We start from the raw sequence: 111,294 nt of genomic DNA on the forward strand, positions 1-111,294 counted from the left end.
ACAGATTGGCCGTACATACATAACCGAACGAGACTAACTTCCACTGTGGCCACGTAAACAGGGATACAGGCGGCGTGTGCGTCTTCGGCGATGCTGGAGACGGTTTTCGAACGGGGGTTCGATGTGGCCCGAACCAGTCCGTTCGGTTCAGTATTATTGCCCGACTGGGGGACGCTTGTGAGTCACCACGATCAGTTTCAGCCCGCTTTGCAATCCTTTATACACGATGGCGAACCTAGAACTGTGCAATGGCGCAAGCGGGAAATTCTGAACTCGTCGACTCGTTCGAGCAATTCTTCCGCAACTACTACGACAACGAGATCAAGCAGCTTGCGCAGCGATATCCAAACGAACAGCGCTCGCTTCACGTGGACTGGCAGGATCTCTATCGGTTCGATCCTGATCTCGCAGACGACGTTCTGAACCAGCCTGAACAGCTCCAGCGCTACGCCGAGGAAGCGCTGCGGCTGTACGACCTGCCGATCGACGTCAGCCTCGGACAGGCTCACGTCCGAATCCGCAACCTTCCCGAGACGGAATCGCCGGAAATACGCGACATTCGCGCCCGGGATATGAACTCCCTCGTGCAGGTCCATGGCATCGTTCGGAAAGCGACCGACGTTCGCCCGAAGATCGAAGAGGCCGCCTTCGAGTGTCAACTCTGTGGCACCCTGAATCGGATTCCGCAGTCGAGTGGGGATTTTCAGGAACCCCACGAGTGCCAGGGCTGTGAACGACAGGGGCCGTTCAAAGTCAACTTCGACCAATCGGAGTTCGTCGACTCCCAAAAGCTTCGGATGCAAGAGAGCCCTGAAGGCCTCCGCGGTGGGGAGACTCCACAGTCACTCGACGTCCACATCGAAGACGACATCACTGGCGAAGTCACCCCCGGCGACCACGTCTCGGCGACCGGCGTCTTGCGACTCGAGCAACAGGGCAACGATCAGGAGAAATCGCCCGTCTTCGATTTCTATATGGAGGGGATGTCCGTCGACGTCGACGAAGAGCAGTTCGAGGACATGGACATCACCGACGAGGACAAAGAAGAGATCGTCCGCCTCTCCTCGAGTGAGGACATCTACGAGAAAATGGTCGCCTCGATCGCGCCCTCCATCTACGGCTACGACCAGGAGAAACTCGCGATGATCCTCCAGTTGTTTTCGGGCGTCACTAAACAGTTGCCCGACGGTTCGAGAATCCGAGGTGACCTGCATATGCTCCTCATTGGTGATCCTGGTACTGGTAAGTGTGTCCACGGAGATACAAAAATAACACTCGCAGATGGCCGTAACGTCCCAATTCGGGAAATTGTCGAGTCGAATCTGGAGGACCCGAAGCCGATCGATGATGGCTGGTACGACGAGATAGATTTCAACATCCCGTCCCTACAGGACAATGGCTCAATCGCACCGCAGCGGGCAACTAAAGTCTGGAAGCGAGAAGCCCCCGATCAGATGTATCGGATTCGGACCTCGAGTGGGCGAGAACTCGAGGTGACGCCGTCACATCCTCTGTTCGTACAGAATGACGGACAGCTCAAACCGATAATCGCAGATGACCTCACAACAGGACAGTTCATTGCTGCACCTCGAACACTTACAGTAGACGGTGATGACACACTCAACGTTGACTTTCGGCAATCTCGATCACCAAATGCGGTTCAACTTGACCTGCCAAGTCAATGGACGCCATCATTAGCCCGCCTGATTGGATACATCATCGCAGAGGGATATGTCCAACAGCGAGACGATAATACAGGGTTCGTTTCAATTACGAACAATGACAGGGAAGTATTGGACGACGCAACGGATGCACTCAAGAAACTAGGCCTCAATACGACGGAGCGAGTGCCTCATGAATCGAAGGATGCGTCTGAACTACTTTGTTCAGCAGGGGAGTTCGTAAGCTTCCTCGAAGTACTCGAGCCATGCATTCTTCAGCCATCCAGTGAGCAGTGTGTTCCTGATTCAATCTTCGAGGCTTCAGCGACAATTAAATCGGAATTCCTCAAAGCATTCATCGAAGGAGAAGGACACGTTTCGGAATCGCAGCGCGAGCTCACTGTTGCTTCGATGAGCCGCAATCTGCTCGAAGATGTTAGAACATTACTTCTCTCAGTTGGGATCCGATCACAACTGCACCAGCGGCAGAACAGTAGCTGCCGACTCAGAATCAGCGGAAACGAATTTGAGAGATATGTCTCTAAAGTGGGCTTCATAACCCAGCGAAAACAGCAGGCTGCAGAACAATACGCCGATACAATGAGGAATACAAACCGGGATGTCATTCCAGATATTGGCTCAGAACTGCGGCGAATACGGGAATCACTATCGCTCACACAGGCCGAGTGTGGACTACCACGATCGACGTATCAACATTATGAACGGGGGTCAAGAAATCCAAGTCGAGAGAGTTTCGAGAAGGTTGTCTCGACATTCAAAGACGCGTTATCAGCAGAAGAGGCCCCAAGAGAGAACGGTGTTCTAGCTGACGGTGGGTCTCTAAAAAGGAGTCTCAACACTCTCGAGCAGTTTGCCGAAGGGGATGTCTGCTGGGAACGCATCGAATCTATCAGCAGCGTCGAACCTGATTACGACTGGGTATACGACCTCGAGGTCGAGGGAACTCACAACTACATCTCGAATGGCGTGATCTCGCACAACTCCCAAATGCTCGGCTACATCAAAAACATCGCCCCTCGAGCTGTCTACACCTCCGGGAAAGGGTCGTCCTCGGCAGGGCTGACGGCTGCTGCGGTTCGCGACGATTTCGGCGACGGCCAGCAGTGGACACTCGAGGCCGGCGCGCTCGTTCTGGCCGACCGAGGGATCGCCGCAGTTGACGAACTCGATAAAATGCGGTCGGAAGATCGGTCCGCCATGCACGAAGCGCTCGAGCAGCAGAAAATCTCGGTTTCGAAGGCGGGGATCAACGCGACGCTCAAGTCCCGGTGTTCCCTGCTGGGCGCGGCAAACCCCAAGTACGGTCGGTTCGACCACTACGAGCCGATCAGCGAACAGATCGATCTGGAACCCGCACTCGTCTCACGGTTCGACCTGATCTTTACGGTCACGGACGACCCTGACGAGGAGAAAGACCGGAATCTCGCAGAACACATCCTCACCACGAACTACGCTGGCGAGTTGACCACCCAGCGCGAGCAGATGACATCGATGGACGTCTCCGACGAGGAGATCGAAGCGATGACCGGGCAGGTCGACCCCGAGATCGACGCCGAACTCCTGCGCAAATACATCGCCTATGCGAAACAGAACTGCCATCCACGGATGACCGAAGAAGCACGCGAGGCGATCCGGGAGTTCTACGTCGACCTCCGTTTGAAAGGCACCGACGAGGACGCCCCGATTCCGGTGACCGCACGGAAACTCGAGGCACTGGTCCGACTTTCGGAAGCCAGCGCCCGCGTGCGGCTGTCGGATACGGTCGAGCAACACGACGCCGAGCGGGTCATCGAGATCGTCCGCTCGTGTCTGCAGGATATCGGTGTCGACCCCGAGACGGGCGAGTTCGACGCGGACATCGTCGAAGCGGGGACGTCCAAATCACAGCGTGATCGGATCAAGAACATCAAACAGCTGATCAGCGATATCGAAGCGGAGTACGACGACGGCGCGCCGGTCGATATCGTCCTCGACCGTGCAGAGGAGATTGGTATGGACCACTCCAAAGCCGAACACGAAATCGAGAAACTCAAACAGAAAGGCGAGGTCTACGAACCGAGTATGGATAATCTACGGACCACATAGCTGGCGGTTCACCGTTACGGTCTGCTGTCGTCAGCACCTGCTCGCGTGTCACTGGTCTCGTGTTACCGTTCTCTGATGGTCGTAACCGTTGAGCGGATCGTTACGGGAGCAACGTCGGCGACATCGGCTGCGTCGGCCTGTGTGATCGTTGGCCACTCTTCGCGCTCGTTCGCGGCCTCGTAGAGACACGCCGCTGCGACGCCACTCGGATTTCGACCACTGATCAGTCCCTCCTGAAGCAAGACAGTGAGGTGTTCCCGAGCACGACGCTCGATGGCCGTCTCGAGGCCGAGTTTCGAAGCGTAGCGCGGCAGGTATCCCGTCGGATCGATCGGCCCCGTCGGAAGGCCGAGTTCGCGGTTGAGTGCGTCGTAGGCGGCCGTTAGCTCGTGTCTATCCGCTCGGGCGACGGTGGTGATTTCGTCGATCGTCCGCGGGTTCGAACGCGTTCGGCAGGTGGCATAGATCGCCGCTGCGGCAAACCCCTCGAGTGATCGACCCTGAAACAGACCTTCTGACTGTGCCGACTTGAACAGTGTACACGCCTGTTCGCGAGCGGAGTCGGGGAGCGAGAGTCCGGTGTTGATTCGCCGGATTTCGGTGAACCCGTAGACTTGGTTTCGTTCGGCTTTCGACGAGATGCGGGCGCGATTGTGTTCCCGTCGCAGACGAGCAATCTGGCGGCGTTTTCGACCAGTGATCCGGGACCGATACTCGGACGGAGTGCCGGAGCCGTAGCCAATCTCCGTCGAAAGCCCACGATCGTGTCTCGAGCGAGTGAGCGGCGCACCGGTTCGGCGTGGATCGGTCTCGTCATCGTCGAACGATCGCCACTCGGGGCCGCGATCGATCGCGTCTTCGGCCAAGACGAGCCCACAGTCTTCGCAGATCGTCTCGGTCCCACTCGTACGTAGCCTGCCGTCACATTCGGGACAAACACAGTTTCCATCCATTCCAACCATTGGTAATCCCTTTACCGTACATGGATTGTGGCTCGTCATCATATTTAAAATACATGATCTAGTTGAGAATTAAACAGAAAATTCGGTTTCAGTTATTTCGATCTGGTACGGATCAATGGCTCAACACCAGTGAGGAACTATAGTGGCCACTGACTGTCACTGCACACCAGATCGCACGACAGCTCTGCGATCTGTGTGTCAATCGGTTCAGTTGGTACTATAGCCCGTTGTGGTTGGAAACGGTGGGCTGTACGCAAACGCAAACCGTCTGGCACGGAAAACAGAGCGCAGTTCAGCGGCGAGACTACTGGTGGAGATGCTTGAGGACGCCGTCCGTGTCGGCCGGGACGGGTTCGGGATCGCCGCCGGCAGCGGCCGCAGCGTCGGGGTCTTTGAGCAGGTGGCCGGTCGTGAGACAGGCGACGCGCTCGTCGTCGTCGACGACGCCTTCGTCGCGGAGTTTTCGCAGGCCGGCGACGGAGGCGGCGGAGGCGGGTTCGACGCCGATCCCCTCGGCGGCGAGGGATCGCTGGGCGTCGGTGATCTCCTCGTCGGAGACGGCGACGGCGGTACCACCCGTTTCGCGGATACCGGGCAGGGCCTTCGGTGCGTTGACCGGGTTCCCGATCCGGATCGCCGTCGCGCGCGTCTCGACGTCGTCCCAGCGTCGGACCTCGTCGGCGTCGTTCTCGATCGCTTCGACCATCGGGGCCGCGCCCTCGGCTTGCACGCCGGTCAGTTTGGGGACGTCGTCCTCGTCGAGTTCACCCGCCTGAACGAGTTCGCGGAACGCCTTGTACAGCGCCGACGTGTTCCCGGCGTTGCCGACTGGCAGCACGATCCGGTCGGGGACGGTGTCGTAGTCGGCGAGGAAGCCCTCGAGGATCTCGAGACCGATCGTCTTCTGGCCCTCGAGTCGGAACGGGTTCAGCGAGTTCAGCAGGTAGACCTCGCCTTTGGCGGCCAGTTCTTGGACGATATCCAGACAGGCGTCGAAGTTACCGTCGACCTCGAGGATACGCGCGTCGTGGAGGCTCGCTTGGGCGATCTTGCCCGCTGCGACCTTGCCCGCAGGCAAGAGCACGAGCGTTTCCATACCGCCACGGGTGCCGTAGGCAGCGAGCGCGGCGCTCGTGTTCCCCGTCGAGGCACAGGCCAGTCGGCCGACGCAAAGTTCCTTTGCGACCTGAACACCGACGGTCATGCCTCGGTCTTTGAACGAGCCGGTCGGGTTCATGCCCTCGTGTTTGATCCGCAGCGTTTTGACACCGATCTCGTCTTCGAGCCGCGGCACCTCATACAGCGGCGTCGATCCTTCCTGAATCGAGACGCCCGATTCGAACGGCAACGCGGCGGCGTAGCGCCAGACACCGTGGCCCTCGAAATCGTCGAACGTCGGCAACTCGTCGTAGCGGACCTCGAGCAAACCGTCACACTCGTCGCAGGTGTACCGGACATCGTCGAAGGGCGCGAACGTGTCGCCACACTCGATACACTCGAGCCAGACGCCATCGTCTGCGACGTCGGGGGCGGCCGGCTGCTCTGCGGACAGGCTGAGACTCATTATCAGTCGAGAGGTGTGGCAGCGGCAAAAAGGACGTGGATTCGCCGGTGGCCCCTGCACCCCCATCCGATCGACAGAACGCCATCGGACGTGACGACCACGGATGCCGGCTAAAGCAGGATGAACGCGAGCAGTGCAGCGGGCCCCGCAAGCAAGAGCAGCGTCCCGATGATGAGCCGAACTGACATTCAATCGTCACGAACACGGCAAGACATATAATAGCTGAGTACTGTTCAACCACCTAACTAGTTCCTAACGATCGGTAACATCGAATTGACCGCTCGAAAAACGCCGCTCGTGTCGCTTTCGGATCTTACTCGAGCAACCAGCTCAACACCGCCTTCTGTGCGTGCAGTCGATTTTCGGCCTGATCGAAGACGATCGACTGGTCGCTCTCGATGGCCTCGTCGGTAATCTCCTCACCGCGGTGGGCGGGAAGACAGTGCATGATCGACGCCTCGGGGGCGTGCTCGAGCAAGTCGGCCCCGACCTGAAAGCCCTCGAAGTCGTTCATGCGGACGTCGCGTTCGTCCTCTTGGCCCATGCTGATCCAGACGTCGGTGTAGATGACATCGGCATCGGTGACTGCCTCGACTGGATCGGTCGTGGTCGTCGGATCGCCGCCCAGTTCGCGGGCGCGCTCGAGGACTTCCTCGTCGAGTTCGTAGCCTTCAGGTGTGGCGACCGTCAGATCGATATCGGTCATCGCACAGCCGAGTGCGAACGACTGAGCGACGTTGTTGCCGTCGCCGATCCAGGTCGCCGAGACGCCATCGAAGCCGTCTTCCTGTTCGCGGATCGTCTGAAGGTCCGCGAGCGTCTGGCAGGGGTGGGCGTCGTCGGTCAGCCCGTTGACGACGGGGACGTCGGCGTACTCCGCGAGCACTTCGACGTTCTCGTGTTTGAACACGCGGGCCATCACGGCGTCGACGTACCGCGAGAGCGCACGCGAGGTGTCTTTCAGGGGTTCGCCTCGCCCGAGTTGGATGTCGTCTTCCCCGAGGAAGATCGCGTGGCCGCCCAGTTGGGTCATCCCCGTCTCGAAGGAGACTCGAGTTCGGGTGCTCGCTTTCTGGAAGAGCATCCCCAGCGTCTGGCCCTCGAGGTCGGTATGCTCGTCGCCGGCTTCGACGGCGCGTTTGTACGCCGCGGCTTGGTCGAGGACCGTAAACAGTTCTGTCTCGGTGAGATCGTCGACGTCGAGGAAATGTCTCGGCTGTGTGTCGTCAGTCTCTGTCGTCATTGTTGTGTCTGAAAATTGTGTGCTCAGTCTTCGCTCAACGTCCGCGAGACGCGCTCGAGGATCGAAACGGATTGATCGTACTCCGACAGCGAGAGTCGCTCGTCGGGTGCGTGATCGAGGTCGGAGTTGCCGGGGCCGTAGGTAACCATCGGACAGTCCCATGCGCCCGCGTAGATGTTCATGTCGCTGGTCCCCGTCTTACGCACCAGCCGTGGGTCTTTGCCCTCCTTCCGGATGGCGACGCGGAACGTTCGAGCGACCTCCGTTCGCGGGCTCATCATCACGGGTGGGACCTTGTCCTTCCAGGTCACGGTTCCGACCTCGAGTTCGGCTTCCGCGGCTTCGCGGACGGTCTCGACGTCGAGCGACGGGGGAACGCGCAGTTGAACGTCCATCGTCGCTTCGACGGAGAGGCCGTCCTCGCTGACACCACCTTGGATGTCCACGGGCTTGGTCGTCACCTGCTCGAAGACGGGTTCGTACTCGCCACCCTCGAAGTGATCTTCGACGGTGGACCACCAGCGAACGGCGTGTTGGATCGCGTTCGGGTCCGGTCGGGAGGTGTGGCCGGATTCGCTGGTCGCGACGTACGTGCCGGCGATGAGGCCACGGTAGCCGAGCGTAATCCCATCAGTGCCGGAGGGCTCGCCGTTGACGACGGCGTGTGGCGCGTCGTCTCTGTCGGCGACGAGATAGCGCGATCCTTTCGAGTCGACTTCCTCGCCGACGACGCCGACGAAGGAGACGCCAGTGCGGACGGCAGCGGCTGCCATCGCGGCGAGTGGTCCCGTCGCGTCGACGCTGCCACGGCCCCAGAGAACCTCGTCGTCGCCGGTTTCTTCGACTTCGACCGGGATATCCCCCGGCACGGTGTCGATGTGTGAGGTGAGCAACACGGAATCGTCTGCCGGCGCGCGGACGTTGCCGACTGCGTCGATCCAGACCTCTCGGTCGTGGGCCTCGAAGAAATCCACGAGGCGTTTGGCCGCCTTGCGTTCCTCACCGGTCGGTGAGGGAGTCGAGACGAGGTCGACCAGCAGCTCTCGGGCTTCCGAAGGCGAGACGTCGGTCGGGTCGCTCGTGCTCGCGTTCATGAGTCGGATTCGTCGGGTGCGATAACCGCGCCCAGCGCGTCGACGAGCTGGTCTGCTTCCTCCTGATCGATCACCAGCGGCGGCAGCAGGCGCAGGACGGTCCGACCCGCCGGCAGCGCCAGCACCTGGTGGTTGATCGCCAGGTCACGGGCGGCGCGATTTGCTCCTCGCTTCAACTCGATGCCGATAAGCAGGCCCTCGCCGCGGACCTCGCGCACCTCGTCACCGAGTCTAGCCTCGAGTTCGGTCGTAAGATAGTCGCCCATCGAAGCGGCGTGGGCGGGCCACTCCTCTTCGACCAGCGTCGAAATCGTCGCGTGGACCGCCGCGGTGACGACGGGACCGCCGCTGAACGTGGCGTTGTGTGAGGCCGCGCCGTCGGCGATCCAGTCTGCGACGACGACGCCACCGATCGGCAGGCCGTTGCCGAGGCCTTTCGCCGTCGTGAGAATGTCGGGCGTGACGCCAGCGTTCTGGCAGGCCCACATCGAACCCGTCCGTCCCATGCCGGTCTGGACCTCGTCGAAGACCAGCGCCGCGCCGGCCTCGTCGGTGACCTCACGGGCGGTCTCGAGGTAGCCCGCGGACGGGACGTTGATGCCGCCTTCGCCCTGAATCGGCTCTAAGATGACGGCTGCGGTCTCGTCGTCGACGGCCTCGGCGAGTTCCTCGCTATCGCCGTAGGGGACGAACTCCACGTCGCCGGCGAGCGGCTCGAACGGTTTCTTGTACTTGTCCTTCCAGGTCGCCGCGAGCGAGCCCATCGTTCGGCCGTGGAAGCTCCGGGTCGCGGCGATGATCTTGGAGTTGCCGGTCGCCGAGCGGGCGAACTTCAGTGCGGCCTCGTTGGCCTCAGTGCCGGAGTTACAGAACCAGGCCGACTCGAGGCCGTCGGGCGTCGACGCGACGAGCGCGGCGTAGGCGTCCTCGCGCGACTGGACGGGGAACGAGGAGTCGACGAACGTCAACTTCCCGACCTGTTCTTGGACCGCGTCGACGACAGCCGGGTGGCTGTGACCGAGCGGCGTACACGCGTAGCTCGCGCCCGCGTCGAGGTACTCTGTCCCGTCGGTGCTGTAGAGGGACGATCCCTCGCCGCGCTCGAGCGGAATCGGCTTGCTGCCGGAGATGAAATCGTGGTCGCTCATTGTGCGGCCTCCCCAGCGTCGAGGGCGCCGGGCTCGAGGGTCGTCCCCTCACCGGCGAGTGCACTCGAGATCGGTTCGTCTGCGTTCGCATCGGCGACGACGACCGAGGATGCGCCGCCCTCGAGGGCTTCTTCTGCGGCCATGACTTTCTTCGTCATGAACCCCTCGGCGGCGTCCTTGACGGTCTCGAACGCCTCGGGTGTCGCCGCCGACTCGATCTTGGTCGACTCGTCGTCGGGGTCCTCGTAGACGCCGGAGACGTCCGTGAGGAGCACGAGGTCGGCCTCGAGCGCCCCTGCGATCGCGGCAGCGGCGCGGTCGGCGTCGGCGTTGACCGCGGTGTAGCCGCCGTCTTTCTCTTTCCCGAGTACCGGGACGGAGACGACGGGCGTGTAGCCGCCCGCGAGGACGGTCTCGAGCAAGTCGGCGTTCACGGATTCGATCTTCCCCGAGTGGTCGCCGCGTTTGATCTTCTTCTTGCCGTCTTCTTTGACGCGGACGGCGGACTTGCGCTTGCCTTCCAGCAGTTTGCCGTCGGTGCCCGAGAGGCCGACTGCGTCGACGCCCTCGTTCTGGAGGCTCTCGACCAGATCGGTGTTGAGCTTGCCGGGCATCACCATCTTGAAGACGTCCATCGTGCGTTCGTCGGTAAAGCGCCCGACGACGCCGCCGGGCGTCTCGACGTAGGTGGGTTCCTCGCCAAGCTCTTCTAAGGTCTCGTCGACGGCGGTCGAGCCGCCGTGGGTGAGGACGACGTCCTCGCCGTCCTCGACGAGACTCGCAACGTCGGCGAGTGCGCCTTCGGGGTCGACAGCGCGTGCGCCGCCGATTTTGACGACGGTCGTCATTTACGGTGCCCCCACGGGGTGCAGTCCCGTGAACTCGAGTCCGGCCGTCTCCTCGAGGCCCAGCGCGATGTTGGCGGCGTGGACCGCCTGTCCCGCCGAGCCTTTCATCATGTTGTCGATCGCCGAGAAGACGACGATGCGTTTGTTCGAGGGATCGAGTTCGAAGCCGACTTCGGCGAGGTTCGTCCCCGCAACCGACTTCGGCTCGGGGTAGCGGTAGACGCCGGAGCCACCGGCGGCCATGCGGACGAAGGGTTCGTCCTCGTAGGCCCCTCTGTACGCTTTCCAGAGGTCGCCCTTCGAGACGGGGCCCGACGGGAAGACGTGGCTGGTCGCGCTCGCGCCACGGATCATGTCGACGGCGTGGCACGTGAACGCGACGCTCGTGCCGAGGAACTGCTCGATCTCGGCTTCGTGACGGTGGCCCGTCGGCGCGTAGGGACGAACGACGCCCGAGCGCTCGGGGTGGCTCGAGGCCTCGCCGCCGCCGGCCCCGCCTTCGGAGGAGCCGACTTTCACGTCGACGACGACCTGCTCGCCGCCCTCGAGAATCCCCTGGTCGAACAGCGGGTAGAGCCCGAGGATCGTCGCGGTGGCGTTACAGCCGCCGCCGGCGATCAGCTCTGCGCCCGCGAGGTTCTCGCGGTTGATCTCGGGAAGCGCGTACTCGGCCTTCTCGAGGTATTCAGGCGCGCTGTGGCCGTCGTACCACTCGTCGTACTGCTCCTCGGTGTTCAGGCGGAAGTCGGCCGAGAGGTCGACGACCGTGTCGGCGATCTCGAAGAACTCGTCGATCTGGCCCATCGAGACGCCGTGTGGCGTCGCCGCGAACAGCACGTCGACGGACTCGAGATCATCGGGTTCGGTAAAGCGCAGGTCCGTGCCGCGCAGTGGCGGGTGGACGGAGCCGACGCTCTTGCCGGCTTTCGATCGGCTCGTGACTTCGGCGAGCTCGAAGTTCGGGTGGCTGGCGAGCAAACGCAGCAGTTCGCCGCCGGTAAAGCCCGAGCCGCCGATGACGGTTGCAGTAACCGTATCCGGGGCCATCAGGCGCTCACCTCGAGTTCGTTCTCGGCAGCGTCGGCTGCTTTTTCCTCGAGCCAGTCGACGACGGTGCCGGCGATGTCGGTGTCGACGGCTCCGTCGAGGGCTTTGAACTCGACGGTGTGGTTGACCTCGTGGACAGTATAGCCGTCTTCGGTCTCCATCAGGTCGATACCGAGCAGTCCGCCGCCGACAGCGTCGCTGGCGGCTTTGACGAGTTCGATTGCCTCCTCGTCGGGCTCGAAGACGTCCGTCTCCGCGCCTTTGGCGGCGTTGGTGATCCAGTGGTCCGACGAACGGACCATGCCGGCGATCGGCTTGCCGTCGGTCGCGAGCACACGGATGTCACGGCCTGGTTTCTCGACGAACTCCTGGACGTAGAACACCTTGTGCTCGTAGTGGCCGAGCGTCGCCTTGTGCTCTAAGATGGCTTCAGCGGCGTCCGGCGAGTCGATCTTGGCCATCAGGCGGCCCCATGATCCCACGACGGGTTTGAGCACGCACGGGTAGCCAAACTCCTCGATGGCTTCCATCGCGGTCTCTTTCGTGAACGCGACTTTGGTCGCCGGCGTCGGCACACCCGCTTTCTCGAGCGCGAGACTGTTTTTGACCTTGTCCGCACAAATGTCGGCCGTCTCGTGGCTGTTGACCACGGGGATGCCGTAGGCCTCGAAAAACTGCGTGGCATAGAGGCTGCGGCTCGTGGCGAGACAGCGGTCGACGACGATATCGAGGTCAGCGAACGCCTCGGGGGCCTCGCTGATGTCGAACGTCTGTTTGCGGACGTCGATCTTCTCGACCTCGTGGTCGCGCTCGCGAAGCTCGTTGAGCAGGAGCTTCTCGTCTTTGCGAATTCGGGAGTAGAGTATTCCTACGTTCACGCGAACCACCCCTGGTGTGTGAGCTCAGGGCACAAGGTAGTCGCGACCGTGTGCAAGGTCACTCACCCCAGTCCTCTTCGAGCTCGGGGGCTCGCTCGAGGACTGGCGGCTCGGTGTCGACGACTTCAAGCTCTGCGCCACAGGTCGTACAGTCAACGATCTCTCCCACTTCCAGATCATCGTGCAGGGACACTTCCGCCCCACACTCGACGCATTCGGTCATTGTACCTGCAACTGGGAGCCAATAACCCTTAAACCCTTCGAACTTATCAAGAGAAATACACGAAGCGCAGTATCGACTAATGGAGTGAATGTACTGTTTTCCGGCCGGTTACGGTTCCAATGTCATGGAGTTGGTAGTTTGTCCCCTGGCGGGGACCGCCGCGAAATCGTGGGCCGCACTCGAGCAACTGCTGGGCTCGCCACTGCGGGGAGCGGTGACTCAGACATAGTCGTTTACCTCCGAACGAAGCGCCTGGCGGGCTGCCTCGAGTGCGTTCTCGGTCACGTCGAGCGTTTCCTCGTCGGCCTCTGTCTCTTATACACATNCCGACTCGAGTGGCTCGCCGAGCACCTCCTCGGCGGCAGCCGCGATCGCGTCGTAGTCTGCTCCACTCTCCGCTGCAATCGCAACGAGTTCGTGTGCCGTCCGGAACGGCAACCCGTTCGCCGCGAGCAGGTCGGCGACGCCGGTCGCAGTCGAAAAGCCCGCGCCGGCTTCTGCCGCAAGCGTCTCTGCGTTCCAGTCGGCCGTCGCCACGGCCCCGGCCGCGACCTCGCTGGCTTCCGTCACCGCGTCGACGGTCTCCCACGCGTGGGTCGTCGCACGCTGGAGATCGCGATTGTACGCACGCGGAAGCCCTTTGAGCGTTGTCGTCAACCCCTGTACGCTGCCGGCCGCGTCGCCCGCGACCGCACGAACGAGCTCCAGTGTGTCCGGGTTCTTCTTCTGGGGCATGATCGACGACGTCGAGGAGTAGTCGTCGGCAAGGTCGACGAAGCCGCGGTTGGCGAAGATGATGATATCTTCGGCCAGCCCGGACAGCGTCGTCGCGTGTGTCGACAGCACCTGGGTCGTCTCGAGCAAGAAATCCCGGCTCGAAGAGGCATCCATCGAGTTCTCGACGACTGACTCGAATCCGAGCAGGTCGGCCGTGCGCTCGCGGTCGATATCGAACGTCGTGCCCGCGAAGGCCGCGCCGCCCAGCGGCGACTGGTTGATCCGCTGGTAGGCATCGAACAGGCGTTCCGTATCGCGACGAACCGCGCCTTCGTAGGCCAGCGCCCAGTGTGCCACCGTCGTCGGCTGGGCGGGTTGGAGGTGCGTGTAGCCGGGCATGATCGTCTCCGTGTGCTCGGCGGCGACCTCGACGAGCGACTCGCGCAGCGCGAGCGTCGTCTCGATGGCCTCGAGCACGTCCTCGCGCAGTCGATAGCGGATACACGCCGCGACCTCGTCGTTTCTCGAGCGCGCGGTGTGCATCTTCCCGCCGTCGGGGCCGATCCCCTCGATGACGGCCGTCTCGATGGCCTCGTGGACGTCTTCGCCGTCGGGCAGGGAGGCGTGGCCGTCGACTTCGATTGCATCAAGTGCCATGAGGATCTGACCCGCGACGTCGTCGCCGATTATGTCCTGCTCGGCGAGCATGATGACGTGTGCGCGGTCGATCTCGATATCGGCCTCGAAGATCCGTTCGTCCGCTGCGAGCGAGGAGAGGAAGCTCCGGGCGGGGCCGCCGCTGAATCGGTCCCGTCGGACGACACCTTCGTCACTCGCGGTGTCGCTGCCGTCGGTTTCCAGTGTGGATTCGGTCGGCCCGTCGTGAGCGCTCTCCTCGGTCATGGTTATTCGTCCTCGTCCGTGTTCGCCGCGATCGCTTCGTTCGCGAGACGGCGCTGGAAGCCGTGGTACTTCGCGACGCCGGTGGCGTCTTCCTGCGTGATCTTCCCGACCGTTTCGGTGTCGAAGGAGGCGTGTTCAGCCGAGTAGGCCGCAAATTTGCTGTCGCGGGCCACGGCGCGAGCCTGGCCACCCTCGAAACGAATCGTGACGGTGCCGGTAACACGCTGTTGGGTTTCGTCGATGAAGCCCTCGAGTGCGCCGACCAGCGGTGCGTCGATCAGGCCCTCGTAGCCCTTCTTGGACCACTTCTGGTCGATCAGCTGCTTGAATTCGCGTTCTTCCTGCGTGAGGACGAGTCCCTCGAGCGCCTCGTGGGCGTTGAGCAGCGTCGTCGCCGCGGGGTGCTCGTAGTTCTCACGAACCTTCAGCCCGAGCATGCGGTCTTCCATCGAGTCGGTACGACCGACGCCGTAGGCGCCAGCGACCTCGTTCAAGTGCTCGATGAGGTCGACGGGCTCGTACTCGACGCCGTCGACGGCGACGGGACGACCCTGCTCGAACTCGATGTCGATCTCCTGGGTCTCGCCGGTTGGGGCCTGCGTCCAAGCGTAGATGTCCTCCGGTGGGACGTAGCTTGGGTCCTCGAGGTCGTCGCCCTCGACGGAGCGACTCCAGAGGTTGGTGTCGATCGACCAGTCGCCGCCACTGCCACCCTCGACGGGGAGGTCTTTCTCGGCGGCGTACTCCTGTTCCCACTCGCGCGTGAGTCCGAGTTCGCGCACAGGGGCGATGACCTCGAGGTCGGAGTCACGCCAGACAGCCTCGAAACGCAGCTGGTCGTTCCCTTTGCCCGTACAGCCGTGGGCAATGCCGGTACAGCCCTGTTCTTCTGCGACCTCGAGGATTGCCTCGGCGATCACTGGGCGGGCGAGTGCCGTCCCAAGTGGATAGCCCTGATAGGTCGCGTTCGCGCGAACGCCCTCAAGGCAGAGGTCAGCAAACTCTTCTTTCGCGTCGACGACGTAGTGTTCGAGGCCGAGTGCCTCGGCGGTCTCTTCGGCTTCGTCGAATTCGGAAGCCGGCTGGCCGACGTCGACCGTGACGCCGATAACGTCGTCGTATCCGTACTCTTCCTCGAGCAGCGGGACACAGACAGTCGTGTCAAGCCCACCCGAGAACGCAAGTGCGACGCGTGTCATATGGTACTCGAGTGAAACAGCAGGAAGGACTTAAGGACGTTGATTTCGATTGCGTAAATTATAGACAGAGCGGCTGCTGGCTGTGATTTCAGCGTTTGCGCGACAGTGAAACGATCCGGGGACGTGGGGTGTGGTATAGGGTGGGCTCAGAGGCCCGCCGCCGTCGCCGCGGAGTCCCGTCGGTACCAAACACGCCGAGCGTGGTTCCGACAGGAGAGTTCATTAGTGGCCTAATGAGAGTCCTCGGTATTAAATCCTGCTACATACCGAACGCCACGCTCGGATGCCGATCACGCCTCCGTGTCGTCATCCGCTGGCAGCGCTAACACGTTTTCGCGTCCGATTCGGAAGACCTCGATTTTGTCGTCTTCGCGCAGACCGCTGACGACCTGACTCGTCTTGGCCTCGGTCCAGTCGAGTTCGGAGACGACTGCCTGTTGTTTAAGCCGCCCCCCGTGTTGCTCGAGCAACTGGAGGACGCGTTCTTCGTTGCTGAGCAGGTCGGCCGGCGGTCCGTTCGCCTTCGTCGCCGAACCGTTGGCGAGCGGTGGCGTCTCGGACGCGGCTCCCGTCACGTCGGCTCGCTGTCGCTCGAGCCACCAACCAACAGCACCGAGGATCGCCAGAAGAGCAAGCGCGGCGATCACGGCGAGCCACGGCATCGACGGACTCGCGCCCGTTTCTGCGGGTTGTTCCTCTCCGTTGCTCTCTTCGATCATGACGACCAGCGGCGGGTCGGGTGAAAACTCGGTGCTATCGCTGTTCCAGTAGACGGCATCCGCGGACGCATCTTCGGGCGACGGTGACACCTCCTCGATGGTGTAGCCGTCGGGGGCAACCATCTGCACCGAGGTGTTTCGCGAGAGGGTGTAGCCCGCGAGCGCATCGCCCGCCTCGATCCGGTTCAGTTCGACGTAGGCGAACGTCGACCACTCGAATCGGACCTCGACGCGGCCGAGATCTCGCGGTGCAGCGCTCGTATCCGTGCGAACGGAGACGTTCGAGAGCTCCATCTCCTCTCTCTCCGTCGCGTTCACGCCTTCCTCGAGGACCTCGTTCCAGCGGACCTCCTGACTGTCGGCGTACGCCTCCGGGTTGGCCTCGACGTCGTCGCGAAGTTCTTCCCACGTGCCGTCGGAGTTATTTTCGAAGCGATAGTCGACGGCGAACGTCGCCGTCCCGTTCTCGGAGACGAAAATATCGATATGGATCTCGTCCGCGTCGGCGAGTCGGTCGCTCTCCTCGGATGATTGTTGCATCACTGCGCCCTGCGCCCCGCTATCCGCAGCAACGCCAGCAGGAAGGGCCGTCACCAGCGCAAGGACACAGCCGATTCCCACGAGCACCCAGATCAGGGCCCAGAGCCCCTTCACATCCATCGTACTGGAATGCCGTATCCGCACAAATAGGCTTTCCGACGTCGTAACGATGTATTTTTCAGACAGTCACACCGAAACGAATGTATGCTCGATACGCGTGGCGAACTCGAGGTCGAAACACTTCTGAAGATCGTCCTCGGACTGGTCGCCGTCTTGCTGGTCTTACAGATCCTCCAGACGCTGGTCAGCGGACTCGCCAGTCTGCTCGGCCCGTTCTTTCTGTTGGTCCAGCTCGCGATCGCCGTCCTGATCGTCCTCTGGCTGGTCGACCGGATCTAAGGCTCGCCAGTCGACGGATCACCACACTCATACGCGAACCACGTCTACGGAACAGTACGTGTACAGCGTCAACGTCCCCGTTCCCGGTCGCGTCCGCACGCTCGCGAACGAACTGTATCCGGAACTCGTCGGCTTCGAGCACGTCCGCGAGGAGCACTCGTGTCTGCTCAAACGCCTCGGCGAGGCCGACCACGTCGCCCAGTTACAACACCGCGCCCATCGCGCGCTCGAGGGCGCGCCCGCGGTCGAGGCCCGGATCACGGCGATCGACTACTTCGAGGACCCGCCACTCGGCTCGGCACCTGTCGTCTATCTCGCCGTCGAGAGTCCCGGCCTCGAGTCGATCCACGACGACCTCACTGCGGCGTTCGACACCGTCGAGGGACTCGAGGGCGACGACTACGTCCCCCACGTCACGCTGGCTCGCGGCGGCGACATCGAGACTGCGAAACGACTGGCCGACCGCGAAATCGAGCCGATCGAATGGACGGTCAGCGGCCTCGAGTTCTGGGATGGAACGTACAAACTCCCGGTGAGCCGGGTTTCGTTGCCGGCCTGAGCGCTCAGCCGTGTCGACTCGAGCGCTACGGTGCCGGTGGGTCGCCGTCGTAGGCGTCGTGGTCGCCGTAGAAATTCAACATTGCGAATTTTAGCTTCTCAGGGTCGATATCGAGGAGTTCCTCGCGTTCCTCGTGTGGGAACGTGCTGTTGACGCTGTATCTCCCGAGATCGGGTTTGGCCGACCGCGAGTAGCGCCGATCGAGCAGCGCGCGCACGCCAACGTCCTCCGGCGAGCGAATCACTCGGCCGAGGGCCTGTCTCGTTTTGCGGACCGTCGGAATCTCGACGGCGTAGCGCCAGCCAGTTTCGGTCCCCTCGAACGCCGCGTCGTACGCTTCCTGAACCGCCTCGGCTCGGTCATCGAGATGTGGGTACGGCACGCCGACCCCCAGCACCGTCGTCGCGTCGTCGCCGTCGAAGCTCACGCCCTCCGCAAGCGTGCCCCACAGCGAGGTACACAACACCGCGCCGTCGTCCGCGACGAACCGCTGGCGGAGTTCTTCGACCGGTGTCCCCGGTTCGTCCAGATACACCGTCTTCTCCGACCGGCGCTCGAGGCGGTCGGCGTAGCGCTCTGCCTCGCCGTAGTTGGGGAAAAAGGCGAGCGTGTTACCGGGCGTTATCCGCACGGCGTCGTGGATCGTCTCCGTCACCGTCTCCTGTACGTCGGGGTCGTCCCGATCCGAGGCGAACAGCGGCGGTGTCTCGACGGCGTACGTTCGGCGTCTGTCTTCGGGGAACTGCAACCCGTAGGCCATCGTGATCGGCTCCTCGAGGCCCAGCACGCTCTCGGTGACGTCGAACGGCTGGAGGGTCGCACTCATCAGGACGGTGCTCGAGACCTCCTCGAACAGTCGCCCGGTCACCTGCCGCGGGAGGCAGGAGTACAGTTCCGCGCGACCGTAGACTTCGTCGGTGCCGGCGTCGCGGGTGACCGCGACGACCGGGTACAGCCCCTCGGCCGTCCCCTCGTCGAGCCACGCGCTGACGAACGCCGCGGCTTGGAGGGTCTGACACTCCGTTCGCGTCGCCGTCTCGCCCTCGCGGTAGGCCTCCTCGTACTGCTCGTCGAGTTCTTGCCCGAGTTCCATCGCGGCCTCGAGGTCGTCGTCGATCCCTCGACCGGAGTACCGTTGGAGGAACTCGAGAGTCAGATCGTCGCGCCGGTTCTCGTTGGCGATCGAGATATCAGTCCAGTTCTCGCCGATCGCTTCACGATCACCGAAGCCGAAGGTACCCTCGTAGGTCTCGACGAGCGCGCGGTGAAACGCCGAGAGGGCGTTGCCGGCGTCCTCGGCGCGTGGATCGTCGGTATCCGCGAGTTCGTCCAGCGCCGAGTCGAACGTCCGCTCGGAGCAGGTTCGGGTGGCGTGTTCGCGAGCGGCGTCTTCGACGTTGTGGGCCTCGTCGAAGACGACGATGACATCCTCGGGGTCGCGACCAAGCCAGCGGAAAAACTGCTGTCGAATGGTCGAATCGAGCAGGTGATGGTAGTTACAGACGACGAGGTCGACGCCCTCGAGGCCCTCCTTTAAGAGTTCGTAGCCACACAGCTGCTGGCTGTCGGCGTACTCGTAAATTTCCTCCGGCGTGCGGACGTCCTCGAACAGCCAGCCGAAGAAGTCGTCCGTCTCTTCGGTCAGGTTGTTCCGATAGTAGTCACAGACGTTCTGTTCCTCGAGTTCCTCGAGTCGTTCGTCGAGGTTCTCGAGTTCGTCCATGACGGCGCTGCGGGCGTCTGCTGCGCCGCCATCGCCATCCTGGCTCTCGGCGAGGAGTTCGCGCTGGCGGCGCTCGAGTTGGCGTTTGTCGTCTTCGGTGTCGACGACCGCGCGGGTGTTGTCCCGCAGGGCCTGACACTCCTCGTAGCCGACGTCGATGTGACACATCGACGACTTGCCTTTGAAGACGACCGCCCGAATCCGTTCTTCGCGGGTGATCGCGCGGGCCTCGGCGACGAACTGGCGCATCTGCTGGTGGACGTTGGTCGTGATGACGACCGTCTTGTCCTGCTCGCGGGCGACCTCCAGTGCGGGGACCAGCGACGAGAGCGTCTTGCCGGTTCCGCAGGCTCCCTCGAAGAGGACGTTCTGTCCACGGGTCAGCGCGTTGTGGATGCGATCCATCGCCTCGCGCTGATTCTCGTACGGCTGGTCGTACGGGAAAAAGCGCATGTACCCGGCTGTCTCGGACACGGTAGGTGATTGGTCCTTCATTCGATAAAAGGGTTCGTCTCAGCAGCCCTCCAGACGGCCCCGTCGCCCGCGGGAACGGTCTCCCTCGATGGCGAAAGGATCGTCACCCCCGGACCTGTAGCGGGACGTATGATCGCAATCTTCTCCGATACACACAGCAGCCGTGGACACGAACTCGAGGGCGAGGCGCTGACTGCGGCCCGCGAAGCCGACGCCGTGATCCATGCGGGCGATTTCACGAGTGTAGCCGCACTCGAGGCGTTTCAAGACGAGTGCGAACTGCTCTATGCTGTCCACGGGAACGCCGACAGCGCAGCCGTCCAGGATCGACTCCCGACGGCTCGCGTCGTCGAAGCCGGCGGCGTTCGATTCGCCGTCACCCACCGCCGAGATGGCGGCGAGATGGGACTGGTCATGTTCGGCCGGTCGAACGCTGCTGATGTCGTCGTCTCGGGGCATAGCCACCGACCGACGGTCGTCGAGACCGAGGACTGTCTCCTCGTAAACCCCGGCAGCCACGCCGATCCGCGCGGGAACCAGCCGGGGTTTGCCGTCCTCGAGGAGCGATCCGACGAGCAGGCGGACGGAAAGACACGACTCGCCGGCGAGATTCGACACCCGGACGGCACACTCGTGGAGTCGTTCGAGGTCACGGGAACGACCACGGCTGAGTGAGGTGCCGAAAAACGGAGCGTCAGCGGGTGGTGGAGGGGGTGATCCAGCAGGCGATCCGTCTCGACCACGGCGGTGGAGGGTGGCGATCGAGACGTATACGACGGTATACTCGCTGGATGGATATACACAGCGGAAGGTAAAACATCGATTTCAGTCATTGGTCGGTGTACTGTCCACCGCTCGAGCAGCCGACTCGAGCGGGATTGTCGACTCATACGGTCTGCTGTACCGATGTCCCGCCGATCGCGGGCGGCGGGGTCGGTGATCGGCGGTCAGTGACGACAACAGTCCGTATCACTGTCACCTTCGTGCGGTCGAAACGGTTTTGCGCGCCGACACAGTACGGGTCTTGTATGCTCGGCTTCCTCCCCGACGATCCCGTCATCATCGCCGTCGTGGTGATCCTCCTGTCGCTGGTCTTTTTCTCGTATCTGCTGATCCGCCGGACGATCCTCGAGTTCCGTGACGGAATGCGATAACGGTCTCGTTGCCACAGTCGGCGGCCGAACAGCCATCGCCGACAGGGAATCACTTACAGTCGTGGTGTTCGAGGACGACTCCATGAACGAGCGCGAGTGCCACCGACACGGTGTCCGTTGGAGACGACAATGAGTCAGGACAACCAGCCGAGTTCGAGTGCGCGCCGCTGGGGCGGACGGCTCATCTCGGCGCTTCGTCTCGCAGCCGTCTCGCTGCTCGTCGTCGGCTTCAGCGGCTGGTTGCTCGACGACGGCGGCGATGTCGCACTCGAGTCGCCGTTTACGCTTGCGTTTGGCCTCGGTATCGGCTGTGCGATCGTTTCGATCTATCTCGGCGTGTTTCTGGCGAACCGAGAGTGATCGATCCCCCAGAGTGTCCGATTCGAAAACGGTATCCCGGCGCTCGGGATACGTGTGAGACATGGACCCACGTATCCGCGAACACGCCGAGATCATCGCGAATCACTCGGTCGACCTCCAGGAAGGGGACAACGTCATCATCGACGCCCATCCAGTCGCTGAAGACCTCGTCGTTGCCCTCCACGAGGTAATCGGCGAGATCGGCGCGAATCCGTTGACGACGAGCCAGCGGACGGGCGCACGCCAGCGCCGGGCGTATCTTCGCGCGGGTGACGACGAGTACGAGACCCCCGCCCACGAACTCGCACTCATCGAGGAGACGGACGTCTACATCGCTATTCGGGCGGGCGACAACGTCACTCAGACCAGCGACGTCGACCCCGAAACCAGCGCGGCCTACCAGCAGGCCCACCAGCCCATTCTCGAGGAACGGCTCTCGACGCGCTGGTGTCTCACGCAGTTCCCCGCGCCGGCAAACGCCCAGCTCGCCGAGATGTCGACGGAAGGCTACGAGGAGTTCGTCTGGGACGCCGTCAACAAAGACTGGGACGAACAGCGTGCCCATCAGGCGAACATGGTCGAGCTCATGGACCCCGCTGACGAGATCCGGATCAAAAGCGGCGAGACGACCGACGTGACGATGTCGATCGACGGCAATCCGACGCGCAACGACTACGGCGAGCACAACCTCCCCGGCGGCGAAGTGTTCACCGCGCCCGTCCCCGACAGCGTCGAGGGTGAGGTGCTGTTCGATATGCCGCTCTATCATCAGGGTCGAGAGATTACGGACGTTTACCTCGAGTTCGAGGGCGGCGAGGTCGTTTCCCACTCCGCGGCGAAAAACGAAGACCTGCTGACGGAGGTTCTCAATACGGACGACGGCGCGCGCCGACTCGGCGAACTCGGCATCGGGATGAACCGCGATATCGACCGGTTCACGTACAACATGCTGTTCGACGAGAAGATGGGCGACACCGTCCACATGGCCATCGGCCGCGCCTACGACGACACCGTCGGCGAGGACAACGAGCAAAACGACAGCGCCGTCCACGTCGACATGATCGTCGATATGAGCGAGAACTCGCTGATCGAAATCGACGGCGAGGTCGTCCAGCGCGACGGGACGTTCGTCTTCGAGGACGGTTTCGAACAGTAAGTTCACAACGCCCTCGAGCCGTCTCTCGACGGCCAAAACCGTTCGACTGGTCGGCATCGTCTGGCTTTATACATCCGGACTCAGTAGCTGTCGTATGGCAGTCCTCGTAGCGTACGATGGGTCAGCGCCCGCACGCAAGGCAGTGGAACACGCCTTTGAGACGTTCCCCGACGAGGAGATCATCCTGCTTCGCGTCGTCGAAGCGGCGGAGGGCTCGACGGGAGCGGGAATCGAACTCCTGAAAGACATGTTCCGAGAGCGTGAAAAGAAGATCTCCGAAGGGTTCGGCGACGAAGTCTCGAATATCATCAGCACCGATGACGTCGAGTTCCGCACGGAGACGGCCGTCGGCCAGCCCGCTCGAGCGGTCGTCGCGTTCGCGGAGGAGAACGACGAGGTCGAACACGTCATCATCGGCAGCCACGGGCGAGACGGCGTCTCGCGCGTGTTGCTCGGCAGTGTCGCCGAAACAATCGTCCGCCGGTCACCCGTCCCCGTGACCGTCGTCCGGTAGTTACTGCGAGTTCGTCATCCCGCCGTCGACGACGAGCGATTCGCCGGTGACGTAATCGGAAAGGTCGCTCGCGAGATACAACGCCGCGTCAGCGACATCTTCGGGCTGGCCCGCGCGTCGCGACGGGATCGCCTGCAAGAAGCCCTCTTCGGCGTCGGTGCCCATGATCGGGAAGTCGTCGGTCGTCATCGTCGTTTCGATCAGGCCCGGATGGATCGCGTTCACTCGAACGCCGTCGGGTCCCAGCTTTGCGGCCATCGCGTACGTGAGCAGCCGCACGGCACCTTTCGTCCCACAGTAGGTGACGAACTCGCCCGAACCCTCGAGGCCGGCGACCGACGAGAGGTTGATGATCCGGCCGCCGTCGGCCTCGACCATCCGCTTTGCCGCCGCTTGCGCGCCGAAGAAGACGCCTTTGACGTTGATGTCCATCATCCGGCCGAAGTCGTCCTCGTCGACCTCGAGGAACTCCTCGCCGTGGAAGATCCCCGCGTTGTTGACCATCACGGTGACGCCACCGAATTCCTCGGCGGCCTCGACGGCTGACTCGAGGTCGTCGACGTTCGTAACGTCACACTCGACGAACGTCGCGTTCGCGTCCGTCTCGTCCTCGATCAGTTCGTGAGTCGGCTCACCGCCCTCTCGAGGCGACTCCTGAATATCCGCGACGACGATATCGGCTCCTTCCGCGGCGAACCGACGGGCGATCGCCCGTCCGTTTCCGCTCGAGCCGCCCGTTACGACCGCCACATCGTCCGTGAGCATTGGAGACATTGCACATGATTTTACGGTACAAACACAGATAACGGTATTCACGCTTTACACGCCGTGATAACGGACTCAGTACCGGTTTCGCGGCGTCTCGAGCGCGTCTCCTCCGACGTGTTACGTGTCGATCACGCGAACGGCACCGATCTGGCCCGCCTGCTGGTACTCACAGAGGTAGTGCTCCATCGCCGGGGTGGCTTCGAACTCGAGCGTTTCGACCTCGCCGATAGTTTCGTTGCCGTCGGTCGAGTAGTCCGCGACGACATCGTGATCGGCGTCCCAGAACGCGATATTGTGGTGGACGCCGTCCATATTCTCCCACGTAATCTCGTACTCTCGACCCGCAACGAGCACGAGTGTCGGATTCTCGACGCGGTCGATCGCGGCCGGTTCGGCGCCGACCCAGCCGCCGACGTAGCCGTCGAAGACGATTTCGTCGACGTCTCGCCACGCCGCCGGGTTCGTGTCGCCCTCGAGCGACTCTGCTGCGTCGACGACGGGTTCGGGATCGTCGGGGTCGTCGTCGCGATTCAGACAGCCGGCAACGGAGGCGGCTACAAGGGCTCCAGCCACTCCTGAGAGGAACGTCCGTCTGTCCGCGCTGCTCGGAGTCATTAGGAATCGTATGCGACCGAGTCGCATAAGCGCCAGCCCGACGAGTGCACGAGCATCGCCGACAGTGACTGTCGTCCAAGCTAACCGAACAATTCAGAGGAATTGCTGTCCCTGTGTCCCGCCGATCGCCGACCCATGCTGGCGATCGGCGGGCAGTGACGACAGGAAACCGTCTCAGTCCTCGAGGAGGGCCGCGACCATCCCCGAAACGAACTCGAGTTCGTCCTCGTTGACGCCGTGGCCCATCCCCTCGTAGAGCCGTTTGGAGACGTCGGCGTGCATCGACTCGAAGGCGTCGGCCGTCTCGTGGACGCGTTCTTCGGGAATGTGCGGGTCGACGTCGCTACAGCCGAGGAACACGGGGGTATCCTCGAGATTTCCGGGATACTCGTCGTCGAGGTCCTCGCCGATGAGACCGCCGCTCAAGGCGGCGAGCCCGCCGTAGCGTCGTGGATTTCGAGCGAGGAACTCGCTGGCGAGACACGCTCCCTGCGAGAACCCGACCAGCATGACGCGGTCGGTCGAGATGCCGGCGTCGCTGACCTCGTCGATCGCGTCCGCGATCGCCTGCAGTCCCGACGTTCGCCCCGGTTCGTTGGCCTCGACGGGTGCCAGAAACGAGTTCGGATACCACGTCTTGCCGGCCGCCTGCGGGGCGAGCAAGGCGACGCCGTCGTGGTGGATCTCGTTTGCGAGGTCGAGCATCCCCTGTGCGGTCGCTCCGCGCCCGTGGGTGAGCACGATCGCAGCCGAAGCGTCCTCGAGCGGCGTGCCAGCGGTGACGAGCGGCTGGCCCTGGTGTGGGCCGTCCACGTCGTCACCCGCGCTCATTCGACACCACCGACGCCCGCACTCGCGTCGGGCAGGTCGTGCTTGACGACCTCGAGGCCGAGTGCTTCGATCGCGCCGCGGAGGTGTTCGTCCTTGGCGTACTCGGCCCCGTCGGCCTCGCGGAGTTCCTGGGCTTTCGCCAAGATCTCGCCGCGGCGGTCGTTCGGGATCTCGTATTTGTCCGCCGAGAGCTCGATAACTAGCCCGTTGTTGTCCGTCGTGTAGATCGAGTGGAAGATGCCGCGGTCGAAGACGTTGTAGCGGTGGCCCGCGTCCTCGAGGGCTTGCATCGTCTCCTCGTACTCGTCGGGGTCGACGCTGAAACAGAGGTGGTGGACAGCGCCGACGCCGCCGCGTTGGCCCCGCTGGTTCGATGGGCGGTCGTCGCTCACGAAGAACGTGAGGATACGGCCGTCACCCGTGTCGAAGAACAGGTGTGTCTGCGACGGATCGTCGAGGTTGGGCTGGCGAAGGACGAGGGGCATCCCGAGGAGGTCCCGATAGAACTCGATCGTATCGGCCTCATTGCTCCCCCAGATGGTGATATGGTCGGTTCCCGTCATGTGGACGGGGCTATCGGGCAGTGCTGGCGTGACCGGGTTCGGTGTATCGTCGGACATGGTTGCTTACTCCGCGACGAGGTCGCCGAAGACGCGCGCGGCGTCTGCGGGGACGTCGAAGTCGTGGTAGTACTCTCCCTTGACGGTCGAGAGGATGTTGAGTGCTGCGGCCGCACCGTCGCCGACAGCGATCGCGGCCTGCCACTCTTCGGGTCGGACCATCGCACCCGTCGCGTAGACGCCGTCGATGCTCGTCTCCATGTTCACGCCGACATCGACGAGTTCCTCGTCGGTGAACGCACAGCCCAACTCGTCGGCCAGATCGCGGTTGGCCCCGGTCGCGAGAACCACGTAGTCGGCCGCGTACTCGCCGTCGTCGGTCTCGACGGTGAAGCCGCTCTCGGACTCGCTGACTGCGGTTACGGGCTCGCCCTGGTGGCGGTCGACGCCGAAATCATCGACCTGCTGGCGCGCCGTCGCCATGAACTCGCTGCCACCGACCGAGCCGATGCCGAGATAGTTGAACAGATGGGCCTTGTGCATCCACGTCGCGTCGGTATCGAAGACGGTCGTCTCGAGGCCGTTTTTCGCCGTAAACAGAGCTGCGCTCAATCCTGCCGGGCCGCCGCCGACGACGATCACGGTTGGCGTTCGAGTCGAGTCATCGGAGTCAGCCGAAGCGTCAGTGTCGCTCATTGTAGTTACACAATGTTACTGCAGACGTATGAACCCAGCAGAGACGCTGAAGCAACCACGTAACACGGATGTTACTGGTCCGTCACCGGACGGTTCAAATCCGGTTGTCGTCGTCGCTGGGTGGGGAACACGAGCTATAGTAACAACTGAACCGATTGACACACTGATCACACTGTCCGCGGTTCTCGCTCGAGTCCTCGCTCACGGGTCGTTTCTCCCCGTTCGCATTTCCGCGGGTCTCGCTCACGTCGTTCGCTTCGACCCGCGCACGCTCCGAACCGCGCACGCACCAAACCGCGCTCCCGTCGTGCGAGCAGGTGTGCAGTGACGGTCAGTGGCTACTCTATATCCCCGACGCCTATCGACGGTTTCGACGGCTACTGTTGGGTGTTATGATATAGCACACGGCTTGCATTTGAAAGCTCAACGTGTTCACGTGACGCCGTTGAATGTGAACATCCACGGACACACCCGATCTGCCGACTGCCACCACCCGACGGCTGCGACGGGCTCCGTCCCGACCACGGGCGGCGGCGTCGGTGATCAGCAGTCAGTGACTCCAGCAGCCCGTATGGGCGCTCAAACCGTCTCGAGCGCCCGACTGAGGACCAGTCACACCGAACCACAGGCACCCTCGCCGTCACCGACGATTGGGTTCCGCGACGGCACGCTCGAGGGGCCATCCTACCGTCCAACGGAGATCAGACATGAACACTAGCCTTGAAGTGGAGTACTGGGTCATCGACGACGATGGTGACCTAGTCGCTCCCGGACCACTGCTCGACATCTCGCCACAGTTCGATCCCGAGTTCGTCGAGCCGATGCTCGAGATCAAAACGACGCCGTGCTCGTCGATGGCCGAACTCCGCGCGGAGTTCCTCGATCGCATCGGAACCGCCGTCGACGCCGCACGCGACCAGGGGAAACGGCTCGTCCCGCTGGCGACCCCCCTCCACGCGAGCCCCGCCGAGATCCCCTACCGCGAGAAAGAGAGCACCGACCTCCAGCGCCGGATCGTCGGTCGATCGTTCGACGACGCCCGCGTCTGTGCCGGCACGCACATCCACTTCGAGCAATCGAACGTCGTCGACCAGTTGAACACGCTGACCGCACTCGACCCCGCGTTCTCGCTCGTCACCAGTTCCGCCCACTACCGCGGCGAACGCATCCTCGAGTGCGCCCGCCCCTTCCTCTATCGACGCTCGTGTTACGAGCACTGTCCCGAGCAGGGCCAACTCTGGCCCTACGTCGACAGCGTCGCCGAATGGGAGCGACGGCTCGAGGACGCCTACGAGGGCTTTCGCGAGCGCGCGATCACGCACGGCGTCGACCCGCAGACCGTCGACGATGCGTTCGAACCGTACGACGCGGTCTGGACCCCGGTTCGGCTGCGAAAAGCGATGCCGACCGTCGAGTGGCGCTCGCCCGACGCCACCCTCCCGACTGAAATCCTCCGGCTCACGGAAACGGTCCGCTCGATCGTCACCCACGCCGACGCCCGCGGCACCACCGTCGGCGCTGAGTCGGCCACCGGCGCAGTCACCCTCCCCACGTTCGACACCGTCGAATCGGTGACCGACGCCGCGATCCACGACGGCCTCGAGAGTCCGGCTGTGACGAGCTACCTCGAGGATCTCGGGTTCACGCCGTCGGCATACGACCCGCTGGCAACGCGGCTGCCCGACTCGCATCTGTCGAAACGGCAGGCGAAAGCGTTGCGATTGGAGGCTGCGCGGCGGCTCGAGGCCGATCTCGAACAGCGCCGTGTTCGAGCCTGAAGACGCCGTCCCGTGACTGAGACCACGCACCGAGAAACAGTTACTGTCGTCGCTCGAGCCAGCGCTGTCCCGTCCGAAGGTCGGTCGGGATCTCGTCGCCAAAGGCACACCGCGTGCGCTCCAGTTCGCAGGGGTTGCCCGTCGCGATATCGATCACTGGGGAGCCACCTTCGAACACGGCAGCACTCGCGGTCGTCAACTGGCCAAAGGCGTGGGGTTCGTCCGTCTCAGGCTCCGGATGGCGACAGATCGAGTCGTCGCCGGGGCCGTTCTCGTGATCCTGTGCGATCGTCCACAGCTTGTCACGGTTGATTCCGTCCATACTGTCGAGCAACTCGAGTGCCCGTTGTCGCCGCGTCGTCGAACTCGCTGTCTCGGTTGACGCCGAACGCACGAAATGATTCGTTCGCGTGACGACAGGATCGTCGTCGACGGCGATGCGTTCGGCGGCCGGATCGATCTCGAGCAAGACGCCTTCGGTTCCATCGGCCAGAAACAGCGTCTGGCTCATCAGCTGCCGGGTCGGGTGTGACTCGAGGAACGCCCGTGCCTCCGCGACAGTCGCACACTCCTCTAGGAGCATGCGGATGACGGTGCCGTTCCGGAGCTGTGTTTCCGGCGCAACATCGTCGCGGTTGCAGTCGATGTACGTATTCGCCGCAACCAGCCCCTGATCGTTGACACCTTTGTAGATCGAAATCGTCCCGCAGGTGTCGACCGTCAGGAAGCCGTAGTAGTCGTCGATCGGTGGCTGCTCAACGATCGACTTCGGTCGGGTACCGCGTCCCGAAATGTCCCGGCTTTTGAGCACGAGTGGGCCGGTATCGGGTGTTTCCCCACCGTTCGACTCGAGTCGCGATGGGATCACGAGCGCGTTCGTACATCCCTGCGGATGCTTCTCGGACCGGCCCCCCTCACCGGCCAGTTCCTCGCAGAGTTCCGCGTACGCGAAGACGTACACTTCGTAGACATCCGAGTCGACATCGAACACCTCAGCCATCGCCTCGTAGGCCCGCCGATGCCGCTCCGGTAGACTGGCTCGGCTTCGGCGAGCGTACTCGAGTAACGGCCCGAGGACGACGTTCTGGGCGGTGATTTCCGACTCGAGTTCGTCGATCGCCCACTCGACGGCCTCGCGTTCGAGTTCGGCGCGTCGGCGTGCCCGATCGGCGAACGTCTCCGAGTCGGCGATCACGTCGCTGTATGCAGTGGTGTCGCCGTCCGGCTCGTTCATGTTTTGAGGAGGGGCTCGAGGGGGTTGTATCGTTGGCTTGAAAACGTCTGGCTCCGGCGGTGACTGGCGGCTGGTACTACGCCGTCGTCTCCAAGACCCACAGTCTCAGTGGGCCGACGGTGCTAGAGGCTATAGTAGCCACTGCAAGTCAATGCATATCTGATCGTACGATAGCTGCACGATCAGTGTGTAACTAGTTGCAGTTGTTACTGTACGACGAGCCACGCGAGACGTCCATGGTGGAACTGGCATCGCTGCTCGATCTCTCACCGACAGCAGTCGGCGGCCAACTCAGACGTAGCTCCGCTCGACTCATCGAGGACGTTCTTCTCGACGACGACCGGGAGTGACTCGACAGGACTGGGTTGTGTGAGCGATCGCAAACGTCCTTAGTCATGAGATACCATGATAGTACTGACAGTTCTTATGCCATACGTCCCCATGCCGGAATTCTTATGTTATTAACGGTCAACCACACGATATGAGCTCGGACCGATCGAAGACCGACGACCCACATATCCCGAATTTCTACCTACCAGCGACAGCCCCGACAGCTAAACAGCTCGGTCGAATTGGGAAGACCCTCGCCTCGCTCTTTCGCCGCCGGGGCGGGATTCGAGCCGATCGGCGATCCAACCGAACGGATCGATAACTGCCTTGGACGACCGGCGGTATCGACGGACAACAGTCCGCCTCAGACACTGTTTTCGGCACGTTGATGGCAGCCCAAACGACGTTATGAGCCACCATCGCGAGCGTCACCGGCCCAACAGCCGGGAACTGGCGTGATTGCGCTGGCCGTCGCCTGTGGGCTGGCGATCGTGGCGCTCTGGGCGTTTGCGACGAAGCGACACATGCTCGTGGGGACGAGTGTTCTGTTCGTGAGCTTCAGTCTGTATTTCATAGAAATACGAACGTAGTCACGGATCGTCAGCAAAACTGGAAATAACTGTAAAATATAATAAATTACTTGCAGTTGCCAGGCGAATACTCGTTCTGAGACCGAGGATGTACGAGACAATTCTCATTCCGACTGACGGGAGCACGCCGGCGCGGAAGGCTGTCGACCACGGCATCGGACTCGCTAACGCGTTCGATGCGACCGTCCACGCCCTCTACGTGATCGAGACCAAAGCCCACTACGTTTTCACAGCTGCGGGACACGATCCCGCGGAGATGGACGAGTACCGCACCTACGGCAAGGAGCTCGTCGAGCGCGTCGTCGACAAGGCCGTCGAGAACGGACTCGACGGCGAGGGTGCAGTCAGGACCGGTAGCGTCGCACAGGAAATCGTCAGCTACGCAGACGACAAAGACATCGACGGCATCGTCATGGGTGCACAGGGACGGAGCGGGATCGACGACTATCTCGTCGGGAGCACAACCGAAAAAGTCGTTCGGACGGCGAACATGCCGGTGACGACGATACGTCACCGTAAAAACGAGCCGAGCGTGCGGTAATCGAACACAGCGATCCGTTCCGTCGAACCGACACCCGAAAACCGGTTCGACGCATCAGTGCAGGCGTGGGACGTCACTAGTCGTCTTCGGCGGTCCCACCTCGTCCACTCCCGGTATCTCGAATGTTCGTTACCACGCCAGAACCGGATTTTTTTACGACGACGCCTTGTTCGTCCTCAATCTTCTCGATCCACTCGGCAAACTCGTCAGATTCGAGCGTCCGATACTCCTTCGAGAGGCCCAGATAGAGGCTATAACAGAGGAAAACGAGGACGAGCGCGAACGGGAGCCCGGCCGTGATCGCCGCCGTCTGTAACGCACCGAGACCGCCACCGATCAGGAGCACAGATGCAACGATCCCCTCGGCGAGTGCCCAGGCGATCCGCTGGTTTCGGGGGGCGTCGTGTTTCCCGCCTGAGGACAGGTGCCCAAGGACCAGCGAGCCGGAGTCAGACGACGTCACGAAGAACGTCGTTACCAGGACAATCGCCAGTGCGGAGAGGAGAATCGTAAACGGTAGCAGGGTAAACAGTTCGAACATGGCGACTTCCTCACCGACGTCGAAGACCGTTCCCATAATGCCCTGCTCGGTGAACAGTTCGAAATGCAGTGCCGTGCCTCCGAGGACTGACATCCAGAAAAAGGAGAAGATTGCTGGGATGATCAAGACGCCGCCGATGAACTCACGAACCGTTCGACCACGGGAAATGCGGGCGATAAACAGACCGACAAACGGCGACCACGCGATCCACCAGCCCCAGTAGAAGATGGTCCAGTTGTTCATCCAGCCCGCGTACGGAGCGTTACCGAAGCTATCAGACCACAGTGCCAACTGAGGAAAGTTCGACAGATACGTCCCCAGTGCTTGGGGGAACAGTCCGAGGACGAACACTGTCGGCCCGGCGATCAGAACCGCAACCATGATTGCGAGCATCAGGCCGACGTTGAGAGTACTGAGTCGGCGAATGCCTTTGTCCAGTCCGGCGCCAACTGACACGAGTGCGATCGCCGTAATAACCGCGATGATACCGACTTGCATCCCTGTCCCCGTGGGGACTGCTGTCCCGACGACCTCGTTGCCCATAAACGAGAGCCCAGCCGAGATTTGGAGCGCGCCGAGCCCGAGCGATGTCGCGATCCCGAACAACGTCGCGAAGACGGTCAGGATGTCGATGACGTGGCCCGGCCAGCCGTAGATCCGATCGCCCAGAATCGGCCAGAACACCGATCGGAAGGTGAGCGGGAGCCCACGGTTGAACGAAAAAAAGGCGAGGCCGAGCCCGACCAGTCCGTAGATAGCCCACGGGTGAAAGCCCCAGTGGAAGTAGGTAGTAGCCATGCCGACTTCGGCTCCAGCGGCTGTCTCGCCTTCAGCCCCGAGCAACGGATCGGCGAAGTGAAACAGCGGTTCGCCGACGCTCCAGAACATGAGTCCGATCCCCATGCCGGCACTGAACAGCATGGCGACCCATGAGAGATCGCTGAACTCCTTTTCCGCGCCGACGCCGCCGAGTCTGATCTTTCCGAACCTGCTTAACGCAAAGAACAGTACCACGATAATAAACAGGTTTACTGCGAGAATGTACAGCCAGCTAAAGCTTTCGACGATACCGCCCTGTATCCAGCCAAAGGCTCCCTCTGCAGAGGCGAACGTCTTGCCGAAGGCGTTTGCCATCAGCTCACCCGGGTAGAACAACGTCACCAGAATAAACGCGATGATGACGCCGATCGAGATGAAAAAGACGTGGGGCTGGACGTCCAGTCCAGCCACCTGTATGTTCGTATCGCCCGGTTCCACGTCAGTATCCGCCTTGAACCAGCCATCAGTCAACCGATCGCCCCATGGCTTGCTGTCATCTACCATATCTACCACCTCCGTTGACCCGTTCGGTGAATCGTTGTCTGATCATGGTCAGTGGTGTACGAACGGCCAGCCGTTCAACGCCGTCGGACCTGCGTCTGTGTGTCCAACACAACACACGGGATGGATCCCACGGAGTGGCTTTATTGTTTCCCCAGAACGAAAATTTCGAGTTAGTTCATAATGGCCATAATTAAAGACTCTTCCGCCGGACTATTCGTATTAAAACAGTTACTGGAAGAGGAATCAGCCGATCCCGATCGCTATCCGGTAGCCCGTATCCCGCGGACCGACCCCCAGCGGGGACACACCGTCTTGTCCCCGCGGATGTCGCCGCCACAGCGGTAACAGTGGCGCTCGCGATCGGGCTCTCACTCGGACTGGGATAGCCCACATGCGTCTGAAGGTACCAGAACAACACGGGCACAACAACCACCACAGGGCGGGGAGGATGTCAAAGCGCGCAGTAACACGTCGTATCAATTGGAATCGCCAGACAGGGTCGACTGCCGTGATGCAGGATAACGATATCACCACGGTTCGAGGGTGAAATTCAGACAGAACCCCGAGCCGTCTTGCATATCTGACCGTGATTTGCGGTAGCGGGCACGATGGGATTTGAACCACGCCCGAGAACCTGCGCTTCGCGCAGAACCTCGGCCTAATTCAACTCCCCGGTGCCGTTACTGCTCACGTTGTTCGCAGATAACGGGCACGATGGGATTTGAACCCACGACCGTCGGATTAGAAGTCCGACGCTCTTTCCGGACTGAGCTACGTGCCCTCGAGTACGAATCAACCGCGGATTGGCATAAACCGTGTGGATTCACTCACCCGTGAAAACGATACAGCGACGTGATGAACGGCAGTCGGTTGATCATCCAGATGGCGACCGGGAGGCCGATGATCGTCACCGCGAGCAGGGCTGCGAGGTTCGCCCAGAGGAAACTCAGCCACCAGCCGATGAAGACGAAATACAGCGCTCGAGTCACGAGCGAGTGCTGGCCGCGAGCCAATTCGGGGTCGGTAAACGACCGTGGTTCGGCCAGCGTCAATACCGTCGGGATGAGGTTGATCAGCTTGATTCCAAGCGGAGCGAGGATGATGGTGACGTTCAGTGCCCACGCAAGGTTCACCACGATCGGCGTCGCCCACCAGCCGATAGCGAAAAACCAGAGCGCACGCACGAGTAGCGATCGTTGAGTCACAGCGACGTGTACGACAGAACGGAAGATAACCACCGCGATTAACTCCACGCATGGGACTGTTCACCGGTTCCAACAGTCGACGCGCTCTCGAGTCGCAGCTGAGACGAGTTCCACATCGCAGAGCCGTCGCACGATCGGGTTGCAGTGCGTGCGGTGGCTGTTGTAGCTGTGTCGCTGGAAAAAGAGGAGTCCCGCTGGGCGTCACTCGCCGCGTTTAGTCGTCTTCGTCGTCCAACTCGTCCTCGTCGTCTCCGTCATCGTCTTCATCGTCGTCCTCATCGCCAAACGCATCGTCATCTTCGCCTTCGAGTTCGTCGTCGTCCTCATCTCCGAACTCGTCGTCGTCATCCTCGTCCTCGAGTTCGTCATCGTCGCCCTCATCACCCAGCTCATCGTCGTCGTTATCGTCAACTCCCAGATCACCGTCTCCGTCGTCGGCAATTTCCTCCTCGGTATCGTCTTCATCGTCATCCATACAGCCGGCGACTGCCGCGATCATACCAACACCGACGACCTTGGTGAACCGGCGCCGGTTGAGTCGTGATTCGGTCATAGCGTGCATGTGTTCCAGCGAGTGACTGTCAAATAATACAGAGCGTCCGTTTTGATTATCAGTTCGACTTCAGACGGATTATCGAGAATTCAGTCCTGAAAAACAGATAGTTGCAGCCGTGACTGCTGTTGGTCTTTGTGCAATCACTCACCGCTTCGAGCAATGCAACATTGACGGGTCGGTTCTGTTCACCGCGACAGTTGCTCGAGCCCTACTCGGACAGTTGTCCCGGACCACACGGGGATACACCGGCCCTAACGACGTTTCGGCGAGTGCAACTGATGCTCTCGAGCACACAGTCGAGATGATCGCTGCGGCGGCGAACACAGCGTTTATGCACGTCTCGCCGGTATCCTCGAGCAATGCACGTCATCGGAACAGTGGGGCTTCCCGGCAGCGGGAAAAGCGAAGCAGCCACCGTCGCACGCGAACACGGCATCCCGGTGGTGACGATGGGCGATGTCGTCCGTCAGGAGACGGCCGACCGCGGTCTCGATCCAACGAAAGACCACGGGAGTGTCGCCCAGGCACTGCGCGACGAGAACGGGCCGACGGCGATCGCCCAGCGCTCACTGCCGATGATCGAGGACCGACTCGAGAACCACGAGGCGGTGTTAGTCGACGGCATTCGCTCGGACGCCGAGGTCGAGATCTTCGATGCGCGCTTCGGCGAGGCGTTTACGCTCGTCAGTATCGAGGCTCCCTTCGAGATGCGTGCCGAGCGTATCGACGCCCGTGGTCGCGATGCAAGCGCGGCAGACGGCGGCGAAGGGCTGGCGGCCCGCGACGACCGCGAGCGTAGTTTCGGCATGGACGACGCGATGGATCAGGCCGATATCGTCGTCGAAAACACTGACTCACTCGAGGCGTTTCACGACCGAGTACGGACGATCATTCGGGACGAAGCCGGACAGGCCGGCGACGAGGAGGAATCGGAACCGACACCTGAATCCGAATCGAACACGGAAGTCAACCAGCCATGACAGAGATCTACCGCGTGGACGTCGAAATCACGGCACCAGTCTACGATACGGAGGTCACCAGTCGCGTCGTCGACGCCGTGTCGAACATCTTTCCGAACGCCGACATCGAGGAAGAGTTCGGCGAGATCAGGGCCGAAGCCCACGCGATGGACCACTTCTCGGAACTCCTGCACAAACAGGAGATCCTCGACACCGCCCGCGGCGAGTTCTTTTCAAACCGGGAGGGTGAGACCGTCTCGTTCGCGCTGAAAAAGCAGGCTGCGTTCGAGGATCGCGTGAACTTCTCGGTCGGTGAACCGGACGAACTCGGCGAGATCAGCGTCCGCGTGCGCGTCGAAGACCCAACCGTTGAGGAGTATATCGACCACATCGCGCCGCCGACGGAAGACGGCCGTCCAATCGAGAACGGCGAGGCCGAGTGAGCAAAGCGACCGAGGCCTCGAGGCAAAACGGCGATGAGCCGTAGAGCAAGGCGAGGGCGAGTAAACGTTTCGAACGCGGCCTCGGAAATGCCAGCGGGCGTCGCCTACGAACACGACGAGGCCGACGACTGATACGGACTATTCTTGTCACATTTACAACAACCTATGTGACAGGAGTCGCGTTACTGCGAGCAGTCGCGGGCAGCCTCGAGGTCACGGTCGCCGGCTTCCCGGTACTCGGCTGCCGTGAGCGGGTCGCCGGCTGCAGCCGCGGCAGCACTCTCTTCAAAAGCCACTGCCGCGGCCGTCAGATGGGCGCTCTGACAGCGAGCGGTCTCGAAGTACGAGACGAGTCCGTTTGGCGGCTCCTCGTCGTCGAACGTCGTCGTCGCCGTCTCGAACGCCGACTCGGCGTCGGCAAACAGGGGCCGTGCCTGCTCGTAGTCCTCGTCGTCGACGGCCGACTGGCCCTGTTCGAGCGCGTCGTACCCCTCGAGCATCGACTCGAACCCCGCACTGAGCGTCCGGAACGAGTCGAGCACGTCGCCGAGCGTGGTGATTCCGTCCTCGAGGTCCGTATAGTCGATCCGTGCAAGCGCCTCGAAACGCTCCTGTTCGAACGAGTCGAAGTCGGCTGCGGCCGCGTCGTATCGCGTCTGTGCCGTCTCGAGTCGCGCCGTTCGGTCGTCGAGGGTGTCGGACGCGTCCTCGTGGTTGCCGTCCCCGTCGATCACCGCAGAGACGGCGTCGACGTCATCGGCGAGCGTCTCGTCGGTCACCGTGTCGGTCACGACGACCAGTCCCTCGAGGATGTCGGCGTACGTCCGCAGTCCCTCGACGTCGGACTGGTGGTCCTCGTCCAGTTCGGCCGCGGCGGTGTCCAGATAGTCGCGTGCCTCGTCGATCAGGTCGTTCGGCACCGCGGGATCGAAGTCGATCGCTTCCGGGTCGTCGATGGAGTCGTCAACCTGTAACGCGAGCGCTGCTTCGTTGAGGCGTCCCGTCGCGCGGTCGAGTGCCCGCTCGCCGGTTCGGTCAGCGCCCTCGCTGCCGGTGCCATCATCGCTGTCAGTGAGCTCGCCGAGACATCCCGCGAGCGTGGTCACCGCGCCGGCACTGACGCCGGCACGCATGAGATACTGTCGACGGTGCATAGTTACTCGAGCATACGTCTAGAAACGTATGAACGTAGTGGCATCCTCGAGCGCCGAACAATCGAAACGCGGCCGCCAAACGGCAAACGACCGTCTCAGAACGGCCCCATCCCGCCCATGCCGCCACCGCCTTGCTGTTGCATCTGCTTCATCATGCGCTGCATCTCCTTTTCCGAGCCCATGCCCTGGAACTGCTTGATCGTCTTCTCCATCATCTTGTACTGCTGGAGCAGTTCTCGGACGTTTTCTTCGTTGGTGCCCGAGCCACGGGCGATGCGTTCGATCTGGCTCGCGCCGATGGCTTTCGGGTACTCTTTTTCGGCGTCGGTCATCGAGTCCATGATGACGCTGAACGTGCGCATTCGCTCTTGGGTGACGTCCATCGCGTCGTCGGGGAGTTGGTCTTTGATCCCGCCGCCGAAGCCGGGGATCATGTCCATGACCTGATCGAGCGGCCCCATGTTGTTCATCGCCTCCATCTGCTTTTGCATGTCATTGAGGGTGAACTGGCCCGAAAGCATGTCCTCGGGCTCCCAGTCGTCGTCTTCTATCTCGGTCTGCTCCATCGCGCGCTCGACGCGCTCTGCAAGCTGGCCGAGATCGCCCATGCCGAGCAGCCGGGAGATGAAGCCGTCGGGCTCGAAGCGTTCGATGTCTTGGACCTCCTCGCCGGTCCCGAGGAACGCGATCGACGAATCGGTCTGGTCGACCGCTGTCAGCGCACCCCCACCTTTCGCCGTCCCGTCGAGTTTGGTGATGACGACGCCGTCGATGCCGATCGACTCGTCGAACTGCTGGGCCTGGTCTTTGGCACCTTGCCCAATCGCTGCGTCGAGCACGAGCAACGAGGTGTCGGGCTCGACAACGCCTTCGATCTGCTCGATCTCGTCGATCAGGTCGTCTTCGAGTGCGTGGCGACCCGCCGTGTCCACGATATGAACGTCGGCTTCGCTGGTCTCCTCGAGGCCCTTTCGGGCGATTTCGACGGGGTCCTCGCTGTCGGGGTTGCCGTAGTAGTCGACTTCGGCACGACCGGCCATCTGCTGGGCCTGCTCGTAGGCACCGGGCCGGAACGTGTCCGTCTGGATCACCGCGGGACGAAGCCCCTTGGTCGAGAACCACCAGGCCATCTTCGCAGCGGAGGTCGTCTTCCCCGACCCCTGCAGGCCAGCAAGCAGGATGGTCTGTTCCTCGAGTGGCAACTCGGTCGACTCGCCGATGAGATCGACCAGTTCCTCGTAGACGATCCGGAGGACGAAATCGCGTGCCGGCGTGCCGGCAGGGGGTTCTTCCTCGAGTGCGCGGTCTTTGATGTTGTCCGACAGCTCCATCACGAGCGAGACGTCGACGTCAGCCGAAAGCAAGGAGCGCTGGATCTCCTTGACGATCTCCTCGATGTCTTCCTCGCTGAGCCGTGACTTCCCACGGAGTTTATCCAAAGTGCCCCGCAGAGAACTGCCGAGATCGTCGAGTACCATTTGCTCGATGTACGGGACGACGTCGTTAAAGGCTTTTTCTACTGCTCACTCCGCACGACGGCGCGAACCGACCTCGAGACAGCGCCGGAGCGTATTTCAACCGACCGAGACAACACGAACGTATGACCGCCGACGCAGACGTCGATCCGTCCGAGTACGACGCACTCGAGGACGCAGACGTGACGATGCGGGAAAATGACCACGGCCTCCACATCGCCGACGACGAAGTCACTGGCGTCTCGAGTCAGGGACAGACCCCCGAGGAGGCCCTCGCAAACCTCGCCGCCGCAGTCGAATCCTACACCGAGGCGACCGACGACGATCCGGGCGACGACTGGCTCTAATACTGTTGGACAGCAGTCGCCGAGCCAATCACGTCGCGACCGGTCCCGTCTCGACCTCGCCGTCGCGTGCCTGCCACTCCGTTAGACTCCCCTCGTAGAACGCGACGGTCTCGTAGCCAAGCGCCCGGAGCACGACGTAGGTGTGGCTGATTCGCCGGGCGGTGTTGCAGTAGAGGACGATTTCGCGGTCGGGCGTGATGCCCGCCGACTCGAGGACGGCCTCGAGTTCGGATTCGGGTTTCAGCCCGCGCGTCTCGTCGTCGACGGCTTCTCGCCAGTCGAACCGGACCGCGCCCGGCAGACGGGCCGCCTCGAACTCGTCACGGTCGCGCGTGTCGACGAACAGCGCGCCGCGCTCGAGGGCGTCTTCGACGGCATCGAAGCCGATGAGCGGACTCTCTTCGGGGGAGAGCGGGTTGGGGTCGTAGCTCGTCGGCTCGATCTCGGGGACGTCGCTCGTGGTCTCGTAGTCGCGGTTCCAGGCGCTGTAGTCGCCGTCGAGCAGGCGAACGTCGTCGTGGCCGTACTCGAGGGCCGTCAGCACGAAGCGGGCGGCGAAGACACCGTGGGTGTCGTCGTAGGCGACGATGGTGTCCTCGGGCGCAATTCCGGCGTTCGAGAGCAACTCGGCGAAGGCGTCAGCACCCGGCAGCGTCCCGCGATCGACATCGCTGTCGTCGCGGTAGCGATCGAAGGGGATACTTACAGCGCCCGGAACGTGCCCGATACCATCGTACTCCCACGCGTCTCTGACGTCGACGAGACGTAACTGTGGGTCCTCGAGGCGTGGTGCGAGCCAGTCGGGGGTAACGACGATGGAGTCGTCCATTAGGCGACCCCTTCGAGCGCCGGCCTCGAGAACACACTGATCCCGGCACCACTCCCCTCGGTACCGAGTTCTCGGTAACATTCTCCGGTACGTCGAGAGCTGTTAGCACAGAGACACGCTATCTGCGATCGGTGAGCGGACGGATTCGAACGACGGCGCACAGGCTGTCGAACCGCGCCGGTTCGGGCCGTTCGAAGTAGCGGCAACAGTCTCCGCCACGGTCGACCGGCGTCCGAATTAACCGGTTGGGATTGCCCTATGACCCTGGCAGACGTCGGATCGTGTATGGCAACGACCTACGCCAACGACGTACTCGTCACCGCCGATTGGGTTGAAGACCATCTCGAGGAGTTCCAAGACGACGACCCGGCGTATCGACTCGTCGAGGTCGACGTCGACACGGAAGCCTACGAGGAGGAACACGCCCCCGGCGCGATCGGGTTCAACTGGGAGACCCAGCTGCAAGACCAGACCACGCGGGACGTCCTGACCAAAGCGGACTTCGAGGACCTACTCGGGAGTCACGGCATCAGCGAGGACTCGACAGTCGTTCTCTACGGTGACAACGCCAACTGGTTCGCCGCCTACACCTACTGGCAGTTCAAATACTACGGCCACGAGGACGTCTATCTGCTCGACGGCGGCCGCGAGTACTGGCTCGAGCACGAGTATCCGACGACTGACGAGGTCCCGGAGTTTTCGGCCGTCGAGTACGACGCCGCCGGCCCGCGAGAGACCATCCGCGCCTACCGCGAGGACGTCGAAAAGGCGATCGAGCGTGGCGTCCCACTCGTCGACGTTCGTTCGCCAGAGGAGTTCAGCGGCGAGATCCTTGCCCCGCCAGGTCTGCAAGAGACCGCCCAACGCGGCGGCCACATCCCCGGCGCGACGAACATCTCGTGGGCCGCCGTCACCGACGACGACGGTACCTTCAAATCGCGTGACGAACTCGAGGAACTCTACGCCGACGAGGGTATCGACGGCGACGAGACGACCGTCGCCTACTGCCGCATCGGCGAGCGCTCGTCGGTCGCCTGGTTCGCCCTGCACGAACTGCTCGGCTACGAGGACACCGTCAACTACGACGGGTCGTGGACCGAGTGGGGGAATCTTGTCAATGCCCCGATAGAGAAAGGCGAGGGCGACGAGTAAAAAGAGTCGGCCTCGTAGCGGAACGGGGAGGCGAAGCCGACCCGTGGAGAAAGGCGAGGCCGAGTGAGCAAAGCGACCGAGGCCTCGAAAAAGCGAGCGGGCGTCGCCCGCGAGTAAGGCGAGGGCGACAACTTAAAAAGAGTCGGCCTCGAGGCGAAACGGCGAACGGAGTGAGCCGTAGAGCAAGGCGAGGCCGAGTGACTGAAAAGGCCAAGCGCCAACCCACAAGAAGTGCCATCACCCTTCGGTTGTAGATAGTCGTACTCGAGTGATATGCAGGCCTGATTACTTCGAGAAGACGCTGTCGGCTGTCGCCGCGCCCACGACACTGAACACCGAGCCGACGCTGACAGCTTTGAACGTGACCAACAGTCCCTCGGCACTCAGTTGGTTGGTCTCGAGGAACGTATCGGGCGCATCGAACAGGAGCGCAAGGATGAGCACCGAGCCAAAGGAGACACAAAGCAAGGAGAGAAACCGGATCGGAACCCCGGCAACATCTCGCTCGACGTCCGGGTCACGCGTCGTATCGGCCTTGTACAGGGTTGCATAGCCAATCACGGCGACGAGACAGATCGTTATCAGTGCCTGCAGGAGGCTCATGTTCGTCGCGAGATCCCAGACCTCCTCGGTCACAACGAACGGACCCGCAAGCAGGAAGCCACCGACGACCTGCTGGGCGGAATCAGCCAGCCGGAACCGTGGTGGACGGCGGAATTTCATGCTGGACGCTACCCAGCCACGGGTGAAATAACGCCCGATACGAACGACAGCTCACGGAACGTGTGAGTCGGCGATGTTGTCCGAGACGACGTCATCCGGCACCACGACCTCGAGTTCGCCCTCCGCATCGAGGTCTGCAACCATCGACACGGCGGCCTCGAAGGCACCATACGTGTCGCCCTCGAGGTCACGGTAGGACAGCGTCGTGATCGTGTTGTACTCGGCGGTCCACTCGAGAAGGGTGGCCACTTCGTCGGCGTCCGGGCTGGTGGCTCGAGGGGCAAGCGCCGGGTTCGTCAGGTGGCCATGGCCCGCGAAGCCGCCGACGAAGCCGAGGTCGTGGTACTCGTCGACGAGTTCGAGCGCCGACTCGTCGTAGTCGTCGAGTGGGTACGAGAAGGAGGCGCTGTCGAAGCCGTGGTCGTCGAGCCACGTGACGGCGCTGCTAAGCTGGGCCTCCTGTCCGGCTGCGTCCCGTTGTGTGAGTGGCGCGTTGTCGGCACCTTGGCTGGCGATCGTCCAGCCGTCGTCCTGCAAGGACTCGAGGTCGGAACGCGAGAGTCGGTCCTCACCATCGACGTAGTCGGTGTTGACGAACACCGTCGCGGGATAGTCGTGGGCGTCGAGGATCGGGGCGGCTTCGGTGGCGACCGACTCGTACCCATCGGGGAACTGAAACAGGACGCGCCCGGTGTCGGGTCGCCCGACGAGGCGGTAATCATCACACCACAGCGACAGCTCGCGGTCGCCGGCCCAGACGGAGATCTTGGTGTGTTCGATGTCACGGAGGTCGGGCTCGCCGACGACGTTAGCGATCCCGAGATCACGGTGGACGAACGGACCGGCCGCGTTGACGGCACACTCGAGCAGCAGTCGGTCGCCGTCGGTGTCCGTCAGCTGGACGACCGGAGTGACGTCGTGATCGCTCGCAAACGCCAGCGCGGGAAACGCACTCGAGAGGTCTCGTGGCGTGTCGAATTCCCGCTTAATCATGAGACGCTCGTCGGATGCGGCGGCGTCCATTCGGGCGGACTGGGTGCCGGTGTACACCCGCTCTTGATCGGCTGTGAGCGTCCCTTCCATCACGGTCCACAACGAGAGGTCCTCGAAGTCGTCGAACGCGCCCAGTTCTTCGTCGATCGAATCCGACGAACCGTCGCGATCGTCGTCAGCATCGCTGTCTTCGTCTGCGGTTTCGGAATCGCTCAGTGCAGAACAGCCAGCCACCATCGCTGCAGCTGCTGTCGTGAGATACATGCGTCGTTTCATTCAGATCGAGAGCACTCGACTGTCGGTGATTGTTATGTCCCAGTGACGGTTCAGCTCGGAAGCGTAACCGTGGCCTATCCACGGGCGTGTCGCACCCTATCATGCCACTGAGAACGAGCCATCGATATATCTCGTGTCGCGACAGAGCTAACTCGAGGCCGGACGAAACGGGCGATATGACCGATTCCGAGGCGTTCGTCGAGGCTGTACGGGAAGCCAACCAGACCGCACTTTCACGGCTCGGGTCGTCGAAATCGCTGTATGCAGACACTGGCGGCGATATCGACACCGAACCCGTCCTCCGGGCGACCGCCGACGCCGAACACGCGGCCTGGCAGACGTTCGAGGCGTGGGCCGACAGCGACGACCACGAGAGCGCCCGTGAGGTCTTCGAGACCACGGCCACCGAGGAGCAGAGCCACTACGAGACCGTCCTCGAGCACCTCGATGTCGAGGAGTACGAACCCGACGAGGTGCCGGCTCTCCACACGTACCTGCGTACCCTCGAGTCGACGGTCGAGCGCACCGGCGCGTTTATCGGCCGCATCCTCGCGAGCACGCGTTCGAAAGAACAGGTCGTCGGCTACTTCGTCGGCGATGCCGACCCGCAGACGGCCGGCGTCTTCCGGGCGTTCGGCGAGGACCTCGAGGCCCAACTCGAGCGCGCAGAGGACCTGCTCGAGGACGTCTGTAACAGCGACGACGACTACGAGCGCGCGCAGGCGGCCGCAGCCGGCGCGATCGAAGCAGCCTACGACGAGTACGTCGACACCCTCGAGGCGATGGGCGCGAACCCGAAGCCGGTCTGCTGATCGGCCCTCGAGTCAGGATGCTCTCGCGGGTTAGGCGACGTGTTCGATCCGATTTTCGAGGTCGAGGTCCGAAACGGTCTCCGGCGAGAGTCCGGCGACGGTATCGTGGAAGTTCGTCCGGTAGCTTTCCGGCCCGTTGTGGTCGCGTTCGGCCGCACGCTCCCCGGCGAGCCCGAACGCGAGCGTGCCGTGGACGGCAGCCGTCGTAGCGTCCTCGAGTGCGCCACGGAACGTAGCGAGTGTGGCACCGAGCATACAGCCGGTGCCGACGACCTCGGAGAGCCGTTCGTGGCCAGCCGTGATGCGAACCGCCTCGTCGGCGGTTGCAACGACGTCCTCGACGCCGCTCGCGACGACCGTCGCGCCGGTCGCATCAGCAAGCGACTGGGCTGCGTCTTCGATCTCTGCGTACTCGCCGACGGATTCGACGCCCCGAACCTCGGCTTCGACGCCCGCGAGCGCGCTGATCTCGCCGTAGTTGCCCTTGATGATCGAAAACTCGAGGTCCTCGAGGAGGGCTTCGGCGACCGCTTTTCGGGTCGGCGTTGCGCCGACGCCGACGGGATCGAGCACGACTGGAATGTCACGGTCGGCCGCGGTCGCGCCAGCCTCGTGCATGGCCTCGACTTTTCCCTCGGGGACCTGTCCCGTGTTGAACAAGAGTGCGGCCGCACCGGCAGCCATCTCGCCCGCATCGCCCGGCGAGTCGGCCATCACCGGCAGCGCATCCCAGTGGAGGGTGAGATTCGCGACATCGTTCATCGTCACGGTGTTGGTCAGGTGCTGGACGAGTGGCGTCGTTTCACCGATCGCCTCGAGCGACGACGCGAGGTCGTCACCGGAGACGGCGGCTGGAAGCGGGCTAGCCATCGTGTGGGGGTGTGTCTCCCACGGCCTTCGCAGTTTCGACGGCCGCCGCGAGCGAGTCGGTCGCCGCACATGGGTCCTCGGCGGCGGTGATCTCGGAGACGACGGCCACCCCGACCGCGCCGGCGTCGACGACCGGGCCGGCGTTTTCGGCCGTTATGCCGCCGATACCGACGACTGGGATCGACACCGCAGTCGAGATGTCGGCGATCCGTTCGGGACCGACGCCGGCTCTGTCCGCCTCGACGTCTTTCGAGGTCGTCCCGTAGACGGAGCCGACGCCGAGGTAGTCCGCGCCGTCGGCTTCGGCCCGCGTCGCCTCGTCGACCGTCGAGGCCGAACAGCCGATCACTACCTCAGGGCCGAGCAAGTCCCGCGCGACCGCGACGGGCAGATCCGACTGGCCCAGATGGACGCCGTCGGCGTCGATTGCCTGCGCGATATCGACGCGATCGTTGACGATTAGATCGACGCCCGCCTCGGCAGTGAGTTCGCGCACCTCGAGGCCGAGGTCGTAGCGCCACCGGGCGTCGGTCGCTTTCTCCCGAAGCTGGACGACGTCGATGCCGCCGTCGACCGCCGCCTCGACGATCTCAGTCGTCTCCCGGCCCGCAGACACCGACGCCTGCGTGACGAGATAGGTTCCGTAGGTCGCGGGATTCATGTACAGACCAGCGGAACTGAGCCACTAAGTGGCTTCGATCGGGCGAATAGACCCAATTCCACTACGACAACTCGAGGCGATCCATCCCTGCCTGAACCAGCGCGTCCCAGTCGGGCGACTCGCGCACCGCCGATACCGGCGTCGGCCGGTCCGGGTCGGCAGACTTCTCGGCGATCGACCGTCGCCACCAGGCGACGTCGTGCCACGCGCCCTGCGTGTAGCCCATCGCGGGGAAGTCGGCGACGCGTTCGAAGCCGATCCGGTCGTGGAACCGAACCGTCTCAGGGTTCGGAAGCGTCGTCACAGCGTAGACATCACAGTATCCCTGTCGCTCGAGGATCGCAAACAGCGACTCGTACAGCGCCTGCCCGACACCCGACCGGCGGGCGTCGTCGGCGACGTAGACGGAGAGTTCGACGACCCACTCGTAGGCGCGGCGCTTTCGCAGTGGCCCCGCGTAGGCGTAGCCGACGACCTCGCCAGCGTGGTCACAGACGAGCCAGGGATAGCGCTCGAGCGTCGAGTCGATTCGATCAGCCATCTCGGCGACGGTCGGTGGGGTTTCTTCGAACGTAACCGCTGTCGAGTCACAAAACGGAGCGTAAATCTCTCGAATCGCATCGGCATCGGCCGGGGTCGCGATCCGAATCCGAGGTGCAGCCATCACGATATGAGATGCTGACGGACGATCATAAAGACGTGGAACGGAGCCGTCGATCCTAGCCCGCCCGCTGTGTCCGAATCCACCGTCGGAGCCGACCCGCATACTGGCGACCGACAGCATAGCCGCGTCGCCACGTCGACGGGCGGAGCAGATACCGAACCCCAGCACCAGCCACGGCGAGCCAGAAGGAGAGTGCTCGAGCGACCCTGCGTGCGCGTTCGGAATGGGTCAACACCGGAACCGTGATGAACACACCGAGGGCGAGCCCGAGCGCGCCGCCGGCTGCGGGAAGGGAAAATAGCCCGAACAACTCGAGGGCAGCGATCAGCGGCGCGAACGCAACGAGCGCGAGGCTCCCTCGCAACAGCAGCGACCGGGCCACGCTTCGGGGGCGATCGTCGGCAAAGACGTCGTGGCCGAATTGAATGCATTGCCAGCCGCCAAAGACACCGAGTGCACTCCCGAGTAACAACACGGCGTCCGGATCGCCATCGCTTGCGAGTACTGCGACCGCGCTCACAACGACCGCCAGCGAGAACGCAGTCGTTCCCTGTTCGGTCGAATACCGCTCGAGCAGTCTCTCAGCCACGAACAGAAACGCGAGGCCGGTTGCGACGCCGGCAACGACGTCGACGAGATAATGGAGCCCCAGTGCGACCCGCGAGAAGCAGACGAGCGTAATGACCGTCGCCGCAGCGAGCAGGCGCCGGCGTGGCGTCCCGATCGAAAGGCGTCGAGCGAGAGTCACGTAGACGATCGTGGTCATGAGCGCATGGCCGCTCGGAAAGCCGTACCCGCTGGCCATCGCCGTCGCTTCGTACAGCGGTTGAATTATCCACGGGAGCGCCTCGAGCTCGACGAGCGGTTGACCCGGTCGCGGAAGGGCGAACACGTGTTTCAGTCCGGTAATCAGCGAGAGTCCAGCCAGTGTGAGCCCGATAACGACGGCTGCGTCCTCGCGTTTGGTTGTGTGGACCCAGTAGAAGCCACCCACGAGGAGAGCGAGAAACCAGACATCGCCGAGTTGCGTCACCAACGCGATGAGCACCGCCGCCCACTCTGGAAGTAGCTCCTGAATCGGGCCGAACTCGCCGATACCACGGCTCATAACGGGTCGTACAGGGACGAGACACTAATGGATACCGCCTTGTCACGCCGTAACCTTCACGGAGTGTCCGAGTGTGTGACTAGTATGTCCGAAGATGACACACTTCTTCGAAGCCTGCTGCTCATCGCCGCCCTGATCGTCCTCGTGCCGTTGCTCATGATGGTGTTCATGCTGCCGATGATGGGACTGTGGGGGTGGGGACACATGGGTGACGGCGGGATGTGGAACGGGACGGGCAGCTCGTGGCTCGTCCTGTGGCTGCTTCCACTCGGCGTCATCGCCGCTCTCGGCTACCTTTTGTATCGTGCGGTCCGTCCTCCCACCGGGGACGACACTGACCCCGCGCTTGCGGAACTCCGCATGGCGTACGCCCGCGGCGACCTCTCAGACGAGGAGTTCGAGGAACGACGACAGCGGCTCCAGACACGGAACGAAAACAACTGATACGGTCTGCTGTCCCGATCACGGATGTGGGGCCGGCGATCAGCGGTCAGTGACGACAGCAGTCTGTATGGCTCACAACGAACCCGGTGACACGGACTCGCTTACTCGAAGCAGACGACCGGTTCGCCGGCGTCTCGAGGATCTGGATCGAACGACGGCTCATCGGCGAGCCCACCGGTGTACGGTGCTCGAAGCACGACGGTTTCGTCGGCGTAGTAGGTGACGCGTGTGTCTCGCTCAGTTGATTCGGGGAGCTGTCCGATCGCGGTCGTCAGATCGTACACGATCGAAACCAGGACGGCGTCTCGCTCCGGGTCCGACTCGAGGACGTCCATCTGTTGGGTCTGAAACCGAAAGTCAAACGTTCGTGTCTCCGAGCCGTACTCGGCGAGGAACGCGTTTCGTCGGTAGGCTCGCTCGAACTCGAGGACGTACTGATCGCCAGCCTCGGCGAGCGACACCGGTCGCGACGGATACACACCTGGCTCGATCGCGTCATCAGGGACCGGGTCCGGTGGGTGGGGTCGATCGCTCTCGGCGCAATCGTACGCCGCTGGCGCGACGACGCTGGATTCGTTCGGGTCGTCGGTACTCGAGAGTTGGGTCTCGAGACAGCCGGGAAGCGCGACAGCAACCGAGACCCCAGTAGTGAGGAGGGCGCGTCGGGAACGGGGTGTGCGCATACTCGAATGTCAATTATCTATTGTATGTATGTTTTGCCTTTCACATCACTCGGGGAGACAGTCGACGGTGATCGGCCGGCGTCGATCGGACAAAACGGAACGCGGGCTGCTCGGTGATCGACGCGGACGTGGCGCTACTCGTCTGCGAGCAGTCGATCGACCATCTGGTCGGGGTCGAACCGCTCTATGTCGTCGTAGCCCTGTCCAACGCCGAGAAAGAGGATCGGCTTCCCGGTGACGTGGGCGACCGAGATCGCCGCCCCGCCGTTTGAGTCCGCATCGGCTTTCGTCAGGATCGCACCGTCGATCGCCGCCGCGTCGTTGAACTCACGGGCGCGGTTGACTGCGTCCTGTCCTGCCACGGCCTCGTCGACGAAAATCGTCATATCGGGACCGACGACTCGGTCGATCTTCTCGAGTTGGTCCATCAGTCCTTCGTCGGTGTGGAGTCGACCCGCCGTGTCGCCGAGGACGACGTCGATGTCGTTCGCTTCGGCGTACTCGACGGCGTCGTACAACACGGCGGCGGGGTCGCCGCCCTGCTCGTGGGCGATGAGTTTCGTATCCAGCGCGTCGGCGTGTTCTTGGATCTGCTCGTTGGCGCCGGCGCGGTAGGTGTCGCCGTTGGCCATCACCGTCGAGTACCCACGCGCCTCGAAGTAGCGGCTCAGCTTCGCGATCGAGGTGGTCTTCCCGACGCCGTTGACGCCGGTGAAGACGATCGTGACCGGCTTGTCCTCGATGGCGATGCGCTCGTCGAAATCGAACTGGCCGACGCTGATCACGTCGTAGATGGCATCGCGTAGTGCCTCCTCGACGACCTCGCCCGTCGAGGTCGTAAACGTCCGCGTCTCGCCAACCAGCTCCTCGCGAATGTTGTCGAGAATTTCCTCGGCAACGCCCATCTCGACGTCGCTCGAGAGCAACGCCAACTCGAGTTCGTGCAACGGGCCCTCGAGGTCCTCTTCCTCGATGACGAACTTCCCCTTGACGAGCGAGCGAGCTTTGGCACCGAAGCCGGTCGAGTTGGAGCTGTCGTCCGACTCATCGGCGTCGTCGGCCGACTCCTGCTCGGCATCCGCGTCGGCCTCGTCCATCGCTGGTTCCGGCTCGTCGGCCGGTTCCGAATCTGCTTCGTCGGTCTCGAGGCCGGGAGCCGACGATGGCTCCTCCTGAACGGGAGACTCGGCGCTCGCTGCCGGGTCGGGTGTCGGCGCTGGCTCGTCCTCGGACGACACAGCGTCGACATCGGCCTCGGTCGCATCAGGGGTAGTGTCAGGGGCTTCCGGCGGCTCGGCTGTGGCTGCCGCATCGGCGTCCGCGTCCACGTCGGCGGCCGCTTCGTCCTCGAGGTCGTCCTCGTCGACCTCCTCGACGTTCTCTTCGGCGGCTTCTTCAGCGTCTTTCCGGAAGCTCCCGAGTTTCTTCTTCAGGTTATCGAACATGGTAACGATACAGAGCCGACGTTACTCGTCGCCCTGTCCCTGACCCATCTGCTGCATCTGCTGTTGCATGGCCTGCTGTTGGAGCTGCTGGGCCTGCTGCTCGAGTTCCGTGCTCTCGGACTCGAGCTCGGCGATCTCGCTGTTGACCTCGTCGATGCGGTCGTCGAGGTTCTCCTTTTTGTTCTCGAGGGCGTCGACGGCGTCGTCCTGCTCGAACTCACCGGCGTAGTCCGCGCCGAGTTCGACGATCACTTCGTCGATGTCCTCGACGGTCGCGCGAAGATAGGCCCCGCCACCGAGTGGGACCTGCACGGTCGAGTCCGTCTCGAGGGTTTCGATCGCGTCGATAGCCTCGTCGGTCTCGGTTTTCTGCTGCTGGATCGCTTCGACGTCTGCTTCGAGTTCTTCGATCTCTTCTTGGATCTGCTGGAGCTCCTGGGAGAGCTGCTGGAGTTGCTGCTGACCCATTATTCGCTAACCTCCTCGAGGTCGATCTCGGTTCGCTTCAGTCCGTGCTGGCTCCCGAGCTGGGAGAGCACGTGTTCGCGGGCGACGTTCTCGTTTTCCGCATCGATCGTCGTTTCGAACGGCGCGTAGCCGTCTCGGCTTTTGAACTGGCCAGTGACCGTAAATTGACTCATGGCTATTCCTCCGGCAGGCAGTCGGAAGAATCTTCCCTTCTGTCGGAGCCAGTCCGGTGACAGAAGAGTGGTGTGAGAATCGACCACCGTAAGGGTCGTTCGTGGCCGAAAACGGACGAGCGACTATATCTGGCCGGGCTGTTGGCCCGATGGGCCGCCCGACAGTGCACTCGAGTCGCGTTTTCGTGTAACGATCCGGTCGGGGTCGATGCCGTCGAACTCAGGTGGCAACTCGCCGTCGGTCGCATACTGGTACAGTGCCGTCTTCGCGATCGCCGTCGCGGCGATATGGACGACCACGAGTGCGCCAAGCGCCACCACGGTCGGGACGACCGTGAAGACGAGCACGGGACCCGGGTTTGCGACCAGCAACAGTGGCGCGCCGATCCCGACAGCAGCGACGAGCGCACCGAGCGAGACCGTCACCAATCCGACCCCGAGACTGATCCCACCAGCCTCACCCCAGGTGTCGCGAAACAGGCTCACGCTGTTCCGTAACGACGCTCGAACGCCACCGTTCTGGAAGACGATGACGGGAACGATGAAAAACGTCATCATGAACCAGGCCGCGCCAGCGATCGCTCTGACGAGCTGGGCACCCCAGCCGTCCTGACTCTCGAGAGCCTGAAAAATCAGGCCGACAACCGCACCGACGACGCCCCACGTGAGGATCGTCCGTCGGGACTCCCAAGCACCAGCAAGTCCGTCGCGGAGACTGGTCGGTTCATCGTGGAACAGAGTCCCGACCGAATGGACGAGTGCAGCGCTGAAGAAGGTCGCAACCGACGTCGCGGCGAACATCACCAGAAACGAGACGACGACACCGAGTATCGTCATCATCGTCTCGCCGCCGGAGACACCGGCGACCTGCTCGAGCAGCGCGAGTCCGAACGTGGCACCGAACAACACTGCGACGAGTCCGGCGACGAGGACGACCAGTCCGGTCATCCAGACGAGTCCGTACAGCAACGGGAAGACGAGCAACCACTTCTCGCGCCGGAGGACGCCGAACGATGACTTGGCGATCGCGAACCCGTTTCTGAATCGATCGAACACTGATTGGAGGGACATGGCTGAAAGATCAATGGCAGTAACTATAAGCCTTGACGACTGGTTTCAGCGCTGACACACCGTCCGCGTTTGGCCAAACGGTTTTGTTCGAGGCGTCGTATCAACCGCTATGAGCGAACTCGAGCCAACCGAACTGTTACCGAGCGAGCGCATGCAAACCCAGGCGCTCGACGGCGAGGTCACCCAGATCCATCGCGGCCACCAGTACGCCGACGTCGGCGATACGTTCACCATCGAGGAGACGACGTTCGAGGTCACCGACGTGACCGAGCGCACACTCGGCGACTTGACCGACGAGGACGCCCGGGCCGAAGGGATGGCCGACCTCGAGGCCTACCGCGGGCTCCTCGAGCGAGCCCACGACAACTTCGAGTGGGACGACGACAGCGAGGTCGTCTTACACCGGTTTGAACGGCACTCGGCGTAGGGTCTCAGGCCCCCGCGTTGGATCGACACTGCTGTGCGTGACAGGTCGATTCGAGAGTCTGCGCAGGGGAGCATCACGAGGAAAAAGCGGCTGGGCAATCAGCATCGACGAACACAGCGGGCCGGACGAAACCGGTTAGTCCAGATAGCCCAGTGCGTCTTCGATCCGGCCCAGTTCCGGTCCGGTGGTGTCCGAACCAACGACGTAGCCGGCGTCGTTTGCGATGAGCCCGGAGCCGACGAGTGGGGCACCGTAGTTGACGGTGCCGACATCGGCTCGGACGTCGAGTGCGTCCTCGAGGGTGTCGAGTTCCTCGTCAGTTGCTTTCGGGTGACAGAGCACGCCTGAATTCGTCGCGACCGCGGCCGTGCCGACGGTCCGGACACCGGCGAGGTCGCCACGTTCGACGGGGACCTCGAGGGTGTCTTTGACGATCTGGACGGCCTCCCGCGGGAGGTCGGGATGGACGTACGCGCCGTAGTCGTTCGCGAGGACGACGTTCCCGGCGGCGTTGATCTTTCCCGGAAGCTCTGCGACGGGGAGATCGACTTCCTCCTCGAGTCGCTCGCGTTCGTACTCGAGAACTCGGGCACTGACGAGCAGTCCGTTCTCGTTTCCTGTCGCTAACGCACCGACCGTCGAGGAGCCACCGACGGTCGTACAGATTGCGGGCACCTCGAGTTCGTCGGTCAGGTCAGCGACGGCATCGTCGTCGACGTCCGGGCGGACGAGCACGCACGAGTCGGTCGCGCGAGCGAAGACGCCGATGTACGCCGACCCAGCGAAAGCGAGACGCTTCAAATTTACTCGGCGACCTCGGCCTCGACGACAGCCGCACCGTCTTCGTCGAAACGAGCCGCGCGGACACGAAGCTTCCGTGGCGGGTTGGAACGGCCCTGCGACCAGACTTCCTCGTTGATCGAGGGGTCCAGACGGATGGCGTCCTCGTCGACCGCGAAGTGTTTGGCGAGGTGCTCGCGGATGAGTCGCATCGCGTAATCGGCGGCCTCGTGGTTGGCTCCCTTCTTGACGTCGCGCAGTGGAACGGTAACGACACGTTCCTCGAAATCACTTGCACTCATCGTTATTCGTCAGTGTCGTTGCGCCGCCAGTTGCGTCGCTTGGGGTTTCGCTGCACTTCCATGTTGGTCTTCATCATGACCCAGGCCGGAACGCGGCTGTTCTGGTTCTCGAGTTTGGCAAGACGCTTTTTCTTGCCCTTCGATTTCTTACCCATAGTAGCCGGACGTAGCCCGCGGTGGCATAAAATCTTGTCCATCTCGAAGACGCACGCAGTATCGCCTCATACGGACGCCTCCCCGTCAGTACTGGGACAATCGCGACTCCTGTGAAGCTACCGAGAGAGCGCGATTGCAGTTCGTCAGCGCCACGGTTCCTGCCCGGCAAGCCGCTCGAGCGTGCGCGTGACGGCCTCGAGGGTCGCCTCGCTGAGTTCGGTCGTATACGTCCAGTGGTCGATGCCCTCGTAGCCGTCGTGGCGGTGAAACGCGTCGTGGTTGCCACAGCCGCGGCCATGCCACCGAGTGCCACCACCGAACTCGTCCGGGCCGGCGTAGGCGGTCGCCATCGGCGAGACACGCAGCGTGTTCTCGTCGGTTCGGACTGCGGTTCCGAGGTCATGCGAACAGCGAGAGCCGCCGACATCCTCGACGATCGCCGACGGGAGAAACGGATGAAGCGTCTCGTGAATCGCCATATTTCTCGTCACCGCCCGCGAGTCCCAGAGTTCGGTTGCGCCGACATTCGCGACGGTTCCCGCGTCACCGGCCGTCCCGTCGATCTCGGCACCGACGATCGCGTTCGGCGACAGCGTCCCGCCGTAGCCCACCCGGTAGTTCAGCGGTGCCCAGCACAGAAGCACGTGACAGGTCGACCCAGTGAGGGCGTTTCGCTCTCGAAGCTGGTCGCGAAAGACCTCGAGGACGGTCTCTCGAGACGGGAACACGGCTTCCGAGGATAGTGGTGTCGCCGAGAGCGGAAACTGGACCAGTCTGGCGCGCTCGATATGTGCCTCGAGTCCCTCGAGCCGATCGCGCTCGTGGGCGTACGTTAGGATCTGGTCGACGGCGTCCTCGATGGCCGCAAACGCGTCTCGAAACGGCGGCGGCCAGTTGTCCCGGATACCGTCGAACCCGTATCGAAGCCATGCCCGAAGTGCCACTGGTCCGGGGTAGACACGGATGTGAAGCGGCCCGTCGCCGAGAGTCTGTGCGGCGACACCGCGGGTCGTCTGCGAGACGGCGACCGCGCCGCCGATCGATGCCAGTAGCTCTCGGCGACTGACGAGGGTTCCCGTTCCAGATGTGGACAACCGTGTCCGAAGCGACGCTGTCACGACTGATCGCCGGCGAGTCCGATTGCCATCGCGTCTTGACTGCTACACCGGCCGCCGACATCACGTTTCGACTTGCATTGTTCGGCGACTCATACGGCCGGCTCAGACGGGTTGCGGTCCCGATCACTCGAGTGGAAACGACGTCACTGTCGAGTACACCGGTCCCCCGCCGGTGAGCGTGCTCTCTGTCAGCCGAATCTCGTCGACGCGGGTCTCACCGATCGTCGGCTCGCGCTCTTCGACGAGTTCCTGGACGAGGGCTTTCCCGCCGGCGTGGTCCATCCGTGCAATCGTGACGTGTGGCGTGAACTCGTGTGACTCCGCCTCGAACCCCATATCGGTCGTTCGGCGTTCGATCGCCTCGTGGAGCCGGGTGAGTTCCTCGCCCCCCGTTTCGGTGCCGACCCAGAGCACGCTGATGTACTCGAGACTCGGAAAGACGCCGAGGCCGCCGTAGCGGACGGGAAAGGGGTCGACGTCGGCACCGTCGACGGCAGCTGACAGTTCGCGCTCGAGGGCCGGTAGGCGGTCTTCGTCGACATCACCGAGGAACGTCAGGGTCACGTGGGTCTGCTCGGGGTCGGTGAAGTTGAGTCCGCTCGCGTCTTCGAACTCGGCTTGCAGGTTGGCGACCGCTTCCGTGAGGTCGTCGGGGAGGTCGACGCTGACGAACAGTCGCATACGTGGTCGTTCGCGGGCAGTGTACTCAATGGTAGGGGTGGTGTGATACGGATTGCTGTCCCGATGACCCGCCGATCGCCAGCATGGGTCGACGATCGGCAAGACGTGACTCCAGTAAACCGTCTGGGTTCTCGACCGTCGGCGCACTCGTTAGGCCTCCCGATTATACTGATCCGACACGTGGATACGGTGATGACCGACGTTGCCGTACTTGGCGGCGGAATCGGCGGGCTCACCACAGCCCACGAACTCGCCGAGCGAGGGTTCGACGTAACCGTCTTCGAGGCCAACGACCGCTTCGGCGGCAAGGCGCGCTCGGTGCCGATCTCGGACGAGCCAACAGCGTTGCACGGCGAACACGGTTTTCGGTTCTTTCCGGCGTTCTACCAGCACGTCATCGAGACGATGGCACGAACGCCCGACGGATCGGGAACCGTCGCGGACAACCTCGCCGAGACGGACGCGACGCTCATCGCGAGCATCGACGGGCCGGGCCAGATCGCCGAGACGCGCACGCCCAACTCATTGCGTGACTGGCTCGAGGCGCTGCGCCCGGCGTTTGCCGAGGACCTGCCGCCAGCGGACGTTCGGTTCCTGCTCGAGCGGCTGTTGTACGTGTTGACTGCCTGTGAGCAGCGACGCGAGAACGAACTCGACGACGTGTCGTGGTGGGACTTCATCGACGCCGACAACCGTTCGCAGGCGTTTCGCGACCGACTGGCCTTCGCCACGCAGTCGCTCGTTGCCCTCCGGCCGCAAGTCGGGAGCGCCCGAACGATCGGGACGATCTACCTGCAACTCCTATTCGGCCAGCTCGATCCCACTCGACCCACCGAGCGCGTCCTGAACGGGCCGACCAGCGAGGTCTGGATCGACCCCTGGACGAGCTACCTCGAGGAGCTCGGCGTCACGCTCCGGCCGAACGCGCCAATAACGGCACTCGCGTTTGACGGTCGCCGAATCACCGGCGTCGAACTGGCCGGCGGCGAGACGGTCACGGCCGACGAGTACGTCCTCGCCGTCCCGGTCGAGGTCGCCACCGACCTCATCACGCGGCCCATGGGTCGTGTCGCGCCCGAACTCGAGCGAATCGGTCGCCTCGAGACGGCTTGGATGAACGGCATTCAGTTCTACCTGACCGACGATGTCGAACTGACGCGAGGCCATCAGGTCTACGCCGACGCGCCGTGGGCGCTGACGTCGATCTCCCAGCGCCAGTTCTGGACGGGCTACGACCTCGAGACACACGGCCCCGACGAGGTCGAGGGTGTCCTCTCGGTGATCGCCTCGGACTTCGAGACGCCGGGGCTGCGCCACGAAAAGCCCGCGAAAGCGTGTACGCGCGAGGAGATCGCCGAGGAGATCTGGGCGCAACTGAACGCCCACCTCAATGCGACCGACACGGTGCTCGACGACGACATGCTCGTCGACTGGGTGCTCGATCCGGCGCTCGTCGAAACGGCCGACGGCGTCGAGAACCGCTCGCCGCTGTTGATCAACACCGTGGGGTCGCTTCGGAACCGCCCGCCAGCCGATCCGGCCATCGATCGCCTCACGCTCGCAAGCGATTACGTCCGGACGAACTCGGATCTGGCCTCGATGGAGTCGGCCAACGAGGCCGGCCGCCGTGCGGCGAACGCGATCCTCGAGCGCCACGGCCACGCCCCGAGGGTCGAGATTTGGGATCTCGAGGAGCCGACCGTCTTCGAGCCGTTCAAACGACAGGACCGGATGCAATACCGGCTCGGACTGCCCCATCCGGCCGAGGTGACACAGTCCGTTCGCGGGCTCACCAGACAGCTCAGCCCGTAGGATGCGGGCCTCGAGTCTGGACCGCTACCGACGGCGATAGCCGGGTCGCAGCCCTTAACAGTCGTCGACGCCAACGTCGGGCAATGACTGACCGAGAGGGCGACCGCGACCACCGCTTTTCGGAAGGCGAGGGCTTCGACGACCCCTACGACGAGTTCGATCTGGACCCGCCGGAGTTGAACGTCGATCCGTCGAAGGTCGATCCAGTCGACTCCCGCGTCCTCACCGACACGCTCGACACGCGTAACGTCGATCAGGACGCCGTCGACGCGAGCGAGTTGCTCGACGTTGGGCTGAACTACATGCAGATCAACCGCTACGAGCAGGCCACTGAGGCCTTCGAGCGAACTGCCCGCTTCGCCGAGGACGACCGCATCGAACAGGAGGCGTGGGTCAACAAAGGCGTCGCCCACGCCGAACTCGAGGAGTACGACGAGGCGATCGGAGCCCACCGCGAGGCACTGCGGATCGACGACCAGAGCGAACACGCCGCGACGGCCGAGACGAACCTCGCCTACGCGCTTTGGGAGTTCGGCGAGACCGCACAGGCCCTCGAGCACGCCGAGCGCGCCGTCGAGATCGACGAGCGCTTCGCCGAGGGCTGGTTCAATCGCGCCTTCTTCCTCTCGGAACGCGGGCTGGCCGAGGAAGCGCTCCACTGTATCGACAACGCGATTCGGCTGGGACTGCGCAACGCGAAAGTGCTCGAGGAAAAGGCCGAGATCTTAGAGGAACTCGGCGAGTACGACGAGGCCGAGGAAATCGCCGACGAAGCAAACGAGATGCGCGAAGCAGCCGAACAGCGCATGGTCGAAGACCGAAAGGAGATGCAGGGTCACACCCCGCCCGGCGTCGACGAACAGTCCCACCAACAGGACGGCGTCGATGTCACGGACCCCGGACGGGCCACTGACCGTGACGACGAGTGGGAACTCGAGTAACGACGGATGATCGTCAACGAACGGCAGACACCCGAAGGATTGCTCGTGGCCGTCTGTGACGAGGACGTCCTCGGCGAGACGTTCGAAAGCGAGGACGTCTCGCTGACCGTCACCGAGGAGTTCTACGGCGGCGAGACGGTCGATGAGGGGACCGTCGCGGACAGCCTCGCTCGAGCGGCCGTCGCCAACATCGTCGGCAGAGAGGCCGTCGAACTCGCCATTGCGGAAGGGTTCATCGATGAGGCGAACGTCCTCGAGGTGGGGTCGACGCTGCACGCGCAGTTGCTGTGGATGTAGCCGGCGAAAGAGACAGCACACGGACTACAGATCAGTTTTCGTGAACCGATAGTAGCCAATCGCGACGGGCACGACCAGCCAACACAGCAGGACGACGAGGCCGAACCAGTCTTGCAGGTAAAACGGCGCATCGCCCGCGTACCGTTCGGCCGGCGTCATGCCGGACGCTTCGAAGTCCTCGAGCCCGTACTGGAACATAAAGGGGAAGACCTCGCCCTCGACGACGTTGCCGACCAACGTGGTGTAGGTGGTGATCGGGTTGAACTGATCGACGAACAGGTACCACGTCTCGGCCTCGACCGGCGGCCCCTCGCCGTAGATGAGGTAGTACGGGCCGGCCGTGACGAGTTCCCACAGCGCGAGCACGAGCATGTAGAGGCCGACGACGATCGCCATCGACTTTCCCCGTGTCGAGACGCCGGCGGAGACGCCGACGGCCAGTCCAGCGAACGAAACGCCGAACAGAATCGAGATCGCGCCGAACGCGAGCCAGTCGACGAACGGAACCGAACCGAACAACACCGCACCAAGGACCAGTGCGACGACGAACGCGAGGGCGACGGCCGTCGCGACGACGGCCATCCGACCGAGCAGTTTCCCGAACACGACGTCGGTCCGGTTGGGCGGCAAGCCAAGCAGGAGTTTGATGCTGCCCGACCGGCGCTCCCCGACGACGGCCATGTAGCCGACGATGAGCGCGGCGATCGGGATGATCGTCTGCAGCGGGAGCGCGATGAAGCCGAGTACCTCCGCCGCCGTAACGTCGTCGACCGTGTACCAGATCGCAACGTAGCCAACGATGACGAGGCCGACGAGCAGGCCGGTCAGCGCCCAGAGCAGTTTCGAGCGGCCGGCGTCTTCGAACTCCTTTCGCGCGACAGTGGTAATGTGGTCGGTCATTCAGCTGCCTCCGATTTCGCGGCCGCAGGATTTGCCGTTTCGTCGGCGCTCTGGCCCTCGATTTCGCCACCGCCGTTCGTCAGTGTCGTAAACAGCGACTCGAGCGAGACGTCGTCGATCTGCAGGTCTCGGATCGTCGCCCCGGCGTCGTCGAGCGCAGTCACGATGGTCGCTTTCGCCGCCGGATCGGCGATCGAACACTCGAGCGTCTGTCCAGCGGCGGCGACGTCCGTGACTCCGGCGACGCCACGGGCGGTCTCGAGATGGCCGTCGGCAGCGTCGGCGAGCACGAGTTCCATCGTCGCCCCGCCACCGATCGACTCCCGAAGCCCGTCGATGGTGTCGACGGCGACGAGTCGACCCTCGTTCAACACCCCAATGCGGTCACAGACCGCTTCGACGTGCTCTAAGATATGACTCGAGAAGAAGACGGTCGTTCCCCGGTCGGCCTCCGCGCGCACGAGTTCTTGCATCTCACGGATGCCGTGGGGATCGAGCCCGGAGGAGGGCTCGTCCATAATCAGGAGGTCGGGGTCGTCGACCAGCGCCATCCCGGTCGCGAGACGCTGGCGCATCCCTTTCGAGTAGTCGCCGGCCGGCCGCGCGGCGTCCTCGGCCGAGAGGCCGACGCGCTCGAGGATCGCCTCGGGGTCGTCCGTCGCGGCTTTGGTCTCGATCGCGAACTCGAGATGCCGACGACCAGAGAGCCGCGGATAGACGTCGAACCCCTCCGGCAGGACGCCGACACGGGGGCTAATCTCGTCTGCATCGTCCTGAGCATCGTAGCCGAGCACCGTCGCCGACCCCGATGTTGGGCGGGCGAAGTCGAGCAACATATTGATCGTCGTCGACTTCCCCGCCCCGTTTGGACCCAGAAAGCCGAACACCTCGCCGTCTTCGATCGTGAGATCGAGGTCGTCGACGGCGGTCAACTCACCGTAGGTTTTCGTCAACCCAGTCGTTTCGATCGCGGCCATCTTGTTGGCATATACACAAGAATTGCATATAACAAACGGGCCACGGTTTCAGGTTCGGAAACTCCATCGAACCCGGAGCCAGCACCCTCGAGTCACCGAGCTCGCACACTCAAACCGGCCGAAAAAGGACGGTTTTCCCCGCTCGAGCGGTCAGAGACCGAAGGAGTGTTTTGTCTGGGATACCTGCTAGTCACACAATGAGTCAGCAGAACCTCGAGCCGCTGGACGTCGAGGCGATCCGTGAGGAGTTCCCGATTCTCGAGCGGGAGTTCGACGGCCAGCAGGTCGTCTACCTCGACAACGCGGCGACGACCCAGACCCCCGATGCGGTCGTCGACGCGATGAGCGACTACTACCGCGAGTCCAACGCGAACGTCCACCGGGGTATCCACCACCTGAGTCAGGAAGCCTCGGTCGCGTACGAAGAGGCTCACGACCGCGTCGCCGAGTTCATCGGTGCTGCGGGGCGCGAGGAAATCATCTTCACCAAAAACACGACTGAAAGCGAGAATCTGGTCGCCTACTCGTGGGGCCTGCACGAACTCGAGCCCGGTGACGATGTGATCCTCACGGAGATGGAACACCACGCCTCGCTGGTCACGTGGCAACAGATCGCCAAGCGAACGGGGGCGAACGTCGAGTACATCCGCGTCGACGAGACCGGCCGACTCGATATGGATCACGCTCGCGAGTTGATCAGCGACGACACCGCACTCGTCTCCGCCGTCCATGTCTCGAACACGCTCGGCACCGTCAACCCCGTCTCCGAACTCACCGATCTCGCCCACGAACACGGCGCGCTCTCGTTTATCGACGGCGCACAGGCCGTCCCGAACCGCCCCGTCGACGTCGGCGAGATCGACGCCGACTTTTATGCCTTTTCGGGCCACAAGATGGCCGGCCCGACCGGTATCGGCGTCCTCTACGGCAAGCAAGCCCTGCTCGAGGACCTCGAGCCCTACCTCTACGGCGGCGGCATGATCCGCAAGGTCACGTTCGAGGACTCGAGTTGGGGCGACCTCCCCTGGAAGTTCGAACCCGGGACGCCGCCAATCGCCGAAGCCGTTGGGCTCCACGCCGCGATCGACTGGCTCGAGGAGCTCGGCATGGAGCGCGTGCAGGCCCACGAGGAGGAACTCGCCGCCTACGCCTACGACCAACTCGAAGCCGAAGGCGACGTCGAGATCTACGGCCCCGAGGGCGGTCCCGACCGCGGGGGGCTGGTCAGTTTCAACCTCGAGGGGGTCCACGCCCACGACCTGACGTCGATCCTGAACGACCACACGGTCGCCGTGCGGGCGGGCGACCACTGTACCCAGCCGCTACACGACAAACTGGGCGTACCGGCCTCGACTCGCGCATCGTTTTACGTCTACAACACGCGCGAGGAAGTCGACACACTGATCGCGGCGTTGGACGACGCACGGCAGCTGTTCGCATAGCGTCCGCCCACGGCGTTCGTCTGCGGATTTTCTGATCGAACGCGGTGGCCAACGCTGCGTCAGTCGTGTCTTTTCCGCCACCTCTCATGCAGTGAGCTGTCGGCAAGGAGACGCGAGCAGTCCTCAGCGTCCGCATGAGTGGGCCGCTCGAGTGAGTTGCATCCGTGATCGGTGTGAGCCACCAGCTCGTTGTGAAAGTTCGGTTGTAATAGGCACATACATATTGTATTGTCAGAGAGGGATGGATATGCGCCGAATACGAATGCTGTTGGTCGTATCGTTCGTCGTTGTCGGAACGCTCGCGCCGATGACCGGGCTCGGAGCAGCCGGGATTGCAGCACCGTCAGCCGGGTCGTCGACTGCTGCGGAGTGTTCGTACCCCATTACGGAAACCGACGCCACCGGAACGGACGTCACACTCGAGGACGAACCAGAGACGGTCGTCACACTCACCCCGAGCCCCGCCCAGACGATCTGGGATATCGGTGCCGACGAAAAGGTGATCGGCCTCACGAAACACGCCGAGAACCTCGAGGGGGCCGAGGAGCGAACGTCGGTCTCGACCGAAGCTGAGACGATCCAGCCCGAGGTCGTCGTCGACCTCGAGCCCGATCTCGTCCTCGCCACGGACACGTCGTACGTCTCCGAGGAGACGATCGAGACGCTTCGGGAAGCCGGATTGACCGTCTACTACATCCCCGAGGCGACATCGCTCGAGGAGGTTCGTGATCGGACGCAACTGATCGGCTCGCTCGTCGGAGCGTGTGACGGCGCCGCCGAAACCGTCGACTGGATGGACGAGGAACTGGCAGTCGTCGACGCCGCGATCGACGGCGAAGACCAGCCAGACGTGCTCTACACGTTCTTCGGCTACACTGCCGGCTCGGGGACGTTCGTCCACGACGTCATCGAGGCCGCCGGCGGGACGAACGTCGCAGCCGAAGCCGGCGTCGAGGGGTATCACGAACTCAACGACGAGGTCGTGATCGACTCCGATCCCGACTGGATCATCACGAACACGAACTCCCCCGAGGTGCCAGAGACACCGGCGTATCAGTCGACGACTGCCGTCCAGAACGACCAGACCGTCACCATCAACATCAACGAGTTAAATCGTCCCGGGCCGCGGACCGTCGACGCGGTCACAGAGTTGGCAGACACGTTCCACCCCGACGCCTATGCGGCGGCCGTCGATGACGCCGAGACGTCCGCTGAAACGGATGAGTCGGACGACGAGTCCGACGGTGACGAACTCCCCGGATTCGGTGTCGGTGCGGTCGTGATCGCGGCCCTGCTGTTCGTGATGGCGACCCTCCAACGGACGAGTCGGTCCTGATCGAGTGGGCCCATCACGTCCCGACTCCAGAGATACTGCCGGGCCGTCCAGCAGACGGCGGTTGCAGTGGTTTTTTCACCAGGTCCCGACCACAGACCGCCATGCTCGAGACCGTCCGAACCCGCGCCCGCCCGTACTTCGAGGATGCCCCGCCAGCCCACGACTGGCACCACGTCGAACGGGTGGAGACGCTCGCGGAGACGTTACTCGAGCGCCACCCGCAGTCGGCGTCGGTGGACGACCGCGTGGTGTCCCTCGCGGTCTTACTCCACGATATCGGCCGCAACAAGGAAGACCGTGGCGAGATCGACGACCACGCGATTTGGGGTGGCTGGGAAGCAGGACGGATTCTCGAGGCCGTCGGCGCGGCCCCGGAGACGATCGAGCACGTAAAACACTGTATTCGCGCTCATCGGTACTCGAACGAGATCGACCCCGAGACGCTCGAGGCGAAACTCCTCTGTGACGCGGACAACCTCGACGCCCTCGGCGCGGTCGGCATCGCCCGCGCGTTCGCTCACGGCGGGACGCTCGGCTCGCCGGTGTACGATCCCGATGTGCCGGTCGCTGCCGACGACACGAGCGCCGGGCAGACCCAGTACAATCACCTCCGAAAGAAAATCCTCGACCTCCCCGATCGGATGTATACCGACGTCGGCCGAGAACTGGCCCGGACTCGCGGCCGGTTCGTCCGCACGTATCTCGAGCAGTTCGAGGGTGAACTGAACGGGAAGCGATAGCAGCATCGGCCAGCAACCGTTCGACGTGCCGACAGCGTGTTCTCACAGTGGTACGTTCTCACTGATCGTCACCACACTGGACCGCTTATCAGTTCGTGTGCCGAACCGCCCGCCCCGTTCGTGGTCCCGAGACAGTACGAGCCCCGGAACCCTTTTACAACTCTCAGTGCTACTCGAGGATACCAATGGGACTGGGCTCGGATATGTACCGACAGCAGATTCTCGACCACTACAAGAACCCGCGGAACTACGGGGAACTCGAGGATCCGACCTTCACCCACATCGGCGAGAACCCGATGTGTGGCGACGAGATTCGTATGGACGTCAAACTCGCTGACGACGAGGAGACGATCGAGCAGGTTGCGTTTTCAGGCGACGGCTGTGCGATCAGTCAGGCCTCCGCGAGTATGCTCTCGAAAGACCTCCGTGGCAAAACGCTCGAGGAACTCCTCGAGATGGATCGCGACGACGTGATCGACATGCTCGGTGTCGACATCTCGCCGATGCGAGTCAAATGTGCCGTGTTGGCTGAGAAGGTCGCACAGGACGGCGCGGAGATCTATCAGGGCGAACTCGACGTCGAGAAGACGACGACCGAAGAGTAGTCGGCGACCGAGACGTCCCGAACCGCGTTCATTTGTGCGGGCAGCGTATACGGCTAGTTCGGCACCCGAACCGGCCACGTCGCGTTTTACGACTGTGAGTCTGTGGTCACTGTCGAGTACGGTGACACAGCGACGGCTCAGAGGGATTGCTGTCGATGTCCAGCCGTCGCCATACGGGTCAGCGATCGGCGGTCAGTGACTCCAGTACACCGTCTCACTCGAGCGGCGAGACGAAACGGGAAAGCGGTCGGTCGTTACTCTGGTTTCAGGCCGCCGTCCTGAACGCGCATGACGGCCTCGCCGTCGGCGAGGTTCGGTGCGTCGACCAGTCGAACGATCCGTTTGTCGCCTTTGGATTTGCGCAGATAGATCCGGAACGTCGATTTGTGGCCGAGGATGTTCCCACCGATCGGCTGGGTTGGGTCGCCGAAGTAGGAGTCGGGGTTCGAAGCGACCTGATTGGTGACGATCACGGCGCAGTTGTAGAGGTTGCCGACCTTGTCGATGTCGTGGAGGTGTTTGTTGAGTTTCTGCTGTCGGTCCGCGAGTTCGCCACGACCGACGTACTCCGCACGGAAGTGTGCGGTGAGCGAGTCGACCGCCAGCAGGCGAACGGGATAGTCGGAGTCTTCGTGCTCGCCGGCCAGTTCCTTTGCCTTCTCGGCCAGCAGCATCTGGTGGTTGGAGTTGAACGCCTTCGCGACGTGGATCTTATCGAGGATGTCGTCGACGAGTTCGTCGACAGCCTCCTCGTCAGCCGCAGAGCCCTCGATCTCGCGGTCCTCGAGCGTCGCGTTGATGACCTCATCCTCGAGGCCACGGACCATGTCGTCGATCCGTTCCGGACGGAAGGTGTCCTCACTGTCGACGAAAATCGCACAGCCGTGAAGACCACCGACCTCCTTGGGAAGTTGGACGTTGACGGCCATCTGGTGGGTGACCTGCGATTTCCCGGAGCCGAACTCACCGTAGACTTCGGTGATCGACTGGGTCTCGATACCGCCACCGAGCAGGTCGTCGACGTCGTCGATGTGCCAGCTCAGCTTGCCGATCTCGTTTCGTCGCTCGAGGACGGTCGACCCGGTCTCGAAGCCACCGATGTCGGCGGCGTCACGGGCGGCGCGAACGATGTCTGCAGCCGTCGACTCGCCGACGTCAGCCGTGTTCGACAGTTCCGACGGGGAGGCGACGGCGAGACTCTGGAACGAGTCGAAGCCGGCGTCGTGAAGCTTGTCTGCGGTTGCGGGACCAACACCGGGCAGCGTCTCGAGGTCTGCATCAGGCATACTCTGTCGTTGTGCCGGACCCCGTATAAACCCTCGTTAACAGGGGAGTGAAAGTGAAAGTGCAGGACGACGGCGGGGTACTCGAGCTGGTCGGCCGCGGAATTATGTAGAAAGGCGCAGTTGTCGACTCTCCTCAGGGCATGCGGTCACCGGACTGCCACTCGAGGCAGACGAGGCGCTCGCCGGTGGCGACGTACAGCGCTCGCTCGCCGATCGCCGGTGATCCGGTCGCCGCGTCCTCGAGCCCGTAGTGCCAGCACAGGTCACAGTCATCGGAGACGTCGATCCCGTACAGCGAGCCGGTCGAATCGCCGACACAGAGGATGTCACCGACGATCACGGGACTGGAGGTGACCGGGCCGTCGAGGGCGACCCCTTTCTTCGCGAACAGCCAGCCACGCAGTTTCCGGCGGCCGAACGTCGTGTCGGTGACGTGGAGATAGCCATCGTCAGCACCGACGAACGTCGAATCGGTCGCCTCGAGGACGGTCGGGGACGTCGTAAACGACTCCTGAACCTCGTAGGTAAACCACGACTGCCCACTGCTGGTGTGGAACGCGATCAGTGTTCCGTCGTCGTCGGCGACGTACACCCGGTCGTCGACGATCGTTGGCCCGTCGACGACCGTGCCGCCGACGGGGGCATCCCAGCAGACCTCGCCGGTCGTCGCCTCGAGTGCGACAACCGTCCCGTCAGTGGTACCGACGTAGACCTGATTGCCGTCGTGTGTCCGGTCGTCGTCTGCATCCATCCGGGCATCATCGAGCGACAGCAGATCAATCTCCTCGTCGGGATCGGTGTGTTCGCCCCAGCCCTGTCGCCGGGCTCGTTCGTCGTCGAGAGCCGGTGTGCCGACGGCAGGTGTGTCGGTCTCGTGTGTCCAGACGAGCTCGCCGCTGTCAGCCTCGAGCGCCGAGAGTCCGGCCGTATGGCTGGCGTACAGAAGCCCCTCCGACATGGCAAGCGAACCCCTGAGAGCGCCCGGAATGTCGGTCCGCCAGCGCTGCTCGCCGGTCGTCGGCTCGAGGGCGGAGACGACACCCTCGTCCGTGGCGAGATACAGGGCGTCGCGGGTGACGACCGGTGCCGTCTCGGTCACAGCCGTCGTCTCGAACACCCAGCGACGGCGACCGGTGTCGCGCTCGAACGCGTAGCAGTTCCCGTTGCTCGTCCCGACGAAGACGGTGTCTCGGTCGAGAACCGGCGACCCGGCGGGGCCGACGAGGTCGGCCGTCCAGCACTCGTCGAGCCGACGGGGTCCCTCGAGGTCGCGCCGCAGCCCCGAATGCTGGGGATCGCCTCTGAACTGAGTCCAGTCTGTCACTACCGACGAGTACCGAACGAACTGATATAACGTATGCGACAGTCAGCGACAGATGCAGATCGGAGTGCTCGAGGCGACGTGAAACGTAGCTCCGACTCGGGCTCTCGAGTGGTCAGAAGAATCGGCAGGAACCCGGGACAACTGGTGTATGGCGCAGTTGATGATGATGTGGCGTGGTGGGTGTCCTGCCGTATGGCTCGTTATGCGGCCACGGCCCATACCAGTGGTGCCAACAGTGTTTGGTTGCTCGCCGAACAGCGGGTTTCCTCTCGGTCGTCCTCGAGGGCGCTCGTGATGGCTCACTCCCACGGATGGGTTCCGCCCGAACTCGGCCAGAGCGGGTACCAGTACTCCTTGTCGCGTTCGATCTCGAGTTCGCCATCCAGCGTCGACTCGAGTGTGAACTCCGCGCTCGAGTCGCGTTCGCGGCCGGGTCGGGGCGCGAAGGGGTAGTATGCCCCGCGACGGAACGAGTAGATCCAGTAGGCCGGTCCGTCGCGGTCTTCGTAGGCGAACACGGCTGCGAGCAGCCGCGAGCCGTAGCCGTGCTCGATGAACGTGTCCGCAGCGAAATGCATGCTCGTAATGAGATCCTCGGGGTTGTCGTCCTCGAGGACGACCCAATGATAGCCGTGGTCGTCGCTGGTCACGGAGAACTCGGTGCCGGTTTCCTCGCGGCCCGCCTCGAGGATGGCTTCGACCTCGTCGACGGCGTCTCGAAAGCTCCTCGAGTCGACGCCGGAGAAACAGAGCGCGCCGATGTCCGCCGAGTCGTAGCCGAGGTCGGCCTCCATCGTCAGATAGGCGGTACTCATCCCGAAGAGGTCGTCCGGATCGGCGTCGCGTCTGGCGTCCGTCTCGGCGCGCAAGCCGAGGACGGCGCGGAGTCCGTCGAGCAGTCCCATACGATCACAGAGGATGGCGACCCCTTAGAACGATTGCATCTCGCGCTCGAGGTCGCGCAGTTGTTCGACCCGTCGCTCTGTCGGCGGATGGGTGCTAAAGAGGCGGCCGACAATGCCGGACTTGATCGGGATGATGAAGAAGGCGTTCATCTCGGCTTCCTCGCGCATATCGTTTTTCGGGACCTTGTCCATCTGCCCGGAGATTTTCATGAGCGCGGAGGCCAGCGCGGAGGGGTTGCCCGTGATCGCGGCCGCGCCGCGGTCGGCCGAGTACTCGCGGTAGCGCGAGAGCGCTCGAATCAGGATGTAGCTGATAATCCAGACGAGCAAGGAGACGAGGATGGCGACCATGATGCCGCCGCCACCCTTGCCACCGCGATTCTGCCCGCCGCCGAAGAAGGCCCCCCAGCGAACGACCATGAACGCGATCGTCGCGAGCAGCGAGGCGAACGTCATCACCATCATATCCCTGTTCTTGACGTGGGCGAGTTCGTGGGCGATGACGCCGTCGAGTTCGTCCTGATCGAGCGTTCGCATGAGCCCAGTCGTCACCGCGACGGCCGCGTTCTTCTGGTTGCGTCCGGTCGCGAAGGCGTTGGGAACGTTCGAGTCCATCACCGCGACTTTCGGTTTCGGGAGGTCGGCCTGCTGGGAGAGCCGTTCAACGGAGCCATGGAGTTGCGGGTACTCCTCGGCTGAAACCGTCTTCGCGCCCATGCTGCGGAGGGTGAGCGTGTCGCTGTAGTAGTACTGGACCAGCGACATCCCGCCGAACAGCATCGCGAAGATCATCAGTCCGCCGCCCATGTAGGCGGTGATCACCCCTGCGAAGACGATGTACAGCGCAAACAACAGAAACATCGTTAGGAACATTCGAAACCGAAGCCCCCAGTCTGCCTGCCAGTTCATACCTCGAATGAGGTGGGCTGGACGAATAAGTGTCACCGACACGACCGCCGCGAAACATGATGGGTTACAATCACATCTGTAGGCGGTGTGTGCAACCCCTTCGTTTCACATGGAGACCGCGGGACATGGCGTCGTCTGACACAGCTGAAAAGCGAGCTTGTGACAATGTGGTGTTAGAACTGGCGACTCGAGTGAGAGCGACTGCCCGAGAGCCCGCCCGGATTCGATGGCGGGTGGAACACGCCGTTTAACTCGCTTAAGTCCCAAACGGGGACAATGAGTGAATCACGTGCGTTCTGTCCTCGCTGTGGCGATCCGGTTCCCGACCGGTCGGCGAGCGAGGCGGACGACGAGTCTGCGGTCGACCCGCTTCGGCCCGGTGCGGAGGTCGAACTCTGCGATGCGTGTTATTTCGAGGATTTCGACTTCGTCGATGCGCCGGATCGGATCGACGTCCGCGTCTGCGCCCAGTGTGGGGCCGTCTATCGCGGTAATCGGTGGGTCGACGTCGGCGCGGAGGATTACACCGACATCGCCATCGAGGAAGTCAGCGAAGCCCTGAACGTCCATATCGACGTCGAAGACGTCGCTTGGCAGGTCGAACCCGAACAGATCGACCCGAACACGATCCGGATGCACTGTTATTTCACGGGCGTCGTCCGAGGTACGCCGGTCGAAGAACAGGTGATGATCCCGGTCAAGATGGCTCGTCAGACCTGTACCCGCTGTGGCCGGATCTCCGGCGACTACTACGCGAGTATCGTCCAGATCCGCGCCAAAGACCGCACCCCGACGAGCGAAGAGACCGAGCGCGCCAAAGTGATCGCAAACCAGATCGTCGCGGAGATGGAGGCGACAGGTGATCGCAACGCTTTCGTCACCGAAGTCGGCGAGGTCGACGACGGCCTGAACATCAAGGTCTCGACCAACAAGATCGGCAAAAAGATCTCGAACAAGATGGTCGAGGAGTTCGGTGGCACCGTCAACGACGCCGAAACGCTCGTCACCGAAGACTCCGACGGCAACGAGGTCTACCGGGTGACGTTCGCCGTCCGCCTGCCGCCGTACCCACCGGGCGACGTCATCGACCTCGCAGACGACGACGAGGGACCGGTACTCGTCCGCAGCGCTCGAGGCAACCTCAAAGGCGTTCGACTGACGACCGGCGAGCGCTACGAGGCGAGCTACGAGGAGGGTGACTCGCCCGAGGCGCGCAAACTCGGCGAGGCCGACGATGCCGTCGACGCCACCGTCGTCACCGTCGAAGATGACAACGCGGTGCAGGTGCTCGACCCCGAAACGTATCAGGCCAAAACGATCGCGCGGCCGGACTACCTCGATCCCGACGCCGAGACGGTGCCCGTCCTCAAGAGTCGTGCCGGCTTGCACGTGCTTCCCGACGACAGCGATGAGTGAGGACGAACCCGACCCGGAACCGCCGACCGACGAGCCGGTCGCCGTCGACGACGCCCTCGAGCAAGCCGGTGCGGAGACCGACGCCCCACTCGCGGCGATCGTCGCGAAACCACAGACGGAGACGGCCCTCGAGTCGCTTCGCGCCGAAGGCGTCTACGACGACTCGAGGCGGGTCCGCGAGGACGGCCCGGAGCGAGTCGCACTTCCCGTGACGGCGCCGCCGACCGACACCCGCGTCCTCGAGGTGGTGCGCCAACTCGAGCCCGAACCCCGAAACCCGGACCTCGAGGCGCTGCTGGCCGACCGCGGCTGGGGCGATGACGCACTCGAGTCGGTTCCGGGATCGTGGGCCGTCATCGGCTCGGTGATTCTCGTGACGGTGCCCGACGACTGTCACGACGAGACGGAGCTGGCCGAATCCCTGCTCGAACTCCACGGCGAAGCCGACAGCGTGCTGGCAGACGAAGGGATCGCAAACGACGGCGACGCTGGCACCTATCGCGAGCCACGCACGCGTCTGCTTGCTGGCGCGCGAGATACCGAGACGATCCACACGGAACACGGAACGCGCTACGGGCTCGATCCCGCGAAAGTGATGTTTTCCCCGGGGAATCAGGCCGAACGCGCTCGGCTGGGCGACCTCGTCACGGCCGACGAGACGGTCTTCGATATGTTCGCTGGCATCGGCTACTTCACGCTCCCGATGGCACGCGCCGGCGCGCGAGTGACGGCAACCGAACTCAATTCCACCGCCTTTCGCTACCTGCTCGAGAACGCGATGCTCAACGATGTCACAGAGCGAGTCGACGCCTACATGACCGACTGTCGCGACCTCGCGAGCGAGGTCGACGCCGATCGGGTCGTGATGGGCTACTACGGCAGCGCGGACGGGTCGGACGACGACGCTCACGGCACCCGAACCGACGAGGCCCACGAGTTCCTCCCGAGTGCCCTCGAGGCGCTCAACTCCGGCGGCGTCGTCCACTATCACGAAGCCACCCCGGAGTCGCGGCTCTGGGAGCGTCCGCTCGAGCGGCTGGAAGCGGCGGGAGAAGACGCTGGACGGGACCTCGAGGTCCTCGAGAAACGCCGTGTCAAGAGTCACAGCGCCGGCGTCGAGCACGTCGTCGTCGACGCTCGCTTCGAGTAGCGTCGACACCGTTGGGTGCCGGCAGGCGGCCGAACGTCGTGACATTCATGCTGGCGCAGAGAGTTGTACCGCGTATGGACAAAAACCAGTTCATCGCGCTCGCCTTCGCGTTCCTCATGGTCTCTTCGATGGTCGCCTGGGGCGCACTCGCGGCGTTCTGAATCGGTTTCGACCATCGACCGCTCTTGGGGAGCGACAGCTCACCGCCACGAGACTCGTGTTTCTTTCGAAATTCAGAACGGTCGATCAGCCATCCGTATCCCAAACATCAGCGAGCGGACTCGAGGACGACGACGGACCCGACCGTCGCGAGCGAGAGCGCGTTCGGTTCGAGCGCGTCGACCCCGCTCGATCGCCACCGCCGCCTCGAGTCCCCCCACTGTCGCCAGTGATCGCCGCGGACGGGTCGAACGCCGGCAGCTCCGGCTGACTCATCCGGTCGACTTGGACCGCGAACCAGTCGGGCATATCCGTCCGCGCGCGCTCGAAGCAGTCCAGCAGACTCGAGTCGGCGAGATACGTCGCTCCGTAATCGTCGGGCGCGCGAACGACGCGGCCGCAGGCTTGAATGACGGTGCGCAGCGTCGTCCGGTAGTACCACGCCCACTGGCCGTCCTCGAGTCGGTGGGCGACTCGAGAATCGCCGGTGTTGAGAAACGGGGCCTTACAGAGCACCTGCCAGCGACAGAGGTCGCCTTTGAGATCGAGCGCTTCCTCCATCTTTACCGACAGAAAGACATCGGAGCCGTCGCTGGCTTTCCACTCCTCGAGGGCGGCGTCGCGGCCGTCGCGGTCGTGGGTCCGCACGCGGTCGCCGACGCCGAAGTCGGCGAGTAACTCGGCGAGTCGCTCCTGAATGCTGTAGGAGTGGGCGTGGATCAACCCCTTCTCGTCGGGGTGGTGTTGCATGAGCCGAACGATCGTGCGGGCGATTTTCGGCGTCGTCTCGGATCGCTGGTCGTAGGTCATCTTCCCCTGCGTGACGTCGTACAGCGGCCGGTTCTCGACGGGGAAGGTGTGTTCGACGTCGACCAGCGCGACGTTTGTGGGGTCGAGGCCGACCTGCCTGCAGAACGCATCTTTGTTGAGGATCGTCGCTGACAGCAACGCGAACGTGTTGCCTCGGTCCCAGACGGTGTGTTGGAGATACTTCTCGGGGCTCATCGGCTTGATCGTCAGCGGCCCGCCCGCGGGGTCGTCGTCCTCGTCGCGACTCGCCGCACGCGCGCTCGAGGGCTCGGATTGATCGACCAGCCACGTCGTCGGACTCTGTGGGTCGCGGTAATCCGAGACGAACCACTCGAGTTCGCCGATGAGTTCCTGCAGTCGATCGCGCGTGCGGACCTCAGCCGCCGAGAGCGACTCCTGGGCGAGGAGGTCGTCTTTCCGGCGCGTACAGATCTGGGCGACGTTTTCGGCGTACTGGACGGCGCGCTCGAGGCCGTCGACCTCGGGAACACGGAGGTCGTCCCAGAACGGCACCGTGCGCGGCCCGAGCTGGATCGTCGCGTACATCTCGGCCCACTCGGCGAGGCCGTGGGCTTCGTCGACGACGACGACGTCGCGTTTTCGAAAGACCTCGCTACCGGCGGTCTGCATGAAGTACGCGAGCGTCATCGCCGCGATGTCTCGGTTCGAAGCGATCGCCCGGTCGGAGAAGTACGGACAGCGGTGCTTGACCGAACAGTCGTAGCCGCGCTCGCGGACGCAGGGGGCCTGGTTGACCGGCGTCTCCCGCTCGTCGGGGAGAATGCAGGTGTAGTTCGACTTCCCACGGATGACGTTCAGATCGGCGAGCAGGTCGTCGGCCGCGACGTCGTCGAGCTGTGAGACCTGCGGGGTCGTGTAGTAGGCCCCGGTGGCGTCGCTTGGCTCGGCCTCGTCGACGCGACGGGCACAGCCGGCGACGGCGCGGGCGAGCAGAGACTTGCCGCTGCCCGTCGGCGCACGGACGAGCACGACGTCGTTGCCGGCCGCGAAGGCGTCGCGAATGTCACGGAGGGCCTGTTCCTGAGTCCCGCGGTAGCTCGGTGCGGGAAATGCCTCGAAGATCCGCTCGGGATTCACCGTTCGTTCCACGGCGCGGCCACATCCTAAAGGCTGCGGACCGTTGCTCACGATGAACCGTCACGGTCCGCGAATGGTCTTCGAAATCGACCGTAGGTGGCGTTTACCTGTGGGTAGTCAGCCGATTACAAATACGGAATCCGCCCTTGGTGTGAGATACGGAAGGGTCGCTCAGCGGTAGAGCACCGCGGTGTCACATGACCCGCGGCGGCATTATGCCTCGTGGCGTTCGAATCCCACCCCTTCCGCTTTTCCGCTACGGTTTCGACACCGACCAGTCGTCGGCACCACCGTTTTCGCTCACATGACGCCGAGCCGTGACGTCTCCTCGTCGACCTGCTCGAGGCGCTCGATCACTGCCGCGGTCGGCTCTCCCTCGTCGGGCAGCGCCTCGATGCAGGGATAACACAGCAGGTGGCTCGTCCCGTCCGCGAGTTCCAGCGTCATCGCGGTCCCCTCGCTCCCCTCGCCGAACGTCCAGAGGTTGGCGATGCCGCCCGTGACCGTGACGGGGCGACCACAGCCGTCACAGGAGTCGTTTGCCATACTCGAGGCTGGGGGCCGAGCGCTGAAAGTCGTTCCCCCGTCCCGATCGCTTATATGCAGTGTCGTGGTACCGCCCCGCATGGAGGTGGACTGTGCGGGCTGTGCGGGCTGTTGTCTGGACTGGCGGCCGCTGCTCGAGGCCGAAGGCGACGAGACAGATCACCAACGACGGCGGCCGTTCGACGATCCGAACGCAACGCGAGCGCCGCTCGACGACGATCCGATTTTCGTCCCGCTGACCCGCGACGAGGTCCGGGCGTTCCTCGAGGTAGGGCTGGCAGCCGCACTGACGCCGCGGTTCTGGCACGCCCGAGAGACGTCCGAGGGCGTCGAGATCGACGACCGCTCAGTCGCCGCTGTCGCGGGACGGCCGGTCTTCTTTGTCGGCCTGCGAAAGCCGCCGAAACCGGTCGCTCCTGTCGGCCGCGAGGAGCCGACGTGGCTCCCGACGTGTGTCTTTCTCGACCCGACGACGCTGCAGTGTCGCGTCCACGGCGGCGAGCACTTCCCCGAGGAGTGTAGCGCGTATCCGAAACACACCCTCACACTCGAGCACGAAACGGAGTGTGAACGCGTCGAGTCCGCCGGCGGCGGCGAGCGCCTGCTCGATGCGGCCGTCGACGACGACCTCGATGGCCTCTTGCTAGGCTCGCAGGCCCTCGGTGCGAAGCTGTTCGCCCATCCCCAACCGGACGCCCTCGAGGGCGTCATCGACCGCGCTGCGGCCGGAACGTTGACGACGGCCGACCGTGCGGAGTGTCTCGCCGTCGCCGCGGCCTCGAGTCCCGGCACGCTCGCGACGTCCGACCACCACTACGAGCAGGCGCTGGATCGCGTGCTCGAGCAAGCAGATGACGGTTCGTGGGTCGGGCCGGCGATCCGCGAGTGGCAGCGCCGACGGGACACAGGCGAGGGAGTGCCGTCGCCGGCGGTCGCCGACCGCGTCGAAGTCGACCGCGGTGCCTCCGAAACGCCGGGGTGGGACGCCCTCGAGTGAGCGCAGTCCCGTCGTCGGGAACGACTGTTAAGGCCGTCCCAGCCGAACGAAGGCTATGAACGTACTCGTGACGGGGGCGACCGGCTTCGTTGGCCGACGACTCGTCGACGCCCTACTCGAGACGACGGCCCACGACGTGACCGTCCTCGTCAGAGACGCCGATGCCTACGACCCACCCGGGGGCGTCACCGTCGTCGAAGGTGACGTCCTCGAGCCGGGCGGGTTCGAGGCGAGCCTCGAGGGCGTCGACGTCGCCTACTACCTGATCCACGCGATGGACGCCAGCGGGGACTTCGCCGCGCGGGATCGACTCGCGGCCCGGAATTTCGAGCGCGCAGCCAGCGACGCCGGCCTTGAGCGGATCGTCTACCTCAGCGGGCTCGGCAGCGACGCGGACCGGCTCTCGAGTCACCTCGCCTCCCGCCGCGAAGTCGAGACGATACTCGCGGGCGGAACCGCCGACGTCACGGTCCTCAGGGCGGCGGTCATCGTCGGCGACGGCAGTGCGAGCTTTCGGATGGTCCGCCAGCTCGCGACACGGCTGCCGGTGATGATCACACCGCAGTGGATCGAGACGCCCTGCCAGCCGATCGCGATCGATGACGTCGTCGCGTACTGTCTGGCCGTCCTCGAGCGGCCGGAGACGGCCGGGGGAACGTACGAGATCGGCGGCCCGGACGTGCTCACCTACCGGGAGATGCTGACGCGGACGGCCGCAATCGCGACTGGGCGGCGACCACTGATCGTTCCGGTCCCGATTCTGAGTCCGCGGCTCTCGGCGTACTGGGTCGGGCTCGTTACCGACGTTCCGAAGGAACTCGCCTACCCGCTGATCGGCGGCGTTCGCAACCCCGTCGTCGTCACGGACGATCGGTTGGCACAGCTCGTCGATGTCGAGTTGACACCGTTCGACGTTGCCGTCCGACGGGCGCTCGGTACCGACCACGAGACGAGCACACGCCTCGAGACACGGACACGACCGGGGCGAAACATCGAATGACGTCGCCGGAGTACGGCGAGACGTGGGTGTATGAAAGTCTCGTCGGAACGGTGCCCGGACTCGACGTCTCGGCTCGGACGGCGGTCGCACTCCAGTTTCTCGGCTTCGAAGCCGCGATCCTCGTCGTCGCGGCCGTCTACGACCTCCCGGCGGCCGTCCTCCCCGGCACGGCCGCCGTCGTCGTCGCGACGATCGGCAGCTGGCTGATGGTCCGGTTCAGTCGCACCGTCCGCGATCTCCAGACGCCGGCCGCGTACCGGCGGCTGCTGTTTGGCTCGAGCATCGACGTCGTCCTCGGTGTCCTCGCCTTTGTTACGCTGGTCACCTACCTGTTCGTCGTCGAGCCGGGCTCGAGCGAGGAGTCACTCGTGACCGGGCTGTTCGGGCCCGACCCACCAGTCGTGGCGGTCTGGCTTGCGCTGCTCGTTCTCTGGGACGTCGTCTACCGAATCGGCACGTGCTGGTGGGCGAGTCTCGTCGGCTGCTGGCGGGCGCTCGTCTACGAGTTCGATCCCGAAACGACGCGGCGCTACCGGCGAGCAGATGCGATCAACGTCGCGTTTGCAGGGGTACAGCTCCTGTTGGTTCCGTTCGTGATCGGCGATCCGCTGTTAGTTGCCGTTCTCAGTGGGCACGTCGTCGCCGTCGTCGCGGTCACGACGCTCTCGTGGCTACGACAGTAACACGTCTGAAAATCAGTTCAGTCGTCGATCATGCACTCCCGAGCCACTAGTTCGACTTGATCTGTTCGAACTGGTCCAGCAACTCCTCGGCCGACTCACCGGAGTCGTACTCGACTTTCCCGTGATAGATCGTCCGCTCGTCGTCGAAATCGGCGTCGACCCTCGAGGCTTGCCGCTCGCGGCGCTCGTGTTCGTCTTCGTCGTAGGCACCCATTGACATGGTGTATACATCCATGTTACACGGTGACGCATATCAATGTAACGGTCCTTCACATCGCAGTGTGGACGCAACACGTATGGCTCCCCGGGCTGTAATAAGCGGTGTGGCACGGCCGCTTCGCTTTCGTTATTCGCCCACGTTCTGGAGCGAACAGCGAGTCCGACAGGAAATTCTCCAGCCGCTTCGCTCGAACATCGGCGCCCGCGCGGTGACGCCGCGGTTCGAGATCGGCGCGAACTGGGAGACACACCGCTTCGAGATGCAAAACGGCGATCTCGCACTCTTTGCGCGAAACGACGAGGAAGCCTACTGGATGGGCAACACCGAGACGCCCTCGTCGCTGTGGCGAACCGACAAGTTCGGCTGGCAGTCGGTTCCACATCACGTCGCCCGCTGGAGCAAGCGCGAACTGCTTGCGACCCTTCACGAGGAAGATCCGTGGCTCGCGGACTACCCACACATTTCGTGGTATTTTCTCCCCGTCTTCATGTCCAAAGACGGCCGCGAGTCGACGCGTGCGTTCTTTCGCGAACACGCCGCCGGCTTCCCCGACGCCGGCCGACGCGAGACGACCCGCTTTTTTGAGGACTTCTTCAAAACCGGCGTCTTAGACGAGTACCGACACGTCATGTCCGGCAAACTGGGGACCAGCGACCACGTCGACCGCGTCCGCATGAGCGCCGCGATGGGCGAGTTCATCGCGGCGAAAATCCTCACCGACGCCGACTACGAGGTCGTCCCCGAGATTGAGGTTACAACTGGCCATTCGCTGGATTTCCGCGCCAAAGACGACGAGACTAACGTCTTAGTCGAGGTCACCCGGCCACAGCCGCCGGCCAACCGCGCGGCAGCCGGCCCCGTCGCCGCCGTCCGCGACACCGCAGAGACGAAAGTCAACGGCCAACTCGCCGAACACGGCGGCGGTGCCGTCCTCTTCGTCGACTGCTCGAGTTTCCGTGACGACGAATGGAACGCCGTCCGCGGCGAGCAACCTGACGTGCGACACCGACCCGCCGTCGTCTATCGCGCCCGGCCAAACGGTCGAGTCGAAGGCTATCGAAAGGGATCGGTCCCGCTCGAGCTTGCCGACGGCCTCGAGTTGCTGGACTGATTCGACGACAGAGCCCCGACCGTTCCGACGCCTCGTCCAGTTCCGTTCTCGACCGAATTTGTGGGAGAAGTTCCTCTTGGCATATCTATATGATCAATGATGCCAATTACCAAGGTATGCGTGCAGCAGTACTCGAGGAACACGGCGAACCGCTCACGATCAAAGACGTCGACGCGCCCGACCCCGATCCGACCGGCGCAGTCGTCGAAGTCGAAGCCTGCGGTGTCTGCCGGAGCGACTGGCACGGCTGGCAGGGCGACTGGGAGTGGCTGAATCTCGAGACCCAGCCGGGGCAGATTCTGGGTCACGAGCCCGCGGGCCACGTCGTTGCCGTTGGAGATGAGGTCGAAGGCGTCGACGAGGGCGACCACGTCGCGATCCCGTTCAATCTCGGCGACGGGGCCTGCCCACGGTGTCAGCGCGGGCACTCGAACATCTGTGAGAACGTGATGCCGCTTGGCTTCGTCGAGCAAGCCCAGGGCGCGTTCGCCGAACAGGTACACGTTCCCGTCGCCGACCACAACCTCGTCCACCTGCCCGACGGCGTCTCGTCGGTCGACATGGCCGGACTCGGCTGTCGGTTCATGACCTCGTTTCACGCGTTGGCCCACCGCGCCGACGTCAGCGCAGGCGACTGGGTCTCGATCCACGGCTGTGGGGGAATCGGCCTCTCCGCGGTCCACATCGCCGACGCACTCGGCGCGAACGTCGTCGCCGTCGATCTCACGGACGACAAACTCGAGCGCGCGACAGATCTCGGTGCTGTCGAGACCGTCAACGCCGACAACGTCGACGACGTGCCCGGCGAAATCAAGGGAATCACAGACGGCGGCGCGAACGTCTCGATGGACGCGTTGGGTATCGCGACGACGTGTCAGAACTCCGTGTTCAGCCTCGACGCCCACGGCCAGCACATTCAGGTTGGGCTGACGACACAGGACGAACAGGGAATGGTCAGCCTCCCGACCGACGCGATGGTGATGCAAGAAATCGAGTTCATCGGCTCGCTCGGTATGCCACCGACGCGCTACGACGAAATCTTCCGCATGGTCTCGACCGGCAAACTCGAGCCCGAAAAGGTCGTCTCCGAGACGATCGGTCTCGAGGACGTCAGCGACAAACTCGCGGCGATGACCGACTACGAGACGGTCGGCATTCCGGTCATCGACGAGTTCTGAACGGACACCAATCGGGTCCGTCTGTCTTGGTCTAACAGAGTCACGACTCGTGGACGCAAAAGTTCCATCGACAAGCCAGCGGAAAACTCCGGAAATCAGAGACTCGTCTGGTCTCTCGAGTCGCAGAAAAACGTCGCCGGTATCGGGCCGTCGTTAGAACGACATCGGCTCGGGTGCGTACGGGCTTCCCAGCGGTGTCGGGTCGCGGTCGCTGTAGCCGACGCGGCCGATCGCCTTGTTGCTGACCGCACAGGAGAGGGCAAGCCGAACGTCTTCCGGTGTTTCGAACGTTTCGGACTCGAGGCGAGCGAGTACATCGCCGACCGTCTCGGAACCGTTCTGGAGTTCGAGGGTTCGATCGCCGTACTCTTCGATGAGTTCCTCGGTCGTGACGGGATAGTTGCGGTCAGCAGCGAATTCGCCGGAGCCGTTTGGGAACATTACATCTGTTTGTGGGTGAACAATGATTATAAACATTGTGCATGTAGGTTCTCTAGGGGAGCCATACACCTAATATTCCTAGAACAGGGCGAAAACGTGCGACTCCCGGACGGAGAAACGACTTTACGCATATCGACCCTCGCCTCGAGTGAGATGCCCTACGCCGATCTGCACGTCCACACGACGCGCTCGGACGGGAGCCTCGAGCTCGCGGCCGTGCCAGCTGCGGCCCGCCGTGGCGGCGTGGCTGTCGTCGCGGTGACGGACCACGACCGGATACAGCCGTTCGACGGGCCGGTGGTCGACCGCGATGGCGTCACGATCATCAACGGGATCGAACTCCGCGTCTCGACGCCGGACGGCCAGCGCGTCGACCTGCTTGGCTACGGGGTCGACCCAACGCCGGAACTCGAGGAACTCGTCGCGGAGATTCAGCGAAACCGGGTCGAACGCGGACAGGCGATCGTCGACTGCGTCGAGGATCGGCTCGGGATCGACCTCGACGTCCGTGTCGAGGACGGGTTCGGTCGGCCACACGTCGCTCGAGCGATCGACGCTCATTCCGGCACACCATACGACTACACAGCGGCGTTCGAGGAACTCATCGGGTACGGCGATCCCTGTTACGTGCCACGGGAGGTGCCATCGTTCGACCGCGGGGTGGGCGCGCTCGAGGCGTCGTGTCGACTCGTCTCGCTCGCCCACCCGTTACGGTATCGCGATCCTGCGGCTGCACTCGAACTGACAGCCGACCCGGCGCTCGAGGCAGTCGAGTATCACTATCCCTACACGCGAAGCCACGACGATGGCTCCCGTCGCCTCGAGGAGGCGATCGAACGCAACGACCTGCTCGTGACCGGTGGCACCGACGCCCACGAAGACGAACTCGGCGTTGCTGGCCTCTCACAACGCGAGTACAAACAGTTACAGATCGACGAAATACCGGACAGATAACGTAAATCATGGCCGATAGCGGAGGGTTCAATGCAACGTGGTTCCAACGGACGGGCATGAACTGCCACTACTGTGACCGGGAGGCCGCCTTTGCCGCCGAATCGGAGGGCCTCAAAGTCGGTCTCTGCGAGGAACACTTCCGCGAGCGGCTGCAAGAACTCGCCGAAGCCGACGGTCTCGAGACGTTGAAAGAAAAAGTCGACGTCGACCGTGCGGAGTAACTCGGCAAGTGGCGGTGTCGTGTGTCGCGTTAGTCACCTGTTCTATAGTAACAACTGAACCGATTGACACACGCATCGCACAGCGAACGGGTCACGTCGTTCCCCGCTCGCCAGTTCGCGGCTCTCGCTCGAGTCCTCGCTCACGGGCCGTTCCTCCCCGTTCGCGTTTCCGCGGGTCTCGCTCACGTCGTTCGCTCACGGGCCGTTCCTCCCCGTTCGCGTTTCCGCGGGNCCGTTCGCGTTTCCGCGGGTCTCGCTCACGTCGTTCGCTCACGGGCCGTTCCTCCCCGTTCGCGTTTCCGCGGGTCTCGCTCACGTCGTTCGCTTCGACCCGCGCACGCTTCGACCCGCGCACGCTCCGACCCGCTCTCCCGTCGTGCGATGTGGTGTTCAGTGACGTGCAGTGGCTACTATAATTGGTTACGACAGTCTCACTCCGAGCGACTGGCATCGACGTCGATCGCATCGACGGGACAGACGTCGACACAGAGCATACAATCGATACACTGGGCTTCGTGGGTCGGCTCGGCCTTCTGTTCGCTTTCGGGGTGGCCCGGCGTGTCGACCCACTCGAAGACGTCGACGGGACAGTCCTCGAGACAGGCACCATCGGCGATACAGAGGTCGTAATCGACCGCAACGTGTGTGCCACGAATGCCGAGTTGTTCGGGTTCGTCGACCGGCCCCCAGACGGAAACGCCGTTTTCTTCGCCTACTTTCTCTCGGTTCTCGTTGAACTGTGGATCGATGGCCATCGTTAACGGCCCAACGCAGGAGGCGCGCACGTAAAAGTGTGTACGCATCTTGCCGCAGGCCGTTGCGATGGGCTGGTGAACGCCGACGTGCCCCCGTTCGTGAGCCGACGCCGACGAGACGGGAACGACACCCTCAATCTCCGGCGACGACTGCCCGCCGAGGGGAAGACACATCAGCGAACGCACACATATAGCCAACAGGACACCCCATTATGGCTCCCCAAACAGACACACAGACACAAGCCCTGCTCGAGGAGACACGGCTCTCGTCGGGCAGGCTCGAGACGCTGTCGAGGCAGATCGAGGCCGACAGCACCGCGACGATTACCGTTCGTGCGCCGGCGACGGATGCGGCGATCGGCTCGATTCCGGCCTGTACCGACGCCGACGTTGGCCGTGCTGTCTCGCGTGCACGCGACGCCCAGGTGTCGTGGGCCGAAACCCCACTCAAGGAGCGCAGCGACGTCCTCGAGCGCTTTGCCGACCTGGTCCTCGAGCACCGTGGCGAACTGCTCGATCTGTTGCAACTCGAGACGGGCAAATCCCGTCAAGACGCCGTCGAAGAGGTGCTCGACATCCCGCTGACCTGCTCGTACTACGCCGACACGGGGCCGAGCGTGCTCGCTGAGAAACGCCGACGGGGCGCGCTGGCACCTGCGACGACCGCCCGTGTCACTCGCGAGCCAGTCGGCGTCGTCGGCGTCATCTCGCCGTGGAACTACCCGCTAACGCTCTCGGTGACCGACGCTATTCCAGCCATCCTCGCCGGTAACGCGGTCGTGCTCAAACCCGACGAGAAGACGCCGTTTACCGCCCTCGCGCTCGCGGAGTTGCTCGAGCGAGCCGGCCTCCCCGATGGCGTCTTCGAGATCATCACCGGCCAGGGGCCAGTCGTCGGGCCGGCGCTGATCGATCGCGTCGACTACGTGGCGTTCACTGGCAGCACCGAGACGGGCCGCGCCGTCGCCGAACAGGCCGGTCGGAACCTGATCGACTGCTCGCTCGAACTCGGCGGGAAGAACCCGCTTGTCGTCCTCGACGATGCCGACGTCGAACAGGCCGCCCGCGGCGCGGTTCATGCCTGTTTTACGAACGCCGGCCAACTCTGTCTCGCCGCCGAACGGCTCTACGTCGACGAGTCGGTGTACGACGCCTTTCTCGACGCCTTCGTCGGCGAGACGCGCCGGCTCACGCTCGGCACCGGCTTCGATTTCGACGCCGACGTCGGCTCGCTGATCGACGGCGACCAACTCGAGCGCGTCGAGACCCACGTGGCGGACGCCTTGGAGTCGGGTGCGTCGGTGCTGACCGGCGGGAGACGCCGTCCCGACGTTGGCCCGTTCTGTTACGAGCCGACGATCCTGACCGACGTCGACCCCGACGCCGCAGTCGCCTGCGAGGAGACGTTCGGACCCGTCGTTTCCGTCGAGCCAGTGTCGGACACCGAGGCAGCGATCGCGGCCGCGAACGATTCAGACTACGGGCTCAACGCGAGCGTCTGGACCGGCGACCGCGACCGCGGCATCGACGTCGCTCGCCGAATCGACTGCGGCACCGTCTGTGTCAACGACGGCTACGTCTCCGGCTGGGCGGCCGTCGATGCGCCGATGGGCGGAGTCGGTGACTCCGGACTCGGTCGCCGTCACGGCCGTGCGGGGATCGAACGTTACCTCGAGTCGAAAACGATCGCCACGTCTCGAATCGGGCCGCTCGACGCGCCACCGGGCGTGCCGGCGTCGTGGTACGCTCGCGGGATGGTCGGCCTGACGCGACTGCAACGGCGGTTGCCGTCCGTCTCGAGTCTCGTGGGGCGGCTCCGATGAGCGAGCACACCGCCAGCGGCGGTGCTCGGAAGCCACCGCAGGTCCTGCTCACCGGCTTCCCCGGCTTTCTGGGGTCGGCGCTGGTCGAGCGCTTACTCGAGCGCGGCGACGGTCCGATCGCCTGTCTGATCCAGCCGAAATACCGCGCGCTCGCCGAAAAGCGGGTGACCGAACTCGCCGGCGGCGACGACGCGATCCGGCTCTACGAGGGCGATATCACCGAGCCCGGAATCGGACTCGACGATGGGACGCTCGAGGCACTCGAGTCCGTCGCGGCGCTCTATCATCTCGCGGCGATCTACGATCTCGCCGTCGATCCCGAACCTGCCGAGGCGGTCAACGTCCGCGGGACCGAACACGTCCTCGACGTCGCCGAGGCCCTCGAGGCCGACCGATTCCACTACGTCAGCACGTGTTACGTCAGCGGGCGCTATGACGGGGTCTTCACCGAAGATCATCTCGAGGAGGGACAGTCGTTTAACAACCACTACGAGCGGACGAAGTACGAAGCCGAAGTCGCCGTCCAAGAGCGGCTGGCCGACGGGCTGTCGGCGACGATCTACCGCCCCGCAATCGTTGTCGGCGACAGCGAGACCGGCGAGGCCGACAAGTACGACGGCCCGTACTACCTGATCCGGCTGCTACTCGCCCAGCCAGCGGCCTGCTCGATCATGACGAGCCTCCCCGGCGGTGCCGACAGCGAACTCAACGTCGTCCCACGGGATTTCGTCATCGACGCCATCGCACACCTGAGCGGCCGCGAGGACACCGTCGGCGAGGTGTATCAGCTCTGTGACCCGTCCCCACTGTCGGTCCCGACCGTCATCGAGACAGTCGGCGATGCGATGGGTCATCGTGTCGTCTCGATTCCCGGATCGAAACCGCTCACGAAACGGCTGCTGGGCACACTCGCGGCGCGTGGCTGGCCCGCCGAGCCGGCGACGCTCGACTACTTCGACCATCCGACGCGGTATGCCTGTCCGAACACCCAGCGAGCGCTCGCCGGAACGGGACTCGAGTGTCCGCCGTTCGAGTCCTACGTCGACGCTCTCGTCGCGTTCGTTCGCGACAACCCGGCCGTCGGCGACGAAGCGATGAGTTGATGTCCGGGCCGCGACGCGCGAACGCACCGCTTTTGGCCACGCCGTTAGTAACGCCGGTATGAACCTCACACATCGTCCCCGGCGGCTTCGGCAAGACCGGGTACGGGGTCTCGTCAGCGAGACGAGCCTCGAGCCATCGGATCTCATCGCGCCGGTGTTCGTCGACGCAACGACCGACGAGCGGATTCCAATCGAGTCGATGCCGGGCCACGAACGGGTGCCCGTCGACGAGGCCGTCGCCCGCGTCGAGGACGTCCTCGAGACGGGCGTCGAAGCCGTCATGCTGTTCGGGATTCCCGAATCGAAAGACCCCGAGGGAACCCGCGCGTGGGCCGAGGACGGCGTCGTCCAGGAGGCGGCCCGACGGATCAGCGCCGACACCGACGCCTACGTCATCACCGACGTCTGTCTCTGTGAGTACACCGACCACGGCCACTGCGGGCCGCTCGAGGAGGCGCTGCGCGGCGAGGCGGGCTATGAAGGCTGTGCTCACGACCCGACGCTGACGGTCGACAACGACGCGACGCTCGAGGCGCTCGATCGGATCGCCGTCTCCCACGCCGAGGCGGGCGCGGACATGATCGCGCCAAGTGGCATGATGGACGGCATGGTCGCCGCCATCCGCGAGGGACTCGATCGTGAGGGGTTCGAACACGTCCCGATCATGAGCTACGCCGCGAAGTACGAGAGTGCCTTTTATGGGCCGTTCCGGGACGCCGCCGACGGTGCGCCCGCCTTCGGCAACCGCCGCCACTACCAGATGGACCCTGCCAACGCCCGCGAGGCGATGCGTGAGGTTCGACTCGACGCCGAGCAGGGGGCGGACGTCCTGATGGTCAAACCCGCGCTGCCGTATCTCGACATCGTGAGCGACCTCCGCCGGGAGTTCGACCATCCCATCGCCGCCTACAACGTCTCCGGCGAGTACGCCATGCTTCACGCCGCCGCCGAGAAGGGGTGGCTCGATCTCGAGGCCGTCGCACACGAGTCGCTGCTGTCGATCAAACGCGCCGGTGCGGATCTGATTCTGACGTACTTCGCCGAAGACGTCGCACAGGGACTGACTGCGGGGCGATAGCGAGGCGACTGCGGAATTTTGCTGATACGTTCGATGTCAGTTGACAGGGAATCGGCTCTTTTGCAGCATTCGGACAAACGTCCAGCCGAGGGAGCTGCCGGAGATACCAGTGACAATATCTGCCGCGCGCGGTCGAAAGGCGCAACTGAGCGGCGAAAACTGACGGTATCGGTGTGGGTTCCGTGAGAATTCTCGCGCCTTCGGGTTTACAAACTGAAAATATATAACCAGCGATCGAAAAATGCGCAAGATCAGATACCCTTATACAGATTAAATCACCTCTAGATTTGTCTGCTTGTCCCTATTACGCCACGATTAGTGGACGAACATCAACGCTAATCCTTATATGGAGTTGTTCCATCCAGCTTAAACGTGATTCAGAAGACAACCATGATCTTGAACGGATCGATCGTGGACAAACGTCTACAACGTACCGAGAGCAAAACGGTATCGATGGAGGGCCAGCGATGATCGAGCCAGTGTTCCTCGAGGTCAGTGCTGGCGACCTCGAGTCGCTTGCGACGGGGATGAACCTGATGTGGGCGCTGACGGTCACGTTCCTGATCTTCTTCATGCACGCCGGCTTCGCGATGCTCGAGGCAGGGCAGGTTCGCTCGAAGAACGTCGCGAACCAGCTGACGAAGAACATGCTGACCTGGGCGATCGGGATCGGCGTTTTCTTCGTGATCGGGATGGGGATCTCGAACAACGTCGGGTCGCTGTTAGGCGGTGGCGACTCCTCCCCGCTGACGATGTTCGGGGCAGGGTCGTTCGACTGGGCGATGTGGCTCTTTAGCGCGGTGTTCGCGATGACCGCAGCCACGATCGTCTCCGGTGCGGTCGCCGGTCGCGCGAAACTCCGCGCGTACGTCACTTACACCTTCCTGCTGGCGGCAGTCATCTACCCCGTCGTTGCGGCGATGGTCTGGTACGCCCCCGGTGGCGAACCGATCCTCGCTGCCTTCGGCTTCGCTGACTTCGCCGGTGGGATGGTCGTCCACGGCGTCGGCGGGGTCGCCGGTCTCACCGCCGCGTGGATTCTCGGCGCTCGCATGGACAAGTACAACGACGACGGCAGCGTCAACATCATCCCCGGTCACTCGATGACGTTCGCCGTGTTGGGGACGCTGATCCTCTGTTTCGGCTGGTTCGGCTTCAACGTCGGGACGGCCGCAACGGTCGTCGATGTCGACACCGGCGCGGCAGCCGGCGAAGTCGTCGGTTTAGCTGACTTCGAGTACGTCGGCAGCGTCGCAATGGTTACCGCCCTCGGCATGGGACTCGGCGCGATCGGTGCGTCGACCATCTCCGTGTTCATGAACGGGAAAGTCGACACGCTGTACGTCGCAAACGGCATGCTCGCTGGCCTCGTCGGTGTCACGGGTCCGACGGATCTGATCACGCCGATGGGTGCGATCGCGATCGGCTTCCTCGCCGGTGCCCAGCTGCCGATCGTCTTCAAGTTCGTCGAACAGCGCCTCAAGATTGACGACGTCTGTGCGGTCTTCCCCGTCCACGGGACCGCAGGGATGCTCGGACTGATCATCTACCCACTCTGGTCGATCGAGGGAACGGCCATCGGCGGTAGCGTCATCGCCGGCGGCATCCTCTCGATCGAAGCCGGCGCGTTCGTCCCACAGATCACCGGCGTTGCCGTGATCACGATCTGGACCGTGCTCGCAACCGCAGCCGTCTGGGGCGCGTTCAAAGCCATTGGACAGGCTCGAGTCACCTCCGACCACGAGCGCGATGGACTCGACCTCGCCGAACACGGTGTCGACACCTACCCCGAGTTCGGCCAGCCCGACCTCGCAACCGACGGCGGATACACTGACGACGACAGCGTCATCCGAGCCGACGGCGGCGAGCCGAACGACGGCGAGATCAAGATGATCACCGCGATCGTCCGTCCGGACCGTCTCGGTGCGATCAAACAGTCACTCGCGGAAATCGGTGCCCCGTCGCTGACCGTCACCAACGTCTCCGGCCGCGGCTCCCAGCCCGCAAAGAAAGGCCAGTGGCGCGGCGAGGAGTACACCGTCGACCTCCACCAGAAGGTCAAAATCGAGTGTGTCGTCGCCGACATCCCCGCTGACGAAGTCGTCGATGCGATCGGAACGGCCGCAAACACCGGCGAACCGGGTGACGGGAAGATCTTCGTGATTCCCGTCGAGGACGCCTACCAAGTCCGAACCGAAAAGACCGGCCCGGACGCGGTCTAAGCCGAACTGTCGGTGCCCCACTCGTAATCGAGCCCCCACCCTTTTCAGCGTCGATCGAACGCAGCGCGTGTGCTTTCGATTCCGGGCGACTCGAGGACATGCAAGTGGATTTATGTGTTCTGGTTGTGATCTGTCGAGCGGATGAGTCAGCAACACGACGAGACGACGTTGCAGTACGACGATCCCGAACCGGCCGACGACGGGCCGGAGCAGTCGGCACAGACGGAATCGACAGTGGATCGCCTGTTGCTCGAGGACGAGGAGTTGCTCGTCGAGACGCGACCGACGTGGTGGAACTGGACGCCACACGCGATCGGTGCCGGTCTGCTCGTGCTGGTTGGCCTCGTGCTCGGGATGGAAGGGGCGATTCTCGGCCTTGCTGCAGGGCTCGTGATCGCGGGCTATATCTGGTATCGGCGGAATCGAGTTCGCTATCTGGTTACTGACCGTCGAATCATCGTCAGCACCGGGCTCTCGGCCAAGACGACCACCGAGACGTGGATGGAAGACATCCGCGGGCTGCAGACGAAGACGACCGCATTCAGTCGCCAGCAGGGGTACGGGTCGATTACGGTCTCCCACGGCGTGATCCCACAGGGGCTCAGCCGAACGACGGGGATCAAGCTGTCGGGAGTCCCGAACCACGACGACGTGGCGGCCACGATCCGACAGCGACAGTCAACTCGCAAGCGCGGCGACCGCTGAACGGTCTCGGCTGGCCGGCCGAACGATCGGTCGAACCCCGGTACTACTTTCCCGTCCCGTTGCCAACTCACCGGGTATGAACGACGACAACTCACGCGAGCTGTACGACCGGGCGCTCTCGGTGATGCCCGGTGGCGTCAACTCGGCGGTTCGAGCGGCGATCGAGCCCTATCCGTTCTTCGTCCAGAAAGGCGACGCGGGCCACGTCATCGACGCCGACGGCAACCGCTACATCGACTGGGTAATGGGACTTGGCCCGCTGCTGCTGGGCCACAGCCTGCCGGAACCTGTTCAGGCGGCCATCCAACAGAAAGCAAGCGCGGGGCCGATGTACGGAACCCCGACGGAAGTCGAAGTCGACCTCGCGGAGTTCGTCGTCCGCCACGTCCCGAGCGTCGAGAAGATCCGCTTCGTGAACTCGGGCACCGAGGCGACCGTTTCGGCGGTCCGACTCGCTCGCGGCCACACCGGCCGGAACAAGATCGTCGTCATGCAGGGCGGCTACCACGGCGCACAGGAGTCGACGCTGGTCGAAGGCGACGCCGACAACCCGGCCCCCTCCTCGGCGGGAATCCCACAGTCGTTCGCCGAACACACCCTCCCGGTCCCCTTCAACGACGAAGACGCCATGCGCGAGGTCTTCGAGGAACACGGTGACGACATCGCTGCGGTCCTCACCGAACCCATTCTTGCCAACTACGGCATCGTCCACCCCGAAGACGGCTATCACGAGTTCCTCCGAGAGCTCACGGCCGAACACGGTTCGCTGCTGATCTTCGACGAAGTGATCACCGGCTTCCGCGTCGGCGGACTGGGCTGTGCCCAAAGCGAGTTCGGCGTGACACCCGACCTGACGACGTTCGGCAAGGTCATCGGCGGCGGCTTCCCCGTCGGCGCGATCGGCGGCCGTGCCGAGATCATCGACGGCTTCGCCCCCTCGGGCGATGTCTTCCAGGCCGGGACGTTCTCCGGCCACCCCGTCACGATGGCCGCCGGCCTCGAGACCTTGCAGTTCGCGGCCGAAAACGACGTCTACGACCACGTCAACGGCCTCGGTGAGCGACTCCGCAACAGCCTGACCGAGATCGTCGCCGATCAGGCACCCAGCTATACGGTCACCGGCACCGACAGCATGTTCAAGGTGATCTTTACGCGGGAGGGACCCGGCAAGGACTCGCTCGAGGAACAGTGTACGGCTGGCTGTCGCCAGCGACCGACCTGTCCGCGCTACGACTACTGTCCGAAAAACGCCGCTGACGTCAAAAACGCCGAAACCGACCGCTGGCGGCGGGTGTTCTGGGGGCAGATGAAAGCCCAAGACGTCTTCCTCTCACAGAACCAGTTCGAGTGTCAGTTCGTCAGCTACGGCCACACCGACGAGGACGTCGAACAGACACTCGAGGCGTACAAACACGCGCTGTAAGCAGTCGATCGCGTCGGCCGAGCGGAACAGGACGATGACACTGCAGGGGCGGGAGACGGATTCACGACCGGTCGAACGCCCGACGACAGCGATTGACGCTCGAGATGACACCACGCGTCGATGAGATCGACTGGGCGCGGCTCATCGAGCGGTTGCTCTATCTGTTTCCGCCGGTGATCGGCGTGGGAATCGTCGGTGTGTTACAGGAGAGCGACCCGGGCATTCCCGGGCTCCAGTGGGGGTTGTTCTTGATCAGCAGCTTCGGCTACACGTTCCTGACGATCGGCCTGCTCGTTGCGATCTTTTTGGATGCGCGACGAATCCGTCGCCAACCGCGTGCGAGCGGCAACTGGAAACCGAACCCGTGGCTCAACGCCGTCCTCACGCTCGTCTGGGCACCGATCGCGGGCGTGTTCTATCTCGGTCGCCGCCACAGGCGGTTCGGGACGCAACCGGGGTGGGCGGGCTGGTGGTCCGTGGTGGCCCTCTCGCTCGCCGCGACGGTGTTCGGCGCTGTTGCAGCAGGTATCGCCGTGTTGCTCGTGCTTCCGGGACTGTTTCTGACCGCGATCGGACTCGCCGGCGCGATTGCCTTCGGAACGTTCCCGATCGCGATCCATCAGGACGCCGCGTACGTCTGCACCTACAGCGACGACTGGCACCCGAACCCGGGGCTCTATCTCGGGGTCGCGTTCATGAGCCTCGTTATTCCGCCGCTCCAGCCGCTCGTCGCCGGCTACTACCTCTTCAGACGACACAGGGCGATGGGAACACCGTGACCGATACCCGCCAGTGCCGTGTGTGACACACGGCTGCTCGAAACCGACAGCCGGCGGAGACGATCCGGCTCGAGGCCGACATCACGATCCGTCGTCGCTCGAGCGCTGGCGCGGATCAGACAATGCCCGCGATGAACGCCAGCCCCATCCCGATCAGAACGATCGCCGTAATCGTCGGTAGATAGGGTGTGAACCGCTCGATCCGCCTCCGGTGGCGTTCGTAGCCCGCGATCAACAGCAGCGTCGGGGCGATGATCGCGACGATGACGGCCAGCGAGTAGATGAACATGAGTTCGAGACAGCGCTCCGTGCCGGCACCGCTACAGATCGCCAGGATTTGTATCGGCTCCTCGTGAGCGAAGCCGAGCAAGAGTGCCGTCGTTCCGAGAGCGGCCAGTCCGCGCTCAGCGTGTTCTTCGCGCAGGTGCTGGTGGCCGCCACCGCCCGGAAGGGCAGCACGGAGCCGCTCGAGGCGGCTTCGGTCGTCGTGGTCGTGCGTGTGCGCATCGTGGGTGTCGTGCGTATGTCCGTGATGATCGTCGTGGCTGTGCGTGGATGGGTCGCCGCCGTCGGTGTGCTGTGTGTGGTCGTGGTGGTGGTCGTCGTGTCCGTGGTCGTCGAGACCGTGGCCATGCCCGCCGCTGCGATACTCGTGGATGCCAAGCAAGACCAGAATTACGCCAGCGACGGTACCGAGCCACGGTCCGTCGGCGAAGTCGGCGAACGTGCTGAACCAGAAGTACGCCAACACGAGGACGATGCTGCTGACGAGGTGGCCAACGCCGAGGATCAGTGCCGACAAAAACCCGTACAGCCAGCGGCGCTGGCGATTGAGCGCATACGTCGCTGCGATCGGCCAGCCGTGGTCCGGCAAGACACCGTGGATGAAACCGATCGCGATCACACCGAAAACGACACCGAGTTCCATACTGAGACGGCGTCGCCCTCGAGGGTTATCGGTTGTTATGATCCGACTCGAGGGGGCGTAATACGCCTGCTAAGCGTTCATAACTGAGCCGTTCGAAATGCTAGAGTGGCGGGACGAGATGGCGGCCGGGTGTCGCTCAGTTGCCGTTGTCGTATTCGTACTCCTCGTCAGGGTTTTCGACACCCTCAGTACGGGAGCCGACCCAGGCACCGAGCGAGAGGCCGTAGACGAGGTGGCCAGCATGAAACAACGCCAGTTCGTCCGTGTCGAGTCGGATGCCGAGCAGTTTTTTCAACATGAACTGCGAGCCGAACGCGGACAGCGCCATCCCGTAGACCGAGCCCCAGACGAGCCCGCGTTGCTCGGGTTCGATCGACCGCTCGGCGTCTTGCAGTGCGAACAGCGCACCGAAGAGCGCTCCCGCTTGCACTCCATAGAGCAGATGCAAGGCGAGGCCGGCAACCGGATGTTCAGACGGCTCACCACCCGTCACGTACTGTGCCCAGAAGTTCGCCGACGGCGGCAACGACCGCAGGATCGGCAGCCGAAACGCGGTCATAATGAGCGTGGCGACGAAGCCTGCCTGTAGTCCGCGGACGGCGGCGTCGGCGACGTGTGTGGGACTGGACTGGGACGGGACTGCTTCGGCGTCGTTCCGTGACTCATCCGTTGGTCGCAACCGTCGTAATCGATCGGCCATGGACATGATGCACTCACAAACCGTCCCACAGGGAGCGACTTAACAGTCCGGCGCGCGGCTGACGGCCCGCTAGGCGACCATCACGCGCCACCGCCGCTGTCACGTCCGAGGGCGACTTCGCCGCATCCGATTTCGACATCGGGCGTATTTTTCAAAGAGAGAACGACAAATGGTCACAATACAATCGTCTTTGATCGACTAAACCAGTCATTGGAAGGATTTTTGGACTAACGTCCGGGAATATTGCACATTCCGATACGGACGTAGCGGTCGGGTTGGTAGATGTCGGTAATGGACGCCGACGCACCGACCGAGTGGCACAGCGAAGCGTGTCGGACATACACCCCGGCCGACAGCGATCGGGAGTTACAGTATCGGACGTACCGCCACGAATCGGGGGATATTCGGCTGAAAGTCGCCCCGGCATCGCTCGACGGCGAGGACCATCCCGGCTACACACTGACCGTCACGACGTATCCCGGGCTCGAGCTTTCGGAGACGACCCGCATCAGAACCGTTCTCACCTTCAATCGCTGCGATCGCATCGCGATCCAGTTTATGGATCTCTTCTCGGCCAGCTATGATGGCCCCGGCTCGCTCGAGAACGCCCTCGAGTACGCCTCCCACCGAACGCAAGAACACCGATAACGGAACGGGGAGCTGCGATCGACGCGTTTGTATCGAAAACGAGAACGATCGGTCCAGCGACGACAGCGGCGACAACCGCACTGACTCGAGGACGTTCCTCGACCGAGACAGTTGGTCTCAGGACACGCCCCCCATGGTAGCGTTGCTCGATAACGATCTTTAGTTCATATTATCAAAATTATATTTGCGAAAACATAAATGGGCTGGGATCAAACAGTTCGTATGGCAGCCCGAAACTCCCCCGATCCGATCGAACTCGACCCCGCTGACGAAAGCGACGTGCCGGTCTACCTGCCCGGAACGCCGACGCTCGGGTTCACGCGCGTCCTCGAGCGGCTCTTCAACACGCTGTTTCGGTGATCGAGCCACGAACGCGACGGCCTTCCTCCCGTTTTCATACTGTCGGACAGAACGACGTGAAGATCGGTCGCGAATTCGCGACCGACTTCGTATTGACTTCTGTCCGACAGTATCACCCCCCGATTAGCGATCAGTCTCTCGAGCGGGCGGCGTCTCGAGGCGCACGGCACACTGCTTGAAATTGGGCTCGCTCGAGCGCGGATCAACGTCCGAGAGCGTGAGGTCGTTGACCGCGGGATGGTGGATCGGCAACCAGACGACCCCGTTGGGAATCGCCTCATCGATGTCGACGCGAACCGTGATCGAGCCACGACGGGAGACAACCTGTACGAACTGGCTGCACTCATCGTCGGTTCGCTCACCCACGTGGTCGGCCGTGACGGCAGTCGCGGTGGCAGGACTGAGACGCGCCGTCGGCACCGCATCCGTGTCGGTTCGCACGCCGGTGTTGTACGCGTCCGGCTGACGTGCCGTCGTCAGCGTCAGGGGATATCGTTCGTCGGGCGGCTCCGGCAGCGCTCGTGTGTCACCCGTCGAGAACCGCGCGCGGCCGGATGGCGTCGGAAACGACCACGCGTCGCCCGCATCGTCGTCTGCGGCGGCAGTGTCGTCACCAGCCGTCGCGTGATTCTCATAGTAGCGGTAGCCGGCTGAGGCGTCCGATTCGGGAGCAGGCCAGCGAACCGCTCGTTCGGCCTCGAGGCGAGCGTAACTGATCCCCGAGAGGTCCGCGGCGGTGCCGGCGGTCAGCCCAGCCAACTCGTCGAAGACAGCCTCGGGTGTCGGCGACTCCTCGAACAGGCCCGGAGCGAGCCGGTCGGCGAGCAGTCCGATCACCTCGAGGTCGGGCTTGGCAGCCGCCGGGGGTGTCGTCGCGGCGCGAACGCGCGAGACGGTCCGTTCCATGTTGCTCGTCGTCCCCTCAGTCTCACCCCACGTCGCCGCCGGTAGAACGACATCTGCGAGGGCGACCGTTTCGGTCTCAAAGGCGTCTTGGACGACGAGAAAGGCGTCCTCGAGGGTCTTTCGAACGCTCGTTGCGTCGGGCATCCCGGCGGCGGGGTTCGTCGCGACCGCGTAGACGGCTGCGACATCATCGCCGAGAGACTCGAGCGTGCCGACTGGCCCGGGGCCGGAGTCGTCCGGCAGTCGGGCTACGGGAACGTCCCACGCGGCGGCGACGTCGGCGCGGACGTCCGGGTCGTGAAACGGCCGGTGGCCGGGCCACGTTCCCTTCGACGAGCAGACGCGGGTCCCCATCGAGTTCGCCTGTCCGGTCAGCGAGAACGGCCCCGATCCCGGTCGAAGGTTGCCCGTCGCCAGACAGAGATCGATCAACGCGCCCGCGGCCACCGTCCCGTTGACGCTCTGGTTGATCCCCATCCCCCAGTACAGCAGCGTAGGTGACTCGAGCGCTGTTGTGAGTCGATCGACGGCTGCAAGCGAGACGCCGGCGGCGTCGGCAGCGCTCGCGGCGTCGGGCAGCTGGTCGCACAGCTCGTCGAAGCCCTCAGTGGCGTCGGTGACGAACGCCTCGTCGACGCGGCCGGTTTCGACGACTCGAGCGAGCACGGCACGAGCGAGTGCGACATCACCACCTGGCTCGAGAGCAACGTGGTGGTCTGCGGCCGCAGCGGTTTCGCTCTCGATCGGATCGACCACGAGCAACTCGGCGTCGGCTGTGTCAACGGCGTGGGCGATCCACCGGAACAACACGGGGTGGGCGACGGCCGGGTTCGCCCCCCAGACGATGTGGGTCTCGGCGTCGGGGATATCGTCGTACGTCGGCGGCGGCGCGTCACTGCCGAACGCATCATAGTAGGCGGTGACCGCCGACGCCATACACAGCGTCGTATTGGCGTCGTAATACCGGGTCCCGAGACCGCCGCGGGCGAGTTTGCCAAGCGCGTAGGCAGCCTCGTTGGTCTGCTGGCCACTGCCCAGCACGGCGACGCCATCGCTGCCGCCGTCGTCGCGTGCCGCCTCGAGGCCGGTAACCGCCCGCTCGAGCGCCGTCTCCCACGTCGTCGGGACGAGCTCACCGTCACGTCGCACGAGAGGCCGGCCCAGCCGTGTGCCATTCGGGTCGACAGTCTCGTCGATCCCGCGCCGGCAGGCGAGGCCGCCGGTACCCGGATGGTCGGCATCGCCACGGACGCGCTCGAGCCCGGAACCGTGCTCACGAGGGTATTGAACGAGTCCACAGCCGACCGCACACCGCATACACGTCGTCGGCACACGCTCGGTCATGGATAGTGCCTCCGGTCCAATCGCCTGCGATGTGGACGCCTGAGAGAGACGCGAGTGGATACGGGAGTCTGACTCGAGATCGGACGACCGCTCATACGACTAGCGTAGGAATACAGCCACTAAACGTAGTTGTTCGGCTGGACCAGCGAGCAACACTGAGACGGACTGCTGGCCTCACGGACCACCAGTCACTCCCGCCCGACCCACTTCAGGACGAGCAACGTTCCCTCGAACAGCAAGATCATCGTGATCGCCACGAGGATGGGGGCCATCATCGTCGGGTCCATCGTGAACATGAACGACAGGCCCGCAAAGGCCGCCCAGAAGTAGAGGCGTTTCTCGGCCAGCCAGCGTCGAGTCGTCACGCCCATCATGATCGCGAGCATGATAAACAGCGGAATCTGGAAGACGATCGCGAGGAAGCCGATCAGCGTGATGATCAGATCGAAGGTTTCGCCGAGTGCGTACGCGATGTTCGCACTCCCTTCGGCGTAGAACGTGAAGTACTGGAAGAGGACGGGCAAGACCAGCAGATACGAAAACAGCATCCCGATTCCCGCGAGCACGACGCTCGTGGGAACGGCCGCGAGGTAGTATTTCCGCTCGTGGGGGTACAGCCCCGGTCGCATGAACAGGTAACACTGGTAGACGAACATCGGTAGGGCGACCATAATCCCGAGCAGCGCCGAGAGCTTGATCCGAGTCAGCCACAGCTCGAGTGGATGGTAGATGTGTGGCGGCGGCACCTCATCGACCGTGTAGGGAAAGACGTTGAGCCAGATGTACTCGATGGCTTGGGAGGCCCACAGGAGCCCGATTGCGGTCCCGGCCGCGCCGACCAGCAAGACGACCGCAAGCCGGAGCACCATCTCCTCGATGTGGTCGGCCAGGGGCATCTCCTCATCGTCCGGCGGCGTTGAGATGCCACCAACGTCGTCGTCGGGGTCGGGATACTCCGGCTCGCCGCTGTGGTCGTGGTGTTCACCGACGACGCCCTCGCCGTCGGTTTCGACCGGGTGCTCGGCGTCGGTGTCCGTCTCGTCGGTCGGCAGTGGCTCGTCAGGGGACTCCGTAGGCTGTTCGGGCTCATCAACGGGGTCCTCGGCGTCTCCACCATCGGCCGACTCGTCCGACATCTATCGAGATATAGAAAGGCCAGCGGTTATAGGCCTTTTTCTTACGAGCACTGTTCGAGAGTCACGCAAGCTCGAAAGCGGCCATTACATCGTCCGACGAGACGGTCCACTGTGTCGATGTCCCGCCGATAACCGGGCAGATCGGTGTCGATCAGCGTCGACCCACCGTCGCCACCACGACAGCGAACCGGTGGGTGGGGTACGGGACAGTCGTCCAACAGGAGCCGATACGCCCACTCGAAAGGTTGATAACTGGATGTCAGTTACCAACAGCCAGTAAATGAGTTCTGCCGTCGACGAAGACACGGCCAAAGCTATCGCCACCGGCCGGGAGACGATCGGCACACTGCTCTCTAGCGCACAGACGCATCTCCAGAAGGTGTTTATCGTCTTCGTCATCGGCTTCATCGGTTCTTTTTACGCCCTGCGTGTCTTTATCTGGGAGTTCCTCGAGGCGACGGCGAAAGCGGAGATGAACCAGGAGGTCGCCGAAGCGACCGATATCATTACCCGGACGCCGTTCGAGGTCATCCTCTTACAGGCGAAAATCGGCATGCTGGTCGGTGTTATCGTGGCAATCCCGGCACTGCTGTATTTCTCTCGAGATGCGCTTCGCCGGCGTGGCGTTCAGTCGACGGTTCCCGTCTCGAAAGGCTACCTCGCAGCGTTCGGGCTGTCGTCGCTGCTCCTGTTCATCGCTGGTGTCTTCTACGCCTACGCGATTTTCTTCCCCTACGCGTTCGATTTCCTCGGTGCCGTCGCCCACGACGCCGGTGTCAATCCGAGCTGGGGGATTACGGAGTTCACCGAGTTTATCGCCTTGCTGACGCTCTCTTTTGGCCTTGCAGCACAGTTGCCGCTGTTGATGGGCGTGTTGTCGTACACCGAAATCGTCTCCTATGAAACGTTCCGTGACAAGTGGCGACACGCGATCGTCGGCATCACGGTCTTTGGCGCGATGTTTTCCCCGCCTGACCCGTTCACGCTGGTCATGTGGGCGCTGCCGCTGGCCGGGCTGTACGCGTTCAGTCTCGGCCTCGCGAAGGTCGTCACCAATATCCGTCGACGCGGCGCGGCCGAACTCGATACCGGAACGGGGCTGATGAAACGGCGCGTCCTCCAGTTCACCGGCGGTCTGGTCGGTATCGCCTCCCTGACGGCCGTCTTCGCCAACCAAGACGGGTTCGACCAGCTCGAGGAGGCCGTCTACCCGCTGTTCCCCGCCGGCTACCGGCCCGAGGGAACGTTCGGCCTCGAGGCGATCGCGGTCGAACACGGCCTGCTCGGTGACGTGGCGGTCGGTGCGATCGTTGCCGCGCTCGTCGGTGTAATCGTCCTCGTGAGCTACACCGTCCGGGTGCTCCAGTCACCGGTCTACCCGCGAGCGGACGAGATCCGAAGCGCAGAAGACCCCGACGATATCGACTTCGACACCCTCTCGAGCGACGATATCGCGGACGTTCCCGCGCCGGTCTTTCTCGCGATGGACGAGGAGACGGCCCTCGAGCACTCCCGACAGGCGATGTACGACGACGACCGGGAGAAAGCGCAGGCGATCCTCAACCGGTTCGATACGCTTCAGGAACAACAACAGTCCGATGGCGACACCGTCGGCAGTGGGGCTGGCACCGCAAGCGCCGCGAGTGGCGACGACGAAGACGAGAGTCTCTTTACGAGCACCGCTGCCGGGATGCTCGATCCGTTCACCGAAGACGAGACGACCGAAGACGACATCGGCGGCTACGCCTACGACCTCGCGTTCATCGTCGACAGCCTGACGTCGAAGATGATCTACATCGTCGGCGTCTTCATGGCCGTCCTCGGTGGCTCGTTCCTCGCCCTCTATCAGGGTGGGTTCGGGATTATTCTCGCACAGTTCGTCGATCGAGTGCCGCCGGAAGTCCTCGATGAGGTTACCTCGGGTTCGACGGCTACGGACGAAGTGACAACCGAGATTATCGGGGAACTCGGGCTCGTCATCGCCCTCCACCCCGTCGAAGTCCTGATCTTCATGGTGAAGGTCAGTACGATCCTTGCGTTCATCGCCATCCTGCCGCTGGTCTGTTACTGGGGCTGGCCGGCGGCCAAAGAGCGCGGGCTCGTTCGCGGCGACCAGCGTGTGTTCCTCGTCTGGGGCGGGGCGTTGTTCGCCGGGTTCGGGCTTGGACTCTTCCTCGGGTTCTACTGGATCGCCCCGGCGGTCATCTCGTATCTCATCACCGACGCCATCCAGAACGGGATGGAGGTCACCTACCGGATCAACAGCTTCTCGTGGCTCGTGATCTATACGACCATCGGCGTCGGCTTCCTGTTCAACATCGTCGTCACGATGGCGCTGTTCCACATCGGCGGCATCATCAGCTACCGGACGATGCTCGCTCGCTGGCGACCCGTCGTCGTCGGGATCTTCACGATCGCCGCCTTCGCCAGCCCGAAAGGTATCCTGACGATGCTGCTGTTTGCCATCCCGATCGCACTGACCTACCTGCTTGGGTTGGCCGTGCTCTATGTCCTCACCGGCGGTGGGCGACTCTTCGGCGGTGGTGGCGGCAAATCCACACCCGAGTCAGAGCCCGACACTCGAGCGGTGGGTGAGTAACTGCTGTCCTCGCCGACACGCTCATACTCGCGGATGCCACGAGACCGACGCGACAACACGGTGTGATACGGACTGTTAAGAGACTCCCCTTCGAACGAGCACGCAGACTGATGCCAAAAATCAGCGTCGAAATCCCACAGGAACTTCTCGAAGACCTGGACGACCACGTCGGCGACGACGGCAAGTTCGTCAACCGAAGTGACGCGATCCGTGCCTCGATTCGGAAGACACTCGATATCTTAGACGAGATCGACGAACGACACGACCGCCTCGAGGACGAACAGTGATCGACGCCGTCTGACCTGCTATCGGCCGACAGTCCAACTGAACCGAGTTACACATCCACGCCTGTCCGCGGTTCTCGCTCGATCTCGCACCACGCTCTCGTCGTGCGCTCAGGTCTGCAGTGCGGTCAAGTGACCCCTATAGCGAACGCGCCGGCTTCCCAATCCAGTCAACAATCTGTTACCGTTACTAATCATGAAAGGTATTATATGGTGAGAGTCGCGTTGGGTACTGCAATGACCTCACCGGCTGCGGAACGACTGGATGACCGCGATGTCCGGACGCTCGAGCTTCCTGCGACGGCGACCACACAGCGCGCGCTTCACGAAGCAGTCGGCCACCTCTACGACGAACTGGCGATCGCCGACGAGCGCTCGGAGTCCGACTCCGAACTCCCCAATGAGCTGTTTGCACAGCTCGAGACGCTCTACGTTGCGACTGCAGAAGAGTCGGCTGCTGACCTCGAGTTCAGGTATCGTCTCGAGGACGACTCGAAACAACAGTGAACCGCCTCGGGAGACGCCGACTATAGATTTTGAACAGTGAGATCGCAGACGGACTGCTGGCGTCACGGTCCGCCGATCGGCGGTCCGTGACGACAGGAACCCGTCTCAGCCCTCGAATCGGCCAGCCGAGAAGCCAGCTACTCGTCGTCGACTGGCTCGGCGAAGCCGAAGTTCGGTTTGACGTCCTCGACTCGAACCGTCAGTTCGTCTCCGGCTTCGACGTCGGAGACGAACAGTCGATAGCCGTCGACGGAGGCGATGCCGTCGCCCTCGGAGCCGACGTCGATGATCTCGACCTCGAGTTCGTCGCCTGGGCGCACTGGGGCCGTGAGTCGACCTTTGGCGATGAAGTAGATCTCGGAGGACTCCTCACGGCTGGCTTTCGGCGAGGTCGCGCGGACGTACTGGAACTCGTCTTCGATGTCGGCCCGGAAATCGTCGACGTCCGGTCCTTCGAAGACCTTGACGACGAAGTTGCCGCCGGTGTCGAGGAGTTCGAGTGCGGTCTCGAACGCCTGTCGAGCGAGATACAGTGAGCGAGCCTGATCGAGCGAGTACTCGCCGGACATGTTGGGTGCCATGTCCGAGACGACGGCGTCGACGGGACCGCCTGCAGCGTCGATAACGCGCTCTCGAGTTTTGTCTTCGGTCATGTCGCCACGGAGCGTCTCGACTCGTTCGTCGAGGGTTGCGTCCTCGAGGTCTTTGATCCGCTGGAGGTCGACGCCGATAACCGAGCCCGGCGGGCCGACCTTCTCGGCGGCGACTTGGAGCCAGCCACCCGGTGCGGCTCCGAGGTCGACGACCGTGTTCCCGCCCGAGATGACGTTCTCGAGGTTGTCGAGCTGTTTGAGCTTGTAGGCTGCGCGGCTCCGATATCCTTCCTGCTTCGATTTGTTGTAGTACTGATCGCGTCGTGTCATGAGTGTCTCCGGTAACGATTGCGAGCCGAGTGGAGGCCGGTGAGTGGCCGTCGAGATCGGCACAGCCGATGTTACCAGTCGGGCCGAGGTAGACCTCGACCGGATTCGTATCCGTGGTATGCGCCAGAAGCGGAAAGACCTGCTGATACGGTCCGCCGACAGGGCGAACGCGGGTCGGAGCAGGCGACTCGAGTACGGTATCGGCCCTGCGCTGGCCACGCGCAAAGGGTGCCTTTTTATGGCAACCGTTCGTACCCAGAGCTATATGTTCAAGGCCATCGTGAGCGCGGAAACGCTCACCAGCGCGCTCGATTCGGTAAGTGTGCTGGTCGACGAGTGCAAAATCCACCTCGAGGAAGACGGCCTCGAAATCCGGGCCGTCGATCCGGCCAACGTCGGGATGGTCGACCTCTCGCTCGATGCGGCTGCGTTCGAATCCTACGAAGCCGACGGCGGGCTCATCGGTGTCGACCTCTCCCGACTCGAGGACATCGCTGGCATGGCCGAATCCGGCCAGCTCATCCAGCTCGAACTCGACGAAGAGACGCGCAAACTCCAGATTCAGATCGACGGGCTCGAGTACACGCTCGCGCTCATCGACCCCGACTCCATCCGACAGGAGCCGGACATTCCGGATCTCGATCTCCCCGCGGAGGTCGTCCTCGAGGGCAAGGACGTCAACCGCTCGGTCAAAGCCGCCGACATGGTCTCCGACCACATCGCACTCGGCGTCGACGAAGCTGAGGAGTACTTCTACGTCAACGCAGAGGGTGACACCGACGACGTTCACCTCGAGTTGACGACCGAGGACCTGATCGACTTGCAGGTCGGCCCGGCACACTCGCTGTTCTCGCTCGATTATCTCAAGGACATGAACAAGGCGATCCCGTCGACGACCGAGGTCACGCTCGCACTCGGCGAGGAGTTCCCCGTCAAGATCTACTTCGGCTTCGGCGAGGGTCAGGGACAGGTCACCTACATGCTCGCGCCGCGCATCCAGAGCGAGTAAGCTCAGTCACGCCCACCACCCCGTTCTTCTCGCGAAACCGCACCACGCTCGAGCCGATGCGCTGGTCACTGCTGGCCGCTCGCTCGTCTAGGTGTGGATCGAGTTCTTTCGTGCTCGCAGTTGACTAGCTACTTAAAAAGAGAATATAGAAAGGTGACGGACTACCGGTCTCTCTCGAGTACGACGGTGTATGCCCTCCAGCGACGATCCCACGGACACACCAGCGGCGACCGAATCGCGGTTCGTTACGACGTTCGATCCGGACGCCGGTGAACAGGCCAGCGAAGCGATCATCACGGCGGTCGCCGCACTCAGTGACACCAGACCGGTCGAGTTGACGCCCCTCTACGAGTCCGTCGAACCGGACGCCATCGACGCACTGGTCTCTCACGCTCGGCGAGCCGACACCGCCGGCACACATCAGCTGCAGTTCCGATACGAAGGGTTCGATGTCGACGTCCGGACCGACGGCCGGATACAGATCCGTGACGTGTCCGTTCCGACGCGTTCGAACAGCACGTAGCCGCCACGCCCGGTCACTCGTGCTCGTCGAGAAACGCCAGTAGCTCCTCGTTGACTCGCGCGGCGTCCTCGATGAAAAACAGGTGCGAGCCACCCTCGATGTACTCGAGTCGCGCATCCGGGATCGCTTCTTTCAACAGTCGACCGTTCACGGCGGGGACGACCTGATCGTCGGTGCCGTGGAGAATCAGCGTCGGTACCCGGAGCCGGCTGAGCCGATCGCTGACGTCGAAGTTCAGGACGGCCGTCGCCTGTGCCTCGCGTGCCGGCTCGGTAGCGTCTTGCTCGAGTCGCCACTCGATGATTCGATCCATCAGATGCGGGTTCCGGTTCGTAAAGCGGTCGTTGAACGCGGGTCGCATCCGGTGGCGCAACGTCTCGCGTTCGCTCGCCCCCTTCGGAACGTCGAAGATATGTTCCTGTGTTTCCTCGGGAACCGGGGCGGCGTCGGGGCCGCCGTGGCTCGTACAACAGAGCGTCAGCGTCTTCGCCCGGGTGTACTCAAGCGCGTAGCGCTGGGCGATCATCCCACCCATGCTCGCGCCGACGATGTGTGCCTCGCGGATGCCGGCGTCCTCGAGGACGGCCTCGAGGTCGGCCGCGAGCCCACCGATCGAGTAGCCCGCCAGTTTGAAGATGAGCAGTGCGCGCAGTTTTCGGGGAAGCCGCGGGACCAGCGGCGGCAGGCCGGCATCCGACTGGCCAGTCCCGCGGTTGTCCGGGGCGACGACGTCGAAGGCGTCTCGAACGGCCTCCCGCTGCCAGCGCCACATCCACCGACCGTAGCCCAGTCCCTGCACGAAGACGACCGGCGTGCCGCCGTCTTCGCTCTCATCGTACTCGTAGTAAATCGACACGCCGTCTCGTAGCGCCCGTGACATACTCGATGTGACGTATCGGATCCCCTTGAAGTCGACCCTCGAGCGCCACGCGTCAGACACGATCGATATGGAGCCGTCGCGGTCTTCGGTGGCCGTGTTCGAGCGACCGAGCGGGGCTGGCACCCCAGCAAGATGTGATTACCGACGGACACGAATCGGCGAACAATCAGCGGCTTTAACCCGGCGCAGTAACATCGAATTACCGATGCAGCGACTGCACGCCCGGTATCCGTTTCTCGAGGCAGCCCGCGACGCTGTGGCGACGGAGGCCGTCGATCTGGCCACCGTCGTCGAACAGGACCGGGCGGTCGTCGACCGCGCCCGCGAGCGCGTCGTGGCGGCACTCGAGGACGGCGAGATCGACGAGCAACACCGAGAGCCGCGCATCGAGTTGCTCTCGTATCCCGTCGCACGCGTTCTCGTCTCGATGGTCGAGGAACGCGTTCTCGTGCGCAAGTACGCCCGCGCCGAGGCCGCAACCGCGTACGACCGGTTTCGCGCCGATTTCGAGCAAACGACCGAACTCAAAAGCGTCGAGTCGACGGGACTCGATCTCGAGACGCTGCTTTCGGAGTTCGACCTACAACCGGTCGTCCGAGAAACGACCGGCGGCTACCGGATCGACGTCGGGACCTATCTGCCGTTGGCCGAAGACCTCTGGGAGGACGAGTGGAATCTCGTCAACCGGGCGCTGGCCGACGGTGAGGTACCGGTGTCGGAGGCCGAACTCCAGACGCTCCTGCAAGAAGCCGTCCGGAGCCGGATCGAGGAGGGGCTCCCGTTCGACGTTCCGGACGTCATCGCAACCGCCCTCGAGGACGACGCCGCCGTGATTCGGGAGGTGCTCGCAGACCTCGAGTTGACACGCGAGATCGATACCGTCGTTCCGGACCTGTTCCCGCCGTGTATGAAAGCCCTGCTGGACGATATCCAGAAGGGCGAACACCTACCACATCACTCCCGGTTTGCGATCACCGCGTTCCTGTCGAACATCGGGATGTCGACCGACGAGATCGTCGACCTCTACCGGATCAACTCGTCCTTTGGCGAGGAGATGACGCGCTATCAGACCGACCACATCCGAGGTGACTCCTCACCGACGGAGTACTCGGCACCGTCGTGTGCGACGATGCAGTCGTACGGCGACTGCGTGAACAAAGACGACCTCTGTGACCGGATTCCACATCCGATGGCCTACTACGAAGAGCGGATCGACGACGCCGATGATGAGGAGATCGACGACTGGCGCGAGGGTGAGGACGGCGAGTCAGCGAGCGGCGACTGATCGCGATTCTTCGATATCCGAAGATACTCGACATCCGCTCCACTCGCGAGTGTCTCGATAGTTCCACGAATCAATGAGACGGCCTTCGATCGGGTTCAAAGCGAACAGACGTTCGCGTTCAGGCTGAGCTTTGTGCGTCGGAGTCGCCGTCGGTCTCGAGTCCGTCGTCGGCGTCGTTCATAACGAACGCCAGCACGAAGCCGACGATCGTCAACAGGAGGATGAAGCCGATGATGGAGAAGACGAGGAGCTGACCACCTTCGGGGGATAAGTTGCTGTTGTTAGCTCCGTACTCGTTTCCGATGCTCATCATGGCACCGAGCATCAGGATGACGGTGGAGACGGAGACGACGATTTCGATGAGTTGCTCGCGCTCGATCATTACCGATTCGGTTCTGCCGGCCTGGGCAAAAGCGCTTCGAAGGCTGTGCCAGCGAGGTGTGGTCGCGGTGGCTGACCACAGCGCGGACGCCGTATACGGGCGAGACGTGCAGGCGCAGGCGGTTTCGTTATGCTGCTCGAGCGACTAGAGTCTCCGAATAGCCAACCGACCAGCCCACGACCACTCGACATCCCCCGACGCGTTATGAACACAACAGCGTCACCGAAAACCCCACTGCCAGTCCCATCAGACGATCACCTCGAGGAGCGCTCGCGCCGTGCCCGTACCGAACCAATGTCGGTTCTCTCGCTCGGCGACGGCCTCTACGAGGTCGAGTCGGCCAGCGAACACACCTACCTCGTCGACCTCGAGGGCGGTCGCTGTACCTGTCCGGATCACGTCTTTCGAAACGCTCGGTGTAAACACATCCGCCGGGTCGCCATCGAGATCACCGCCGGACGGACGCCACCGCCAGGCGAGATCGCCGTTCCGTGTCACGACTGCGAGACGACGGTGTTCGTCGGCGAAGCCGACCCAGCGCCGTTTTACTGCGAGGCGCACACGATCTGGCCGGGTGATACTGTCGTCGACCGTGAAACCGGCGACCGGCTCACCGTCGTCGACGTCTCCGTGCTGCGAGCCGATGCTGTCCGCATCGACGCGGCCGGCTGTACCGTTGCCGAGTACACCACGAACGAGAGCTACGACCCTGACGTGCCCGTCGTCGGCGCGATCTACCCCCACGCCACCGTGGCCCGTCACGGCGTCGTCCCCGAGTCGCTGCGAGTCTACGTTTTCCCGCGGACGCGACTCGAGAAACAACCGACGCGTGCCGGTTCCGCGTAGCGAACCCGGCTGCCGGTCGACGACAACGTGCGCAAACGGATGAGTCGTTGCTTCACTCCCGTTTTATTGTAATTCGTCAACAACACACATAGTATGAACACGGGCATCGACTACGGACAGTTCGATGACGGACGAGCCGTCAACTACTGGGAGTTCGACGACACACTCGAGCGCGAACTTCGGCGGATCTACACCGGGGCGGAGTTCGAGTGGGCAGCGCCACGACTCGCCGAGTTCGGCCACGCCGTCGGCCATACGATCGCAGACAACGCCGACTACATCGACAACCACGGGCCGGAACTCGAGCCATACGACAAACACGGCGAAAGACAGAACCGAGTTCGGTATCCGGCCGAACAACTCGAGAACGAGCGGCTGGCTTACGAGCTGGGCATCGTCGCAGACGCGTTCGAGGCGCCGCCGGGGCGGGACGAACCGATGCCGTTGTCACACAACCTCGCGATGCAGTATCTACTGAGCTACGCAGACCCCGGTTTCGACTGCCCCGTCGCGATGACCGCCGGCGCGGCGCTCGTTCTCGAGAAGTTCGACGACGGCTTGCTCAGCGAGTACTACGAGGGGCTGACGAGCCGCAACTACGACGACCTCATCGAGGGAGCGATGTTCCTCACCGAAAAGCAAGGCGGCAGCGACGTCGGCGCGAACGAAACGCGAGCCGAGTACGACGCGGACGAGGGCTGCTGGCGGCTGGACGGCGAAAAGTGGTTCTGCTCGAATATCGACGCCGAAGGCACGCTCGCACTCGCCCGGACCGACGACGCCCCCGAGGGAACGGCCGGGCTCTCGATGTTTCTCGTTCCCCACGCCGATCCGGACCTCGAGAGCGGTCCCTACACCAAAGGCGACCGCCTCGAGGACGGGCCACTCTCGCCCGAGGGCGTCAACGACCAGCTATATCGCCGCCTCAAGGATAAGCTCGGCACCATCTCGGTCCCGACGGGCGAGGTCGAGTTCACCGGCGCGAAAGCACACCTCGTCGGCGAACAGGAACGTGGCTTCAAACAGATGGCCGAGATGCTCAACCTCGAGCGACTGTCGAACGCCGCGGCCTCTTGTGGCATCATCGGCCGGGTGGGACTCGAGAGCAAGATCTACGCGGCAAACCGCGAGGCGTTCGGCGAGACGATCGACCAGTATCCGCTCATGCGGGCAGATCTGGTCGATATGGCCGTCGACCACGAGGCTGCGGTGGCGTACGTTTTCGAGGCTGCGCGGCTGTTTTCGGCACGCGAACAGGCGCAGCGAGCGGGTGACACTGCCGACGAAGCCTCCCGGCTGATGCGACTGTTGATCCCGATTGCGAAGCTTCGAACCGCGCGGATGGCCGTCGAAACGGCTTCCTACGGCATGGAGATCCACGGCGGCAACGGCTACGTCGACGACTTCGTCACGAACCGCTTGCTCCGGGATGCACAGGTGTTGCCGATTTGGGAGGGCACCGAAAACATCCTCTCGCTGGACGTGCTCCGCGCACTCGAGCGAGAGGACGCCCACGAACCGCTGTTCGACGCGATCGAGGGCCGCCTCGAGAACGTTTCACATCCGGCCCTCACAGCGACCGCCGAGACGGTCGAAGCCGAGTCTCACGATCTCGCAAGCGCGCTCGCGACGCTGGCCGGTGCAGACACCGAGTACGCACAGCTCTCGGCCAAGCGACTCGCCCACTACATCTTCGACGTCTTTACGGCCGCGTTGTTGCTCGAGCAAGCCCAAACGGGTCTCGAGGACGGGAACAGCCGGCTGGCGCTGGTCGCACAGCGTTTCGTCACCAACGAACTCGAGGCGCAGTCGGCACGGGGGATCACGAGCGGTGATCGACTGGCGCTCGAGGCGTTCGACTCGATCGTTCGGTACGCGCCGGTCGACCTCGAAACGCTCGAGCGGTGACTGCTCGATGGCGGCCGCTTCTCGTCACGTCCTGCGGCGATCGGGACGATCCTCGTCGTCCTCGAGACGACTGTACCCCCACGAGTCGGTTTCGGTGTCGTCGCTGGCACGCCCGCTTGCGTCCGCGCTCGGGCCATCTCGACCGTCGACGTTTCGATCCCGGCCGCGGGTTCCGAGCCCGCCCTGTGCTTTCGCCTCGCGTTCAGCGGTTTCGCGGTCGACGAGGGTCGGGTTCGCGGTTTCGTCGCTGATCAGGAGATAGAGGGCGAGTGGGACCAGTACCGACAGGAGGAGCACGAATACGAGTAAGGCGGCAACCATGGTTCCACGTTCGACATCACCCGACAATAAAGTATTCAACGAGCCATCACGAACGGCGAGTATGGTCTCCGATAGCGATCAGGGCTGTCCGAAGTGTGGCCACACCGAGACGGAAGTCGACGACATCGCCACCTCCGGCACCGGGCTCTCGAAACTCTTCGACGTTCAGAACCGACGGTTCCGAGTCGTCTCGTGTGCCAACTGCGGCTACTCGGAACTGTACCGTGGCGACTCGAGCAACAACATGATCGATCTCTTTCTCGGCTAAGTCGGCGCGGACTCAGCCGGTGGTAGGAAATCCGACTCGCTCACTCGAGCAGCGTCGCGGCTTCTTCGATCTCCATAACGCCCTGTTCGACGGCGTTCAAAACGCGAAGGATGTCTTCATCCGGGCCGTCGTCGCCGCTGTCGCCGACTTCCTCGAGGGTGACTTTCTCCGAGCGGCCGACGAACTCGGCGAAGTCGGTGCCATCGGCGATGGCGGTTTCCTTTTTGACCCGGTAGTTGCCGCCGTCGGTGACGTAGAGGTCGGCAGGGTGGAAAAAGTACCAGTCCTCGCGGTCGAAGCGAACGCCAATACGGGGTTTCGCACCGAAGTTCTGTGCGAAGTAGATCAGCGCCTCGACCTCTTCACCGGTGAGATAGATCGGGTCGCCGGCGCTGGATTTGGCCTCGATCGCGTAGAACTGCTCGCCATCACCAGCGAGCACGTCGGGGAGTTCGCGTTCCGTTGCAGAACCGCTTGCGGGGGCGCGCATCACCGCGAAGCCAGCGTTGTCGAGTTCGTTGACGAGTTCCCGTTCGCGGCGGTCGCCCTTCGCCTGAGACATACCGGACTCTCGCCGGCGACCGGTAATAAAAGAACGGACGGCGCGGCGGGACGGGGACGGACAGCGATGTGGGTGGTCGACGGTGGGTGAAAACAGTGAACGAACCTCGAGTGCTGGGGGACTACAGCGGAACGGCCGCCACGGCGTCGACCAACACCGAGGGAGCCGATTCTGCCGTCTCGATGTCGTACTCGACGGCGAGATAGAGGACGCCGAACTGGAAGGCGTTCAGCGCGGCGTGGGCCGCGATCGGCACGACGAGGTTGTCGGTTTTCGCGTACAGATAGCCGAAGATGACCGCGCCACCGAACATGATCGCAAGCGAAGACGCGGTCGCAAGCATCGAGTCGGCGAGGGTCACGTACATCGGGAAGTGAACGAGCGCGAAGATGACGCTCGCGATAATCACCGACTGCATGCGCGTGAACGCGTCGTAGAGGCGCTTCTGGACGACGTTTCGAAAGAGGAACTCCTCAGCCGGCGCGTTGAAGAAGAAGACGATGACGATCATGATCAGGATCATCGTCTGATCTTGGCCGACGACTTCGACGACATCGCTCTCTGCGGCCGGCACCGAAAAGAGTTGGAGCAGGATGTTGACGGCGAACAAGAACGCGATACTGCCGATGATCCCGCCGAGGACGTACCACCAGCCCGTTTTCGTCGGCAGTCGGAGATCGACGTACGACCAGCCGCGGCCGGTGGCGGCGAGATATATCCCGCCGGCCAGTGCCATGCCGACGAAGTTCAGGATCATATACAGCGTCCGGCTTTCGATCGAGGCGTCCGCCATTCCCTCGAGCAGCGCCGGGTCAGCGAGAATTGCCGGTACCGTCGCGATACTGGCTCCAACCAGCCCGAAGATCGTCAGTCCAACGGCGACGAGCGTCGACCGAAGCGGCGCACCGTCGCGATGATGGGAGGGCGTTTCCATACCCAGGTATACGGATGCGTCCTCCTTGGGTGTTCCTTTCTCCGAACTGCTGGTGAGACACAGTCAGGCGACACGCACCAGACGGGCCGCTGTCCCGCGTACGGGCGGTTCACAGCGGGCCGTGGCGACACAACGTGGGCGTCCGTGACGGGCCCGAGCCCCGACGCTACAGCCCCTCAGCGAGCAGGAAGGAATCGTCCTCGAACAACTGCTCGAGCAGCCGTTGTTGGCCGATTCGGAGGTGCCGGTTGACCGTCGGCTGGGTCACCTCGAGCATATCGGCGATCTCTTCGCCGGTGCTCTCGCGTGGCCACTCGAAGAAGCCGGCCAGATACGCAGTTCTGAGCACCTCGAGTTGTCGGTCGGTCAGGTCGTCGAACAGCGACGTCACCAGTTCCTGTCTGGTGTGTGTCGTCCGCTGGACGTGACGACGCGACTGCAACTCGACGCTCGCGTAGTGGTCCTCGAGCATCTCGACGAACTCGCGGACGTCGGTGGTCGTGGGAACGTCGACGGTGATGTCGACCGTCGTGCCGTTCGCCCGAATCGATCGCGGACTGGCTCCGTGACGAACCAACCGCGAGGCGAGGACGTTGCCAGAGACGGTCGCCTCGAAGAGACAAGTGCCATCCGACTCGGTGACGAGTCGAAACGCCGTCACGGAGACCAGATCGTCTAGCACGCTTGCCACGTCGTCTGACGGGACATCGTTGGTCTCGAAAAAGAGGACCGTTTCCGAGCCAGAGTGTGTCCCAAGCCCCTCGTAGACGACAGCAGCGCCGGTTTCGGCCGCGATCCGAGCGAGAATATCGTCGTCGGCCTCGAGTTCGAGCGAGAGTTCGACGAGTGCCTCCGCGTGGAGCGCCTCCCGTGTTTTCGCCGCGGTGATCGCGTTCGCGATCCCCTCGCCGAGTTCCGCAAACACGGTTCGCTCGAGGTCGCCGAACGCGTCCGGTTCGTCCGCATAGACCGTCAGGACGCCGTAGCCGTACTCCTCGAAGGCGATCGGGACGGAGACGACCGACTGGAACCCCGCATCCAGCGCGCTCCGACGCCACGGCTCCTGTTTGAGCCCCTCGACAACGTTGCCGACGACGGTCGGCGTCTCCGACCGGATCGTTCGAAGGGCGGGCTCGTCGGACCCGGCCTCGAGATCGAGCGACAGCGTGTCCAGATACTCGGGCTCGGTGCCGGCCCAGGCGCGTGGCTCGAGGGACGTTCCGCTCGCATCGAGCGCGCCGATCCAGGCAAACGAGATGGAGTCCGCCTCGAGCAGCCGTTCCGGAACGGTTCGTTCGATTTCGCTCCGGCCGTCCGCACCGATGAGCGAGCGATCGATCCCCCTGATGATCTCGGTGATCTGAATCTGGCGGCGCAAGCGACTGTTTCGGGCCTCCAGTTCCGCGTCGCGGTCCCGGAGGGTCGACTCGCTCTCGAGGCGATCGAACGCGGCCTCCGTCGTCGCGACAAGCGTTTCGACGAACTGGCGCGTCTCGTCGTCGATCGCCGACGGTGGCGCAAGGAGGACGAACACGCCGTGGTTGCCGATCGGAACCAACAGCCCGCCCGGCACGTCGTCGTCGAACAACGGCGATCGATCATCGAGATCGGTGTCGTCGACGACTGTCTGTGTCCCGGTAACGTAGGTGTTCCAGAGGACGGAGTCGCCATCACCGACGGCGACCGACAGCCCGCCATCGGTTCGGTCGAGGAACTCGGGGG

At 63.3% G+C, this 111,294-nt stretch carries 115 protein-coding genes, 2 tRNA genes and 1 pseudogene; 54 read left to right on the forward strand and 64 right to left on the reverse strand.

Annotation, left to right across the window (positions count from 1 at the left end; translation table 11 throughout):
- Positions 1 to 248: 248 nt before the first annotated feature.
- Positions 249 to 3,767 carry an LAGLIDADG family homing endonuclease gene (locus C495_RS06150; RefSeq protein ID WP_008161022.1) on the forward strand — a complete coding sequence of 1,173 codons (3,519 nt, stop codon included), beginning with the start codon at positions 249 to 251 and terminating at the stop codon, positions 3,765 to 3,767.
- 62 nt (positions 3,768 to 3,829) lie between these two features.
- On the opposite strand, the gene C495_RS06155 is transcribed toward C495_RS06150, so the two are convergent.
- The 12 genes and pseudogenes from C495_RS06155 to C495_RS06210 form a co-directional block, all read right to left on the reverse strand.
- Positions 3,830 to 4,729 (reverse strand): transcription initiation factor IIB, encoded by a 900-nt coding sequence (locus C495_RS06155; RefSeq protein ID WP_049890178.1) that lies wholly within the window; start codon positions 4,727 to 4,729, stop codon positions 3,830 to 3,832.
- A gap of 304 nt (positions 4,730 to 5,033) precedes the next feature.
- On the reverse strand, positions 5,034 to 6,293 hold the full coding sequence (gene thrC, locus C495_RS06160) for a threonine synthase (protein ID WP_008161025.1): 1,260 nt from the start codon (positions 6,291 to 6,293) through the stop codon (positions 5,034 to 5,036).
- A 313-nt stretch (positions 6,294 to 6,606) separates the two neighbouring features.
- Positions 6,607 to 7,536, reverse strand: a complete 930-nt coding sequence (gene argF / locus C495_RS06165) for an ornithine carbamoyltransferase (protein WP_008161026.1) — start codon at positions 7,534 to 7,536, stop codon at positions 6,607 to 6,609.
- Positions 7,537 to 7,559: 23 nt separating this feature from the next.
- Complete coding sequence (locus C495_RS06170) at positions 7,560 to 8,630, reverse strand: [LysW]-lysine hydrolase (RefSeq protein WP_008161027.1); 1,071 nt, start codon at positions 8,628 to 8,630, stop codon at positions 7,560 to 7,562.
- Positions 8,627 to 9,778 carry an aspartate aminotransferase family protein gene (locus tag C495_RS06175; RefSeq protein WP_008161028.1) on the reverse strand — a complete coding sequence of 384 codons (1,152 nt, stop codon included), beginning with the start codon at positions 9,776 to 9,778 and terminating at the stop codon, positions 8,627 to 8,629. Before C495_RS06175 ends, C495_RS06170 begins: the two co-directional genes overlap by 4 nt.
- Positions 9,775 to 10,626, reverse strand: a complete 852-nt coding sequence (locus C495_RS06180; RefSeq protein ID WP_008161029.1) for an acetylglutamate/acetylaminoadipate kinase — start codon at positions 10,624 to 10,626, stop codon at positions 9,775 to 9,777. Before C495_RS06180 ends, C495_RS06175 begins: the two co-directional genes overlap by 4 nt.
- The gene (gene argC, locus C495_RS06185; RefSeq protein WP_008161030.1) at positions 10,627 to 11,673 is read right to left on the reverse strand and encodes an N-acetyl-gamma-glutamyl-phosphate reductase; all 1,047 of its coding nucleotides are present in this window, start codon (positions 11,671 to 11,673) and stop codon (positions 10,627 to 10,629) included.
- Positions 11,673 to 12,551 carry a lysine biosynthesis protein LysX gene (gene lysX, locus C495_RS06190; protein ID WP_193788007.1) on the reverse strand — a complete coding sequence of 293 codons (879 nt, stop codon included), beginning with the start codon at positions 12,549 to 12,551 and terminating at the stop codon, positions 11,673 to 11,675. Before lysX ends, argC begins: the two co-directional genes overlap by 1 nt.
- A 58-nt stretch (positions 12,552 to 12,609) precedes the next feature.
- Positions 12,610 to 12,774: a lysine biosynthesis protein LysW gene (lysW, locus tag C495_RS06195; RefSeq protein WP_005554620.1), complete on the reverse strand. Its 165-nt coding sequence runs from the start codon at positions 12,772 to 12,774 to the stop codon at positions 12,610 to 12,612.
- Positions 12,775 to 12,993: 219 nt separating this feature from the next.
- A pseudogene (gene argH / locus C495_RS06200) lies at positions 12,994 to 14,394 on the reverse strand (argininosuccinate lyase).
- 2 nt (positions 14,395 to 14,396) lie between these two features.
- Entirely contained in the window at positions 14,397 to 15,593 is a 1,197-nt protein-coding gene (locus C495_RS06205) for an argininosuccinate synthase (RefSeq protein ID WP_008161045.1), read from the reverse strand.
- Positions 15,594 to 15,883: 290 nt separating this feature from the next.
- Positions 15,884 to 16,972, reverse strand: a complete 1,089-nt coding sequence (locus C495_RS06210) for a helix-turn-helix transcriptional regulator (protein ID WP_008161048.1) — start codon at positions 16,970 to 16,972, stop codon at positions 15,884 to 15,886.
- 84 nt (positions 16,973 to 17,056) lie between these two features.
- On the opposite strand from C495_RS06210, the gene C495_RS06215 reads away from it, so the two are divergent.
- Together C495_RS06215 and C495_RS06220 are read left to right on the forward strand one after the other, a co-directional pair.
- On the forward strand, positions 17,057 to 17,251 hold the full coding sequence (locus tag C495_RS06215) for a DUF7554 family protein (RefSeq protein ID WP_006065210.1): 195 nt from the start codon (positions 17,057 to 17,059) through the stop codon (positions 17,249 to 17,251).
- 58 nt (positions 17,252 to 17,309) lie between these two features.
- Positions 17,310 to 17,810, forward strand: coding sequence for a 2'-5' RNA ligase family protein (locus C495_RS06220; protein ID WP_008161050.1), 501 nt, complete (start codon positions 17,310 to 17,312; stop codon positions 17,808 to 17,810).
- A 25-nt stretch (positions 17,811 to 17,835) separates the two neighbouring features.
- On the opposite strand, the gene C495_RS06225 is transcribed toward C495_RS06220, so the two are convergent.
- The gene (locus C495_RS06225; RefSeq protein WP_008161053.1) at positions 17,836 to 20,007 is read right to left on the reverse strand and encodes an ATP-dependent DNA helicase; all 2,172 of its coding nucleotides are present in this window, start codon (positions 20,005 to 20,007) and stop codon (positions 17,836 to 17,838) included.
- Between the two features lie 129 nt (positions 20,008 to 20,136).
- Here C495_RS06225 and C495_RS06230 point away from each other — a divergent pair, with 129 nt between their 5' ends.
- The 5 genes from C495_RS06230 to C495_RS06245 all read left to right on the forward strand — a co-directional run bounded on the left by C495_RS06230 (position 20,137) and on the right by C495_RS06245 (position 23,191).
- Positions 20,137 to 20,682, forward strand: coding sequence for a metallophosphoesterase (locus C495_RS06230; RefSeq protein WP_008161055.1), 546 nt, complete (start codon positions 20,137 to 20,139; stop codon positions 20,680 to 20,682).
- A 353-nt stretch (positions 20,683 to 21,035) separates the two neighbouring features.
- Positions 21,036 to 21,161, forward strand: coding sequence for a DUF7859 family protein (locus C495_RS18480; RefSeq protein ID WP_006065214.1), 126 nt, complete (start codon positions 21,036 to 21,038; stop codon positions 21,159 to 21,161).
- Between the two features lie 129 nt (positions 21,162 to 21,290).
- Positions 21,291 to 21,521, forward strand: a complete 231-nt coding sequence (locus C495_RS06235) for a hypothetical protein (protein WP_008161057.1) — start codon at positions 21,291 to 21,293, stop codon at positions 21,519 to 21,521.
- 61 nt (positions 21,522 to 21,582) lie between these two features.
- On the forward strand, positions 21,583 to 22,677 hold the full coding sequence (locus C495_RS06240; RefSeq protein ID WP_008161059.1) for an aminopeptidase: 1,095 nt from the start codon (positions 21,583 to 21,585) through the stop codon (positions 22,675 to 22,677).
- Between the two features lie 94 nt (positions 22,678 to 22,771).
- A complete protein-coding gene (locus C495_RS06245; RefSeq protein ID WP_008161061.1) occupies positions 22,772 to 23,191 on the forward strand; it encodes a universal stress protein in 420 nt (139 codons plus the stop codon).
- Here the strand turns inward: C495_RS06245 and C495_RS06250 are convergent, their stop codons facing one another.
- From C495_RS06250 to C495_RS06270, 5 genes are all read right to left on the reverse strand, one after another.
- A complete protein-coding gene (locus C495_RS06250; protein WP_049890179.1) occupies positions 23,192 to 23,965 on the reverse strand; it encodes an SDR family oxidoreductase in 774 nt (257 codons plus the stop codon).
- A 111-nt stretch (positions 23,966 to 24,076) separates the two neighbouring features.
- Entirely contained in the window at positions 24,077 to 24,574 is a 498-nt protein-coding gene (locus C495_RS06255; RefSeq protein WP_008161065.1) for a hypothetical protein, read from the reverse strand.
- Between the two features lie 174 nt (positions 24,575 to 24,748).
- Positions 24,749 to 25,405: an alpha/beta hydrolase gene (locus C495_RS06260; protein WP_008161067.1), complete on the reverse strand. Its 657-nt coding sequence runs from the start codon at positions 25,403 to 25,405 to the stop codon at positions 24,749 to 24,751.
- Entirely contained in the window at positions 25,402 to 26,025 is a 624-nt protein-coding gene (locus tag C495_RS06265; RefSeq protein ID WP_008161069.1) for a VOC family protein, read from the reverse strand. Before C495_RS06265 ends, C495_RS06260 begins: the two co-directional genes overlap by 4 nt.
- A gap of 6 nt (positions 26,026 to 26,031) precedes the next feature.
- A complete protein-coding gene (locus tag C495_RS06270) occupies positions 26,032 to 26,661 on the reverse strand; it encodes an NAD(P)/FAD-dependent oxidoreductase (protein ID WP_008161071.1) in 630 nt (209 codons plus the stop codon).
- Between the two features lie 707 nt (positions 26,662 to 27,368).
- Between C495_RS06270 and C495_RS06280 the strand changes: the two genes are divergently transcribed.
- On the forward strand, positions 27,369 to 28,439 hold the full coding sequence (locus C495_RS06280) for a glutamate-cysteine ligase family protein (RefSeq protein ID WP_049890180.1): 1,071 nt from the start codon (positions 27,369 to 27,371) through the stop codon (positions 28,437 to 28,439).
- Between the two features lie 40 nt (positions 28,440 to 28,479).
- Here C495_RS06280 and C495_RS06285 read toward each other — a convergent pair whose 3' ends face one another.
- On the reverse strand, positions 28,480 to 29,673 hold the full coding sequence (locus C495_RS06285) for a C45 family autoproteolytic acyltransferase/hydolase (RefSeq protein WP_008161076.1): 1,194 nt from the start codon (positions 29,671 to 29,673) through the stop codon (positions 28,480 to 28,482).
- A 203-nt stretch (positions 29,674 to 29,876) separates the two neighbouring features.
- Here C495_RS06285 and C495_RS06290 point away from each other — a divergent pair, with 203 nt between their 5' ends.
- The 3 genes from C495_RS06290 to C495_RS06295 all read left to right on the forward strand — a co-directional run bounded on the left by C495_RS06290 (position 29,877) and on the right by C495_RS06295 (position 31,134).
- Positions 29,877 to 30,023 carry a helix-turn-helix domain-containing protein gene (locus tag C495_RS06290; protein ID WP_275039964.1) on the forward strand — a complete coding sequence of 49 codons (147 nt, stop codon included), beginning with the start codon at positions 29,877 to 29,879 and terminating at the stop codon, positions 30,021 to 30,023.
- A gap of 131 nt (positions 30,024 to 30,154) precedes the next feature.
- Complete coding sequence (locus C495_RS17840; protein ID WP_161569791.1) at positions 30,155 to 30,325, forward strand: hypothetical protein; 171 nt, start codon at positions 30,155 to 30,157, stop codon at positions 30,323 to 30,325.
- A 356-nt stretch (positions 30,326 to 30,681) separates the two neighbouring features.
- Entirely contained in the window at positions 30,682 to 31,134 is a 453-nt protein-coding gene (locus tag C495_RS06295) for a universal stress protein (protein ID WP_008161079.1), read from the forward strand.
- 76 nt (positions 31,135 to 31,210) lie between these two features.
- Here C495_RS06295 and C495_RS06300 read toward each other — a convergent pair whose 3' ends face one another.
- The 4 genes from C495_RS06300 to C495_RS17845 form a co-directional block, all read right to left on the reverse strand.
- A complete protein-coding gene (locus C495_RS06300; protein ID WP_008161082.1) occupies positions 31,211 to 32,998 on the reverse strand; it encodes a BCCT family transporter in 1,788 nt (595 codons plus the stop codon).
- 706 nt (positions 32,999 to 33,704) lie between these two features.
- Positions 33,705 to 33,779: transfer RNA gene (locus C495_RS06305), tRNA-Arg, on the reverse strand.
- Positions 33,780 to 33,825: 46 nt separating this feature from the next.
- Positions 33,826 to 34,203 (reverse strand): YccF domain-containing protein, encoded by a 378-nt coding sequence (locus tag C495_RS06310; protein ID WP_049890187.1) that lies wholly within the window; start codon positions 34,201 to 34,203, stop codon positions 33,826 to 33,828.
- Positions 34,204 to 34,417: 214 nt separating this feature from the next.
- Positions 34,418 to 34,702 carry a hypothetical protein gene (locus C495_RS17845; RefSeq protein WP_161605557.1) on the reverse strand — a complete coding sequence of 95 codons (285 nt, stop codon included), beginning with the start codon at positions 34,700 to 34,702 and terminating at the stop codon, positions 34,418 to 34,420.
- 416 nt (positions 34,703 to 35,118) lie between these two features.
- Between C495_RS17845 and C495_RS06320 the strand changes: the two genes are divergently transcribed.
- On the forward strand, positions 35,119 to 35,739 hold the full coding sequence (locus C495_RS06320; protein WP_008161087.1) for an AAA family ATPase: 621 nt from the start codon (positions 35,119 to 35,121) through the stop codon (positions 35,737 to 35,739).
- Positions 35,736 to 36,161 carry an RNA-binding domain-containing protein gene (locus C495_RS06325; RefSeq protein WP_008161089.1) on the forward strand — a complete coding sequence of 142 codons (426 nt, stop codon included), beginning with the start codon at positions 35,736 to 35,738 and terminating at the stop codon, positions 36,159 to 36,161. Before C495_RS06320 ends, C495_RS06325 begins: the two co-directional genes overlap by 4 nt.
- Before the next feature lie 182 nt (positions 36,162 to 36,343).
- Here C495_RS06325 and C495_RS06330 read toward each other — a convergent pair whose 3' ends face one another.
- Positions 36,344 to 37,315, reverse strand: coding sequence for a hypothetical protein (locus C495_RS06330; protein WP_008161091.1), 972 nt, complete (start codon positions 37,313 to 37,315; stop codon positions 36,344 to 36,346).
- 95 nt (positions 37,316 to 37,410) lie between these two features.
- On the reverse strand, positions 37,411 to 38,793 hold the full coding sequence (locus tag C495_RS06335; RefSeq protein WP_008161093.1) for a signal recognition particle protein Srp54: 1,383 nt from the start codon (positions 38,791 to 38,793) through the stop codon (positions 37,411 to 37,413).
- A 122-nt stretch (positions 38,794 to 38,915) separates the two neighbouring features.
- Here C495_RS06335 and C495_RS06340 point away from each other — a divergent pair, with 122 nt between their 5' ends.
- Positions 38,916 to 39,137 carry a type II toxin-antitoxin system HicB family antitoxin gene (locus C495_RS06340; protein WP_008161094.1) on the forward strand — a complete coding sequence of 74 codons (222 nt, stop codon included), beginning with the start codon at positions 38,916 to 38,918 and terminating at the stop codon, positions 39,135 to 39,137.
- Between the two features lie 28 nt (positions 39,138 to 39,165).
- On the opposite strand, the gene C495_RS06345 is transcribed toward C495_RS06340, so the two are convergent.
- The gene (locus C495_RS06345) at positions 39,166 to 39,966 is read right to left on the reverse strand and encodes a sulfurtransferase (protein WP_008161096.1); all 801 of its coding nucleotides are present in this window, start codon (positions 39,964 to 39,966) and stop codon (positions 39,166 to 39,168) included.
- Between the two features lie 285 nt (positions 39,967 to 40,251).
- Between C495_RS06345 and C495_RS06350 the strand changes: the two genes are divergently transcribed.
- The gene (locus C495_RS06350; RefSeq protein WP_008161099.1) at positions 40,252 to 41,118 is read left to right on the forward strand and encodes a sulfurtransferase; all 867 of its coding nucleotides are present in this window, start codon (positions 40,252 to 40,254) and stop codon (positions 41,116 to 41,118) included.
- Positions 41,119 to 41,403: 285 nt separating this feature from the next.
- Here C495_RS06350 and C495_RS06355 read toward each other — a convergent pair whose 3' ends face one another.
- The gene (locus tag C495_RS06355; protein ID WP_008161101.1) at positions 41,404 to 41,841 is read right to left on the reverse strand and encodes a DUF2391 family protein; all 438 of its coding nucleotides are present in this window, start codon (positions 41,839 to 41,841) and stop codon (positions 41,404 to 41,406) included.
- Between the two features lie 51 nt (positions 41,842 to 41,892).
- The gene (locus tag C495_RS06360; protein WP_008161103.1) at positions 41,893 to 43,110 is read right to left on the reverse strand and encodes a polysaccharide deacetylase family protein; all 1,218 of its coding nucleotides are present in this window, start codon (positions 43,108 to 43,110) and stop codon (positions 41,893 to 41,895) included.
- A 176-nt stretch (positions 43,111 to 43,286) separates the two neighbouring features.
- Between C495_RS06360 and C495_RS06365 the strand changes: the two genes are divergently transcribed.
- Positions 43,287 to 43,922: a ferritin family protein gene (locus tag C495_RS06365; protein WP_008161105.1), complete on the forward strand. Its 636-nt coding sequence runs from the start codon at positions 43,287 to 43,289 to the stop codon at positions 43,920 to 43,922.
- A gap of 30 nt (positions 43,923 to 43,952) precedes the next feature.
- On the opposite strand, the gene thiM is transcribed toward C495_RS06365, so the two are convergent.
- The 4 genes from thiM to C495_RS06385 form a co-directional block, all read right to left on the reverse strand.
- Positions 43,953 to 44,792: a hydroxyethylthiazole kinase gene (gene thiM, locus C495_RS06370; protein ID WP_008161107.1), complete on the reverse strand. Its 840-nt coding sequence runs from the start codon at positions 44,790 to 44,792 to the stop codon at positions 43,953 to 43,955.
- Positions 44,785 to 45,453, reverse strand: a complete 669-nt coding sequence (gene thiE, locus C495_RS06375) for a thiamine phosphate synthase (protein WP_008161108.1) — start codon at positions 45,451 to 45,453, stop codon at positions 44,785 to 44,787. The genes thiM and thiE overlap by 8 nt, the downstream gene beginning before the upstream one ends.
- 61 nt (positions 45,454 to 45,514) lie before the next feature.
- Positions 45,515 to 46,117, reverse strand: coding sequence for a GNAT family N-acetyltransferase (locus C495_RS06380; protein ID WP_008161110.1), 603 nt, complete (start codon positions 46,115 to 46,117; stop codon positions 45,515 to 45,517).
- A gap of 55 nt (positions 46,118 to 46,172) precedes the next feature.
- Positions 46,173 to 47,225 carry a phosphatase PAP2 family protein gene (locus C495_RS06385; protein WP_008161112.1) on the reverse strand — a complete coding sequence of 351 codons (1,053 nt, stop codon included), beginning with the start codon at positions 47,223 to 47,225 and terminating at the stop codon, positions 46,173 to 46,175.
- 84 nt (positions 47,226 to 47,309) lie between these two features.
- On the opposite strand from C495_RS06385, the gene C495_RS06390 reads away from it, so the two are divergent.
- Positions 47,310 to 47,669, forward strand: coding sequence for an SHOCT domain-containing protein (locus tag C495_RS06390; protein WP_008161114.1), 360 nt, complete (start codon positions 47,310 to 47,312; stop codon positions 47,667 to 47,669).
- Positions 47,670 to 47,770: 101 nt separating this feature from the next.
- Here the strand turns inward: C495_RS06390 and C495_RS06395 are convergent, their stop codons facing one another.
- The 5 genes from C495_RS06395 to C495_RS06415 all read right to left on the reverse strand — a co-directional run bounded on the left by C495_RS06395 (position 47,771) and on the right by C495_RS06415 (position 51,509).
- Positions 47,771 to 48,352 carry a hypothetical protein gene (locus tag C495_RS06395; RefSeq protein WP_008161115.1) on the reverse strand — a complete coding sequence of 194 codons (582 nt, stop codon included), beginning with the start codon at positions 48,350 to 48,352 and terminating at the stop codon, positions 47,771 to 47,773.
- Positions 48,353 to 48,486: 134 nt separating this feature from the next.
- Positions 48,487 to 49,797 (reverse strand): signal recognition particle-docking protein FtsY, encoded by a 1,311-nt coding sequence (gene ftsY / locus C495_RS06400; RefSeq protein ID WP_008161116.1) that lies wholly within the window; start codon positions 49,795 to 49,797, stop codon positions 48,487 to 48,489.
- A gap of 21 nt (positions 49,798 to 49,818) precedes the next feature.
- Entirely contained in the window at positions 49,819 to 50,265 is a 447-nt protein-coding gene (pfdA, locus tag C495_RS06405; RefSeq protein ID WP_008161119.1) for a prefoldin subunit alpha, read from the reverse strand.
- Positions 50,265 to 50,438, reverse strand: a complete 174-nt coding sequence (gene rpl18a / locus C495_RS06410) for a 50S ribosomal protein L18Ae (protein ID WP_008161121.1) — start codon at positions 50,436 to 50,438, stop codon at positions 50,265 to 50,267. The genes pfdA and rpl18a overlap by 1 nt, the downstream gene beginning before the upstream one ends.
- Before the next feature lie 123 nt (positions 50,439 to 50,561).
- Positions 50,562 to 51,509: a DUF6159 family protein gene (locus tag C495_RS06415; RefSeq protein WP_008161123.1), complete on the reverse strand. Its 948-nt coding sequence runs from the start codon at positions 51,507 to 51,509 to the stop codon at positions 50,562 to 50,564.
- Positions 51,510 to 51,618: 109 nt separating this feature from the next.
- On the opposite strand from C495_RS06415, the gene C495_RS06420 reads away from it, so the two are divergent.
- The gene (locus tag C495_RS06420; RefSeq protein WP_008161125.1) at positions 51,619 to 51,936 is read left to right on the forward strand and encodes an ASCH domain-containing protein; all 318 of its coding nucleotides are present in this window, start codon (positions 51,619 to 51,621) and stop codon (positions 51,934 to 51,936) included.
- A 135-nt stretch (positions 51,937 to 52,071) separates the two neighbouring features.
- Here C495_RS06420 and C495_RS06425 read toward each other — a convergent pair whose 3' ends face one another.
- The 5 genes from C495_RS06425 to thpR all read right to left on the reverse strand — a co-directional run bounded on the left by C495_RS06425 (position 52,072) and on the right by thpR (position 54,973).
- Positions 52,072 to 52,737, reverse strand: a complete 666-nt coding sequence (locus tag C495_RS06425) for a translation initiation factor IF-6 (protein WP_008161126.1) — start codon at positions 52,735 to 52,737, stop codon at positions 52,072 to 52,074.
- A gap of 2 nt (positions 52,738 to 52,739) precedes the next feature.
- Complete coding sequence (locus C495_RS06430; protein WP_008161129.1) at positions 52,740 to 53,018, reverse strand: 50S ribosomal protein L31e; 279 nt, start codon at positions 53,016 to 53,018, stop codon at positions 52,740 to 52,742.
- 2 nt (positions 53,019 to 53,020) lie between these two features.
- On the reverse strand, positions 53,021 to 53,173 hold the full coding sequence (locus C495_RS06435; RefSeq protein WP_006066124.1) for a 50S ribosomal protein L39e: 153 nt from the start codon (positions 53,171 to 53,173) through the stop codon (positions 53,021 to 53,023).
- Between the two features lie 144 nt (positions 53,174 to 53,317).
- Complete coding sequence (locus tag C495_RS06440; protein ID WP_008161134.1) at positions 53,318 to 54,292, reverse strand: hypothetical protein; 975 nt, start codon at positions 54,290 to 54,292, stop codon at positions 53,318 to 53,320.
- Positions 54,293 to 54,415: 123 nt separating this feature from the next.
- Positions 54,416 to 54,973 carry an RNA 2',3'-cyclic phosphodiesterase gene (gene thpR, locus C495_RS06445; protein ID WP_008161136.1) on the reverse strand — a complete coding sequence of 186 codons (558 nt, stop codon included), beginning with the start codon at positions 54,971 to 54,973 and terminating at the stop codon, positions 54,416 to 54,418.
- 192 nt (positions 54,974 to 55,165) lie between these two features.
- Here thpR and C495_RS06450 point away from each other — a divergent pair, with 192 nt between their 5' ends.
- The 3 genes from C495_RS06450 (at position 55,166) to C495_RS06460 (ending at position 58,023) form a co-directional block, all read left to right on the forward strand.
- Positions 55,166 to 56,785: a hydroxysqualene dehydroxylase gene (locus C495_RS06450; protein ID WP_008161137.1), complete on the forward strand. Its 1,620-nt coding sequence runs from the start codon at positions 55,166 to 55,168 to the stop codon at positions 56,783 to 56,785.
- An 83-nt stretch (positions 56,786 to 56,868) separates the two neighbouring features.
- Positions 56,869 to 57,726, forward strand: coding sequence for a tetratricopeptide repeat protein (locus C495_RS06455; protein ID WP_008161138.1), 858 nt, complete (start codon positions 56,869 to 56,871; stop codon positions 57,724 to 57,726).
- A 6-nt stretch (positions 57,727 to 57,732) separates the two neighbouring features.
- Positions 57,733 to 58,023 (forward strand): DUF424 domain-containing protein, encoded by a 291-nt coding sequence (locus C495_RS06460; protein WP_008161139.1) that lies wholly within the window; start codon positions 57,733 to 57,735, stop codon positions 58,021 to 58,023.
- A gap of 24 nt (positions 58,024 to 58,047) precedes the next feature.
- Here the strand turns inward: C495_RS06460 and C495_RS06465 are convergent, their stop codons facing one another.
- Complete coding sequence (locus C495_RS06465; RefSeq protein WP_008161140.1) at positions 58,048 to 58,923, reverse strand: ABC transporter permease subunit; 876 nt, start codon at positions 58,921 to 58,923, stop codon at positions 58,048 to 58,050.
- Complete coding sequence (locus C495_RS06470; RefSeq protein ID WP_008161141.1) at positions 58,920 to 59,900, reverse strand: ABC transporter ATP-binding protein; 981 nt, start codon at positions 59,898 to 59,900, stop codon at positions 58,920 to 58,922. Before C495_RS06470 ends, C495_RS06465 begins: the two co-directional genes overlap by 4 nt.
- A gap of 197 nt (positions 59,901 to 60,097) precedes the next feature.
- Between C495_RS06470 and C495_RS06475 the strand changes: the two genes are divergently transcribed.
- The 4 genes from C495_RS06475 (at position 60,098) to sufU (ending at position 64,023) form a co-directional block, all read left to right on the forward strand.
- The gene (locus C495_RS06475) at positions 60,098 to 61,342 is read left to right on the forward strand and encodes an aminotransferase class V-fold PLP-dependent enzyme (protein ID WP_008161142.1); all 1,245 of its coding nucleotides are present in this window, start codon (positions 60,098 to 60,100) and stop codon (positions 61,340 to 61,342) included.
- A 247-nt stretch (positions 61,343 to 61,589) separates the two neighbouring features.
- A complete protein-coding gene (locus C495_RS06480; protein ID WP_241430592.1) occupies positions 61,590 to 62,678 on the forward strand; it encodes a PGF-CTERM-anchored ABC transporter substrate-binding protein in 1,089 nt (362 codons plus the stop codon).
- Positions 62,679 to 62,779: 101 nt separating this feature from the next.
- A complete protein-coding gene (locus C495_RS06485; protein ID WP_008161144.1) occupies positions 62,780 to 63,418 on the forward strand; it encodes an HD domain-containing protein in 639 nt (212 codons plus the stop codon).
- Positions 63,419 to 63,603: 185 nt separating this feature from the next.
- Positions 63,604 to 64,023 carry a Fe-S cluster assembly sulfur transfer protein SufU gene (gene sufU / locus C495_RS06490; RefSeq protein WP_008161145.1) on the forward strand — a complete coding sequence of 140 codons (420 nt, stop codon included), beginning with the start codon at positions 63,604 to 63,606 and terminating at the stop codon, positions 64,021 to 64,023.
- A 254-nt stretch (positions 64,024 to 64,277) separates the two neighbouring features.
- Here sufU and radA read toward each other — a convergent pair whose 3' ends face one another.
- The 4 genes from radA to htpX form a co-directional block, all read right to left on the reverse strand.
- Positions 64,278 to 65,309, reverse strand: a complete 1,032-nt coding sequence (radA, locus tag C495_RS06495) for a DNA repair and recombination protein RadA (protein WP_008161146.1) — start codon at positions 65,307 to 65,309, stop codon at positions 64,278 to 64,280.
- Positions 65,310 to 65,442: 133 nt separating this feature from the next.
- Positions 65,443 to 66,633: an outer membrane protein assembly factor BamB family protein gene (locus tag C495_RS06500; protein ID WP_008161147.1), complete on the reverse strand. Its 1,191-nt coding sequence runs from the start codon at positions 66,631 to 66,633 to the stop codon at positions 65,443 to 65,445.
- A 299-nt stretch (positions 66,634 to 66,932) separates the two neighbouring features.
- Positions 66,933 to 67,538, reverse strand: coding sequence for a PspA-associated protein PspAB (pspAB, locus tag C495_RS06505; RefSeq protein WP_008161148.1), 606 nt, complete (start codon positions 67,536 to 67,538; stop codon positions 66,933 to 66,935).
- A gap of 24 nt (positions 67,539 to 67,562) precedes the next feature.
- Positions 67,563 to 68,447 carry a zinc metalloprotease HtpX gene (htpX, locus tag C495_RS06510; protein ID WP_008161149.1) on the reverse strand — a complete coding sequence of 295 codons (885 nt, stop codon included), beginning with the start codon at positions 68,445 to 68,447 and terminating at the stop codon, positions 67,563 to 67,565.
- Between the two features lie 276 nt (positions 68,448 to 68,723).
- Here htpX and C495_RS06515 point away from each other — a divergent pair, with 276 nt between their 5' ends.
- On the forward strand, positions 68,724 to 69,863 hold the full coding sequence (locus C495_RS06515) for a 60S ribosomal export protein NMD3 (RefSeq protein WP_008161152.1): 1,140 nt from the start codon (positions 68,724 to 68,726) through the stop codon (positions 69,861 to 69,863).
- Positions 69,856 to 71,013, forward strand: coding sequence for a class I SAM-dependent methyltransferase (locus C495_RS06520; protein WP_008161154.1), 1,158 nt, complete (start codon positions 69,856 to 69,858; stop codon positions 71,011 to 71,013). Before C495_RS06515 ends, C495_RS06520 begins: the two co-directional genes overlap by 8 nt.
- Positions 71,014 to 71,259: 246 nt before the next feature.
- Here C495_RS06520 and C495_RS06525 read toward each other — a convergent pair whose 3' ends face one another.
- Positions 71,260 to 73,080, reverse strand: a complete 1,821-nt coding sequence (locus C495_RS06525; RefSeq protein ID WP_008161155.1) for a helicase C-terminal domain-containing protein — start codon at positions 73,078 to 73,080, stop codon at positions 71,260 to 71,262.
- Positions 73,081 to 73,240: 160 nt separating this feature from the next.
- Between C495_RS06525 and C495_RS06530 the strand changes: the two genes are divergently transcribed.
- Positions 73,241 to 73,328, forward strand: a tRNA-Asp gene (locus tag C495_RS06530).
- Between the two features lie 52 nt (positions 73,329 to 73,380).
- Here the strand turns inward: C495_RS06530 and C495_RS06535 are convergent.
- A complete protein-coding gene (locus tag C495_RS06535) occupies positions 73,381 to 73,626 on the reverse strand; it encodes a DUF7561 family protein (RefSeq protein ID WP_008161157.1) in 246 nt (81 codons plus the stop codon).
- Between the two features lie 79 nt (positions 73,627 to 73,705).
- Here C495_RS06535 and C495_RS06540 point away from each other — a divergent pair, with 79 nt between their 5' ends.
- Genes C495_RS06540 through C495_RS06550 form a run of 3 tightly spaced genes read left to right on the forward strand, consistent with a single transcriptional unit; the run spans position 73,706 to position 76,306 of the window.
- Positions 73,706 to 74,623 carry a zinc/iron-chelating domain-containing protein gene (locus C495_RS06540; RefSeq protein ID WP_008161159.1) on the forward strand — a complete coding sequence of 306 codons (918 nt, stop codon included), beginning with the start codon at positions 73,706 to 73,708 and terminating at the stop codon, positions 74,621 to 74,623.
- A gap of 55 nt (positions 74,624 to 74,678) precedes the next feature.
- Complete coding sequence (locus C495_RS06545) at positions 74,679 to 75,623, forward strand: NAD(P)H-binding protein (protein WP_008161162.1); 945 nt, start codon at positions 74,679 to 74,681, stop codon at positions 75,621 to 75,623.
- Positions 75,620 to 76,306 carry a DUF7530 family protein gene (locus tag C495_RS06550; RefSeq protein WP_008161163.1) on the forward strand — a complete coding sequence of 229 codons (687 nt, stop codon included), beginning with the start codon at positions 75,620 to 75,622 and terminating at the stop codon, positions 76,304 to 76,306. The genes C495_RS06545 and C495_RS06550 overlap by 4 nt, the downstream gene beginning before the upstream one ends.
- A gap of 46 nt (positions 76,307 to 76,352) precedes the next feature.
- Here the strand turns inward: C495_RS06550 and C495_RS17935 are convergent, their stop codons facing one another.
- On the reverse strand, positions 76,353 to 76,526 hold the full coding sequence (locus C495_RS17935) for a DUF5786 family protein (RefSeq protein ID WP_008161165.1): 174 nt from the start codon (positions 76,524 to 76,526) through the stop codon (positions 76,353 to 76,355).
- 103 nt (positions 76,527 to 76,629) lie between these two features.
- Here C495_RS17935 and C495_RS06555 point away from each other — a divergent pair, with 103 nt between their 5' ends.
- On the forward strand, positions 76,630 to 77,637 hold the full coding sequence (locus C495_RS06555) for a DUF5784 family protein (protein WP_008161167.1): 1,008 nt from the start codon (positions 76,630 to 76,632) through the stop codon (positions 77,635 to 77,637).
- 116 nt (positions 77,638 to 77,753) lie between these two features.
- The gene (locus tag C495_RS06560; protein WP_008161168.1) at positions 77,754 to 78,815 is read left to right on the forward strand and encodes a zinc-dependent alcohol dehydrogenase family protein; all 1,062 of its coding nucleotides are present in this window, start codon (positions 77,754 to 77,756) and stop codon (positions 78,813 to 78,815) included.
- Positions 78,816 to 78,968: 153 nt separating this feature from the next.
- On the opposite strand, the gene C495_RS06565 is transcribed toward C495_RS06560, so the two are convergent.
- Positions 78,969 to 79,256: a DUF5789 family protein gene (locus tag C495_RS06565; protein WP_008161170.1), complete on the reverse strand. Its 288-nt coding sequence runs from the start codon at positions 79,254 to 79,256 to the stop codon at positions 78,969 to 78,971.
- 153 nt (positions 79,257 to 79,409) lie between these two features.
- Between C495_RS06565 and C495_RS06570 the strand changes: the two genes are divergently transcribed.
- Both C495_RS06570 and C495_RS17940 read left to right on the forward strand, forming a co-directional pair.
- Complete coding sequence (locus tag C495_RS06570) at positions 79,410 to 80,210, forward strand: PHP domain-containing protein (protein WP_008161172.1); 801 nt, start codon at positions 79,410 to 79,412, stop codon at positions 80,208 to 80,210.
- 56 nt (positions 80,211 to 80,266) lie between these two features.
- The gene (locus C495_RS17940) at positions 80,267 to 80,431 is read left to right on the forward strand and encodes a DUF6757 family protein (RefSeq protein WP_006066091.1); all 165 of its coding nucleotides are present in this window, start codon (positions 80,267 to 80,269) and stop codon (positions 80,429 to 80,431) included.
- A 431-nt stretch (positions 80,432 to 80,862) separates the two neighbouring features.
- Here the strand turns inward: C495_RS17940 and C495_RS06585 are convergent, their stop codons facing one another.
- Entirely contained in the window at positions 80,863 to 81,186 is a 324-nt protein-coding gene (locus tag C495_RS06585; RefSeq protein ID WP_008161178.1) for a 4Fe-4S dicluster domain-containing protein, read from the reverse strand.
- 212 nt (positions 81,187 to 81,398) lie between these two features.
- On the opposite strand from C495_RS06585, the gene C495_RS06590 reads away from it, so the two are divergent.
- The 7 genes from C495_RS06590 to C495_RS06620 all read left to right on the forward strand — a co-directional run bounded on the left by C495_RS06590 (position 81,399) and on the right by C495_RS06620 (position 90,319).
- Complete coding sequence (locus C495_RS06590; protein WP_008161179.1) at positions 81,399 to 83,009, forward strand: succinic semialdehyde dehydrogenase; 1,611 nt, start codon at positions 81,399 to 81,401, stop codon at positions 83,007 to 83,009.
- Positions 83,006 to 84,112: an SDR family oxidoreductase gene (locus tag C495_RS06595; protein WP_008161180.1), complete on the forward strand. Its 1,107-nt coding sequence runs from the start codon at positions 83,006 to 83,008 to the stop codon at positions 84,110 to 84,112. Before C495_RS06590 ends, C495_RS06595 begins: the two co-directional genes overlap by 4 nt.
- Positions 84,113 to 84,170: 58 nt before the next feature.
- Positions 84,171 to 85,190 carry a porphobilinogen synthase gene (gene hemB / locus C495_RS06600; protein WP_008161181.1) on the forward strand — a complete coding sequence of 340 codons (1,020 nt, stop codon included), beginning with the start codon at positions 84,171 to 84,173 and terminating at the stop codon, positions 85,188 to 85,190.
- A 467-nt stretch (positions 85,191 to 85,657) separates the two neighbouring features.
- The gene (locus C495_RS06605) at positions 85,658 to 87,412 is read left to right on the forward strand and encodes an ammonium transporter (RefSeq protein ID WP_008161182.1); all 1,755 of its coding nucleotides are present in this window, start codon (positions 85,658 to 85,660) and stop codon (positions 87,410 to 87,412) included.
- Between the two features lie 141 nt (positions 87,413 to 87,553).
- A complete protein-coding gene (locus C495_RS06610) occupies positions 87,554 to 88,117 on the forward strand; it encodes a PH domain-containing protein (protein ID WP_008161183.1) in 564 nt (187 codons plus the stop codon).
- A gap of 76 nt (positions 88,118 to 88,193) precedes the next feature.
- Positions 88,194 to 89,540, forward strand: a complete 1,347-nt coding sequence (gene hemL, locus C495_RS06615) for a glutamate-1-semialdehyde 2,1-aminomutase (protein WP_008161184.1) — start codon at positions 88,194 to 88,196, stop codon at positions 89,538 to 89,540.
- A gap of 104 nt (positions 89,541 to 89,644) precedes the next feature.
- A complete protein-coding gene (locus C495_RS06620; RefSeq protein ID WP_049890189.1) occupies positions 89,645 to 90,319 on the forward strand; it encodes a hypothetical protein in 675 nt (224 codons plus the stop codon).
- A 115-nt stretch (positions 90,320 to 90,434) separates the two neighbouring features.
- Here the strand turns inward: C495_RS06620 and C495_RS06625 are convergent, their stop codons facing one another.
- Positions 90,435 to 91,247 (reverse strand): hypothetical protein, encoded by an 813-nt coding sequence (locus tag C495_RS06625; protein WP_008161188.1) that lies wholly within the window; start codon positions 91,245 to 91,247, stop codon positions 90,435 to 90,437.
- Between the two features lie 136 nt (positions 91,248 to 91,383).
- A complete protein-coding gene (locus C495_RS06630) occupies positions 91,384 to 91,953 on the reverse strand; it encodes a DUF6789 family protein (RefSeq protein WP_049890184.1) in 570 nt (189 codons plus the stop codon).
- Positions 91,954 to 92,238: 285 nt separating this feature from the next.
- Between C495_RS06630 and C495_RS06635 the strand changes: the two genes are divergently transcribed.
- Both C495_RS06635 and C495_RS18070 read left to right on the forward strand, forming a co-directional pair.
- Positions 92,239 to 92,595, forward strand: coding sequence for a hypothetical protein (locus C495_RS06635; protein ID WP_008161193.1), 357 nt, complete (start codon positions 92,239 to 92,241; stop codon positions 92,593 to 92,595).
- Between the two features lie 222 nt (positions 92,596 to 92,817).
- On the forward strand, positions 92,818 to 92,955 hold the full coding sequence (locus C495_RS18070) for a hypothetical protein (RefSeq protein ID WP_008161195.1): 138 nt from the start codon (positions 92,818 to 92,820) through the stop codon (positions 92,953 to 92,955).
- Positions 92,956 to 93,078: 123 nt separating this feature from the next.
- Here C495_RS18070 and nasA read toward each other — a convergent pair whose 3' ends face one another.
- Together nasA and C495_RS06645 are read right to left on the reverse strand one after the other, a co-directional pair.
- Positions 93,079 to 95,205, reverse strand: a complete 2,127-nt coding sequence (nasA, locus tag C495_RS06640) for an assimilatory nitrate reductase NasA (protein ID WP_008161197.1) — start codon at positions 95,203 to 95,205, stop codon at positions 93,079 to 93,081.
- A gap of 188 nt (positions 95,206 to 95,393) precedes the next feature.
- Positions 95,394 to 96,341 (reverse strand): twin-arginine translocase subunit TatC, encoded by a 948-nt coding sequence (locus C495_RS06645; protein WP_008161199.1) that lies wholly within the window; start codon positions 96,339 to 96,341, stop codon positions 95,394 to 95,396.
- A 280-nt stretch (positions 96,342 to 96,621) separates the two neighbouring features.
- Between C495_RS06645 and C495_RS06650 the strand changes: the two genes are divergently transcribed.
- The 3 genes from C495_RS06650 to C495_RS06660 all read left to right on the forward strand — a co-directional run bounded on the left by C495_RS06650 (position 96,622) and on the right by C495_RS06660 (position 99,731).
- Complete coding sequence (locus C495_RS06650) at positions 96,622 to 98,940, forward strand: twin-arginine translocase subunit TatC (protein WP_008161200.1); 2,319 nt, start codon at positions 96,622 to 96,624, stop codon at positions 98,938 to 98,940.
- A gap of 110 nt (positions 98,941 to 99,050) precedes the next feature.
- On the forward strand, positions 99,051 to 99,227 hold the full coding sequence (locus C495_RS06655; RefSeq protein WP_008161202.1) for a ribbon-helix-helix domain-containing protein: 177 nt from the start codon (positions 99,051 to 99,053) through the stop codon (positions 99,225 to 99,227).
- Positions 99,228 to 99,461: 234 nt separating this feature from the next.
- Positions 99,462 to 99,731 (forward strand): hypothetical protein, encoded by a 270-nt coding sequence (locus C495_RS06660; protein WP_008161204.1) that lies wholly within the window; start codon positions 99,462 to 99,464, stop codon positions 99,729 to 99,731.
- Positions 99,732 to 99,868: 137 nt separating this feature from the next.
- Here C495_RS06660 and C495_RS06665 read toward each other — a convergent pair whose 3' ends face one another.
- Positions 99,869 to 100,654 (reverse strand): 23S rRNA (uridine(2552)-2'-O)-methyltransferase, encoded by a 786-nt coding sequence (locus C495_RS06665; RefSeq protein ID WP_008161206.1) that lies wholly within the window; start codon positions 100,652 to 100,654, stop codon positions 99,869 to 99,871.
- Positions 100,655 to 100,919: 265 nt separating this feature from the next.
- Between C495_RS06665 and C495_RS06670 the strand changes: the two genes are divergently transcribed.
- The gene (locus tag C495_RS06670; protein WP_008161207.1) at positions 100,920 to 101,663 is read left to right on the forward strand and encodes a DNA polymerase sliding clamp; all 744 of its coding nucleotides are present in this window, start codon (positions 100,920 to 100,922) and stop codon (positions 101,661 to 101,663) included.
- A 190-nt stretch (positions 101,664 to 101,853) separates the two neighbouring features.
- Entirely contained in the window at positions 101,854 to 102,186 is a 333-nt protein-coding gene (locus C495_RS06675) for a HalOD1 output domain-containing protein (RefSeq protein ID WP_008161209.1), read from the forward strand.
- Between the two features lie 13 nt (positions 102,187 to 102,199).
- On the opposite strand, the gene C495_RS06680 is transcribed toward C495_RS06675, so the two are convergent.
- Positions 102,200 to 103,066 carry an alpha/beta fold hydrolase gene (locus C495_RS06680; RefSeq protein ID WP_049890190.1) on the reverse strand — a complete coding sequence of 289 codons (867 nt, stop codon included), beginning with the start codon at positions 103,064 to 103,066 and terminating at the stop codon, positions 102,200 to 102,202.
- A 205-nt stretch (positions 103,067 to 103,271) separates the two neighbouring features.
- Between C495_RS06680 and priL the strand changes: the two genes are divergently transcribed.
- A complete protein-coding gene (gene priL / locus C495_RS06685; protein ID WP_008161213.1) occupies positions 103,272 to 104,351 on the forward strand; it encodes a DNA primase regulatory subunit PriL in 1,080 nt (359 codons plus the stop codon).
- 118 nt (positions 104,352 to 104,469) lie between these two features.
- Here the strand turns inward: priL and C495_RS06690 are convergent, their stop codons facing one another.
- A complete protein-coding gene (locus C495_RS06690; protein ID WP_008161215.1) occupies positions 104,470 to 104,733 on the reverse strand; it encodes a DUF7472 family protein in 264 nt (87 codons plus the stop codon).
- Between the two features lie 204 nt (positions 104,734 to 104,937).
- Here C495_RS06690 and C495_RS06695 point away from each other — a divergent pair, with 204 nt between their 5' ends.
- Together C495_RS06695 and C495_RS06700 are read left to right on the forward strand one after the other, a co-directional pair.
- Positions 104,938 to 105,579: an SWIM zinc finger family protein gene (locus C495_RS06695; RefSeq protein ID WP_008161218.1), complete on the forward strand. Its 642-nt coding sequence runs from the start codon at positions 104,938 to 104,940 to the stop codon at positions 105,577 to 105,579.
- Positions 105,580 to 105,672: 93 nt separating this feature from the next.
- Complete coding sequence (locus C495_RS06700) at positions 105,673 to 107,487, forward strand: acyl-CoA dehydrogenase family protein (RefSeq protein WP_008161220.1); 1,815 nt, start codon at positions 105,673 to 105,675, stop codon at positions 107,485 to 107,487.
- Positions 107,488 to 107,511: 24 nt separating this feature from the next.
- Here C495_RS06700 and C495_RS06705 read toward each other — a convergent pair whose 3' ends face one another.
- Positions 107,512 to 107,808 carry a hypothetical protein gene (locus C495_RS06705; RefSeq protein WP_008161221.1) on the reverse strand — a complete coding sequence of 99 codons (297 nt, stop codon included), beginning with the start codon at positions 107,806 to 107,808 and terminating at the stop codon, positions 107,512 to 107,514.
- Between the two features lie 61 nt (positions 107,809 to 107,869).
- Here C495_RS06705 and C495_RS06710 point away from each other — a divergent pair, with 61 nt between their 5' ends.
- The gene (locus C495_RS06710; protein WP_006066060.1) at positions 107,870 to 108,076 is read left to right on the forward strand and encodes a zinc ribbon domain-containing protein; all 207 of its coding nucleotides are present in this window, start codon (positions 107,870 to 107,872) and stop codon (positions 108,074 to 108,076) included.
- 40 nt (positions 108,077 to 108,116) lie between these two features.
- On the opposite strand, the gene hjc is transcribed toward C495_RS06710, so the two are convergent.
- The 3 genes from hjc to C495_RS06725 form a co-directional block, all read right to left on the reverse strand.
- Positions 108,117 to 108,638, reverse strand: coding sequence for a Holliday junction resolvase Hjc (gene hjc, locus C495_RS06715; protein WP_006066059.1), 522 nt, complete (start codon positions 108,636 to 108,638; stop codon positions 108,117 to 108,119).
- A 121-nt stretch (positions 108,639 to 108,759) separates the two neighbouring features.
- Positions 108,760 to 109,572, reverse strand: a complete 813-nt coding sequence (locus C495_RS06720; RefSeq protein ID WP_008161222.1) for a CPBP family intramembrane glutamic endopeptidase — start codon at positions 109,570 to 109,572, stop codon at positions 108,760 to 108,762.
- A gap of 166 nt (positions 109,573 to 109,738) precedes the next feature.
- Positions 109,739 to 111,294, reverse strand: a 1,556-nt coding sequence (locus tag C495_RS06725) for a bacterio-opsin activator domain-containing protein (protein WP_008161223.1), incomplete at its 5' end; no start/stop codon positions are given.

Source organism: Natronorubrum sulfidifaciens JCM 14089 (assembly GCF_000337735.1).
Lineage (GTDB): Archaea > Halobacteriota > Halobacteria > Halobacteriales > Natrialbaceae > Natronorubrum > Natronorubrum sulfidifaciens.

Excerpts from the sequence above, each read along its gene's own strand:
- hemB (WP_008161181.1), top strand. The coding sequence starts at position 84,171 with ATGAACCTCACACATCGTCCCCGGCGGCTTCGGCAAGACCGGGTACGG.
- C495_RS06535 (WP_008161157.1), bottom strand. The coding sequence starts at position 73,626 with ATGGCAAACGACTCCTGTGACGGCTGTGGTCGCCCCGTCACGGTCACG.
- C495_RS06545 (WP_008161162.1), top strand. The coding sequence starts at position 74,679 with ATGAACGTACTCGTGACGGGGGCGACCGGCTTCGTTGGCCGACGACTC.
- C495_RS06465 (WP_008161140.1), bottom strand. The coding sequence starts at position 58,923 with ATGACCGACCACATTACCACTGTCGCGCGAAAGGAGTTCGAAGACGCC.
- htpX (WP_008161149.1), bottom strand. The coding sequence starts at position 68,447 with ATGAACTGGCAGGCAGACTGGGGGCTTCGGTTTCGAATGTTCCTAACG.
- priL (WP_008161213.1), top strand. The coding sequence starts at position 103,272 with ATGCAGCGACTGCACGCCCGGTATCCGTTTCTCGAGGCAGCCCGCGAC.
- C495_RS06345 (WP_008161096.1), bottom strand. The coding sequence starts at position 39,966 with ATGGACGACTCCATCGTCGTTACCCCCGACTGGCTCGCACCACGCCTC.
- C495_RS06235 (WP_008161057.1), top strand. The coding sequence starts at position 21,291 with ATGAGTCAGGACAACCAGCCGAGTTCGAGTGCGCGCCGCTGGGGCGGA.
- C495_RS06675 (WP_008161209.1), top strand. The coding sequence starts at position 101,854 with ATGCCCTCCAGCGACGATCCCACGGACACACCAGCGGCGACCGAATCG.
- C495_RS18480 (WP_006065214.1), top strand. The coding sequence starts at position 21,036 with ATGCTCGGCTTCCTCCCCGACGATCCCGTCATCATCGCCGTCGTGGTG.
- C495_RS06585 (WP_008161178.1), bottom strand. The coding sequence starts at position 81,186 with ATGGCCATCGATCCACAGTTCAACGAGAACCGAGAGAAAGTAGGCGAA.
- thiE (WP_008161108.1), bottom strand. The coding sequence starts at position 45,453 with ATGAATCCCGCGACCTACGGAACCTATCTCGTCACGCAGGCGTCGGTG.
- argF (WP_008161026.1), bottom strand. The coding sequence starts at position 7,536 with ATGACGACAGAGACTGACGACACACAGCCGAGACATTTCCTCGACGTC.
- ftsY (WP_008161116.1), bottom strand. The coding sequence starts at position 49,797 with ATGTTCGATAACCTGAAGAAGAAACTCGGGAGCTTCCGGAAAGACGCT.
- thpR (WP_008161136.1), bottom strand. The coding sequence starts at position 54,973 with ATGCGACTGTTCGTCAGCGTCGACCTCCCCGACGACCTCACGGAAGCG.
- C495_RS06565 (WP_008161170.1), bottom strand. The coding sequence starts at position 79,256 with ATGTTCCCAAACGGCTCCGGCGAATTCGCTGCTGACCGCAACTATCCC.
- C495_RS06295 (WP_008161079.1), top strand. The coding sequence starts at position 30,682 with ATGTACGAGACAATTCTCATTCCGACTGACGGGAGCACGCCGGCGCGG.
- C495_RS06560 (WP_008161168.1), top strand. The coding sequence starts at position 77,754 with ATGCGTGCAGCAGTACTCGAGGAACACGGCGAACCGCTCACGATCAAA.
- C495_RS06700 (WP_008161220.1), top strand. The coding sequence starts at position 105,673 with ATGAACACGGGCATCGACTACGGACAGTTCGATGACGGACGAGCCGTC.
- C495_RS06455 (WP_008161138.1), top strand. The coding sequence starts at position 56,869 with ATGACTGACCGAGAGGGCGACCGCGACCACCGCTTTTCGGAAGGCGAG.
- C495_RS06450 (WP_008161137.1), top strand. The coding sequence starts at position 55,166 with ATGACCGACGTTGCCGTACTTGGCGGCGGAATCGGCGGGCTCACCACA.
- pfdA (WP_008161119.1), bottom strand. The coding sequence starts at position 50,265 with ATGGGTCAGCAGCAACTCCAGCAGCTCTCCCAGGAGCTCCAGCAGATC.
- hjc (WP_006066059.1), bottom strand. The coding sequence starts at position 108,638 with ATGTCTCAGGCGAAGGGCGACCGCCGCGAACGGGAACTCGTCAACGAA.
- C495_RS06480 (WP_241430592.1), top strand. The coding sequence starts at position 61,590 with ATGCGCCGAATACGAATGCTGTTGGTCGTATCGTTCGTCGTTGTCGGA.
- C495_RS06265 (WP_008161069.1), bottom strand. The coding sequence starts at position 26,025 with ATGTCCGACGATACACCGAACCCGGTCACGCCAGCACTGCCCGATAGC.
- C495_RS06300 (WP_008161082.1), bottom strand. The coding sequence starts at position 32,998 with ATGGTAGATGACAGCAAGCCATGGGGCGATCGGTTGACTGATGGCTGG.
- C495_RS06635 (WP_008161193.1), top strand. The coding sequence starts at position 92,239 with ATGGACGCCGACGCACCGACCGAGTGGCACAGCGAAGCGTGTCGGACA.
- C495_RS06280 (WP_049890180.1), top strand. The coding sequence starts at position 27,369 with ATGAACACTAGCCTTGAAGTGGAGTACTGGGTCATCGACGACGATGGT.
- C495_RS06680 (WP_049890190.1), bottom strand. The coding sequence starts at position 103,066 with ATGTCACGGGCGCTACGAGACGGCGTGTCGATTTACTACGAGTACGAT.
- C495_RS06355 (WP_008161101.1), bottom strand. The coding sequence starts at position 41,841 with ATGAAATTCCGCCGTCCACCACGGTTCCGGCTGGCTGATTCCGCCCAG.
- C495_RS06365 (WP_008161105.1), top strand. The coding sequence starts at position 43,287 with ATGACCGATTCCGAGGCGTTCGTCGAGGCTGTACGGGAAGCCAACCAG.
- C495_RS06150 (WP_008161022.1), top strand. The coding sequence starts at position 249 with ATGGCGCAAGCGGGAAATTCTGAACTCGTCGACTCGTTCGAGCAATTC.
- thrC (WP_008161025.1), bottom strand. The coding sequence starts at position 6,293 with ATGAGTCTCAGCCTGTCCGCAGAGCAGCCGGCCGCCCCCGACGTCGCA.
- C495_RS06540 (WP_008161159.1), top strand. The coding sequence starts at position 73,706 with ATGGAGGTGGACTGTGCGGGCTGTGCGGGCTGTTGTCTGGACTGGCGG.
- C495_RS06415 (WP_008161123.1), bottom strand. The coding sequence starts at position 51,509 with ATGTCCCTCCAATCAGTGTTCGATCGATTCAGAAACGGGTTCGCGATC.
- C495_RS06420 (WP_008161125.1), top strand. The coding sequence starts at position 51,619 with ATGAGCGAACTCGAGCCAACCGAACTGTTACCGAGCGAGCGCATGCAA.
- C495_RS06325 (WP_008161089.1), top strand. The coding sequence starts at position 35,736 with ATGACAGAGATCTACCGCGTGGACGTCGAAATCACGGCACCAGTCTAC.
- C495_RS06170 (WP_008161027.1), bottom strand. The coding sequence starts at position 8,630 with ATGAACGCGAGCACGAGCGACCCGACCGACGTCTCGCCTTCGGAAGCC.
- C495_RS17935 (WP_008161165.1), bottom strand. The coding sequence starts at position 76,526 with ATGTCAATGGGTGCCTACGACGAAGACGAACACGAGCGCCGCGAGCGG.
- C495_RS06330 (WP_008161091.1), bottom strand. The coding sequence starts at position 37,315 with ATGCACCGTCGACAGTATCTCATGCGTGCCGGCGTCAGTGCCGGCGCG.
- C495_RS17940 (WP_006066091.1), top strand. The coding sequence starts at position 80,267 with ATGAACTGCCACTACTGTGACCGGGAGGCCGCCTTTGCCGCCGAATCG.
- C495_RS06655 (WP_008161202.1), top strand. The coding sequence starts at position 99,051 with ATGCCAAAAATCAGCGTCGAAATCCCACAGGAACTTCTCGAAGACCTG.
- C495_RS06605 (WP_008161182.1), top strand. The coding sequence starts at position 85,658 with ATGATCGAGCCAGTGTTCCTCGAGGTCAGTGCTGGCGACCTCGAGTCG.
- C495_RS06250 (WP_049890179.1), bottom strand. The coding sequence starts at position 23,965 with ATGTCTCCAATGCTCACGGACGATGTGGCGGTCGTAACGGGCGGCTCG.
- C495_RS06665 (WP_008161206.1), bottom strand. The coding sequence starts at position 100,654 with ATGACACGACGCGATCAGTACTACAACAAATCGAAGCAGGAAGGATAT.
- C495_RS06320 (WP_008161087.1), top strand. The coding sequence starts at position 35,119 with ATGCACGTCATCGGAACAGTGGGGCTTCCCGGCAGCGGGAAAAGCGAA.
- C495_RS06690 (WP_008161215.1), bottom strand. The coding sequence starts at position 104,733 with ATGATCGAGCGCGAGCAACTCATCGAAATCGTCGTCTCCGTCTCCACC.
- C495_RS06550 (WP_008161163.1), top strand. The coding sequence starts at position 75,620 with ATGACGTCGCCGGAGTACGGCGAGACGTGGGTGTATGAAAGTCTCGTC.
- nasA (WP_008161197.1), bottom strand. The coding sequence starts at position 95,205 with ATGACCGAGCGTGTGCCGACGACGTGTATGCGGTGTGCGGTCGGCTGT.
- C495_RS06720 (WP_008161222.1), bottom strand. The coding sequence starts at position 109,572 with ATGGAAACGCCCTCCCATCATCGCGACGGTGCGCCGCTTCGGTCGACG.
- C495_RS06215 (WP_006065210.1), top strand. The coding sequence starts at position 17,057 with ATGCTCGATACGCGTGGCGAACTCGAGGTCGAAACACTTCTGAAGATC.
- C495_RS06695 (WP_008161218.1), top strand. The coding sequence starts at position 104,938 with ATGAACACAACAGCGTCACCGAAAACCCCACTGCCAGTCCCATCAGAC.
- C495_RS06335 (WP_008161093.1), bottom strand. The coding sequence starts at position 38,793 with ATGGTACTCGACGATCTCGGCAGTTCTCTGCGGGGCACTTTGGATAAA.
- C495_RS06285 (WP_008161076.1), bottom strand. The coding sequence starts at position 29,673 with ATGAACGAGCCGGACGGCGACACCACTGCATACAGCGACGTGATCGCC.
- pspAB (WP_008161148.1), bottom strand. The coding sequence starts at position 67,538 with ATGGGACTGCTCGACGGACTCCGCGCCGTCCTCGGCTTGCGCGCCGAG.
- C495_RS17840 (WP_161569791.1), top strand. The coding sequence starts at position 30,155 with ATGAGCTCGGACCGATCGAAGACCGACGACCCACATATCCCGAATTTC.
- C495_RS06590 (WP_008161179.1), top strand. The coding sequence starts at position 81,399 with ATGGCTCCCCAAACAGACACACAGACACAAGCCCTGCTCGAGGAGACA.
- C495_RS06650 (WP_008161200.1), top strand. The coding sequence starts at position 96,622 with ATGAGTTCTGCCGTCGACGAAGACACGGCCAAAGCTATCGCCACCGGC.
- C495_RS06180 (WP_008161029.1), bottom strand. The coding sequence starts at position 10,626 with ATGACGACCGTCGTCAAAATCGGCGGCGCACGCGCTGTCGACCCCGAA.
- C495_RS06475 (WP_008161142.1), top strand. The coding sequence starts at position 60,098 with ATGAGTCAGCAGAACCTCGAGCCGCTGGACGTCGAGGCGATCCGTGAG.
- C495_RS06155 (WP_049890178.1), bottom strand. The coding sequence starts at position 4,729 with ATGGTTGGAATGGATGGAAACTGTGTTTGTCCCGAATGTGACGGCAGG.
- C495_RS06245 (WP_008161061.1), top strand. The coding sequence starts at position 22,772 with ATGGCAGTCCTCGTAGCGTACGATGGGTCAGCGCCCGCACGCAAGGCA.
- C495_RS06240 (WP_008161059.1), top strand. The coding sequence starts at position 21,583 with ATGGACCCACGTATCCGCGAACACGCCGAGATCATCGCGAATCACTCG.
- C495_RS18070 (WP_008161195.1), top strand. The coding sequence starts at position 92,818 with ATGGCAGCCCGAAACTCCCCCGATCCGATCGAACTCGACCCCGCTGAC.
- C495_RS06610 (WP_008161183.1), top strand. The coding sequence starts at position 87,554 with ATGAGTCAGCAACACGACGAGACGACGTTGCAGTACGACGATCCCGAA.
- C495_RS06485 (WP_008161144.1), top strand. The coding sequence starts at position 62,780 with ATGCTCGAGACCGTCCGAACCCGCGCCCGCCCGTACTTCGAGGATGCC.
- C495_RS06705 (WP_008161221.1), bottom strand. The coding sequence starts at position 107,808 with ATGGTTGCCGCCTTACTCGTATTCGTGCTCCTCCTGTCGGTACTGGTC.
- C495_RS06270 (WP_008161071.1), bottom strand. The coding sequence starts at position 26,661 with ATGAGCGACACTGACGCTTCGGCTGACTCCGATGACTCGACTCGAACG.
- thiM (WP_008161107.1), bottom strand. The coding sequence starts at position 44,792 with ATGGCTAGCCCGCTTCCAGCCGCCGTCTCCGGTGACGACCTCGCGTCG.
- C495_RS06390 (WP_008161114.1), top strand. The coding sequence starts at position 47,310 with ATGTCCGAAGATGACACACTTCTTCGAAGCCTGCTGCTCATCGCCGCC.
- C495_RS06620 (WP_049890189.1), top strand. The coding sequence starts at position 89,645 with ATGACACCACGCGTCGATGAGATCGACTGGGCGCGGCTCATCGAGCGG.
- C495_RS06430 (WP_008161129.1), bottom strand. The coding sequence starts at position 53,018 with ATGAGTGCAAGTGATTTCGAGGAACGTGTCGTTACCGTTCCACTGCGC.
- C495_RS06260 (WP_008161067.1), bottom strand. The coding sequence starts at position 25,405 with ATGAGCGCGGGTGACGACGTGGACGGCCCACACCAGGGCCAGCCGCTC.
- C495_RS06340 (WP_008161094.1), top strand. The coding sequence starts at position 38,916 with ATGACCGCCGACGCAGACGTCGATCCGTCCGAGTACGACGCACTCGAG.
- C495_RS06395 (WP_008161115.1), bottom strand. The coding sequence starts at position 48,352 with ATGCGCACACCCCGTTCCCGACGCGCCCTCCTCACTACTGGGGTCTCG.
- C495_RS06380 (WP_008161110.1), bottom strand. The coding sequence starts at position 46,117 with ATGGCTGCACCTCGGATTCGGATCGCGACCCCGGCCGATGCCGATGCG.
- C495_RS06435 (WP_006066124.1), bottom strand. The coding sequence starts at position 53,173 with ATGGGTAAGAAATCGAAGGGCAAGAAAAAGCGTCTTGCCAAACTCGAG.
- C495_RS06670 (WP_008161207.1), top strand. The coding sequence starts at position 100,920 with ATGTTCAAGGCCATCGTGAGCGCGGAAACGCTCACCAGCGCGCTCGAT.
- C495_RS06520 (WP_008161154.1), top strand. The coding sequence starts at position 69,856 with ATGAGTGAGGACGAACCCGACCCGGAACCGCCGACCGACGAGCCGGTC.
- C495_RS06255 (WP_008161065.1), bottom strand. The coding sequence starts at position 24,574 with ATGACTCCGAGCAGCGCGGACAGACGGACGTTCCTCTCAGGAGTGGCT.
- C495_RS06210 (WP_008161048.1), bottom strand. The coding sequence starts at position 16,972 with ATGGATGTGAAGGGGCTCTGGGCCCTGATCTGGGTGCTCGTGGGAATC.
- sufU (WP_008161145.1), top strand. The coding sequence starts at position 63,604 with ATGGGACTGGGCTCGGATATGTACCGACAGCAGATTCTCGACCACTAC.
- C495_RS06205 (WP_008161045.1), bottom strand. The coding sequence starts at position 15,593 with ATGACACGCGTCGCACTTGCGTTCTCGGGTGGGCTTGACACGACTGTC.
- radA (WP_008161146.1), bottom strand. The coding sequence starts at position 65,309 with ATGCCTGATGCAGACCTCGAGACGCTGCCCGGTGTTGGTCCCGCAACC.
- C495_RS06175 (WP_008161028.1), bottom strand. The coding sequence starts at position 9,778 with ATGAGCGACCACGATTTCATCTCCGGCAGCAAGCCGATTCCGCTCGAG.
- lysW (WP_005554620.1), bottom strand. The coding sequence starts at position 12,774 with ATGACCGAATGCGTCGAGTGTGGGGCGGAAGTGTCCCTGCACGATGAT.
- C495_RS06595 (WP_008161180.1), top strand. The coding sequence starts at position 83,006 with ATGAGCGAGCACACCGCCAGCGGCGGTGCTCGGAAGCCACCGCAGGTC.
- C495_RS06230 (WP_008161055.1), top strand. The coding sequence starts at position 20,137 with ATGATCGCAATCTTCTCCGATACACACAGCAGCCGTGGACACGAACTC.
- hemL (WP_008161184.1), top strand. The coding sequence starts at position 88,194 with ATGAACGACGACAACTCACGCGAGCTGTACGACCGGGCGCTCTCGGTG.
- C495_RS06515 (WP_008161152.1), top strand. The coding sequence starts at position 68,724 with ATGAGTGAATCACGTGCGTTCTGTCCTCGCTGTGGCGATCCGGTTCCC.
- C495_RS06710 (WP_006066060.1), top strand. The coding sequence starts at position 107,870 with ATGGTCTCCGATAGCGATCAGGGCTGTCCGAAGTGTGGCCACACCGAG.
- C495_RS06470 (WP_008161141.1), bottom strand. The coding sequence starts at position 59,900 with ATGGCCGCGATCGAAACGACTGGGTTGACGAAAACCTACGGTGAGTTG.
- C495_RS06645 (WP_008161199.1), bottom strand. The coding sequence starts at position 96,341 with ATGTCGGACGAGTCGGCCGATGGTGGAGACGCCGAGGACCCCGTTGAT.
- C495_RS06360 (WP_008161103.1), bottom strand. The coding sequence starts at position 43,110 with ATGAAACGACGCATGTATCTCACGACAGCAGCTGCAGCGATGGTGGCT.
- C495_RS06570 (WP_008161172.1), top strand. The coding sequence starts at position 79,410 with ATGCCCTACGCCGATCTGCACGTCCACACGACGCGCTCGGACGGGAGC.
- C495_RS06630 (WP_049890184.1), bottom strand. The coding sequence starts at position 91,953 with ATGTCCATGGCCGATCGATTACGACGGTTGCGACCAACGGATGAGTCA.
- C495_RS06660 (WP_008161204.1), top strand. The coding sequence starts at position 99,462 with ATGACCTCACCGGCTGCGGAACGACTGGATGACCGCGATGTCCGGACG.
- C495_RS06460 (WP_008161139.1), top strand. The coding sequence starts at position 57,733 with ATGATCGTCAACGAACGGCAGACACCCGAAGGATTGCTCGTGGCCGTC.
- C495_RS06625 (WP_008161188.1), bottom strand. The coding sequence starts at position 91,247 with ATGGAACTCGGTGTCGTTTTCGGTGTGATCGCGATCGGTTTCATCCAC.
- rpl18a (WP_008161121.1), bottom strand. The coding sequence starts at position 50,438 with ATGAGTCAATTTACGGTCACTGGCCAGTTCAAAAGCCGAGACGGCTAC.
- C495_RS06385 (WP_008161112.1), bottom strand. The coding sequence starts at position 47,225 with ATGAGCCGTGGTATCGGCGAGTTCGGCCCGATTCAGGAGCTACTTCCA.
- C495_RS17845 (WP_161605557.1), bottom strand. The coding sequence starts at position 34,702 with ATGATCGCGGCAGTCGCCGGCTGTATGGATGACGATGAAGACGATACC.
- argC (WP_008161030.1), bottom strand. The coding sequence starts at position 11,673 with ATGGCCCCGGATACGGTTACTGCAACCGTCATCGGCGGCTCGGGCTTT.
- C495_RS06350 (WP_008161099.1), top strand. The coding sequence starts at position 40,252 with ATGGCAACGACCTACGCCAACGACGTACTCGTCACCGCCGATTGGGTT.